Below are 115,343 nucleotides of genomic sequence, written 5' to 3'. Positions count from 1 at the left end.
ATAAAAATCTCATTATTCATATCTAACCAATTTTTATAAGCATTAAAATTTGCACCTATTCTAATATAAGATCCTGTAGCTGTAGAGGTAGTGAAATCTTCAACAGATGTTTCTTTTTCGTAACCAAGCTCGGAAGCAATATACCAGTTTTTGGCAATTCTATAATCACCAATAATTTCTAGCCCCCTATATGATTTTTCAATAAAAGAAAGAGTAGGTTTACTTAAATCTATTCCAACTCTAATTCCATATCCTGTTTTGTAGGTTATTGTATCCTTTTTAATAGTTTTACTTTTTGCTTTTTGACCAAAAGTATTTAAGCTGATTAAAAGTAAACAAATACTAATGAAATACTTGTACATGCGCTTTGTTTTGTAGGTTGACTATAGAGACTTCGTTTGTAGATAATCTATCTATCCAAGAAGGACTTGAGCTAGAGATTTTTATATCTTTAAAAATAAAGCGGTATCCACAAGACCTAGATATGTATTCTTCTTCAACAGAATAATCAATAGTTAATGTGGCTGTTTTGTTATCTACAGCTAGGTTATTTATATCATTCATTTTTAAGGTATATACCGTCTTATTAGCTAATCCATTTAAAGGAATAGCTATAGAGTCTGTATTTTGACCAGTAAATAAACTATCTGTTCCTTTACTTGCAGCTACAATTGAAAAACGTTGTACACTTTTTAATTTTGTAGCATCACTTTTATCATAGAAGCGTAATATTAAACTAGGTGTAATAGGTGTTTGCACGCAGAAATCATCTTTTTCACAAGAAGAAAGAAAGATAAAGCCAAGTGCTGAAATTATAAAGAAATATTTTTTCATTACTATTATTTTTCAAATAAAACTACAGTTTCTATGTGTGATGTATGTGGAAACTGATCTACTAAACTAATTTTTTTGATTTTATAACCAGCATTTGATAGTGTTTCAGTATCTCTAGCTTGAGTAGCAGGGTTACAAGATACATAAACCATTCTATCTGCATTTAAATTTATGATTTTTTTAAGGGTTTTTGGAGCTATACCAGCTCTAGCAGGGTCTAGAATAATAGTTCTTATTTTATTTCTGTATTGAGGATGTTCTAATAAAAATTTACCTACATCAGCAGCGTAAAATTCTACGCCTTCAATATTATTGCGTTTGGCATTTTTCTTAGCATCTTTTATAGCGGAAGAGACAATATCTACTCCTATGATTTTAGTATTATTGGCTTTCGAGGCTATTATTTGTCCAATAGTTCCTGTACCACAAAACAAATCCATTACCACTGTATTATCAATAGCTTCCTTTTTTTCAAGCGCATAATCTACCACTTTAGTGTATAATTTTTCAGCAGATTTAGGGTTGGTTTGAAAAAAGCTTTTCATACTAATTTCAAAATTTAAGTTTAAAAGCTCTTCTACAATTTTATCTTTACCATATACTAAATTAATGGAGCCTGATGTAGCAATAGTTCTATCACCAGTTTCATCATTAATTGTATGTAATAGTCCAGCGACTCTGTCACCAAATAAACTAACTAAAAAATTTGAAAACTGATTCAAATCAAATTGAGGTAAATCATAAGAAGTAGTTACTAGATTAAATAGTAACTCGTTGGTTTTGTATGATTTTCTTACGACAAAATACCTGAAAAAACCTTCTTTTTTAGGAGCGTGCCAAGGGCTTAAGTCTGTTTCTTTACAATAGTCTCTTATTTTATATAAATTGTTTTCGAACTCGGCATCAAAAAGTCCACTATCTTTATTCAAGTTTTCACCAATCCACCAAGTACCTCTTCTTTTAAAACCTAGTGTAAATTCATCTATATCTGTTTTCTTTTCATTATCGTACCCAATAGCAGAAAAACTATATTCCATTTTATTTCTATAATGAAATGAGTTTGGAGAAGAAACAAATTCATCAAAATAATCTTCAATTTGGTCTATTTTTCCAATTTTCTTAAACAAAGACATGGTACTATCATATTTATACTCATGTTGCTTTTCTATAGGAAGTTTAATATAAGGAGCTCCAGGGATTTCTTGATATGAAGAAATTATTTCATCTTTAGAAGTTTCTATAACATCTAAAAGTTTACATTCAGCATACGTTCTTTTAGATTTATCTACTCTAGCTTTTACAAGCTGTCCAGGAAGGGTGTTTGGTACAAAAACAACAAATTCACCCAGTTCTGAACGAATTCTACCAATACCTTTACCTCCAAAGGCATAATCTTCAATTAAAATTTCTAGAATCTGACCTCTTTTGACAAATTTATTGCGTTCTCTTCTTGGCATTTCTTATAAAATTTTAGGAATTGCAAAATTAGGAAAAGTCCTACTAAAAAAGCACCTCAATAGAGATGCTTTTGTAAAAGATTGTAGATTTTTTTTATTTCTTATTAAATTTATCTATAATTTTTTCCATTTGTTTACCAGCTGCTTCTTTTCCTCCTAATCCAAAAGATAAGACAATAGTTAAAGCAATAGCTCCTAAAGTAATTCCAAAAGCTAAGTTGATAATATCATCTGCAATTCCCATTTTTCGTAATCCAATAGCTAAAAATATAGCAATAATGGCTATTTTAATAACATTAGCTACAAAAGGGTTATCATCAGTTTTTGTAAAGTTAGTTGCTGCAAGATTAGCTATCCAATTTCCTATTGCAAGAATAATAAGTCCAAATAAAATATTACCGCCTAATGCTACTACTGTATGTATGATTTCTGATAGTTTATGGAATTCTAATTTATCTATAGCAGTGATAATTCCAAATAAAATAATAAAGGCATAAACAATATTAGCTATTAACTTCTCAGTATTGGTAGTACCAAATAAAGAGTTTAATCCTGCTTTTTGTAGTACTTGATTTAAATTTAAACTATCTAATAACTCTTTTAAAAGGTTGCTAAGAAATTTACCACCTACAACAAATACGATTAATATTAAAGAAGCTACTAATACTTTTGGAATGGCATTAAAAAAAGATTGAAGCATAGCAGTGGCTGGATCTGAAACTGAATGTATATTTAAAATATTTAAGGAAGAGATTAAAAGAGGAATAAATATAAAAATAAAAACTACCTTTTTTAAAATATCAACAAGGTTAATATTTTCGGGAAGATTAAGTTTTGGAGCAAACTTTTGAATTACTTCACCAGACATTCCTACTAGTTCTGAAACTATGGTTGCTAGCATATAGCCAATATATCCCACTAATCCAGCACCAATAATATTTGGTATAAAATCAGTAAAGCCATTTAGTAAGTTTTTTGCTGGTTCTAAAACGCTAGTCATTCCTAGTTTATCTAATGCAAGTGTAAATACAAATATCATTAGTAAAAAATAGACAAGTTTAGCTACTAGTTTCCCAATATCTACCTTACTATTACTAAATGTTTTATTAAGTCCACTTTTGTGAAATAAGTTAGAGATAAGTTTTTTTACTAAACCAGCTATAAACCATCCTATAATAAGAATAATTAAAGCACCAATAGGAGCTCCTAAAGTTCCTGTAACATTGTTGTAAGTTTCTAGAATTTGTTTCATTTTGATTTTTGATTTTTTAGTTATTTATTTTGACACTATAAAGTAGAAAAGTCACTGTTTATATTTTTTTATAAAAAGTGTTATAAAAAATCAAGAGGTTAGGTTTTAAAAAATAAAACTTAATAATACTAATTTATTAAAATAAAAAGAGTTGAATAATATTTGTTTGATTTTTTTTACAAAAAATATATTTTATTAAACAGCCAATATTTAGTAATTTGCACACCTCTTAAGGGATGATTTCTCTCCCACGCTGCTTTTTCGAGTTCTTCGAGAAAATAAAGGTATAGTAGGAATGGTTATTTAATAAATTTTTAAAAAATTAAAGAATGGCTGTTTTAGAAAAGTTAACTTCACAGCAAGCAATCGATTTAGAGAACAAGTATGGAGCTCATAATTATCACCCGTTACCTGTAGTATTAAGTAAAGGAGAAGGTGTTTATGTATGGGATGTAGAAGGTAAGAAGTATTATGATTTTCTTTCGGCTTACTCTGCTGTAAACCAAGGACACTGCCATCCAAAAATTGTTGGAGCAATGGTGAATCAAGCTCAAACCTTAACATTAACATCTCGTGCTTTTTATAATGACATGTTAGGTCAGTATGAAAAATACGCTACAGAATATTTTGGATTTGATAAGTTATTACCAATGAACACTGGAGCTGAAGCGGTAGAAACTGCTTTAAAGCTTTGTAGAAAATGGGCTTATGAAGTTAAAGGAATTGAAGAAAATGAAGCGCAGATAATTGTTTGTAAAAACAATTTTCATGGAAGAACAACTACAATTATATCATTTTCAAATGATCCAGTAGCACGTAAAAATTTTGGGCCGTTTACTAATGGATTTATCAAAATTGAATACGATAATTTAAAGGCTTTAGAAGAAGCATTAGAGAATAATAAAAATGTAGCTGGTTTTATGGCTGAACCTATTCAAGGTGAGGCTGGTGTATATGTACCTTCTGAGGGGTATTTAGCTGCTGCAAAAGCATTGTGTGAAAAGCATAATGTATTGTTTATTGCAGATGAAGTTCAAACAGGAATAGCACGTACTGGTAGATTATTAGCAGTAAATCATGAAGAAGTACAGCCAGATATTTTAATTTTAGGTAAAGCATTAAGTGGTGGAGCGTATCCTGTTTCTGCTGTATTAGCGAATGATGCTATTATGAATGTTATTAAGCCTGGTAATCATGGATCTACTTTTGGTGGAAATCCAGTAGCTGCTGCTGTAGCTATTGCTGCTTTAGAAGTGGTAAAAGAAGAAAAGTTAGCTGAGAATGCTGAGCGCTTAGGTAAAATTTTCCGTGAAGAATTAGGGACATTTGCCGAAGAAAATGATTTAGTGACTTTAGTTCGTGGTAAAGGGTTGTTAAATGCAGTAGTAATCAATGATACTGAAGATAGCGACACGGCTTGGAACATTTGTATGAAGCTACGAGATAATGGATTACTAGCTAAGCCTACACATGGAAATATTATTCGTTTTGCACCTCCTTTAGTAATGAATGAAGAGCAATTAAGAGATTGTATTAATATAATTAAGAAGACTATTACTGAGTATAAAAAGTAATATTCTTATTCTTTACAATATTAAAAAACGTTTGAAACTGTGGTTTCAAGCGTTTTTTTATGTGTTTTTTTTTTTTTTTAATCTATAGTTATGTTTATTGTAACTATATGTTTATACTTAACCGTAGTGTCTGTCCGTTGCATTTAATAAACTGCAGCAAAACTTTAATAGATGCCACATATATCAAACTTCTAAGCAAAAGTTACTATTAGTGCAACAAATTAATTCATCATTGTTTGAATGTTTAAATGCTTTTTAAGTAAACCTGAAGGTGTGTTTTGAGTTTCATCAAATACTCTAGTATCTCCAAACAATATAAAACTGTCTTTAGCGCGTGAAACTGCTACATTAAGCATATTTGGTTTATTGTCTCTATCAAAAAACAACGTGCCTTCATCTTGTTTACTGTATACAGAACTAAATAAAATAATATTTCGTTCGGCACCTTGTAAGGCATGAACAGTTCCTAGCTTGATGTCATTAACTTTAAAACCAGCATCAGTTAGTGCTTTTGCTAATTCAGATTTTTGACTGGCAAAAGGAGTAATAATTCCTAAGATTTCTTCTACAGAGGTTACATTATAATTTTTCTGAATAGCCTCTTTATTTTGTTGTAACCATAAAATAATGGCTTTTACTTCATTTAAATTACATCTACTATTATACTTTCGTTCACTAACTCCTTCAATATGATAAGCAAGCATTGAAGGGAATATTTGATCTTCAGAAGCTTTTCCTTTCATAGGTTTTAAAATTCCTCCGTAAGCCAGTTCATTACAAAAACCAATTATTTCATCATTACATCTACGATGTTCTAACAAAATAAGTCCACTTTCTGTAGTTTCATTTATTGTAGTTTCATATTCACAAGCATTTTGAGTCATTCGCATAATGCTTCCACTAGAAGCTAGAAAACCTAGATTACTTAAATAATCATATTCATCAGGTTCTTCAATAATATCTAACACTGTTAAGTTTCCCATATCAATTTTAGGAGGAATTGACCAAATTGGTTCAATTTGTTTTAAATCACCTACCACAAACGCTTTTTGAGCTAAAGCAAATAAAGGAATACTTACTTCAGGAGTAACCTGTCCAGCTTCATCAATAATTAATAAATCAATAAAATTATAAAGAGGTAAATATTCAAAAATAGGTTTTCCTTGTTCGCTTTCGCCCTGAAATTGGCTATATACAAAGTGAGAGGGTACCGTATAAAAAGTGCCTACAAAACATGGAGTTAACATAGCTCTTCTTTTCCATTTAGCACCAATAGGTTTTTCGCCTGTACCTTTTTCAACATCACTTTCTAAAGCATCAAACGTAGCTAAAATCCATCTAGCCTCCCAGTAGTGAATAGCTAATAAAAATGCTTCATGCCTAAGGGTAACGTCTATCTCATCAAAAAAGAAACGATGTGATTTGTCATTATTTTGCATTTTTTCATATTCATAATTCCACATTTGTTCTTCAGAAACAAAAGGATAACCTTTAATACTATTTTCTTGCTTCCAGTTTTTTAGTTTTAAATTGGCTTGCAGTAAAAGATTAATATTAGCTAATTGTTGCTTTATGAAAGAGAACAAAGTTTCTTTGTTATTAAGTATTTCAGCATCTGTTTTAAATAAATGAGCAGTGTTTTCTGATGTTGATTCAGAAGTGAAAACTTTGGCTACTTTATCAATAAAACTAGTTTCTTTATAAGCAGCTTTTAATTCGTTTAAAACTGTACGCCACTTATGTAGTTTGGTAATTTCAAACGTTGTTTTTTCTATATGATCTTCTGTGTTAACTAAAATTTTGTTTAGCGAATTTATACAAGAAATAAAATCATTTGAAAAACGAACACTATCTATTAGTTTATCTTCAATAGCAATAATTTCTTCTTGTAAGTGCATGCAAGCTTCTTCTAAAGAATGCTCATCTAAATTATAGTATTCGTTGTATTTTTCTAAGAAATAATACTCGGCATCATGTAGGTAGTTTTCATTTTCAAGTTCACATAAAGTCCCTTCATGTCCAAATAAATTACCTTTTAAATAATTAATGTTTTTTAATGATTTTTCACCTTTAGAGCTAGAGGGTAGGTAAGTGGCGTATCCATTAAAATCAGGAATCCATCGTTCAGCTAAGTCGCTTAACGTGCTAGTTGAATTAATAAAACTATCTATAATATTAGTAACAGCTTGGTTGTTATTGGAACAAGCTACAATTACAGGAGCATCTTCTCCATTAATGGCTGCTTTTACTACTTCAGTAGCTACTAAACTTTGTAGTAGTGTTGTTTTTCCTGTTCCTGGAGGGCCATTAACAGCCATAACTGGATTTTCTTCCGAAGTTAAATAAGAAAGTAAAGTTTTACGTTGACTAATAGATAAAGGGAATTGATTAGACATTTGTCCTAAATGCAAATGGTTATAAAATAAAAAACCTTCATCTGTAACGGGTGGTTTTCGGAAACGGTCTTCTGGTGTTATTAGTTTAGATAATAAAGGTAAATCTTCTGGAGTATCAAGTAAATTTTCATAGATGAATAAAATACTTTTAGCAGTAGCTATTTTTGAACTTACTGAAAAATAGGTGAGTGAGTAATTGGTTTTATACTTTTCTGTTTTGTAGTTGTATAGGTTTTTTAAGGTAATTTCATAAAATACTTCGCTTACATAATTCCAATATGCATCCCAACCAATAGTTTCATCCTCGTGTTCTACAGTGGGAACCTCAATGTCTCTAGCGGAAGTAACTGCGTCAATAGATGAGAAAATAAAATCATTTTTTACATCAGCAATAGGAGCAAGGTAATTACGAACAATAAGAGGAAATAGCTCTTTAGGAGTAGTTAATTGCCCTTCTCTATCAACTCTAGCTTTAATCCAAAAAGGATAAATACGTTTTTTATATTTAGGATTATCCGTTTGATATTCTAAATAAAATGGAGCAATGAGTATTTCAGTATCTGTAATTTCAAACCAATTTGCATTGTCTTTTTTAGTAATGCCTCTTAACCTATTAATACGTTTTTCTTCAAGATCAACTAACTCTGTAGTTTGCTTACTACTTAAATTAGGAGAACTTAAATCAGAAGAGTTTTGATAGTATATGTTTTTTATTCTTGATATGTCAATAGCTAAGTTTTCACTATCAAACAAACTATTTTTATAATAATGCAGCCAATTATTCTCGTTATTCATTCACTAGGTATCTTCAAAATTCAATTATATAAAGGGAAAAAAGGATTGCGAAAATAGGTTTTTTAAGTGTTTTCTTTAGGAGAAAAAAATGTTAATTATCAACATTACAAAAAAGAAAGATTTTCAAGCTCTTAAATTAAAAAAGGAGCATTTAGCTCCTTTTTTGTATAATTATTGTTCGTATTGCTCCATTATTTGTCTTGACTGTTCCATCAAGTTATCCCAACCAATTGTATAAATTTGATATATGGTATAAGCTAAATATAAAAGGTTTATAATAACCACAACCAAAGCAACAATTTTTCCTGTATAAATATTGTCCTGATTTGAGTAATCATCAGGGGTTTCATAATACTTTTTTAACTCTGTGTGTGCTATAAAGTAAGCTATTCCAGCTGGAATAACTCCAACACCAGCACAACAGCATAAAGGAAACCCAATAATTGCTAAAATGTATATAAGAGGTCCGTATTGAAGCTGTTTAGTTTCCATAATATAATTGTTTAAATATAAAGTTTCCAACTATTAATAATAAGTTTATTATAAGTAGAAAACGTAGTGTTTGTTGAAAATTTTTAAAAGAGAATTTTAAGTTAAGAAGGATATACATAATCAAAACTATTAAAGAATATATAGCAGGGTATACTTTAAAAGCATTTAAAAATTGACCGTGCAATAGAAAAGCAATAGATCTTTGAAAACCACAGCCCAAACAGTCTAAGCCAAATAGTGTTTTATTTAGACATGGCAACATATAATCTTCTAACTTAATAAAAAGCATAAGTTTATTTAAATAAATCCATGCCAGGAATGTTAGGCATTCCAGTTTTAGCAGCTATGGCTAACTCTTGTTCATTAATTTCTCCAGCTTTTTTTAAAGCTTTGTTAAGTGCTATAATTAAATAATCTTCTAATTCTTCTTTATCTTCAAGTAAACTTTCATCAACATTAATGGCTTTTATAGCTCTATTAGCAGTAACTGTAACTTTTATAGCTCCATTAGCAGCTGTTTCATCAATTAATACAGTATCTAAACGTTTTTTAGTTTCTTCAACTTTCTCTTGAGCTTCTTTTAATTTGCCCATCATACCTGAAATATCTCCAAACATTGATTTTTAATTTTAAGATTTATTTAAAAACAAAAGTAGTATTTTCACAAGGAATTTAAACAACCAAAGTAAAAATGAGAAAAATAATGCTACCTGCTATGGCTTTTAGTCTTATTTTTGCAGCCTGCAAAAATGAAAAAATGGTAAAAGACGTAAAAGCCCCAGTTGCTGAAAAGCAACCTACTAAACTAGAGAAACACGGAGACGTTAGAGAGGACAATTACTTTTGGATGCGTTTAACTGATGAACAGAAGAACGCTGAAGTTAAAGATGAACAGACACAAAAGGTGTATGATTATTTAAATAAAGAGAATAGTTTTTATGAAGAAATGACTTCTGAAACTAAAGAGTTTCAAGAACAGTTGTTTCAAGAAATGAAAGGAAGAATTAAAGAGGATGATGAATCTGTACCTTATAAAAAGAATGGTTATTATTACATAACTAGGTATGAAAAAGGTCAACAGTATCCAATTTATAGCCGTAAAAAGAAAAATTTAGAGGCTAAAGAAGAAGTCATGTTTAATGTAAATAATGAAGCAAAAGGACATGAATATTTTCAATTGGGTGGTTTAAATGTTTCTCCAGACAATAAATTAGTGGCGTTTGCAGTAGATACCGTAAGTAGACGTCAATACGTTATGCGTGTAAAAAATCTTGAAACAGGAGAAGTTTTAAAGGATAAAATAGATAATACTACTGGAGGGTCTGTTTGGGCTAATGATAATAAAACATTATTCTATACTAAAAAAGACCCTGTAACTTTACGTAGTTCTCAAATTTACAAGCATACTTTAGGAACTGATGCTTCTAAAGATGAATTAGTTTTTGAAGAAAAAGATGAAACGTTTGGAACTTTTGTAACAAAAACAAAATCTAAAAAATATATTGTAGTTGGTTCTTATAACACAGTGTCTACTGAATATCAAGTTTTGGAAGCTAATAATCCTAATGGAGAATTAAGAATAGTTCAACCACGTGAGCGTAATTTAGAATATGACATTGCGCACTATGGAGATCATTTCTATATTAAAACCAATAAAGATGGAGCTACTAACTTTAAGTTAATGAAAACTCCTGAAAATAAAACTACAAAAGAAAACTGGGTAGATGTAATCCCACATAGAGAAGGTACTTTATTTGAAGATTTTTCAATATTTAAAGATTATCTTGTTTTGGAGGAGAGAAGTGAAGGGTTGAACAAAATACGTATTAAACGTTGGGACGGATCAGCTGATTATTATTTACCTTTTGATGAAGAAACATATTCTGCTGGAGTGTACTCAAATCCTGAATTTGATACGGATATTATTCGTTATTCTTATAATTCAATGACAACTCCTAGTTCTGTAATTGATTTTAACATGAAAGACAAGTCTAAAGATGTTAAAAAAGAACAAGAGGTTTTAGGTGGTAAATTTGATAAAGCCAATTATATAAGTAAACGTTTATGGGTTCCTGCAAGAGATGGTAAAAAAATAGCTTTATCTATAGTTTATCATAAAGATACTGAGATAAATGAAAATACTCCAGTTTTACAATATGCATATGGTTCTTATGGGTATACAATTTCTGATGGATTTTCAACCACAAGATTAAGTTTATTAGATAGAGGATTTATTTTTGCTTTAGCGCACATTAGAGGAAGTCAATACTTAGGGCGTGAGTGGTATGAAGATGGTAAAATGTTAAATAAGAAAAATACGTTTAATGACTTTATAGATTGTTCTAAATACTTAATTGATAATAAATATACATCGGCTAAGCACTTATATGCTATGGGAGGTTCTGCAGGCGGATTATTAATGGGAGCTATAATTAATATGAATCCAGAACTGTATAATGGAATTATAGCAGCAGTACCTTTTGTAGATGTGATTTCTACTATGTTAGATGATAGTATTCCACTAACTACAGGAGAGTATGATGAATGGGGAAATCCTAATAATAAAGAATATTATGATTATATAAAATCATATTCACCATATGATCAAGTTGAAGCTAAAGCATATCCTAATATGTTAGTAACAACAGGATTACATGATAGTCAAGTTCAGTATTGGGAACCAGCAAAATGGGTAGCTAAACTAAGAGAATTAAAAACAGATAATAACTTATTATTCTTACATACAAACATGGATGCAGGTCATGGAGGTGCTTCAGGAAGGTTTGAAGCATTAAAAGAAACTGCAGAAGAATATACGTTCTTTTTAATGTTAGAAGGTAAGTTAGAAAAATAATTATATTTTTGCCCTCGAAAAGAGAATAGGGCGTTATTGTGAGAAACGTATTAAGAAATTTATTTCGCCTTATTTTTCTCACAATGACGCCTTTTATATTATAATGAGAATGAGACACACTGGTATAACCAACACTATTCTAGACTTAGTAGGAGAAACCCCATTAGTAAAACTACATGAAATAACTAAAGAATTACCAGGGAAATTTTACGCAAAAATAGAGGCTTTTAATCCAGGTCATTCGGCTAAAGATAGAATAGCTTTACATATAATTGAAACTGCAGAAAAAAAAGGAATTGTAAAAAGAGGTGATATTATTGTAGAAACTACTTCTGGTAATACAGGTTTTTCTTTAGCTATGATTAGCATTGTTAAAGGATATAGATGCATTTTGGCAGTAAGTGATAAATCATCTCAAGATAAAATAGATATGCTTAAGGCAATGGGAGCAGAAGTTCATATTTGTCCAGCAAATGTGGCTGCTGATGATCCTAGGTCTTACTATGAGGTAGCTAAACGATTGCATAAAGAAAACCCTGGTTCTATATATATCAATCAATATTTTAACGAATTGAATATTGAAGCCCATTATGAAAGTACTGGGCCAGAAATATGGAAACAGACTGAAGGAAAGGTAACGCATGTGGTAGCAGCAAGCGGCACAGGAGGAACCATTTCTGGAACTGGACAATATTTAAAAGAACAAAACCCTGACATAAAGATTTTAGGAGTAGATGCTATTGGGTCAGTGATTAAAAAATATCATGAAACTGGAGAGTTTGATTCAAAAGAAATAAGTCCATATAAAATTGAAGGTTTAGGGAAAAACTTAATTCCTACTTCCACAGATTTTGATGTTGTTGATATTTATGAAAAAGTAGCTGATAAAGAATCCGCTTTGAAAGCAAGAGAATTGGTGAAAACAGAAGGGATATTTGCTGGTTATACTTCGGGAGCTGTTTTACAGGGAGTATCTCAATATGCTGCTAAAGGTTATTTTGATGTAGATAGTGTAGTTGTAATTATATTACCAGACCATGGCTCTCGTTATATGAATAAGATATATTCTGATAATTGGATGAAATCACAAGGTTTTTTGTAAATCTTATAATGTTTTACTGATATGATTGAGGAGGTAGTAAAAGCACTAAAAAAATTAGATGTAATTCTTTATCCTACAGATACAGTTTGGGGAATTGGTTGTGATGCAACTTCAGAAGAAGCTGTAAAAAAAGTATATAAACTAAAAAAAAGAGAAGAGTCTAAAAGTTTAATAATTTTAGTAGACTCTATTGAAATGTTAAAAGAATATGTAGATGATATACCACAAAAAGCAATACATATTCTAAGAGAAAGAGAAAACCCAACAACAATTATTTATAATAAACCTAAAAAATTAGCCTCAAATACTATTGCTAAAGACAATACTATTGCGATAAGAATTGTTCAAAATGAATTTTGTCAAAACTTAATAAAGCAATTTGGAAAGCCTATTGTATCTACTTCTGCAAATATTAGTGGAGAACCAACTCCAAAAAGTTTTTTGGAAATTAGTAAAGCTATTTTAAATAATGTAGATTATGTGGTAAATTTGTATCAAAATAAGGAGTCTGTAAAATCATCAACTATATTAAAGATTGATGGAGAAGATGTAATAGTGATAAGAGAATAATTTCATGCAAGAATACTATTTTAAAGAAGCAATAACGTTAGATATTTTTAAGTACATAAACCAAGCAACTGAAGCGTTAGGCATAGATAGTTATGTAATAGGTGGTTTTGTAAGAGACTTTATATTAAAAAGAGGAAATGCTAAAGATATTGATGTAGTTGCTGTAGGAAGTGGTATTGAGCTAGCTGAAAAGGTAGCGGAGTTATTACCAAACAAACCTAAAGTTCAGATTTTTAAAACGTATGGAACTGCAATGTTACGTTATAAGGAGATTGAAGTCGAGTTTGTTGGAGCAAGAAAAGAGTCTTATACGGAAGATAGTAGAAACCCTAAAGTTTCTAATGGTACACTTGAAGATGATCAAAACAGAAGAGATTTTACGATTAATGCTTTAGCATTAAGTTTAAATACTCATAATTGGGGTAAATTATTAGATCCTTTTAATGGTTTGTTAGATTTAGATCAAAAAACGATAAAAACTCCATTAAATCCTGATATTACTTATTCAGATGACCCTTTACGAATGATGAGAGCTATTCGTTTTGCAACGCAATTAAATTTTGAGATTGAAAAATCTTCTTTAGAAGCTATCACAAGAAATGCTGCAAGAATTGATATTATAACTAGAGAAAGAATAGTTGTTGAGATTAATAAAATTTTAGCATCTCCAATACCTTCTATAGGTTTTTTTCATATGGAAAAAACGGGGTTGTTAAAACGTTTGATCCCTGAATTAACGGCTTTAAAAGGAGTAGAGGAAGTAGAAGGACAAAAACACAAAGATAATTTTTATCATACATTAGAGGTGGTAGATAATATAGCAAAAACAACAGAAGATGTATGGTTACGTTGGGCTGCTTTATTACATGATATTGGTAAAGCACCTACAAAAAAATACCATCCTAAAGTGGGGTGGACATTTCATTCGCATGAATTTGTAGGGGCAAAAATGGTGTTTAAGTTATTTAAGCGTTTAAAAATGCCTCTTAACAATAGAATGAAATTTGTTCAAAAAATGGTTTTATTAAGTTCTCGTCCTATAGTATTGGCTAGTGAAGTTACCGATTCTGCTGTACGTAGATTAATTTTTGATGCAGGTGAAGACGTTGATAGTTTAATGAATCTTTGTGAAGCAGATATTACTACTAAAAATCCTAAAAAATTTAAACGTTACCATAAAAACTTTGAACTTGTTAGACGAAAAATTAAGGAGGTAGAGGAAAGAGATAGAATACGTAATTTTCAACCTCCAATATCTGGGGAAGAAATTATGAAAACATTCAACTTAAAGCCTTGTAAGGAAATTGGTCAAATAAAAGAAGCTATAAAAGAAGCTATTCTAGATGGTGAAATACCAAATGAGTACCAAGCGTCTTTTGACTATATGCTTAAAAAAGGAAAAAAACTTGGCTTAGAAGTTGTTTCAAATTAGTTTTGACCAGTTTGTTCAAAATATTTATTTAATACTAATAGAGATAACTTTTTTTCATTTTCTTTATCCTTGAACTGTTCAACCCATTTGTTAGCATTTTCAATAATATAAAGAGCTTCTTTCTTGTTTTGTAGGTAATAATCTCTTTTTTCCATCAAATCTGAGTAATCATCTTTGATGAGTACATAGTGATGGTTAGCTATTAATAACCCTTCCATAAACCAAGTTTCAAATTTAGGTTTAGGCATAAAACATAAAGAATTAGAAGACATAATCCATTTAAGGTTGGTTGCTACATCAAGTCCTTCGATAGATAAGACAAACTTATATTCTAGTTGTTGATTAATGGTTAAAAAGTCTTTTTTCCAATGTTCAGGATACCAATTATGTTTACTTACTTGTCCAATGTTGCATAAAGGGTGATCGTGAAACTTTTCTACTAATAAACGTCTGTTTTCTTTGTGTATTTCTCCACGCCAAACAATATGATCATTTTTTTGATCAAAACTTTTTTTATCTTTAATAAAATGAAAATGTCTCAAAGCGTCAAGTTTCATTAAAACAGAATTCCCATTATGATCAATAGGTCTACTTTTAACAATTGTTGGTTCGTCAAAGTTTTCAGTTACGTCACCAAATTTGTACTTAATACTTTTGTTAGTAGGAAAATATCGAGTATATTTTACTAAGTCAAAAAAGTACATGCTTCCTTTTTTAGGACGTTTAAAATTTTTTAATATAACCCAGTTGGCTTTAGGTTTACTTATAGCCTTTGGAGATATACAGTATTGTAACCTTTGGTTAATTTGCTTTTCATTTTTTGATAACCTATTTTTTAATTGAAATCTATAAAATTTATAAGGAATTAAATTTTTTATAATATTAGTTGTATAATAATAAAATTTTTGTCTCTTAATGTTTTCAATAAAATTGCTCATTACTCAAATGATTGCATAGTTACAAGTTTAAAATACTCACCTTTTTCTTTCATTAACTCTTGGTGTTTACCTTGCTCAATAATTTTTCCTTTCTTCATAACAACAATTAAATCTGCTTTTTGAATTGTAGACAAACGATGGGCAATAATTAAAGAAGTTCTACTTTTTTCCATCATTTTTTCTAAAGCAACCTGAACTATTTGTTCAGATTCAGTATCTAAGGCAGATGTTGCTTCATCTAAAATCATAATAGGTGGGTTTTTTAATACAGCACGTGCTATGGCTATTCTTTGTTTTTGACCACCAGAAACAGAATTCCCGCCATCCCCAACGATTGTATTATACCCTTCTTCTAAATCATTAATAAATTCATAAGCATTAGCTACTTTAGCAGCTTTTTCTATTTCATTTTCTGAAGCATTACGGTTACTTAAGGAGATATTGTTAGATATTGTATCATTAAATAATGTTGAATTTTGAGAAACAATCCCCATTAAGGAACGTAAAGAAGTTTTCGAAACCTCCTTAATATTATGTCCGTCAACAAAAATAGCACCTTCATTGACATCGTAAAAACGAGTGATTAAATTAGCTAAAGTAGATTTACCACTACCAGATTGCCCGACTAAAGCAACTGTTTTTCCTTTAGGTATTGTTAAAGAAAAATCTTTTAAAACATAAGTGTTCTCATATTTAAAAGAAATATTTTTAAACTCTATTTTATCTTCAAAAGTGCTTAATTCTTTAGCTTGAGGTATGTCTTCTAAATTATTTTTGGCGTCTATAATTTCAAAGAAACGTTGTGCAGCAGCATTACCTATTTTAATAATATTATTGGCTTTAGCAATAGCTTTAGCAGGTGTAAGTATATTATAAGCAGCTGCCATAAAACCAATAAAGGTACCACCCATTAAAGTTTTGTCTATTAATACCATTTTACCACCATACCAAAGTAAACCAGCTATGGTTAATATTCCAAGAAATTCACTCATTGGGCTGGCCATAACCTCTTTTTTACTCATTTTATTAGATAGAAGCCTAATTTCTTCCACCTGATTGTTAAACTTTGATGCAAATAGACTTTCAGCATTAAATGCTTTTATAATTTTTAACCCAGAAATACTTTCTTCTAAAATACCTAAAATACTTCCTATTTTTCTAAAAATGACTCCTGATTGTTGCTTAATTTTTTTACTGATTAGAGATATGACCAGTCCAGATACAGGAATAAAGGTAAAAATAAAAATAGAGAGCTCCCAACTTGTACTTATCATAAAAAACAGTGTGAAAACAATATTTAAAGGTTCTCTAATAAACGTTATAGAAATGTTTAAATAAGATTCATTTATCACTCCAAGATCACCAGTGACTCTATTAATTATATCTCCTTTATTTTTTTCAGAATAAAATGAAAGTGGTAATGAAATTATTTTTTTATAAACAATACCTCTTAAATCTGTAATGATGTTGTTTTTCAAAAACACCATAGATAGTTGACCAAGGTAGCTAAAAATATTTTTAAGCAAAAAAACAAAAACTACCGCTATAACTACATATAAAAGTGTTTGTTCAGGACCTGAATTTTCATTAGTATAAGTTACATAGTAATTTAGAAAGTCTCCTAAATATTCTTTATTTAAAGATTCAGAAAGACTTATGAAGTTTGGTTTTTTATAAACTTTAGGAGTTTCTCCAAATAAAATACTCAGAGTAGGCATTAATATAACATAAGACAATGTTGTAAATAATGCATACAATACATTGAGTATTATAGTTAAAACACCTAATGTTTTATAGGGTTTTGCGTATTTAAAAAAACGTTTAAAATAATTCATTAATAATTCGTTGAATTTTAGCGTCTAAATCATCTTCCGTTATTTTTGCTTTTGAGATTGAATCTAATTTAGATTTGACACTAAAATAAAATTTGATTTTAGGTTCAGTACCACTTGGTCTAGCTGCTACTTTTGTTCCATCTTCTGTATGGTAAATTAATACATTGGATTTAGGGATGTCTAATGTTATTTCTTCATTAGTTAAAAGATTTTTTTGAATAGAAGATTTATAATCACAAACAAATATAACTTTAGAACCATCAATTTCAGTTAAAGGATTTTCACGTAAATCAGACATCATTTGCTTTATTTGTTCAGCTCCATCCATTCCTTTTTTAACAATAGATATAAGATGTTCTTTATAAAAGTGATGTTTAGCGTATAGGTTTAATAATTCTTTATAAAAAGAACTATTATCAGCTTTAGCGGCACTAGCAATTTCACAAGCAAGTAGGGCAGAGGTAACGGCATCTTTATCTCTAACAAAGTCACTTACCATATAACCAAAACTTTCTTCTCCGCCACCTATAAAATCTAAATGAGGGAAATCTTTAATCATCTTAGCAATCCACTTAAAACCAGTTAAACCAATTTTGGTTTCAACACCATAACTATCAGCTATTTCATTAACTAAATTAGTAGAAACAATAGTTGAACCTATAAATTGATTTCCATTTAATTTATTTTGAGTTTGCCAGTTTTTAATAAGGAAATCTGTCATAACACTCATAGTCTGATTTCCATTTAGCAACTTAACTTTACCTTCCATATCTTTAACAGCCACTCCAATTCTATCAGAATCTGGGTCGGTACCTAAAACGATATCTGCATCAATTTTTGTAGCTAAATCCATAGCCATTTTTAAAGCAGCAGGTTCTTCAGGATTAGGAGACTCAACAGTAGGAAAACTACCATTAGGTTCAGCTTGTTCTTCAACAATGTGAACTTGTGAATATCCAGCTCTTTTTAAAACTTCAGGAATTAACTTAATAGATGTTCCATGTAGAGAGGTAAATACAATCTTTAAATCTTCTCTCCCTTTTACATTGAAAGTACCATTTTCAAGAGAAGATATCCAAAAGGCTTCATCTATTTCACTTCCTATAGAATGAATTAATTCTTCTTTAGCTGAAAAATTAATGGCATCATAATTTAAAGAGTTTACTTCATTTATAATGCCAGAATCATGAGGAGGTACAATTTGACCACCATCATTCCAATAAACTTTATACCCATTATACTCAGGAGGATTATGAGAGGCAGTTAAAACAATACCTACATCACAACTAAGGTAATTAACAGCAAAAGATAGTTCTGGAGTAGGACGTAAATCTTCAAAGAGATATACATTAATGTCATTTGCAGATAAAACATCTGCAACAACTTTAGCTAACCATTTGCTGTCATGTCTACAATCATAACCAATAGCTACTTTCAATTCTTTTTTAGGAAAAGTTTTGTATAAATAATTACTTAAACCTTGAGTTGCTTTCCCTAATGTGTACTTGTTAATTCTATTAGATCCTGCACCTACAATACCCCTCATTCCACCAGTTCCAAATTCAAGATCTTTATAAAAACGATCGTTTAAATCGTCTAAATTGTTTTCATCCAACAACTGTTGAATTTCTTTATTCGTTTTAGTGTCAAATGCATTTGAAAGCCACATTTGCGCTTTTTCAATTATATTTTTCATTTATAATTTTGATATTATTTATAAAAGTACAACTTTATAAGTTTAGCTTATTTTTTATTTTGTAATGTTTTTGTTGCGGAGACATCTTTATGATTAATTCACCTAAAAAACCAGCTAAAAATAACAGTGTACCTAAAATCATAGAAGTTAATGCTATATAAAACCAAGGATTACTAGTAATAAGAATAGTTTTAATACCAAATGATAGACGGTAAATTTTCATAAAACCAATATAAAAAGCAGATAAAAAACCAAATAAAAACATTAAGGTTCCAAACAAACCAAAAAAATGCATAGGTCTTTTTCCAAATTTAGAAAGAAAAGAAATAGTTATTAAATCTAAAAAACCATTAATAAATCTATCAATACCAAATTTAGTAACACCATACTTTCTTGCTTGGTGCTGAACCACTTTTTCACCTATTTTGTTAAAACCTTCATTTTTTGCTAAAACAGGTATATACCGATGCATTTCACCGCTAACCTTTACCGTTTTAATTACTTCGTTTTTATAGGCTTTTAATCCACAATTAAAATCATGTAATGTAAGTCCAGACGTTTTTCTTGCTGCCCAGTTAAAAAGTTTTGAAGGTATGTTTTTTGTTAATACATTGTCGTATCTCTTTTTTTTCCATCCAGAAATTAAATCGAAATCTTCTTTTATTATTAAGTTGTATAATTCAGGGATTTCATCAGGGCTATCTTGTAAATCTGCATCCATAGTTATAACAACAGAACCATGAGCTATTCCAAAACCAGCGTCTAATGCTTGCGACTTTCCATAATTTCTTTGAAATTGAATTCCTTTAACAGAGCTGTTATTAGATGATAGCTTTTGAATTATTTCCCAAGATTTATCAGTACTTCCATCATCAATAAAAATTATTTCGTATAAAAACTGATTGGACTGCATAACTTTTGCAATCCAATCATGTAATTCTTGTAAAGATTCTTCCTCGTTAAGAAGTGGTATTACTACCGATATATTCATATTTTTTATTTGCAAAAATTAAAAGTTTGTAAATTTACAAACTACTAGTTAATTAATACTCATAAATAGATGTTAATTTCTCCTTTTAAGTCTTTTCAAAAAGATATTAAAAATCAGTCTCTTCTGTTTTTTTCATTATAGCACTTGATATAGCTGAAATTATAAATCCAAAAAATAGACTCATGATTACTATACTTCCAAAAAGCGATAAATTAAAATATTTACTTACCATATCTCTAGATATTTCTATCTGTTCATCGCTCATACCAGATTCAATCCATTGTTGTTCGGTTTTTTCAATGGCTAATTGTTTGAAGTTTGGTTCTATAAGATTGGTGAAAATTAACAAATAGCATAAACTTATAATCATACTTATAACTACAACACCCATACCTATTTTTAAGCCTTCTCCCCAACTTAAAAAACCATTATTATTTGACTTACACTTTTTAATAGCCAGAACAACAAGTGCAATGCTTGCTATTATTCCTATTGAGCCAGTTACCATATCTTCTTCTAAAAAATCTCCTCCTATAGCGTATTTTACTATTCCTGGAAGGATAGAGATGAAACCTAGAATTAGACCATAATTTAAAATAATACTCTTGTTGTTTGTTTGATTTTCCATTGTGTTAAATTAGTTAGTTATACAAATATATTCTTTTTTGTAGTACATAGCATGCCTAAAAAATGTTAGGCAAAAAAATGCGACAACAAGATGTTAGTATTCAAAAACTTATAAATGTTACATTAATTTTATGTAAATTTTATTATTTTTTATGAAAAAAAGGCTGTAAATTTGCCTCGGCAAGTTCTACACAACTAGCTCCCTTTGAATCCCCCAGGGCGGGAACGCAGCAAGGGTATTAGGTTGTAGCAGTGTGATGTAGGTAGCTTGCCATTTTTTGTATAATAAAGTTACCTTTTGTTTTTACTCTTAAACATCTCACTTCTTGGGTGGTAATTTAAAACAATACTTTTTAAATATTCTTTATCTACATGTACATAAATCTCAGTTGTAGTAATGCTTTCATGACCTAATAACTGTTGAATAACTCTAAGATCTGCACCATTTTGAAGTAGGTAAGTAGCAAAAGAATGACGCAAAGTATGCGGGCCAATTTTTTTAGATAAATTAATTTTAGCTGCTAAATTCTTTAAAATTATAAAAATCATTTGTCTAGTTAAACGATTTCCTCTTCTGTTTAAAAACAGAATATCTTCATCTTCTTTTTTAGGAGTAATAGAAGAACGAATTTCATTAATATAAAATTCTAGCCTTTTAATAGTAGTAGTATGAATTGGAACAAAACGATATTTATTTCCTTTTCCAAGTATTCTTATATATTCATCTTCAAAAAATAAATCAGAAAGTTTTAGGTTGATAGTTTCACTAACTCTTAATCCACAACTATATATGGTTTCAATAATAGTTTTATTTCTTTCTCCTTGAGGGTGACTTAAGTCTATAGCTGCTATTAAATTATCTACCTCTTCTTTACTTATGGTATCTGGTAGTTTTTTTCCAATGTTGGGGCTTTCAATTAAGTCCATGGGGTTATCTTTTCTGTAATCTTCAAAAATTAAAAAATCAAAAAAACCTCTTAGGCTTGAGATTAATCTAGCTTGGCTTCGAGCTGTAATTTTTTTGCTAGTATCATAAATGAATTCTTTTAATATACTAGAAGATATTATAATTGGAGTAGGGGTGTTTTCTGATGATTCAATATGTATTTGTAATTTTTTTAAATCTCTTTGATAGCTCTCAATAGAATTCTTAGCGAGGCCTCGCTCAATTTTAAGATAATAAATATAGTCTTTAATAGCTTGTTGCCAGTTCATGTTATTTTTTTTATAAAAAGTTCAAATATGAAAAAATAAAGTTACATTTGCCCCACAAATATTTAATTACAAAATTTAAAATTATGAAAAAACTTTTATTAGTTGCTATGATGGCATTTGGATTTGCTATGAATGCACAAGACGGTCAATTTAATGTTGGAGCTAACTTTGGTTTACCAATCGGAACTACTGGAGATGTTAGTTCTTTTGTTTTAGGAGCAGAAGTTAACTATTTATTTGAAGTTTCTGATGACTTTAAAGTAGGACCATCTGTATCTTACAACTATTTCTTTGGTAAAGATCTTGATACTAACGTAGGTGGAAATTTAGGAGGTTTGTTAAATGGTTTAGTAAACCAATTAACTGAATCTTTAGGAGTTAGTGGAGATTCTTCTTATATGCCTATCGCTGCTGCTGCTAGGTATAATGTTTCTGAAGCATTTGTATTAGGGGCTGATTTAGGATATGCTATAGGTATTAGTCCAAGTGCAAACAATGGTGGTTTTTATTACAGACCAATGGTAGGTTATAATGTAGCAGAAAAAATCATGATTCAAGCTACTTACTCAGGAGTTTCAACTGATGGAAGTACTGCATCAAACATTGGTTTAGGAGTTATGTTCGGATTATAATAAATAATATTACATACTTTTTAAAAGCTGTTCTTTAAATAGAGCAGCTTTTTTTTATTGCTACTTTTTTGTTTAAACTGCTAATTATAATTGAGTTAAAGAGTTTATGTTACTGGTTTTATTTAAGAAAAGGAAAGACTTTTAGCTTACAGAATGGATTTTAAATAGACTTTTTAGGTTGCTTAGAGTTAATTCTTTTGTGTTATACATGTTCAGTACTAATTGCATAAACAAATTATAAGGTTGAGTTGAGTCCTTGCTTAATAAGTGGAGTAAAAATAAAAAACTCTGAGATTATTTTCTCAGAGTTTTTATAAAGATAATAATTTCGTTATTCTTAGATACTTTCTAAAATAGTGTTTAATGTTTTACTAGGTCTCATAATAGAGTCTGCTAATTTGTCATTAGGTTCGTAATATCCACCTATTTCAGCAGGAACTCCTTGCACTTTATTTAACTCTTCAACAATATTTTTTTCACTACTAGTCATTTTTTCAGCTATAGAAGTGAATTCTGATTTAAGTTCATTGTCTTTATCCTGATTGGCTAATGCTTGCGCCCAATACATGGCTAGGTAGAAATGAGAACCTCTATTGTCTAACTCACCAGTCTTTCTTGAAGGTCCTTTTCTGTTGTCTAATAATTTGTCAGTAGCCTCGTCTAGAGCTTCTGCTAATATTAGTGCTTTTTTATTACTATTAACTTCACCTAAGTGTTCTAAAGATACAGCTAAAGCTAAAAATTCACCTAAAGAATCCCAACGTAAGTGGTTTTCTTCAGTTAATTGTTGTACATGTTTAGGAGCAGAACCACCAGCACCAGTTTCAAATAAACCACCTCCATTCATTAAAGGAACGATTGATAGCATTTTAGCAGAAGTTCCTAACTCAAGAATAGGGAATAAGTCAGTTAAGTAGTCACGTAATACATTTCCTGTAACAGAAATAGTATCCTTACCATCTTTGACTCTTTCTAAGGTATATTTAGTAGCATCAACAGGAGATAATATTTTTATTTCTAAACCAGTAGTATCGTGATTAGGTAGGTATTTTTCTACTTTTTTAATAATTTCAGCATCGTGAGCTCTATTTTTTCCTAGCCAAAAAACAGCAGGAGCTCCAGTAGCCTTAGCCCTAGTTACAGCTAATTTTACCCAATCTTGGATTGGAGCATCTTTAGTTTGACACATTCTCCATATATCACCTTCTTCAACATTATGTTCAAGTAAAATATTGTTTTCAGCGTCAATTACTTGAACTTTTCCATTGGAAGAAATTTGAAAAGTTTTGTCATGTGATCCATATTCTTCAGCTTTCTGAGCCATTAAGCCAACATTAGGTACGGTTCCCATTGTAGTAGGATCAAAAGCTCCATGTTTTTTACAGAAATCTATGGTTTCTTGGTATAGACCAGCATAAGAACTATCAGGAATTACAGCTTTAGTGTCTTGAGTATTACCTTCTTTATTCCACATTTGCCCTGAAGTACGAATCATAGCTGGCATAGAAGCGTCAATGATTACATCAGATGGAACATGTAGGTTGGTGATTCCTTTATCGGAATTAACCATTGCTAAATCTGGGTTATTAGCATATATTTCTTCAATATCTGTAAGGATCTCAGCTTTTTTGTCGTTAGAAAGTTCGTTTAAGTTGCTTAATAAATTTCCAAAACCATTATTTACATCAACACCAATTTCTTCAAAAGTTTTACCATGCTTAGTGAATAGATCTTTGAAGAATACTTTAACGGCATGTCCAAAAATAATAGGATCAGATACTTTCATCATAGTGGCTTTCATGTGTAATGAAAATAACACGTTTTTGTCTTTAGCATCTTTAACTTGCTCTTCTAAAAATGTAATTAACTTCTTTTTATTCATAACAGAAGCGTCAATTACTTCACCTTCTAATAGGGAAACTTTTTCTTTAAGTGTTGTAGTGTTTTCATTTGAATCGATATGAACAATCTTGACGTCTGTAGCATATTCAAGTGTTGTTGACTTTTCATTATGGGCAAAGTCTCCGTCATCCATTGTAGCTACATGGGTTTTAGAATCTGAATTCCATACACCCATAGAATGAGGGTTTTTCTTGGCGTAATTCTTTACGGCTTTTGGAGCACGACGATCTGAATTTCCTTCACGTAATACAGGGTTTACTGCAGACCCTTTAACTTTGTTATAGCGAGCTAAAATGGCTTTGTCTTCATCATTAATAACTTCTTCTGGATAGTCTGGTAATGCGTACCCTAAAGTTTGTAATTCTTTTATAGCAGCTTTTAATTGCGGTACTGAAGCTGAGATATTAGGTAATTTAATAATGTTAGCTTCTGGTTTCTTTGCTAATTCACCTAAAAAAGCTAGCGTGTCTTCTACGCGTTGTTCTTCTGTTAAATAATCTGAAAAGTTAGCAAGAATACGACCAGCCAAAGAAATATCTTTAGTTTCTATGGTGATATTTGAAGATTTTGTAAAAGCTTTTACAATAGGTAAAAACGAACGTGTAGCTAAAGCAGGAGCTTCATCCGTTTTTGTATACATAATTTTAGCCATCTTAGTCATAAGTATAAATTAAATTTATTATTTTGAAGTCAGGCAAATTTATGAATATCTGCTGGAATTTTTAGTAGTAAATTCTTATTAATAAGCGATTATAATTGTGATATTAATAAATAATCAAAAGATAATAGTGAAAATGTTATTAAAAGTAAAAGCCATATCAACAAATAATTTTATTAATATGGCTTCCTTGGTAGTAGTTAACTATTTTTTAGTTAAAAAACAGTAACTCTTACCGGCAAAAGTTGTAAGGCTTTTGCTTTTAAGTAAGTTGTATTCATTAATTCAATAACTATTATTTCTACTAAAACTACAATCAATGCATTAATCATAAGCTATGTTTTAACGTATTATTGTAATTTTTTCTCTAACAAAGAATTAGTATACAAAATTACTTAATAAATCTATATTTAAAAGATCTTTACACAAAGATAATGGTAATTAACGGTAAAAATAAAATAATTAAAGTGTTTGTAATCAACATGTTATCAACTAGTGTTGCTAACAATTGTTGATAACTAGTTTTAATTTTCTTGATTACTATCATGCTTTCTTAATTAATTCAGATTGATTCCTAAAAACTAATTTTTCATCAAAAGCATCTAATAAAATAATACTGTCTGTAGTTACTTTACCAGATAAAATTTCTTTGGATAAAGTATTTAATAGTTCCTTTTGAATAACACGTTTTACTGGGCGAGCACCAAATTCAGGTTGATAGCCCTTTTTAGCTAAATATAGGATAGCTTCCTCAGTAGCATCAATAGTTATATTTTGTTTTTCTATCATCTTTTTCACATTATTTAATTGTAATTGAACAATATTTTTAATATTATTTTTTGATAATGGAGTAAACATAATAATATCATCAATTCTATTTAAAAACTCGGGGCGAACACTTTGTTTTAATAAACCTAGAACTTCAGTTTTAGCTAATTCCATGGTGGTTTCAACATCATTTTTCAAGTTTTCAAACTTTTCTTGAATAATATGGCTTCCCATATTTGAAGTCATAATTATAATTGTATTTTTAAAATCGGCTATTCTACCTTTATTATCGGTTAATCTACCTTCATCTAATACCTGTAATAAAATATTAAAAGTATCAGGATGGGCTTTTTCTATTTCATCTAATAAAACTACAGAATAAGGTTTTCTTCTAACTGCCTCCGTTAATTGCCCACCTTCATCATATCCTACATACCCTGGAGGTGCACCTACTAATCTGCTAACTGAATGACGTTCTTGATATTCACTCATATCTATACGAGTCATAGCATTTTCATCGTCAAATAAATAATCGGCAAGGGCTTTGGCTAGTTCTGTTTTTCCTACTCCAGTGGTTCCTAAAAACAAAAAAGAACCAATAGGCTTGTTAGGGTTTTGTAAACCAGCTCTAGAGCGACGAACTGCATCAGAAACAGCTTCGATGGCTTCTTCTTGTCCCACAACACGTTTGTGTAGTTCATTTTCTAAATTTAATAGTTTTTCTTTCTCAGACTGTAGCATTTTTGTAACAGGGATACCTGTCCATTTAGCTACTACCTCAGCAATGTCGTCATAAGTAACTTCTTCTTTTATTAGGGAGTTTTCTTTTTGTTCTGCTAAAATAGTTTGTTGTTGATCTAATTTTTCTTGGGCTTCTTTAATTTTACCATAACGTAGTTCAGCAACTTTACCATAGTCACCATTACGCTCGGCTTTTTCAGCTTCTAGTTTAAAATGCTCTATATCTGACTTTAGTTGTTGAATACTATCAACTATATTTTTTTCAGATTGCCATTTTGCATTAATTTCATTACGTTCTTCCTTTAAATTCGCTAAATCTGCATTTAGAGCTTTTAATTTTAAACTATCATTTTCACGTTTAATGGCTTCTATTTCTATTTCCAACTGCATTATTTTACGATCTAGAACATCTAAATCTTCAGGTTTAGAATTAATCTCCATTCGTAATTTTGAAGCAGCTTCATCCATTAAATCAATAGCCTTGTCTGGTAAGAAACGATTAGTTATATAGCGTTGAGATAATTCCACGGCACCAATAATAGCTTCATCCTTTATACGAACTTTGTGGTGAGTTTCATATTTATCTTTAATTCCTCTTAGAATAGAAATAGCACTTTCTGTATCAGGTTCATCTACTATAACCTTTTGAAAACGTCGTTCTAGGGCTTTGTCTTTTTCAAAATACTTTTGATACTCATCTAAAGTAGTTGCTCCAATAGCTCTTAATTCACCACGAGCAAGTGCAGGTTTTAAAATATTAGCAGCATCCATTGCTCCTTGACCACCACCAGCACCCACAAGTGTGTGTATTTCATCAATAAATAAAACAATATCTCCTTCAGAGGTTGTAACTTCTTTTACAACAGATTTTAAGCGTTCTTCAAACTCTCCTTTGTATTTAGCTCCTGCTATAAGTGCTCCCATGTCTAAAGAAAATATTTGTTTATCTTTTAAGTTCTCAGGAACATCACCTCTTATAATTCTGTGAGCTAAACCTTCTGCAATAGCCGTTTTACCAGTTCCAGGCTCGCCAACAAGAATAGGATTATTTTTAGTTCTACGTGATAATATTTGTAGTAAACGCCTAATTTCTTCATCTCTTCCAATAACAGGGTCTAATTTTCCGTCTTGCGCTAATTGATTCAGGTTTTTAGCGTATTTATTTAATGAATTATAAGTGTCTTCCGCGCTTTGTGAAGTAACCTTGTTTCCTTTACGTAACTCTTCTATAGCAGTAGTTAAACTCTTTTCAGTAACTCCTTGATCTTTTAAAACTTGTGCTATAGAGCTTTTCGATTTAAAAATTGCTAATATTAAATGTTCAATTGAAACATATTCATCTTTCATTTTTTTAGCAATAACAGAGGCTTCTGTAAGTGATTTTGAAGCTTCTCTAGATAGCATTAATTCAGCTCCAGAAACTTTAGAAAAGCTTTCTATTTGTTTATCTAAAACTTGTTGAATTACTGTTATATTTACATTTAGTTTTTTTAAAATAAATGGTAAAACGTTTTCATCAACTAAAAGTAAAGCTTTAAATAGATGTTCGTTTTCAAGTTGATTGTGTTGTAAACTTTGTGCAAGCTGTTGAGCTTGTTGTATAGTTTCTTGTGATTTTATTGTAAAATTATTAAAATTCATAATCTAGTATTTTTTACTTGTTTTAAACAAAATCAATACCATTGAAAAATTAAAGAATAAAAACGTCAAAATGTCTTTAAAAGGTTTGTTTTTGCTGACTTTTTGGCATTGTGAAAGGTTTTAGCAAAATAATAGACTATTAAAAATATATAAAAGATAGAAATATATGGGGATTTTTAAATCACTTTTTGGAGAAGGAAAAAAAGAAGAAAATAAAAAAGAATCTTATGTAAATTGGATACAATTAAAGTCAATAGAACAATTAAAAGAAATAGATAAACTTTCCAATCATGAGCCTATTGCAATTTTTAAACATTCTACTCGTTGTGGTATTAGTAGAATGGTTATTCAACGGTTTGAAGAAGGCTTTGATGAAGCTTTAAAAGATTTTAAAGTTTATTATTTAGACCTTTTAAATTATCGAGAACTGTCTAACGAAATAGGGTACAAGTATCAAGTGTTACATCAGTCTCCACAATTATTAATCATAAAGAAAGGTGTTGCGATTGCATATGCTTCTCATTATGATATTGCTAGCATTAATCTAAAATCTTTTTAAATTTTAGCCCATTTTTGCTGCAAATTACTCAAATAGATCGTATTTTTGTATTCTTCAAAATCATACAAAATTGAGTAAAGAATCAACGACGACTAAGCAGATTGTAGGTAAAAGTTTATACAATTATCAAAAGGAAGCGTTACACAAAATTTTTAAAAGTTTTGAGAATGCTCCAGAAAATTATCACTTATTATATCAATTACCAACAGGTGGAGGTAAAACCGTAATTTTCTCAGAAATAACACGTCAATATTTAAAACACTATAAGAAAAAAGTTTTAATAATGACACACCGTATAGAGCTTTGTAAGCAAACTGCTAGAATGCTGAGTGAATTTGGTGTTGAAAATAAAATAATTGATAGTAAAGCCAGTCTAGATGATCAAAGAAGCTATGATTGTTTTGTAGCAATGGTTGAAACATTAAATAATCGTCTGAATGATGATATGCTAGATATATCAGATGTTGGATTAGTAATTATTGATGAAGCCCATTATAATTCCTTTACTAAGTTGTTTAAGTTCTTTAATAAATCGTTTGTTTTAGGAGTTACAGCAACACCGTTAAGTTCTAACATTAAACTACCAATGAAAAACAATTATGATGAATTAATTGTTGGTGAAAGTATTGGATCTTTAATAGAAAATGAATATTTGGCTAAAGCAAGTGTTTATTCTTATAATGTTGGATTAACCTCATTGGAAGTAGGTGCTAATGGTGATTATACGGTTAAATCATCAGAAGACTTATATACCAATACAGATATGCTTTCTAAGCTTTTACAAGCTTATGAAGAGAGAGCTAAAGGTACAAAGACATTAATTTTTAATAATGGTATTAATACATCATTACATGTGTTTGATACTTTTAAAAGGGCTGGGTATCCTATAGCACATTTAGATAATACGAATACAAAAAAAGAGCGTGATTTTATTTTAAAATGGTTTCATAAAACGCCAAATGCTATTATTACCTCAGTAAGTATTTTAACTACTGGGTTTGATGAACCTTCTGTGAGATCAATTATATTAAACAGAGCTACTAAATCGTTAACCTTATATTATCAGATGATTGGTAGAGGGTCTCGTATTTTACCAGGTAAATCAAATTTTAATGTTATTGATTTAGGGAATAATTTCCATCGTTTTGGGCCTTGGGGAGCAGATTTAGATTGGCAAAAAATGTTTAGAGCCCCGAATTTTTATTTAGATAATTTATTGACTGATGAAGAAATAGAGAGCGAATTTAAATATGAATTACCTGCCGATGTAAAAGCAGAGTTTTCAAAATCTGAAGACTTATATTTTGATGTTAAAAAGGTATATATAGAAACAATTCAGTCAGGACAATCTTCAAAAAAAGTTTTAGAAAAATCAATAGAACACCATGCTAAACTATGTGTAGAAAATAGTGAAGATGTTTTTGATGCGTTAATTTTAGCTAAAAAGTTAGGAGGCGATATTGATGATCGAATTTATAGATATTCGAAATGTATTTGTAAAAGCACGCATAATTTTATTGATTGGCTTCAAGATGATTATAGGAAAAAATTAAATACGTATTTGCGTACTAACTTTGATGAAGTTTATGAACAAATTCATGGACATCCACCTCCAGAAGAGGAATAAATAAAAAAATCCATTTCATTTGAAATGGATTTTTTTATAAAACTTTTTTAATTATTACTTACTCTACAGCAGGTAATATTTTTCCAGTACATTCTCCAAAACCAATACGAACTTTATCGTTTTTAGAATATCCTCTCATAATTACAGTGTCATTATCATTGATAAACTTACGTTCAGAACCATCTTTCATTTTTAAAGGATTTTGACCTCTCCATGTTAATTCAAGCATAGAACCAAAACTATCTTTAGTAGGACCAGAAATTGTTCCGCTACCCATCATGTCTCCAGCGTTAACTGGACAACCATTAACTGTATGATGTGTTAATTGTTGAATCATAGTCCAGTACATATATTTGAAATTAGAATTACAAACTACAGTTTCTTCTGAGTTTTCAGGTTTAATAGCCATTTGTAAATTGATATCATAACTATCTTTCCCCTCTTTTTTAAGGTAAGGTAAAGGTTCATGTACTTGTTTAGGGTTATCAACTCTAAAAGGTTCTAAGGCATCTAAAGTAACAATCCAAGGTGAAATTGTTGAAGCAAAGTTTTTTCCTAAAAACGGTCCTAAAGGTACATATTCCCATGCTTGGATATCACGAGCAGACCAGTCATTAAATAGGACTAATCCAAAAATATAATCTTCTGCCTCTTCAATAGGAATTCTTTCACCTAAGTCATTTGCTACAGTTGTAATAAAAGCCATTTCTAGCTCAAAATCCAATAATTTTGAAGGGCCAAAACCAGGAGTGTTAGAACCCTCAGCAGGTCGAGATTGACCAATAGGACGGCGGATAGGTGTTCCAGAAGGTACTATTGAAGAACTTCTACCATGGTAACCAATAGGAATGTGTAACCAATTAGGAAGTAATGCATTTTCAGGATCTCTAAATAATGATCCAACATTTGTAGCATGTTCTTTACTAGCGTAGAAGTCAGTATAATCACCAACACTAACTGGTAATTGCATTTCAACCTCATCCATTCTAAAGATTATTTTGTCTTTGTGATCTGCATTATCTCTTAACTTTCCATTAGTCACATCAAAAATATCAGCGATTCTATTTCTAACTAATCGCCATGTTTTACGTCCATCAGCAATAAAATCATTTAAAGTATCTTGTAAGAAAATATCATCAGTAAGTGGAATACCTTCAAAATAACCTAACTGATGTAAAGCACCTAAGTCAATAGCAAAATCACCTATTCTAGTTCCTATGGTAATAATATCGTCTTTTGTTAAAAAAACACCAAAAGGTATATTTTGAATTGGAAAGTCAGAATCTTCATGTACTGAAATCCATGATTTTCTATTAGGGTTATTAGCCGTTATCTCCATGTAATTGTATTGTTTTATTTTTTATCAAACCTACATATTTTTTTCAATTTAGACTAGTGTTAAAAATAAATTTTGTAAAAAATAATCATAGATATGATTAATATAGTATCAATAATTAACGAATCTGCATAAAAGTGTGAAATTACTTTTGTTGAATTCAGCATTTATTGATAAAATGATTACATTTGGCAGCAAAATTTAACAACACATAAGAATGCAAAAAGATCATCAAATTTTTGACCTTATAGCTGATGAAAAAAAGCGTCAGTTAAATGGTTTAGAGTTAATAGCTTCTGAAAACTTTGTAAGTGAACAAGTAATGGAAGCACAAGGATCGGTTTTAACCAATAAATATGCAGAAGGATACCCTGGTAAAAGGTATTATGGAGGATGTGAAGTAGTAGATATAGTAGAACAAATAGCTATAGATAGGGCAAAGGAACTATTTGGAGCAGAATATGTAAATGTACAGCCACATTCAGGTAGTCAAGCTAATACAGCTGTTTTTGCAGCTTGTTTAAAGCCAGGAGATACTATTTTAGGTTTTGATTTGTCTCATGGAGGGCATTTAACTCATGGGTCTCCAGTAAATTTTTCAGGAAAATTATACAATCCTGTTTTTTATGGAGTAGATAAAGAAACAGGTTATATTGATTATAATCACCTAGAGGCTCAAGCAAAAGAACATAAACCTAAATTAATTATTGCAGGAGCTTCAGCTTATTCTAGGGATATTGACTTTAAAAAGTTTAGAGAAATAGCAGATAGTGTTGGAGCAATCTTAATGGCTGATATTTCACATCCTGCAGGTTTAATTGCTAAAGGAATATTATCTGATCCATTACCACATTGTCATATTGTTACTACAACTACTCACAAGACATTACGTGGACCAAGAGGTGGATTGATCATGATGGGGAAAGATTTTGAAAACCCATTTGGATTAAAGCTTAAAAGTGGTAAGCCTAAAAAAATGTCTACCATATTAAATGGAACTGTGTTTCCAGGAAACCAAGGTGGACCATTAGAGCATGTTATTGCTGCAAAAGCTGTTGCATTTGGAGAGGCTTTAACAGATGAGTTTTTAGAATACCAAATTCAAGTACGTGAAAATGCTAAAGCTATGGCAGCGGCATTTGTTGAAAAGGGGTATGATATCATTTCTAAAGGAACAGATAATCATATGATGTTGATTGATTTACGAAATAAAGATATTACTGGAAAAGATGCAGAAATAGCTTTAGGTAAAGCAGAAATAACTGTAAATAAGAATATGGTACCTTTTGATACGCAATCACCATTTGTTACTTCTGGGATCCGTATTGGAACTGCAGCTATAACTACTCGAGGATTAGGTGAAGAGGATATGGTGGCAATAGTAGATTTAATTGATGAAGCAATTATTAATGCTGATAATGATGAAAAATTAGAAGCAGTAGGAGAGAAAGTATATGATTTGATGAGCCACCGAAGATTATTCGTGATGTAAAAATTACATACATATATAAATTTAAAAACCAGAGATTTGATTATCAGGTCTCTGGTTTTTTAGGTTAAATATATTTGAACTGTTTTTAATCATTTTCACCAGCTCTTTCTATAATTTTTTCAGGAAGTGCTTTTTTAGCTTTTGCGCCCATTTTCTTTAATTTTTCTACACTAGTAATTAAATTTCCTCTGCCTTCTACCAATTTATTCATTGCGGCACTATAATCAGATTTAGTAGCATCTATCTTTTTACCTATGTTTATTAAATCTTTCAATAAACCTTCAAACTTATCATACAAAGCACCGGCTTGCCTTGCTATCTCAATAGCATTTCGTTGTTGTTTTTCATTATTCCACATGGTATCAATAGTACGTAAAGTGGCTAATAGAGTAGTAGGAGTAACAATGACAATATTTTTTTCAAAAGCTTTATTATAAAGCGTATTATCTTCATTTAAAGCTACAGCAAAAGCAGGCTCAATAGGGACAAATAATAATACAAAGTCTGGTGATTCAATTTTATAAATATCCTCATATTTCTTTTCGGAAAGTTGTTCTACGTGACGCTTTAAAGAGTTTAAATGCTCTTTTACCCAACGTTCTTTTTCTACTTCCTCATCTGTATTCACATATTTTTCATAAGCTGTAAGAGATACTTTAGAATCAACAATCATCTTTTTGTTGTCAGGTAAATGTATTACTACATCTGGCATAATACGTTTGCCTTCTTCATTAACAAATGATTGTTGTACAAAATATTCTCGGTCTTTTTCCAATCCAGATTTTTCTAATACACGTTCTAAGACTAACTCTCCCCAATTTCCTTGTGTTTTACTATCTCCTTTTAAAGCTTTGGTTAGATTTACTGTTTCCTTACTCATCTGAGCATTTAACTCTTTCAAACCAAGTAATTGTTCTTTTAAAGCAGAATGCATAGAAATACTTTCTTTTTGTGTATCTTCTACTTTCTTTTCAAAGGTTTGTATTTTCTCTTGAAGAGGATTTAGAATATTTTTTAAGTTCTCTTTGTTTTGCTCAGTAAATTTATTAGACTTTTCGTCTAATATTTTATTTGCTAAATTTTCAAACTCTTTAGTAAACTTATCTTGAAGTTTTTCAACTTCTTCTTTATTTTCGTTTAATTTGAGTTGTAAGTTTTTTAATTCTTCATTTTTGCGCGCCAATTCAATAGCAGAGAATTCTTTTTCCCGTCTTAGCTCACTATTTTCTTTTACTTTTTCATCTAACCTAAGTTTAAAATCTTCTTTTTGTTGCTTATAAGAATGTTCTTTTTCTATTTTTTGAGTTTCTAAATTAGCAATAGTATTACTTAGTTTAGCATTGTCTTTATCTAGGCTTTCTGTAGCTTTTTTTAAAGCCAATTTACCTAATAAATTTCCAATAATAATTCCTAAAATTAACCCCGATAAAGTAGTAATAATTAGTAAAAGAGTAGTGTTCATTTAGACTGTCTAGTTATAAAGTATGCAAATATAGTAGAAGTTATGCTAAAAATATTTGTTATTTTTATTGAAAACCGTATCATTGGTGTTTATTTTATTAAGAAATGATATCTAAATTTATTTATACTAAAATTTTAGGATGGAAGTTGGTTGGTGATTTCCCTAGAGATATAAAAAAATACATTGCAATAGGTGCTCCTCACACCAGTTGGAAAGATTTTCCAATAGCTATTTTAGCAAGAAACTCTTTTGGAATTAAAATTAATTTTATAGGGAAAAAGTCATTGTTTAAACCTCCTTTTGGTTTTATTTTTAGATGGTTAGGTGGCGCTCCAGTTGATAGAACAACCAACTCAAATAAAGTACAAGCTATTATTGATGTTTTTAATAAGCATGATGAGTTTAGATTGGCTTTATCTCCTGAAGGAACTAGACAAAAAGTAGAAAAATGGAAAACAGGTTTTTATTACATTGCTAAGGGTGCAAATATTCCTATTATAATGTTTACATTAGATTTTGGTAGAAAACAAATGGCGGTATCAGAACCTTATTATCCAACAGATGATATAGAAGCTGATTTTAAAGTGTTTTATGATTTTTATAAAGATGTAAAAGGAGCAAATCCAGAGTTATTTTAATGGAGTTAAAGCAACAGTTATTATTTCTTTTTAGTGCTTTTGGAGCTTTTAATAGTTTGTTTTTAGGTCTATATTTTTTATTTTCTTCTAAAAAAAGTCAGTATTCTAATTATTTTCTATCTGCTCTTTTATTAGTAATTAGTATACGAGTCTTAAAATCGGTTTTATTTTATTTTAATCCAGATTTAACGGTAGTTTTTATTCAAATAGGCTTGTCTGCCTGTGTATTAATTGGTCCGTTTTTATTTCTTTATATAAAAACAATATTAAAAGGTAAAAAGCAATTATGGTGGTTACATGTAATTCCTGTATCTATTATAGTCATCGCTTTAGGAATATTATATCCTTATTCTGAACATAGGTTTTTATGGAAAAGGTATATTATAAATATTATAAATATTCTATGGGGAATTTATATTATTATAACAACCTTTTATATAAAAGGTATTTTAAAAAAACTATTTCTAGATACTAAGAATAGTAAACCTATTGATGTTTGGATAGTGACTGTTTTTTTAGGAGTATTAGCTATTTGGTTAGCTTATAAATTTGGAACTTATGTATCTTATATTGTAGGTGCTTCAACGTTTACGTTTGTATTTATTTTAATAGTTCTGTTTTGGATTTTTAAAAAGAAACACAACCCTATTTTTTATGAAGAACAAGTAAAGTATGCTGATAAAAGAATACAGAATGATGAAGCTGAAATATTTAATAAAAAACTAGAAAAATTAGTTTTAGAAAAAGAGCTGTACAAGAACTCAAATTTAAAATTAGCAGATGTGGCTAAAGAATTACATGTTTTACCACATTATTTATCTCAATTTTTAAATGATAATAAAGGGAAAAGTTTTTCTACATTCATTAATGAATACAGAATTGAAGCAGCTAAAAAAATGTTAAGAACTTCAACTAATTATACAACTGAGCATATTGGTTATGAATGTGGTTTTAATTCTAAATCTACTTTTTTTACTACTTTTAAAAAATTAGTAGGTAATACGCCTTCTGCCTATAAAAAACAGCATTTTAGAAGTTCTGATTTATAAAATAGTACTTCTAAATTATAATTTATAAACCTTTTTTTTAAGAATACCATTTCTTTTGTTGGAGCAAAATATAAAATGGAAATTGATGCAAAAATTGGTTTTTAAGTTAAGTATATTGATATTATTTCTTAATAGTTGTGTTACTAAAACAACTCCAGAAGAAATAAGTATCAGTAATAAAATTGATAGTTATGTTAATAAGGTAATGAAAGAATTTGAAATACCTGGAATGGCATTGGCTATTGTAAAAAATGATGAAATAATTCATAAATCATTTTATGGTATTTCAAATTTTGAATATAACGTACCAGTTTCAAAAAAAACACTTTTTAAAGTTCATTCATTAACAAAAATCATTGTTTCCACTGCTATATTTCAATTAATTCAAGAGGGCAAGATAAAACTAGAAGAACCTATAGGGAAGTATTTTAACAAATTTCCTGAGAACTGGAAAGCGATACAAGTTAAACATTTATTATCACATTCTTCTGGCTTACCAGTAATGAAAGTTCATAGAAATTTGTCGGAAAAAGAAGCTAAAGACCAACTTTTTAAAGCTCCTATTTTATTTAAAGCAGGAAATAGATATGCATATAATAGAACCAACTTTTGGATTCTACAGCAATTACTAGAAAAAATTACCAATGAACGTATTGAAGATTTCATTATTAAAAATCAATTTAAGGGTGTAAAAAAAGGAATTTCATTTTCTGGTGATATTTTAGATGTTGTACCTAACAGAGTTACGGAATATTATCCAGATGAAAAGTATGAACCTAAAATATTTGATTTTTATTTACCAGATTATTTGTTAAGTGCTGGAAGCTTAAGTATTACTCTAGATAATTTTATAAACTGGAGCACTCAATTTGATACCAATTCAATATTAAAAACTGGTTATAAAGAACAAATGCTAAATCCGTTTTTATATACTAATGGTAGCTCTTTCTTTTCATATGGTTGGATGTTGGGGGCAATTAATAAATTTAAAACAATAGGATTTACTGGTGGAGGAGTCTCTATAATAAAGAAAATACCTGTTAAAAATTTGACGATAATTCTTTTATCTAATGGTTATCGTTATGACCCATATATCGAACGGGTAGCAAATAATATGCTTAGTTTGGTTGATAATAGCTTAAAAGTAAAAGAAAGTTGGTTGAGTGAAGAATTGGAGATAGCTTTCAATAAAAGTGACAATAAAAAAATAAATACTTTAATAAATAATAATAAGGAGTTACCTATTGAGAAAATATTGAATGAAATAGGGTATAGTTTTATTCATGCAATCCATCCTAGAATAGAGAAAGCAATTGAAGTCTTTATAATGAATACAAAAATCTTCCCTAAATCTTTAAATACTTTTGATTCTTTAGCAGAAGGATATTCAATACAAGGAGATTTAGAAAAAGCTATTTATAACTATCAAAAAGCATTGGAAATAAATGAAGGTAAAGATGAGAGAGTGAAAAATAATATAGAGAAAAGAATTCAAGAGTTAAGAATAAAAACAATTAAATAATTTAGAATGAAAAAAATAGTTTTAACAAGTATTTTATTAACGTTTTATTGTGCTGTAATAGCACAAACTGAGTTAGAGAAGGTAAAGTCTACTATCAATGATTATATGGAGGGTACAGCTAATGGCATGCCTGAAATTGTAACCAACGCCTTTCATAAAGATTTAAAATTATATCATGTAAAGAATGGAGAGTTACAAGTTTGGGAAGGAAAAAATTACATTAAGAATATTAAAAAAGGAAAGAAGAGTAATAGAATTGGAAAAATAATATCAGTTGATATAGAGAATAACGCTGCTATGGCAAAATTAGAGATCAAGATGCCAGATTATAAGCGAGTGTATACGGATTATCTACTTCTATTGAAAGTTAAAAATGAATGGAAAATAATTCATAAATCATTTACCTACAGAAAACTTTAATAGAAAGTCAATACCTAAGCAATCTTTATGCTTGAAGATATTTTCAAAATAAACTCCATATATAAGTTATGGAGTTTTATTAAAGATTTTAATGGACTTTTTTAAATTGAACTTTTAAATTTTCAGGGTAAACAGTAAAGGCAAAATTTTCTTCCACTTCGTATGGGTTTACTTTAAGAAAAATATCATATTGTTTGCAAATACTAGAAATTGCGGTTGTCATTTCAATAATAGATAAATGCATTCCTGGACATAATCTAGCGCCACCGCCAAAAGCTTTAATAGCTTTAGCTTCATGATTTTTATAGGGGCATTCCGACTTTACCCATCTTTTAGGGTCAAATTTATTGGGGTTAGAAAAATTATCATCATGCATACTAGCATAACTATTTTGAGTAATAACCGCAGTATCCTTGGGGATAAATACATTATTTAACGTAATATCTTCATTAGCTTGAAAATACAACATTGGAGTTGTTGGTTTTAATCGGATTACTTCTTGAATTACTGCATTTGTATATGTAAGTTGATTTACCTGATTGTAATTTTCTGGAACTGAATTGGTTTTGTAAATTTGAATAGATTCTTCTCTTATTTTTTTTACCATTTCAGGATTTTGGGCTAAATAATATAAAGTCCAAGCTAAGGTGTTTGAAGTTGTATCTTCTCCAGCTAAAAGCATTGCGATAACATTACCGTATAGTGTTTTTTCATCAAACACGCTTCCTTCTTTTTTGCTTTCAACTAATAGTGCTTCTAAAAAATTAGAAGGTTCTTCTTGGAGTGCTGGGTTATTCTGTAAACGACCTTTAGCTTCTTTAATAAAATCATTAACAATGATCTCAATAGCATCGAGTGATTTTTTTAGTTGCTTATCCTTTTTATTTGGGAAAATTCGCCAAAATGGAATTGGAGCAGTAATTCGTTCATTAATTAATGGAAAGATGAGCTCTAAGTGATTCTGAAAGCTATTTTCTTTATTGTTAATTGTATTTAATTTATATCCAAATGCAATCTCTGTAGTTACGTCTATGGTAAAGGCAATAAAATCATTTAAAATTTCTATATTATCTTCTGTAGAAGTATAACCATCTATTTTAGTTAACAAGTTGGTCGTTTTTTCTTTGATAATAGGGTAGTAGCCTTTTACATTTTTAACGTTTAGAGCTTCAGCTACTGGTTTCCTTTGTTTCCTCCAATTATCACCTTCTGCATTAAAAACAGTATGGAACCCCATTTCAACAAAGATTTCATTAATTTTTGAAAGGCGTCTAAATTTAGTAGGTCTTTGTTTTAAAATAGCTGTGTTTACTTCGTGGTTAGCTGAAACCAATATTTTTTTAGGACCAAGCTTAATAGTAAATAATTCTCCATATTCTTTAGCCCAATCTTCCAAAATTCGATGTTTATTTTTCTTTTTAAAATCTTTTAAATTTCCTAGTAAAAACGATCCTTTAGGAGATTTTAAATCATCTAAATTAATAGTAGAAGTAGTCATTAGTTTAGTTGTTTGTTAGGAGTGTAAAGTTAACTCTAACTTTGAAAGAAAAAACAAAAACCGATTAAAAAATTAATCGGTTTTATTAAGGTTATATTTGTCCCGTCCTAAAATAGCGTTACAACTAAAAGTTATTTTATGGATTCTAGGAAATCAGATTATGTAAAGCGAACCCAAAAGGATTATAGTTTGTCCTTTAAACTACAAGTTGTTCAAGAGATTGAGCAAGGATTATTAACCAGAACTCAAGCGATTGATAAATATGGTATTCAAGCAAGATCTACGATTCGTACTTGGTTAAAAAAATATGGTAAATTTGATTACGATTTTAGTATAAATCAAACCATGTCAAAAACACCTGAACAGCGTATTTTAGAATTAGAGCAACAAGTCAAGCTTTTAGAAAAGCAAAAAGCACGTGCTGAATATTTAGCAGAGCTTGCTGATAAAAAAGTCATCATTTTTGATATGATGATTGATATTGCTGAAGAAGAATTTAATATTCCAATCAGAAAAAGCACGTACCCGAGTTATCAAAAAATATAGTCAAGAAGCCAAAGAAAGCATAACAGCTACCTGTGATTTACTCGGGGTGAATAGGCAGGTATATTATAGAGCTATTCATTCATATAAAGAGAAACAAAAGCTTAGTAAAAAGGTTATTGATTTAGTAAATACTATCCGTATATCAATGCCGAGAATAGGTACAAGGAAATTATTTTATCTTTTAAAATCTGAATTAAAAGCAATTGGTGTTGGTCGTGATAAGTTGTTTAAAATATTAAAAGCTAATAATTTATTAATTCTACCAAGAAAAAAATATCATATAACTACAAATTCTCATCATAGATTTAGAAAACATGTAAATCAACTTAAAAATATAGAATTTGTAAGACCTGAACAAGTATGGGTGAGTGATATTACTTACATTGGAAAGAGAGAAAACCCATGTTATTTAGCGCTAATTACTGATGCTTACTCTAAAAAAATAATGGGGTATGATGTCTCTAATAGTTTAAATGTAGCAGGTTCTTTAAGAGCCCTAGATATGGCAATCTCTAATAGAAATTATAATAAAGAACCTATTATTCATCATTCAGATAGAGGGTTACAATATTGCTCTAATGAATATCAAAAAATGTTAAGTATCAATAATATCAAACCTAGCATGACTGAAAAATATGATCCTTATGAAAATGCTATAGCTGAAAGAATCAATGGGATTCTTAAACAAGAATTTGCAATTGATAAATACGACGTTTCTATACAAATTAAAAAGAAGTTAATTAAAAATGCAATCAATATTTACAATCAAATAAGACCTCATTTATCAAATTCAATGTTAACTCCTAATCAAATGCACCAACAAAAAAAAGTCAAAAGAAAAAGCTACAAAAAACTAAAGGTAGCAATTTAAAAATTACTACCTTTAATATATTAATTATTGTAACGAGTATTCAGGACGTCACAATTTATGTGAAAATTAATTTCGGTTTATAACATCTCCAGATCCTACAGATTTTGTATCTATATATTTAGGATTTCCTTTGTAGTATACACTTCCAGATCCTACTACACTAGCTTTTATTTTTTTGGTAGCATAAATATGTACATCTCCAGATCCAGCAATTGAAGCTTTTAGGTTTTCAGCTCTAAGGTCATAAGCTTTTACGTTACCAGACCCAGCAATAGAAGCCTTAAAGTTGGTTGTAGTACCTTCTAATTTTATATTTCCAGAACCACCAATAGAGGCTTTTGCGTTTTCAGTAGCTACTTTAGCTCTGATATTTCCAGAACCACCAATGTTAAAATCAACATCTTCTCCTCTTATTTCACTGGTAACATTTACGTTTCCAGAGCCTCCTAAAGAAATTCCTTCTACATCCTCAAAGGCAACAGTAACTGTAAGCTTTTTAGTTGTTCTAATATTGGTATTGTCTTTAAACTTAATTTTTAATTTGTCATTTTTAACAAAAGTTTCTAGATAAGGAATAATATTTTCCTCACCTTCAATGGTTACTTTGCCTTCTTTACCTTGTACAAGAACAACATTAAAAGATCCTCCAACACTTACTCTATCAAATTTGTCAATAGTTCTTGTTTTTGTTATAACATTTCCGTTTCCTCTGACTTTTTTTGAACTCCACCAGCTTTGGGCTTGTATATTTATAGAAATACTTAGTATAAGTATTAGTAGTACATTTAATTTTTTCATTTTGGTTTTCTTTGGTTATTAATCGGTTATTTTAAGAGATACACCTCCGTATCTTGATCTTATATTTACTGTAGCGTTAGAATTTTCTGAGCCAAAAGTACCTTCGTAATACTTTTTAGATGATTTTTTGATACTCTTGAAAAATTCAACTTTATCATTAGGGTAGTTAAATCCTGCGTAACCAAGATCTACTATAAATTTAAAGCTATTATCACTTTTAGTTCCTAGTTTTACACCTGCATAATTAGCTTCAATGGCAATACTTTCAAAGCCTTTAGCTATATCATATATTTTTACACCTCCATAATCAGTATCTATTCGTAGTTTTTTATGCAAAGTTCCAACTTTTACACCTGCATAATCTGAGTTCCCTTCTATGATATCAACATTACTTACAGAAACACTACCATAATCACTATTAAAGTTTAGTGAACCTATTTTTTCAATTTTCAAAGAAGAGTAATCAGAACTACTTTTTAACTTCTCAGAGTTTTGGATTTTTAATTTAGAGTAATCTAAAGAAAGGTGACCTGATTTTATATAGTTTATATCAGATGAACCACAATAATCTAAATTTATAGAGTTATCTGCATTAGTTAGCTTGTCTATTTCAATATTTCCATAACTACAATTAATATTAGATTTACCATTTAAAACATCTATTTCAATATTTCCATATTTATTGTGTAAATCGGCATTATTGCTTGCAGGCATTTTGATAAAGTAATTAATTTTAAAATTAATATTATCATTTCCTCCCCACCAAGACCAGTTAGATTTCGTATTTTGTATTCGGGTTCTTGCTTCAACAAGTTCATTAGATGCATTAAAATCAACATTTATTGCATTTAATTTATCTTCAACTTTACTTAAGTTACTGCCTTTAACAGTTATTTTTACATCAATCTCAACTCTATTCTCATTCCAAGAAGATATATTGATATTTCCATATTTATTATTAATGTATAAGGTAGCTTTACTATTTACACTAAATTGTTTTTTGATTGTTTTTGTTTTTTCGTGTTTCTTAACTCCATTATTCGCTATTAACAGCGTAGGAGTAAAAAAAACTAGTAACAGAAGGGCTTTATATAATTTCATCATTCTTTAATTCAAATTTTGCTGGATTTTTTTGATACTCCAATTTAACAAGTAACTGCTCTAAAATATTTAGGCGCTGTTGATAATTGTTTATAAGGCTTTTAATGATAATTCTTTTGTTGTCAGAATTCTGAAGTTCTTTAGAAAAGGCTTGGAATTTTTCTTCAAGTTCTTCAATCTCGTCAAGTGCATGTTCTATTAACATTTCAGTTTCAATATTCCTATGTTTTTCAATTTCTTTTAATTCTTGTTTAATTGTAGAAATAAAGAAGGTTTCCGTTTCTGCCATGTTAGGTGAAATACCTGCTAAGCTAAATTTTTTGTTAGTAGGTTGAATAGTAGTGCCTAAATAAAAACCTACTACTAAAACTATTGAAGCAGCTATGCTCATCCATTTCCATGGATATGAACTCTTTTTCTGAGAGTTTTGCAGTTTTCTTTGAAAACGATCTAAATGTCCTGAGTGTGGTTCATGAATATCAAAATCATTATCACTAAAAAAGTTATGTAGTTTATCTGCCATAAAACTTTGTTTTAGATGTATTATTAACAAGTAATACTTGTTTTAACTTCTTTTTTGCTCTAGATACTGTAGTTCTAACATTTTCATTAGTATACTTTAGTATTTGAGCTATTTCTTCATAATCATAGCCTTCAATTAAATTTAACGTAAGTACTAAACGATAATTATCTTTTAAGCTTTGTATTGCATTTAATACTTCTTTTACATTTAGGTTTGAATAATCTATATTTTCTTCATCATCTTCTTTATTTGGAATTACATCCATTTTTACTTCGTTATAACGATTATTCTTTTTCAATTGCGTTAAACTTTTATTGATAACAATTCTTTTTAGCCATGCACCAAAAGCAACTTCTCCTTTAAAAGTATCAAGTTTGGTAAAAGCTGTTAAAAATGCTTCTTGCATTAAGTCTTCTGCTTCAAACTCATCTTTTAATATGCGATATGCCGAATTGTACATAGCTTTATAATAGCTGTTATACAATTGCATTTGTGCATTAGTGTCGTTTTTTTTGCAGCGCTCGATTAGTTGATTGATATGTAAATTCTGCGTTCTCAAAAAATATTTTCTATACTAATGACAAAACTGTTTTTTATGTGTGACACTTTTTATTAAAAAAAATTATAAATCGTCTGTGAAGTGTTTTTTAGTTTTCGTTTTAGCAAATTTTTCTGAGTTGTATTTTTTTGAAGCATTTTTAGGAATTGAAAGCGATTTCCAATCATTATTTTTAACCATTTTTCCTAAAAATACAATTTGACCAATATGATATGGATAATGGCAAATTTGACGGTTAATAGCTTCTATAACTGTATGCCCTTGGTTACGGATGTAAATTACTTTTTCTAAATCTTTATTCTCAATAGAGTTGATCGTATTTATAAAACAATCCCAACCTTTGTTCCAATAGTCGATTAATTCTTCTTTTGATTGAAAGGTATTAACAAACTCATCATCTCTATTCCTCCAAGGTTTTTCACCATCTTCAGTAAAAAAATCAGTCCATCTAGATAGCATGTTACCAGCTATATGTTTTACAATAATAGCTATAGAATTACTTTCCTCATTGTATTGCCAAAACAGTTCATCTTTAGTTAATTGATTGAATGTTTTTTCTCCGAGGGTTTTGTAATAAGCTATTTGTTTACGTACACTTTGTAAATAAGAGTTTTCCATACCTAAGATTAGTTAAAGGCTCTAATTTACAAAAAAGAGAAGTATTAATGTTTTTATGACTTTTTACGAACGAACTTTAGAGCTGCTCCATTTATGCAATGTCTTTTTCCAGTAGTTTTTACTGGACCATCATCAAAAACATGCCCTAAATGTCCGCCACATGTATTACATTTCAGTTCATTTCTAGCATAACCTATTTTATAATCAACATCTAGTTTTATGTTTCCTTTAATAGCTCTATCAAAAGAAGGCCATCCAGAACCAGAATCATATTTATGTTCTGATTTGTATAAAGGAGTATTACAACCAGCACAATGATACACACCTTTTTTATAATTTTTATTATAAGAACTAGAGAATGGACGTTCAGTACCAGCTTGTCTTAGAATATAGTACTGTTTAGAAGTAAGTATACGTTTCCATTCCTTATTAGTTTTTGAAACTTTATATTCTTTGGTAGTTTGAGCATTTATAAAATGACTTGATACTATAATTAATAGAAATGCTAAAATGTATTTTTTCATGTGTCTTTCTGGATAAATTCAATAATCTTTACAGCTACTTTCTTATCACGTAGTATTTTGGTATGTCCTAAACCATTTGTAATAAAAAGTTCACCTCTTTTTAAACTTTGACGAATGTTTATAGCTGAACTTACATCTACATCTCCATCCATACTGTCATGAATAACTAATGTAGGGATGTTAATTTTTTTAGCCATTTCACTTGAAGCATGTTCATCAACATCTTTTTCCCATTGTTTATCGTAAATTCCTTTTATTTTTTTAGCAACATTATTTTTTAACTTTAAACTTTTGGTGAAGTTTAAAATTACTTCGGAAATTTTATCACCAGCTCCAATGGTTATTAGTTTTTTCACAGATAAGTCTTCAGCTACGGCATTATACAAACACATACCACCAAAAGAGTGACCAATAGCAACTTCAAAAGGACCATACAAATTAGTAACTTCTTTTATAGTTTCTAAAAATTCAGGCATAGAAGTTCTTTTTCCTGTAGACTTTCCATGTGCAGGACCATCAAAAGCTACAAGCATATACCCTTTTTCTAATAGTTTATCGGCAGCTAAAAATAATTGGGTACTTCTGCCTGACCAGCCATGAATGAATAGTACTTTCTTTTTAGAATATCCGTAGGTAAGAACCTCAATTTCTTTATGTATTGTTTTGATAGGAATGCGTTTTTTTTGAGCACTTTCATATAGCATTTTTTCTCTTTTTGGAGTTCCAAATTTAACAGGTGTTAAAAATAATTTAGCACCTAGTTTAGCTATTAAGTTAGAGGAAATAGTTTGTATGATATTGGTTGCTATAATTAAAAACTTGGGGACAACTATACTTTTAGGGCTTTTGTTATTATTTATAAAATTCATTATGTGTAAATTTTCAAGATAAAGATAAAATTTGTAAATTTAAAAAGAGAATGTTTAAATAGGGAAGATGTGACATATTTACTTTCTTTGTGTCATATTTTATATATCATCAAAAATTATTATTAGTAATGAAAAGAGTATTAGCTTTAACTTTTGTAGCTACTATGTTGATTCAATGTAGTACGGTGCCTATTACAGGGAGAAAACGAATTAATGTTGTTAGTGATGCACAAGTATTACCTGCAAGTTTTGCACAGTATAAAGGTTTTTTAGAAAAGAATAAACTATCAACAGATGCAACTAAGTCAAATCAAATAAAAAGAGTTGGTAAAAAAATATCAGCAGCAGTTGATCGATTTATGAGAGCTAATGGTATGGTTGCTGAAGCTAATTCTTATAAATGGGAGTTTAATTTAGTTGATGATAAAACCGTAAATGCTTGGTGTTTACCAGGAGGTAAAGTAGTATTTTATACAGGAATAATGCCTATTTGTGCAAATGAAGATGGTGTAGCGGCTGTTATGGGACACGAAGTAGCACATGCGTTTGCTAAACATGGTCAAGAGCGTATGACAAGTGCTTATGGACAGCAATTAGGAGGTTTGGCTGTTGCTTTAGGTACAAGAAATAGTAAAAATTCTCAATTATGGAATATGGCTTACGGTATTGGTTCTCAAGTAGGGATGCTAGCTTTCAGTAGAACACATGAAACTGAAGCAGATAAACTAGGGCTGGTTTTTATGTTAATGGCAGGATATAGAGGTGAAGAAGCAGCAGAAGTTTGGGTAAGAATGAGTCAGAGAGCAGGTTCTAAAGCACCACCAGAGTTTTTAAGCACACATCCATCTAATCAAACTAGAATACAAACATTAAAAGCGTACTTACCAGAAGCAAAAAGATTAGCTTCTAGATATAATGTTCCTGTAAGAAAATAATAGATTTATTTATTAGTATATTGCAAACCGTTCTTGTACAAGAACGGTTTTTTTTATCTAATTAATTATGTATAAAATAGGAAATCAAAAGCTAATAAACGGTTGGGCATTTTATGATTGGGCAAACTCAGTATATTCTTTAGTTATAAGTACTGCTGTTTTTCCTCTGTACTATAGCGGGGTGACAGAAGGAAAATCAGTTCATTTTTTAGGGATGGAGTGGGAGCACCCAGATAGTTTGTATAGCTATGCACTTTCTTTTTCTTTTTTAGTAGTAGCTTTTATTTCTCCTATTTTATCAGGTATTGCTGATTATACTGGAAGTAAGAAGAAGTTTATGAAGTTTTTCTGTGCACTAGGTTCTTTTTCTGTAATGAGTTTATACTTTTTTGAGGGTGTTGATACTGTTTGGATAGGAATTTGGTTTACTATTTTAGCAAGTATTGGTTTTTGGGCTAGTTTAGTGTTTTATAACGCATATTTACCCGAAATAGCTCACCCTGAACAGCAAGATAGAGCGAGTGCAAAAGGTTTTGTATATGGTTATGTAGGATCAATTATTTTGTTACTTATTAACTTAGTAATGATTATGTTTCCTGATCTGTTAGGAATAACAAAAGGGATGGCTTCAAGGATATCTTTTGTAATGGTAGGTTTATGGTGGATTGGATTTGCTCAGATTACTTTTAAAAGACTTCCAGATGATATTTATAATAGAAAACCTGATGCTGATTATATTTGGAAAGGTTTTAAAGAGTTACAAACAGTATTAGATGAAGTAATTGCTTATCCTACCTTAAAACGTTTTTTAATAGCTTTCTTTTTATTAAGTGTTGGAGTACAAACAATTATTTTAATGGCGGCTATTTTTGGCTCTTCTGAATTAGGTTTATCATCTACAAGTTTAATAGTGACTATTTTATTAGTACAAGTAGTGGCAATTTTTGGAGCACTAATTTTCTCAAGGTTATCAGAACGAATAGGAAATATTAAAGCTTTAAAAATAACCTTAGGCATATGGACATTAGTTTGTTTCTGTGCATTTTTACTAGATAAAAACCAAGAGAATGTGGCGATTTATTTTTATGGGTTAGGAGGTTTATTAGGTTTGGTACAAGGAGCTATTCAGTCGCTTACTCGTTCAACTTACTCTAAACTTTTACCTGAAACCCAAGATCATGCTACTTATTTTAGTTTTTACGATGTTACTGAAAAAATAGCTATTGTTTTAGGAACTTTTGTTTATGGTTTATTATATGCTATTACAAATTCTATGCAATGGAGTGTTTTGTGTTTAGCTATCTTCTTTTTTGCATCTTTTATTATTTTAAGTACATTAAAGAAGACAAAATACGTAGCTTAATATTTTATACTAAAACATTATTTAAAGAACATTTCTGTTCCATTTTTGAAAATACTTGAAGATACATATTACATATTTTTTGCATTGGATAAGCTGTTGCTGCTTTATAATTTGTCTTTTCTAATGTTAATCTGTAAGTAGGATTTATCAATATATTCTTAATAGCAGTGGCTAAGCTATTAGCACAAGTAGCATTAAAAAATTCACCATCATATCCTTCATCATGAATTAATTCTTTTAAATCACCAATATTAGGTAAAACAACTGCTTTTCCATAACTCCCAGCTTGATGTAAAACACCAGAACTACCTGTAGTTGAAGTGTAAGGAAAGGCAATAATGGTACTTTCTTCAAAAATATCAGCTACTTTTTCTTCAGGAACATATCCTGTAAAAGTTAAATTAGGAACATTGTGATATTTTTCTTTTACATTTTTTAAATAATTAGGAGTATTAGGATTATCAGTTCCAGCAATTACAACTTCAATTGTTTCATTAAACTCCTTTCTTACTTTTTTAACAGCTTCTATTAAAATCTCCACTTTTTTATAAGTTCCAAATTTACCAAAGGTCATTACTTTTTTAACAGGATAACTAGGAATATGACTAGGTTTTTTGGGAAGTTCAAAAGTACCATGAGGTATAACAATTACATTATTAACATTATACTTTTGTTCTAATATTTTCTTGTATTTAGGAATAGTAACAGCAACAGTATTTGCAGACAATATAAACTGAGTTAAACAATAACCTATAAAACCATAAGCTTTTTGCAAAAGCTTGTTATTAGTGAAACCAGCGCTTTCTAAATCAACTGTTTCTAGTATATTATGAATTAATACCGTAGTAGGAATTTTCATTATTTTTAAAATAAAAGGAAGCATTAAGCCTAAAGCCGCTACTATTTTTTTATCACCAAATTTCATAAACTGTAAATTAAAAAGTACTTGATCTGGTTTGTGAAATTTTACTGCTTTAGAAACTGTGTATGCATTTTGGTAACTATTAAAATTCCAGCATTCAACTATTTTTACCTTATCAGCAAAAGGAAAGTCTAAGGTTTTATCTTCAGCTGTTTTATCACAAAATAAAATAACTTCTTCTATTTCATTTAAGCTAACAAAACCTTTTACTAAATGATATGCATATTCATTTAATGTTATTTTACTTGGAGGAAACGATGATACAATACCTAATCTCATGTGAATAAAATTTAATGTTATTGTAAAGCTACTATTGAAATGGTAGAATATATTAGTGTATTCGATTAAGGAACACTGAGTGTAGGTGAATGGTAAAAAGAAACCCATCCATTAGCTTTTAATGAACGGGTAACTTTAATAAAAAATAAACATTTAAAGTCCCCCCGACTTTAAACATTGCAAAACTGGTAAAATACTTTGAATTATGCGATAAGTAGTAACACTGAAATTAATCTAAGGGTTTTCCCTTAACGTAATACTCAATTACCCTTAAAATAATTTTATAGAAACGTCTATTTGACTTAATATTAGATGAAAATAAAGTAAGTGAGTCCAAATTATATTAAGGGAAAACACTTAGTGTATAAACTATTTTTTTTGACTTAAACAACTGAAAAGCTTATATTTATAATAAGGTTAAAACAAAGTTTTTTAATCAGGTAAAAAATAAGTTTAATTTCAATCCCCCCGAAATCATGAAAAATAATATTAGAAAAATTAAAAAAACTATTCGGAATTTAATAGTAATAAAATTCGCATAGCTTTTATAGATTAATAAACCATCTGGTTTTTTATTCGTAAAAAAAATCGCTCTATACCCACTTAAATAATTATTCAATTGTTTTGTGTTAGTACATGTTTGAATTTTAAAATTCAAAGCTAATTAAGAGTTAAATGTTTAATAACAAATGAAGTTTAAAAATTATAGTTTGATTGGACTTTTAATTAAGAAACCAACAAATTATTATCAAAGTTTTATGTTAATCTTTTTTATATCCATATCATCTAATTTATATAGTCAATCATTAGATACCCTTATTAATAGGGCGGAATTGATTTATAAAGATGTTAAACCTAATTTATGGTTGTCAAAAAATGGAGAAAACGCTTCTTTGTTATTATTTGGTAAGGATAAGGAGAACAAAACAAAAAATATCAATCAATTGTTAATTGACTTAAAAAAATTACAAGCATCACAGTTTTTGATGGATTTAGGTTTAGTTTTTAAAGCTAGTGCAAATTATAATTTTAGAAATATTTTTGAAGAAGAAACCAACTTATTTAATATAGGACGAGCAAGTATGGAAGTTGAGTGGAATATTTTAAAAAATGGATTTATTCATAATAGAACAAAAGCCAAACAACTTTTTAATGATATTAAAGGTTTAAAGCAAAAGGATTTAGAAGAATCAAAAATTCTTTGGAGAAGACAATTTAGAATAGATTACAGCTATGTTTATAATACAGAAGTGTTATTCCTATTTGAAAAGTTTTTAGAGTTTGAAAACCAGTATTTTGATTTCTTAAGTTCAATGTACACGCAAAAGTTAGTAAAAAGAGAGCCTTTAATAAAAGTAGGAAATCAAATACACATATTAGAAAATCAAATAGAAGTTATCAAAAAAGAAAATGCAATACTAAAAGATAAAATTTCTGTTAAAGCTCAAGAGTTAACTAAACTTTCTTTATTTGTTTTAAACATAGATGACTTAGAGTTAAGTAAAACAATAAAAGAAGTAAAGAAATTTGAAAAACGAAATGTATTATTAGAACATAGAGCTATTAATGATTTGTCACTTTCACTATACGCTGGTCAGAGTTATTTAATAGGTAAGGGTAAAAATATTTATTTCCCAAATGTAGGCTTACGATTTAGAGCACCTATTAGATTTAATCATCGAAAAAAAATAATTAAAACAAAGATTAAATTATTAGAATCTCAATTTTTAGATAAATCGGTAGGGCAGCAAAATAGATTAATTACGCAGGTAAATTCATACAATGAAAAATTAAAAGATTTACAAAATCAATATAAAAATAGTGAAGTAATTAGTGAAAGAATACGAATACTTAAGGTGTTAAAAGAAGAACTTGATAATCCAGAAACAGGGTTGTTAATTTTAAGTTTAATGGAAGAGAAGTTTAAAGTTTTAGAAAATATAATGCAAATTAAAAGGCAATTATATACCATTTTATCTCATGTTTTTGAGCTTCATAGCGAAAAAAATATAAATAAATTAATAGCTCCTTTTGTTTATAATTCAAAATTAAATAGTGAAACCTTAATGATAAGCTCTAACTCAAATTATAGTTTAACTTTTCAAATACAATTATTAAAAGCAAAAAGGCAAGAAGTAGTTTATGTAGTAGAGAATGATTTAAAAGCAATTAATTACTTAATAAAAAACAAAATAACTTATAAAACAGTGAAAGCTAAAAGTTATAAAACAGTAGCGAATTACATAGATAAAAAACTCAAAAACCTATTTTAAAAAATGAAGAAATTTAGCTACAAAAAGGGAAAAGCAGTTATAAGAACACTGAAAGAACCCAAAAAACAAAAGAAGAAACTAAACTTGGATAGGGTTTTATATTTTGCGTTGTTGTTGTTGTTAATTTTTTGGTTAGGGAGTTTTATTTATAAAAAAACAGTGTGGATATATGGAAATGGGCAAATGTTAATGGAAAAAGTAGATGTAAATTTTACCAATGATATACGTGTAAAAGAAATTTTTATCAACGAAGGAGATACTGTTTTTTCTAATAGTAAACTATTTAATTATTTTCAAGATGATTTTGATAGTGACGCTTCAATTGTCTTAAAAAACATAGATAAAAAAGAAAGGTATTTTACAGACTATGAAGATATTTTAAGAGAAATTAAACTGAAATATGTTAGGTTACAACACTTAAAAGAACAATTAAAACTTTTAGAATCACAAGAAAAACAAACTATTAAACTCATTTTATTAGATGTATATACAAAAGATAAAGCAGATGAGTTAAAAGTGAAAAAATTAGCTTTACAAGGCGAAATTAAATTACTTAAAAACGAAATTTATTTATTGTCTTTACAAAAAAAACATACCTCTAATAAAAAAAACAATGATGCTATAGCAAGAGGAAATCAAAATTTTACAAATACCTATAGATCTCCAATAAAAGGAGTTATTGGGCAAATATTAAAGAATAGTGAGGAAGCTTGTTACAAAGCAGAAAAAGTAATGACTATCCATGATGTAGAAAAGGTATTTATTAAAGCATATTTTAATTTAAAAGACATTGCCAAAGTAAAAAAAGGAAGCTTAGTACATGTAGAGTTTCCTGACAAAACAATATCTAAAGGAATAATAAAAAAACTATATATAGCAACTTATAAAGCACCTACTGAATTTCAAAAAAAATACGAGCCTACAGAACGTAATATTTTAGCGGAAATAATTCCTATAGATAAAGAAGAAATCCCTGCATGGGGAAAGTATTATAAATTAAATTTAAAAGTAAAAATTAACAAAATATAAAACATAAATTATGACTTAGCAACAATTGACACTCTATTAAGAAACAATAAAAAAGAACATTAACTTACTGTAAAAAAATAAACATGAACAATACTTAAAATACTTATCATTATGACATTACTACCTAGAATTCAATCCCCCCTAGAATTATTAGAAGTAAGACCACCGTTTATAACTCAACAAAATGAGATATATTCGAAATTGCTAAACAAAGAAGAATCTATTGCTGTAATAGGTTTAGGCTATGTTGGTTTACCATTGGCTTTACATATGGCAGCAAAATTTAAAGTGATAGGCTTTGATATAAATAGCCACAAAGTAAACAGTTTAAAAAACAGTGTTGATCCTTGTAAAGAATTAACATCCAAGGATTTTAAAAATAAAGACATTGAATTTTCATCTAATATCAAGGATATTAGAAATGCTAAATTTTATATTGTAGCTGTTCCAACACCTATCAACAAAAGCAAAAAACCCAACTTAACACCATTAAAATCTGCAACAAAAACGATAGCTCAATTTCTAAAAAAAGGAGATTGCGTTGTGTTTGAGTCTACCGTATTTCCGGGTTGTACAGAAGAAGTTTGTGTACCTATTTTAGAGAAGATATCCGATTTAAAATTTAATAAAGAGTTTACGGTTGGATATTCACCTGAAAGAATTAATCCGGGAGATACTAAACATACATTTACCAAAACAAAAAAAATAGTTTCAGCAAGTACGCCAGAATCTTTGGAATTAGTCTCAAGTGTTTACGAAACAGTTGTTACTGCAGGAGTTCACAAAGCACCAAGTATTAAAGTAGCAGAATCAGCAAAAGTAGTTGAGAATGTACAACGAGATGTAAATATTAGTTTAATGAATGAGCTGTCAAATATCTTTTCTCGTTTAGGAATCAATACTAAAGAAGTTTTAGAAGCAGCAGGTACAAAATGGAACTTCCATAATTATTTTCCTGGTTTAGTAGGTGGTCATTGCATAGGCGTAGATCCGTATTACTTAATAAGTAAGGCAAAAGAAAATAACTATTCACCTAAACTAATCCAACAAGCTAGAAAAGTTAATGAAGGTATGGTAACTTTTATAGCAGATAGACTTGAAGCCAGATTAAAGGATAGAAAGCTATTACAAGAAGGTGTTTCAATTTTAGTAAAAGGAATCACATTTAAAGAAAATGTGAATGATATTAGAAATTCTAAAACGGCTGAGTTATGTATAGAACTTCAAGAAAGAGGCTTTAAAGTAATTGTTCAAGATTATTTAGCTGAATCTATAGAAGTTAAAAATAGATACGGTTTAGAAATACAAAATACAACTTCTGAAAAGTTTGATGCCATTATACTAGCTGTAGATCATGAAAATTATAAGCACTTAGCCTATTATGATTACATGAAAAATGGAAATCAAGAAACTATAATTTTTGATGTAAAAGGAGACAAGAAATATAAATTTCCAGAAGAAGTTTACATGTCTCTTTAGATACTAACTAAAACAAATACTAATGATAAACCTACTTAAACATAGTAGTGATTCAAAAAAAATATCTTTTGAAGGGTTAAATCTTTTAAGGGTTATGCATGCTTATGAACTTCGAAATCAAGAATTGGAGTACATTAATGCTATTATAATTGATACAGAAGATGAACAACATGCCAAAGATATTTTATACCAAATTATTGTTGTAGAAGAAATAAAAATAGGCTTTATGCCTATTTTTATTAATAATATATATGCATTATCTAAAAATATTCTAATTCATACAGATGGATATATTGATATTAATATGCTATCATCCTATGCGCAAAGAATACGAATAATAAATAAACGTATAGATAAGTTAAGTGTTTCTAGTTTAAAATCACATAAAGAGTTAGTAACATATAAACTATTAGGTTACTGTTTTACTAGAAACAAAACAATTACTCCAATAACATCAAGAAATAATCTGATAGGCTATCTATTTCCATACATTTCATTACTGTATAAAAATTCAGAAATGATGGTTATGCTAAAGCTTTTAGACAAATTAGTATATAATAAATTGATTTCTTTTAAACTTCACGATTATGTCCATGTTTGTAAAAGTTGTAATAGCAATTATATTAATTTCAGAGAGTGCTGCCCAAAATGTGACTCTATAGATATTGAAGCACATGATATGGTTCATCATTTTGTATGTGCTCATGTAGCACCAGAAAAAGATTTTAAAACAGAAAATGGTTTAGAATGCCCTAAATGTGATAAGCAACTTAGACATATTGGTATTGACTATGATAAACCTTCAACAATTTATTCTTGTAACAATTGTACGCATGAATTCCAAAATACAGGAATGAAAGCACTGTGTATAGATTGTAATACTGAACAGCAATTAGATGAATTAATAGAAAAAAGAATAGGTAATTATAGTATTACTCAAAAAGGTGAGAACCATGTAATAGGTAACTATAAAGAGCAAGATGTAAAAAAATCAGTAGCTAGAGGCAGCATGAGCTTTCCTCTTTATAAAATATTATTAAGACAGGAAATTCAAAGAGTAAAAACAACCAAATGTAATAGTTTTTTTGTAAAAGTTTCTTTTAACAATCCACAACTAGAAATATTAAATACAGATGTTAAAAAAGAATTAATGCATGAAATAGGAGGGATTATAAAATCTTATTTGGTTGAGGCTGATATTTTATGCGCTAAAAAATTTAATTGTTATTACTTATTACTTCCTGAAACAAAAGAAGATGAGTTAGAACGCCTTGAGAATATACAATACAACTTAGCAAAACTAATCAGTGATAATTTAGAAGATACCCAACAAAACATAGAAATATCTTATAAGCAAATAATGGACAACACTTTAGTACAAAATTACTTTGAATAATATGATGATTTTAAGCATACATAACTTAATGCCCGAATATGTAAACTATTGGTTTGTAGTAGGAATCAATAAGTTTATACGGGTATTTTGGTACTTTGTATTGTTTGAGTTCACCCGCTATATTATTGTAGACTATATTATTGCGTTTATATTTTGGTTACAGCGTAAAAGTAGAAATGAAAAGTTTGAAAAAGCTAGACAAAAACTATTTACAGAAAATCCGTTAGTTTCTGTAATAATTCCAGGGAAAAACGAGGGGAAACATTTGTACAAATTAACAAAATCTTTAGCTGAACAAACGTTTAAAAACTTTGAGCTTATTATTGTAGATGATGGTTCTGATGACGATACACCTATTATAGGTAGAAACCTAGAAAAATTAGGACTTATTGATATGTTTATCAGAAATGAAATGCGTGGTGGTAAAGCTTCTGCAGCTAATTTAGCCTTGCGTTACAGTGTTGGTAAATACATTGTGCATTTAGATGCAGATTGCTCATTTGATAGTGATGCTATTGAGCAAGTACTTATTCCCTTTTTTATGGATGAAAAAATAGGAGCTGTAGGAGGGAATGTAAAAGTAAGGAACTACCGAGAAAGTTTATGTGCCAAATTACAAGCAATAGAGTATTTAAAAACCGTTTCTGTAGGTAGAATTGTAACTTCTTATTTAGGAATTTATAAAATAATATCAGGAGCTTTTGGCGCTTTTAGAAAAGATATTATAGATAGCATAGGTGGTTGGGATATAGGGCCAGGGTTAGATGGTGATATTACTGTAAAGATTAGAAAATCGGGCTATAAAATCTATTTTCAGCCTAAAGCTATTTGTTTAACCAATGCACCTTCAAAGTTTAAAGTTTTGACTAAACAACGTTTACGTTGGGATAAATCTATTATTCGTTTTAGAGTACGTAAACATAAAGATGTCTATTTTCCGCATGCAAACTTCAATTGGTCTAACTTTTTTTCATTAGCAGAAAATGTATTTTATAATGTAATATTAGATATCCTATGGTGGATTTATATCATTGATATCATTGTAAACTATACGAGTCAGTTAAAATTTGTGATACCTATGAATTTTACACTGTATTTTGTGATGTCTTATATACAAATGATCAGTATATATGTTTTCTCTGAAAGAAGAAAAGAAGAGTTGTATTTGTGGCCTTATGTATCCTTAATGACAATTTACACTGGAACTTACCTAAGAATTATTAGAACAATAGCATATTATAAAGAATTTTTCTTTAAACGATCTTTTGAAGATCCTTGGAACCCTTATAAATCCTCCTCACAAGCTAAAAGAGCCGGATTGTAACTTTAATAAAAAATAAACATTTAAAAATTAATTCAAAAATCACCCAATTAACCTAACTAAATTTATTAATTATGAGAAAAAATGTATGTAAAATAGGTTTTTTATCCCTCTTTTCATTAATACTAGGTTGTAGTTCCCCTTCTACAGACAAAATAGTAACCGACTTTAATGAAGAGGTTCCTTTTTCTGTAAATAATAACAGAGAAGAGCTTTCAAAAAGAATAACTTATATCAATAGAACTGCAACTATCACTCCTTTAGTAACAGGGGTAAATGCAAAAAATAGCGCTAATAATTTTATTAACGGTGCTAAAGAAATGAACTATTGGGAATATGTAGCTGAAGTAGCTCCTTTACAATTAAGTGGAGAAACATTAAGTGCTACACATATTACCTTGGCAAATAACAAAGCCTATGTAAGTTATCATAAGCAAGGAGATACACATCTAGGAGCCATTGAAATTATAGATTTAAATAATGCTAATTTTCCACAAATTATAACACAAGCTAACTTTCCGAATGCAGATGTAAATGCAGTAACTTCAGGAACAGTTACTAATGCATCAGATTTTAGAGTTTGGGCAGCGTTATCTCATGAAAAAAATGGGGCAGTTTTATATGAGTTTGATACAGATAACGATGTTTTTAATAACAAATACAGAAGAGTAAATTTAACAAATCAGTTAGATGCAGAGGGAGTCTCTGCTTCTGCTAATGGTATAGCTGTAACCAATGATTATCTATATGTAACCTCAGGAAAAACACATGGAGGTACCGTACAATTAAATAAAAGTACATTAGAAGCCATGAATGCAGAAAGCTATAGCAATGCTAAATATGTAGCGGTAAATGGTAGTAATACAGGAGATAAAGTAGTGAGTTTAGTAACAGGAACAGAAGCTAGATTAAGGGTTGATAATGTAGGGAAAGATTTAGCGACTACTAGTTATGATATTGGTGAAATATGGCATCAAAATGTGGTGGAGACCTATAGAGGTAAATCAACAATGGAGTTTTCATCAATAGATGATAGTAAAGTGTATGTAGCAAAAGGAAAAGACGGAATAGCTTTAGTAGATGTAGATAATGGTTCTATAACCAATGTATCTAAAGGGCTAATGCTAGTAGCAGGAAATACCAATGGAGTAAGTTCAGATACAGATTATGTATATGCAGCCAACGGTTCTGATGGTATTTCAATATCACCACACCCAACAAGCAATAGCGAAAATATCTTACCTATATTTCATTGGGATATGGCAGAAGAAGGCGCTTCTGCTAATTACATAAAAGCAAATGGAGAATGGGTATTTGTAGCCAAAGGAGGTGGCGGTTTTAAAATTTTAAGAAAACGTGTCAAAGATGAATATAAAACCATTACTACGTATAATAGAATGGGAAAACCAGACGGTTTAGAAGAAGATAAAGTTATTTGTAGTACTCTTTTAAATACAATTTATAGTACAGTGTTACCAGAAAGACAAAATGCAATGACTAATCATCCTGAGTATTTTACCAATCCAGTAAAAAACCTTGTCATTAAAGAAACAACAGATTTAACTTTAACTTTTATAGATGAAGGAGCAGGTTATAAAAATGTTCTAGGATATTATACCTATCAAGAAGGTAATAAACCAAGCAGCCCAGATTTAGTAGATAAAGTAGTTATATTTCCAAACGCTTCAGCTGAAAGATCAGGAGGAGAGTTAGTAAGAGGAAATACCATGCGTTTATTAGGAACTTTTGAGGCAGGAACTGTGGTTAATTTCTTTTTAATAGCCAATGGTTGGAGAAATGGTAAAATTACAGACGGAAGGTATACACAACATTCTGATATAGATTATAACTTAAGCGGAAGGCAACAAAGCATTATATTTCATGATAGTACCTGTAACTCTATAGTTATTGCTTTTGAAGATATATCTGTACCTAATGGAGATAACGATTTCAATGATGCTATTTTTGAAATTACGGCATCCAATCCCAATGCGTTAGAAGTAAACACCTTTAATCAAATAGGAGGAAATTAATACAAGTAACAAGATACTTAGGGTGTAATTTGAATAGATTACAAAATAAGGTTAGGTTACTTTTATAATAACCTTCAGATGGGGGCAAACCTCAATTTCTAGATAGAAATTGAGGTTTTTTGTTTCTTTTTTATGAATAATTACGTCTATCTACTGTATTCTCGTGCCTGTCTGCTGGATTGCCACGCCTGTCTGTTGGATTGTCATGCCTGTCTATTGAATTGCCATGCCTGTCTGTTGGATTGCCACATGAACATATAGCAAACAGACGAGATACATTGATAACAATTGAAAATGATTTACCAAAAGAGTCAAAAAGAAAACCACCTTGTATTAATACAAAATGGTTCTTATAAAGTTGTAATTCAAAGAATAAGTAAAATAGCTTATTCAGTTAAGAAATTGCCATAGTGGTATTTTGTTACTTTATAATTAATTATGGTAATGGCTTGGCTTTTTTAGAGTCGGAATACCTGTAAATTTGATATCCCATTAAGTTTATGTATTGTTTATTGGCAATCGCAGAGTTTAAAAAGCCTTGTTTAAAACTAATAAAAGCACTATCAAAATCATTGTTTTGTCCAGCCGTAGCAAAATAATCAAATAGACTAGGAGTGGTATCCTCTCTAGTCATAAATAAAACAATTACGTTTGTAGGCATCTTTCTTTTGGCAGCCGCATTAGCTATTGCTTCAAAAGTTTGATAATAACTAGAGGTAGAGCTTGAAGGAAAGTTTTGTGCATTAGTTCTATAATTAACCAAGGCTAATCTATTATTATCACCAGTACGTAAATAATTAACAATTTTAGTAATTACTCTTTTTTCTGAGTAACGATCTCCAGAATCTATAAAGTTTTTTACATAAATGTTTTCTTCCCAACCTTCACCCATAGCGGTATTGGTTTGTTGTAATGTTTTGGTTAGTACACGGTCAAAATACTCAAAATTGGTATCTGGATCATTGTAATTCCAAAACTCATATTCACTAAATATACCATCGGCTTTGTTTAAAGTATTTACTTGTGAGTTTTGATAGGTTACAATTTTTTCAATAACCTCTTTACTAACAGCAGCAAAAGATACATCTAAGTTATAATTAGTATGTGCTTTATTTACAAAATTGGCTAGTTGTATGGTTTCAGAAGAGTTATTCAAAATAGCACTTACTGTATACAAAGTAATTTCATTAAAATTATTTACAGCACACCAGTCTAATAAATAAGTTTCTTTAATAGAATCACCTAAAATACTATCCCTAAAGCCGTTTATATAAATCCCTCTATGTTGTATTGCAGATGAGGTATCTATTTTTATGACTTTCTTTTTAGAATAGGGGGTACTATTTGAGTTTTCTAAAGTAGAAAAAGGTTCATTTTTATTGCAGGAACTTAGTAACAATACCACAATAAAAGTTTTAATAATAATAGTTAAGTTTTTCATGATTTTTGAGGGACTTTAATGATTGTTTATTTATAACTAAAATACGTATTAACATTAAGTAAATCAAATGTTTAAGGTGTGGGTTTTGCTAATTTAGAATCAGAATAACGGTATATTTGATAACCTATTAAATTAAAATATTCCTTATTGGTTATATTAGAATTCAAAAAACCATTTTTGAAATTGGTGTAAACATTTTCAAAACTTTTGTCTGTGTTATCTTTTAAATACCTAAACAAGCTAGAGTTAGTATCTTTTCTGGTATTGTATAACATAATCACATTTATAGGTGTTTTTTTTCTTGCTGCTAAATTGGCTATACTTTGAATTCTTTTATAATAGGAAGAAGTAGTATCAGAAGGAAAATTTTGTGCATTCTTCCTGTAATTAACCAAGACTAACCTGTTATTTTGAACGTCAGATTTTAAATAGTTAACTGACTTTTTAGCTACATTTTGTGGAGAATAAACTCCTGCAGCATCTTTAAAATTATACACATAAATATTTTCTTTCCAGTTGGTACTGTTAGTAACAGGAACATCTTTTAGTGTTTGTAAAATACCTGTATTAAAATATTCAAAACTAACACTATCAGTATTAGAGTTCCAAAACTCATATTCACTAAAAATACCATCACACATACTCAAAGAGTTTTCTTGAGTATCCTGGTAAGCTACTATTTTATGAATAACTTGTGTATTGGCTACAACAAAAGATACTTTTAAATGGTAATCTTGATGAGCTTTTTTTACAAACTCTTTAAGTTTTCTAGTTTTTAAAGAATCATTTAATATAGAACTTACAGTATATAAAGTTAATTCGTTAAATTTATGGTGTTTACACCAGTTTAGTAAATAGGTTTCTTCAAAGTTTTTACCTAAAATATCCTTTTCAAAACTATTTACATAGATTCCCCTATGCACTATATCGGTATCTTTTAATAATTGTTTAGATTGTTTTTTGTGGTAATGTAAGTTAGAATTTTCTTTTGTAGCAATAGAGGAAGGGCCTTCTTCATAATAAGAGCAGGATATTAAAGTAATAAAACAAAGTAAGAAGTATATAAATAGCGAAGTTTTCATGGTTAAAAAGAGTTATAGTTTTTCTAGTATATTTTTTATGTATCGCAAACTATTTCGAGACAATCCAAAGAGGGAATTAATATGATAAAAAGTTTAATGTCTAAGCGTTTCGGAGTATTGTACCCTTAAACAGTACCTATAAATAGTTTGGCTGATAAGTATATACTACTTATCAGCCGTTTATATTTAAATATAAGTTTTTATTAACGAGTTAAAGGTTTAGCAGTTCTAGCATCAGAATACCTGTACAATTGATAACCAATTAAATTTAAATGTTTTTTATTTTTAATAGTTGAATTTTCATATTGAGTTTTATAATTTAAAAAAGCATTTTCAAAATAATTATTTTCTAAATTATCGGCAAAGTAAGGAAACATACTTGGGGTAACATCTTGCCTAACCATAAAAAGTAATATTACATTTAACACAAATTTTTTCTTTTTAGCTATAGAAGCCAAATCTTGAATTCGATTGTAATAATTAGACTTAGGATCAGCAGGAAAATTTTGAGCATTAATACGGTAATTTACCAACACAATTCTATTATTCTGTTTCTTAAACTTTAAATGCCTAGTTATTTTATTTAGAATTTTGTTATACTTGTATTTTCCACCAGCATCAACAAAGTCATAAATATATAAATTCTGTTTCCAGTTATTAGGTTTCTTTAAACGAACATTACGCAAGGTTTTTAGTATGTTTTTTTGATAATAAGCATAACTTACTCCTGCTTGATTAGGATTCCAGAACTCATATTCGGTAAATATACCATCACTTACAGAAATTAAAGGATTATTTTTCTGGTAATCAGTAATCTTTCTTATGGCTTCTTCGTTAGAAGCCGTAAAAGAAATAGTTAACTTTCGTTCGTGTGCTCTTTTTACAAAGTCAGCTAATAATTGAGTGTTTACAGAATTGTCAAGAATGGCATTAACATTATAGAGCGTAAGTTCATTAAAATGATGAAACCTAGCCCAATCAATTAAATTATTCTCTTCAAGTGTATTACCTAAAATATTATCTCTAAAGCCATCAACATAAATACCTCTGTGTTTAATTTTAACATCCAAACGTTCATTGGAAGTTCTAGCTAGTTGTTCTTTGGGTACTTCTGTTTGCAGTTCAGGTAAATTACGTTCTTCATCATACGTACTACATGACGTAATGATAAATACAAAAATAAAGTGCTTAAAAATGTTTAAAATCTTCATGGTTTTGGGGGACTTGAATTATTTTTTGTGAATTTCTTTTGAGTGTAAGGTACAAAATATCAATTATTTAATCAATGTTGTAGATGTTATTCAGTGTAAATCCCCTTTATTTTAAAGAGAAAATAAACTCAATTCTTTTTTAGAATAAATAAAAGAATCTTTTTAAAAAAACAAACACTTAACTGTAAGATAAACAATGTGTTTGCTAGTTTTTTTAACAAGATTTTAATATATTTGAGATAGAACAATATAATTTTAACCCCCCGGAATCAATGAGTTCACTTAAAAAGAGGAACAGCATAACTGCTGTTCTAAATTATCATACTTACTATAAGCGTATAAATAAGATATTCCTCCTAATAACATTCAACTTTATTACACTAGCAAGTTTCTCTCAATTAGATAGTAAGCATTACTTGCCACCTTTAAAACAAACCTCAGGAAATAATAATGGAGCTACCCATCAAAGTGTAGCAGCTATAAAAGAGCAGGCTATTTATCTTTCTACACCAGAAACAACACCTTTTACGGTAAATGTTTATAAAGGAACTGACCCTACACCTTGGAGAGTTATTACCAATTTATCAAATGGAGCGCCACATATAATTAATGCTTCAGGAGGTACCCCTAATACAACCGGAGGTTTAACCAATAGTAATAACAATATTACATTAGTTACCAATGAAAACACAGGGAAAATATTAAGTACTTCAGGACTATGTTTTGAAGCTCCAGGGGGAGAAAAGTTCTATGTAAATTATCGAGGAAGATCTAGCTCTCAAGCTGGTTCTTTAACTTGTAAAGGAACTAAAGCTTTAGGAACAAATTTTAGATGGGGAGGAATTCCAAATAGAGCTGATCATTCTAATTTAAGTACTAGTTTAGGGATTCTTGCTACAGAAGCGAATACGAATGTTACTATTTCTGGATATGATACGGACTGTGTTTTTAGAGATGGTATTGACCCTGATGGAATAACTGCTGATATTATTAATATTACATTACAAAAAGGAGAAGCTTATGTGTTAGAAGCTCTACAAAATGAAACTACGGCAAATATTGATGGTTGGTTGGGGGCAACTATTCAATCAGATAAACCTATTTCGATAGCTAATGGAGGACTAAATTTTGGTGTAGTTACAGGAAAGGGAAGTAGAGATGTAGGAATAGATCAACCGGTACCAACAAATATTTTAGGAAGAGAATACGTTTTTGTACGCGGTAATGGTATTTCTACAGGTAGTGATGCTAATAAAACGGAGTTTCCTGTAATTATTGCTACTCAAAATGGAACTCAAGTTTTTGCTAATGGAACTTTAGTAGGTACTATAAATGATGGTGAATATTTAGAAGTACCTTCTAGTTATTATTCAAGTAACACAGTAGGAGCCAACATGTATGTTACTACTTCACAAGATGTATATGCCTACCAGTGTTTATCTGGCCAAGAAGCAATAAAAACACTTGGAATGAATTTTATAGCCCCTTTAAATTGTTTACTACCAGATAATTTAAATGAAGTACCACAAATAGATAAAATAGCTGGAGCAGATTCAAATATTTCTGCAATTACTATAATAGCCTCCAATACAATTCCAGATAATGATGTCAAAATTTACCAAGATGGAGTACAAATAACTACTCCAGCTTCTATTACAGCAGGAACTAGTGCATGGAAAACTTTTTATGTATCTGGGTTAACAGGTGAAATATCTATAGAAACAGGAGGAAGCCCAGGGGAAGTTTCTGGACCAATTGCAGTAGGAACTTTTATGGCATTTGGTAAAAATGCAGGGTTAGCAGGGTATTTCTCTGGTTTTGATACAGTTCCAACTGTTTCAGTTTCAATTACAGGAGGTGGTTGTTATCCAGGAACAGGGCTAGAAGAAACTACTGGTACTTTTGGAGGATACCAGTGGTATAAGGACGGAACTATAATACCAGGAGCTACTTCTAGTACTTTTGATCCTGTAACAACAGGTATAGGTAGCTATTATGTAGAAGTAGATGATGCTGGTTGTAAATATACATCACCTGTAGTGAATATTTATAGTTGTGACCCTGATTTATACATAACTAAAGTTGATGATGCAGACCCAATAAATGCAGGTGATAATGTTATATTTACTGTAACAGCTAAAAACCTATGGGAGGATCCTCTTACCAATGTGGTATTAACAGATGTTTTACCTTCTGAATTTAGTTTTGTAAGTGCTACTCCCACAAAGGGTACAATAGCAATACCTAATTGGAACATTGGAACTATGAACCCAGGTGAAGAGTTAAGTGTAGAGATTGTTGTAACAGCTAAGGATGATGCCTCAGGATTGGTAACAAATCAAGTAACTTATAATTTTGATCAAATAGCTAGCGAAGTTAATAATTTAGCGGATGATTTAGAGGAAGAAGTTACTATAAATCCTTGTAATTTTGCTAACCCAGCTTCTTCACTTCCTGAAGTTTGTATAAATACAGTTTTACCAAATGTAACACACACTACTACAATTGCTACAGGAATAAGTAATGATGGTATTACTGGAACTAATGGACTGCCTCCAGGAGTAAGTGCCACTTGGAACAACAATACTATTACTATTTCAGGAACTCCAACAGCTAGCGGAATTTATAATTATGAAATTCCTTTAACAGGTGGTTGTAATACAGTAAGTGCAACAGGAGCTATTACGGTATTTGAATTACCAGTAGCGCAACCTATTTCAGGAGCTAATACAGTATGTATAGGAAGTACAACTACGTTAACACAAGGAACTAGTGGAACTATTAATTGGAATTCTTCTAATACCTCAGTAGCAACAATTGATATTAACGGATTGGTAACAACCTTAGCAACAGGAACTACAGATATTACATATACTGTAACGGATGTGAATGGTTGTACTTCTAATTCATCGGCAATTCATACTATTACGGTGAATCCACTACCAGAGTTCAACACTATAACAACAAACTCAGACGTTTGTGAAGGAGAGGATGCTATTTTTACAATCACAGGCTCTCCAAATGCTATTTTAACATATAATCTAGATGGTAATCCAAATCAAACAACAACATTAAATGCTTTGGGAGAAGCAACTATAACTAATACTTCTGTAAGTACTAACACAACCATAAATTTAATTTCTTTAGAATTTAATGATACAAGTTGTCTTTTAAATTTATCAAATTCAGAAACTATAACAGTTAACGCCAATCCAACGTTAACAGATTTTTCTGACTTAATAGAGTGTGCAGAAATCCCCACTCAAACATTAGATGCGAATAATGCAATAACATTTGGACCTAATATATCGGTTCAGTGGTATGATGCTGCTGTTGGAGGAAATATTGTAGCAACACCTACTCTTAACACAATAGGTTCTATTTCTTATTTTGCTGAGGTAACCAATACAAGTACTTCATGTGTAAATCCAAATAGAGTAGAAGTAGAGTTATCTTTGGTTACACCACCGTTTCCAAATTTTTCTGAAACAGTTTGTTCAAACGAAGCACTTAATATAAATGTAGGGTTATTTTCCTCAACTTATACAGTAGTCTCTTCAGATCCTACCAATGTTCCAGCAGCGGCTAATCGTACAGTTGCTACAAGTGCTAACATAACAGATACATATATTAATAAAACAAATGCACCTGTAACAATAACTTACACAATTACCGTAGATACACCTTTACCTTGTCAAGGAGAAGTATTTGATGTAATTGTAACGGTAAACCCAGAACCTTTTAATATTTCTGCACCTGCCGATACAGTTTGTAGTAATGTACCATTAAATCATGATTTAAATACTGATGTCGCACTAATAGATACCACATTTAATTGGCAGGCCACTGACAATCCTAATGTTATAGGTGAAACAATTACCCCTACAAACTTATCTAGTATAACGGACACACTTATTAATACAACAAGTTCAATACAAACAGTTACTTATACTATTACACCCACTAGTGTTAATGGATGTCAGGGTGATACTTTTGTATATACAGTATCAGTACACCCAGAAATAATATTTACAACACAAACTATCAATAATCAATCATTATGTGTTGGAGCTACTTCTAATAATTTACAAGTAGTAGTTAGTGGGGCAGTATCAGGAATATCTTATCAATGGGAATCATCTGCAACAAGTGGATCAGGTTTTATGCCAATATCAGGTGCCATAAATACATCTTATACACCGCCAACAAATACATCAGGTATAACTTATTATAGAGTTGTTGTAAGTGATGATAGTTCTATTTGTAATACTATTATATCCAATGAAGCTGAAATAACAATTAATATTGACCCAGTAATAACTGTGCAGCCACCAAGCTTACAAGAGGTATGTATAAATGCTATTCCTACAGATATATCGGTAGTTACTAATGGAGGTGCAAATGGGTTGACCTATCAATGGGAGTCATCACCAACAAGTGGATCTGGTTTTATACCAATATCAGGAGCTATAAATGCATCTTATACACCTATTACCAATATCGTAGGAACTACTTATTATAGAGTAGTAATTGATGACACAGGAGGAGGATGTGATACCGTTATATCTAATGAATCAACTTTAGTGGTTAATTCACAACCAACCATAACCAGACAGCCTGTTGATTCACAAACACTTTGTAAAGATGCAATACCTTATGATTTAGAAGTAATTGCATCTGGAGGCGCTAATGGACTTACATATCAATGGGAAGAATCCGCAACAAAGGGTACTGGCTTTACAGCTATAGTAGGTGCTACAAATGCTTCTTATACACCACAAACAGCTACAAGAGGAACTACCTATTATAGGGTAGTTATAAGTGATGCAGGTAATGGATGTCACGGCATAACTTCTGAAGAAGCTGAAGTAACTATTAATAGAGATCCAAGAATTCAAACGCAACCATTAACATCTCAATCCATATGTTTAAACAGTACACCATCTAATTTAACTGTTATAGCTAATGGAGGTGTAATAGGTTTAACGTATCAATGGGAAGAATCATCTACAAGCGGTACTGGTTTTACAGCTATAGTTGGAGCTATTAGTTCTAGTTATACTCCACCAACCAATAATGAAGGAACAATGTATTACAGAGTAGTTATTAGTGATGTAGGAGACGGTTGTGACACAAGAATATCAGACGAATCAGAAGTAATTGTAAATTCATATCCCACAGCCGAGGCAGGGGTAGCACCTGGTGTTTTAGACTGTGATACCTTAACATTAACCTTAGATGGTACAGGCTCAACGACTACCGATGTTAGTTATGTATGGACAGGAGGTGCCATAGACAGTGGCGCAACAACACTGAGCCCAGTAATAAGTGCTCCAGGTACATATACCTTAACAGTTACTAATACGATTACTGGTTGTATATCTAGTGATACGGTTGTAATCACTCAAGACCTAAGCACTCCCACAGCCGAGGCAGGGGTAGCACCTGGTGTTTTAGACTGTGATACCTTAACATTAACCTTAGATGGAACAGGTTCCACCACTACCGATGTTAATTATGTATGGACAGGCGGTACCATAGACAGCGGTGCAACAACACTGAGCCCAGTAATCAGCGCTCCAGGTACATATACCTTAACAGTTACTAATACAATTACTGGTTGTGTGTCTAGTGATACGGTTGTAATCACTCAAGACCTAAGTACACCTACAGCCGAGGCAGGGGTAGCACCTGGTGTTTTAGACTGTGATACCTTAACATTAACCTTAGATGGAACAGGTTCCACCACTACCGATGTTAATTATGTATGGACAGGAGGTACCATAGACAGTGGAGCAACAACACTGAGCCCAGTAATCAGCGCTCCAGGTACGTATACCTTAACAGTTACAAATACGATTACTGGTTGTATATCTAGTGATACGGTTGTAATCACTCAAGACCTAAGTACACCTACAGCCGAGGCAGGGGTAGCACCTGGTGTTTTAGACTGTGATACCTTAACATTAACCTTAGATGGAACAGGTTCCACCACTACCGATGTTAGTTATGTATGGACAGGCGGTGCCATAGACAGTGGCGCAACAACACTGAGCCCAGTAATAAGTGCTCCAGGTACATATACCTTAACAGTTACAAATACGATTACTGGTTGTATATCTAGTGATACGGTTGTAATCACTCAAGACCTAAGTACACCTACAGCCGAGGCAGGGGTAGCACCTGGTGTTTTAGACTGTGATACCTTAACATTAACCTTAGATGGAACAGGTTCCACCACTACCGATGTTAGTTATGTATGGACAGGCGGTACCATAGACAGTGGCGCAACAACACTGAGCCCAGTAATAAGTGCTCCAGGTACATATACCTTAACAGTTACTAATACGATTACTGGTTGTGTGTCTAGTGATACGGTTGTAATCACTCAAGACCTAAGTACACCTACAGCCGAGGCAGGGGTAGCACCTGGTGTTTTAGACTGTGATACCTTAACATTAACCTTAGATGGAACAGGTTCAACGACTACCGATGTTAGTTATGTATGGACAGGAGGTACCATAGATAGCGGCGCAACAACACTGAGCCCAGTAATAAGCGCTCCAGGTACATATACCTTAACAGTTACAAATACGATTACTGGTTGTATATCTAGTGATACGGTTGTAATCACTCAAGATCTAAGTACACCTACAGCCGAGGCAGGTGTAGCACCAGGTGTTTTAGACTGTGATACCTTAACATTAACCTTAGATGGAACAGGTTCCATCACTACCGATGTAAATTACTTATGGACAGGCGGTAGCATAGACAGCGGCGCAACAACACTGAGCCCAGTAATAAGCGCTCCAGGTATATATACCTTAACAGTTACAAATACGATTACTGGTTGTATATCTAGTGATACGGTTGTAATCACCCAAGACCTAAGTACCCCCACAGCTGAGGCAGGGGTAGCACCTGGTGTTTTAGACTGTGATACGCTTACTCTTACTTTAGATGGAACAGGTTCCACCACTACCGATGTTAGTTATGTATGGACAGGTGGTACCATAGACAGCGGCGCAACAACACTGAGCCCAGTAATAAGCGTTCCAGGTACATATACCTTAACAGTTACAAATACGATTACTGGTTGTATATCTAGTGATACGGTTGTAATCACTCAAGACCTAAGTACACCTACAGCCGAGGCAGGGGTAGCACCTGGTGTTTTAGACTGTGATACCTTAACATTAACCTTAGATGGAACAGGTTCCACCACTACCGATGTTAATTACTTATGGACAGGCGGTACCATAGACAGCGGCGCAACAACACTGAGCCCAGTAATAAGCGCTCCAGGTACATATACCTTAACAGTTACTAATACGATTACTGGTTGTGTGTCTAGTGATACGGTTGTAATCACTCAAGATCTAAGCACACCAACTGCCGAAGCAGGTGTAGCACCTGGTGTTTTAGATTGTGATACCTTAACACTTACTTTAGACGGAACAGGTTCAACGACTACTGATGTTAGTTATGTATGGACAGGAGGTACCATAGACAGCGGCGCAACAACACTGAGCCCAGTAATCAGCGCTCCAGGTACGTATACCTTAACAGCTACTAATACGATTACTGGTTGTATATCTAGTGATACGGTTGTAATCACTCAAGATCTAAGCACACCAACTGCCGAAGCAGGGTAGCACCTGGTGTTTTAGACTGTGATACCTTAACATTAACCTTAGATGGAACAGGTTCAACGACTACCGATGTTAGTTATGTATGGACAGGAGGTACCATAGACAGCGGCGCAACAACACTGAGCCCAGTAATCAGCGCTCCAGGTACATATACCTTAACAGTTACAAATACGATTACTGGTTGTATATCTAGTGATACGGTTGTAATCACTCAAGACCTAAGTACACCCACAGCCGAGGCAGGGGTAGCACCTGGTGTTTTAGACTGTGATACCTTAACATTAACCTTAAATGGAATAGGTTCCACCACTACCGATGTTAATTACTTATGGACAGGCGGTAGCATAGACAGCGGCGCAACAACACTGAGCCCAGTAATAAGCGCTCCAGGTACGTATACCTTAACAGTTACAAATACGATTACTGGTTGTATATCTAGTGATACGGTTGTAATCACTCAAGACCTAAGTACACCTACAGCCGAGGCAGGGGTAGCACCTGGTGTTTTAGACTGTGATACCTTAACATTAACCTTAGATGGAACAGGTTCCACCACTACCGATGTTAATTACTTATGGACAGGCGGTACCATAGACAGCGGCGCAACAACACTGAGCCCAGTAATCAGCGCTCCAGGTACATATACCTTAACAGTTACAAATACGATTACTGGTTGTATATCTAGTGATACAGTTGTAATCACTCAAGACCTAAGTACACCTACAGCCGAGGCAGGGGTAGCACCTGGTGTTTTAGACTGTGATACCTTAACATTAGCCTTAGATGGAACAGGTTCCACCACTACCGATGTTAATTACTTATGGACAGGCGGTGCCATAGACAGTGGCGCAACAACACTGAGCCCAGTAATAAGCGCTCCAGGTACGTATACCTTAACAGTTACTAATACGATTACTGGTTGTGTGTCTAGTGATACGGTTGTAATCACTCAAGACCTAAGCACACCCACAGCCGAGGCAGGGGTAGCACCTGGTGTTTTAGACTGTGATACCTTAACATTAACCTTAGATGGAACAGGTTCCACCACTACCGATGTTAATTACTTATGGACAGGCGGTACCATAGACAGCGGCGCAACAACACTGAGCCCAGTAATCAGCGCTCCAGGTACATATACCTTAACAGTTACAAATACGATTACTGGTTGTATATCTAGTGATACGGTTGTAATCACTCAAGACCTAAGTACACCTACAGCCGAGGCAGGGGTAGCACCTGGTGTTTTAGACTGTGATACCTTAACATTAACCTTAGATGGAACAGGTTCCACCACTACCGATGTTAGTTATGTATGGACAGGAGGTACCATAGACAGCGGCGCAACAACACTGAGCCCAGTAATCAGCGCTCCAGGTACATATACCTTAACAGTTACTAATACAATTACTGGTTGTATATCTAGTGATACGGTTGTAATCACTCAAGATCTAAGTACACCCACAGCCGAGGCAGGGGTAGCACCTGGTGTTTTAGACTGTGATACCTCAACATTAACCTTAGATGGAACAGGTTCCACCACTACCGATGTTAATTACTTATGGACAGGCGGTACCATAGACAGCGGCGCAACAACACTGAGCCCAGTAATCAGCGCTCCAGGTACATATACCTTAACAGTTACTAATACAATTACTGGTTGTATATCTAGTGATACGGTTGTAATCACTCAAGATCTAAGTACACCCACAGCCGAGGCAGGGGTAGCACCTGGTGTTTTAGACTGTGATACCTCAACATTAACCTTAGATGGAACAGGTTCCACCACTACCGATGTTAGTTATGTATGGACAGGAGGTACCATAGACAGCGGCGCAACAACACTGAGCCCAGTAATCAGCGCTCCAGGTACATATACCTTAACAGTTACTAATACGATTACTGGTTGTATATCTAGTGATACGGTTGTAATCACTCAAGACCTAAACACTCCCACAGCCGAGGCAGGGGTAGCACCTGGTGTTTTAGACTGTGATACCTCAACATTAACCTTAGATGGAACAGGTTCCACCACTACCGATGTTAGTTATGTATGGACAGGCGGTGCCATAGACAGTGGCGCAACAACACTGAGCCCAGTAATTAGCGCTCCAGGTACATATACCTTAACAGTTACAAATACGATTACTGGTTGTATATCTAGTGATACGGTTGTAATCACCCAAGACCTAAGTACCCCCACAGCCGAGGCAGGGGTAGCACCTGGTGTTTTAGACTGTGATACCTTAACATTAACCTTAAATGGAATAGGTTCCACCACTACCGATGTTAATTACTTATGGACAGGCGGTACCATAGACAGCGGCGCAACAACACTGAGCCCAGTAATAAGCGTTCCAGGTACATATACCTTAACAGTTACAAATACGATTACTGGTTGTATATCTAGTGATACGGTTGTAATCACTCAAGACCTAAGTACACCTACAGCCGAGGCAGGGGTAGCACCTGGTGTTTTAGACTGTGATACCTTAACATTAACCTTAAATGGAATAGGTTCCACCACTACCGATGTTAATTACTTATGGACAGGCGGTAGCATAGACAGCGGCGCAACAACACTGAGCCCAGTAATAAGCGCTCCAGGTACGTATACCTTAACAGTTACAAATACGATTACTGGTTGTATATCTAGTGATACGGTTGTAATCACTCAAGATCTAAGCACACCAACTGCCGAAGCAGGTGTAGCACCTGGTGTTTTAGATTGTGATACCTTAACACTTACTTTAGACGGAACAGGTTCAACGACTACTGATGTTAGTTATGTATGGACAGGTGGTACCATAGACAGCGGCGCAACAACACTGAGCCCAGTAATCAGCGCTCCAGGTACGTATACCTTAACAGTTACTAATACGATTACTGGTTGTATATCTAGTGATACGGTTGTAATCACTCAAGATCTAAGCACACCAACTGCCGAAGCAGGGGTAGCACCTGGTGTTTTAGACTGTGATACCTTAACATTAACCTTAGATGGAACAGGTTCAACGACTACCGATGTTAGTTATGTATGGACAGGAGGTACCATAGACAGCGGCGCAACAACACTGAGCCCAGTAATCAGCGCTCCAGGTACATATACCTTAACAGTTACTAATACGATTACTGGTTGTATATCTAGTGATACGGTTGTAATCACTCAAGACCTAAGTACACCTACAGCCGAGGCAGGGGTAGCACCTGGTGTTTTAGACTGTGATACCTTAACATTAACCTTAAATGGAATAGGTTCCACCACTACCGATGTTAATTACTTATGGACAGGCGGTAGCATAGACAGCGGCGCAACAACACTGAGCCCAGTAATAAGCGCTCCAGGTACGTATACCTTAACAGTTACAAATACGATTACTGGTTGTATATCTAGTGATACGGTTGTAATCACTCAAGACCTAAGTACACCTACAGCTGAAGCAGGCGTAGCACCAGGTGTTTTAGATTGTGATACCTTAACACTTACTTTAGACGGAACAGGTTCAACCACTACCGATGTTAGTTATGTATGGACAGGAGGTACCATAGACAGCGGCGCAACAACACTGAGTCCAGTAATTAGCGCTCCAGGTACGTATACTTTAACGGTAACAAATACCACTACCGGATGCATGTCAAGTGATACGGTTGTAATCACCCAAGATCTAAGCACACCAACTGCCGAAGCAGGTGTAGCACCAGGTGTTTTAGATTGTGATACCTTAACACTTACTTTAGACGGAACAGGTTCAACGACTACTGATGTTAGTTATGTATGGACAGGAGGTACCATAGACAGCGGCGCAACAACACTAAGTCCAGTAATAAGCGCTCCAGGTACGTATACTTTAACGGTAACAAATACCACTACCGGATGCATGTCAAGTGATACGGTTGTGATTACCCAAGATCTAAGAACACCAACTGCCGAAGCAGGGGTAGCACCTGGTGTTTTAGACTGTGATACCTTAACATTAATCTTAGATGGAACAGGTTCAACGACTACTGATGTTAGTTATGTATGGACAGGTGGTACCATAGACAGCGGCGCAACAACACTGAGCCCAGTAATTAGCGTTCCAGGTACGTATACTTTAACGGTAACAAATACCACTACCGGATGCATGTCAAGTGATACGGTTGTGATTACCCAAGATCTAAGCACACCAACTGCCGAAGCAGGCGTAGCACCAGGTGTTTTAGACTGTGATACCTTAACACTTACTTTAGATGGAACAGGTTCAACGACTACTGATGTTAGTTATGTATGGACAGGAGGTACCATAGACAGCGGCGCAACAACACTGAGCCCAGTAATAAGCGCTCCAGGTACGTATACCTTAACAGTTACAAATACGATTACTGGTTGTATATCTAGTGATACGGTTGTAATCACTCAAGACCTAAGTACACCTACAGCCGAGGCAGGGGTAGCACCTGGTGTTTTAGACTGTGATACCTTAACATTAACCTTAGATGGAACAGGTTCCACCACTACCGATGTTAGTTATGTATGGACAGGCGGTGCCATAGACAGTGGCGCAACAACACTGAGCCCAGTAATAAGTGCTCCAGGTACATATACCTTAACAGTTACAAATACGATTACTGGTTGTATATCTAGTGATACGGTTGTAATCACTCAAGACCTAAGTACACCTACAGCCGAGGCAGGGGTAGCACCTGGTGTTTTAGACTGTGATACCTTAACATTAACCTTAGATGGAACAGGTTCCACCACTACCGATGTTAGTTATGTATGGACAGGCGGTACCATAGACAGTGGCGCAACAACACTGAGCCCAGTAATAAGTGCTCCAGGTACATATACCTTAACAGTTACTAATACGATTACTGGTTGTGTGTCTAGTGATACGGTTGTAATCACTCAAGACCTAAGTACACCTACAGCCGAGGCAGGGGTAGCACCTGGTGTTTTAGACTGTGATACCTTAACATTAACCTTAGATGGAACAGGTTCCACCACTACCGATGTTAGTTATGTATGGACAGGAGGTACCATAGACAGCGGCGCAACAACACTGAGCCCAGTAATCAGCGCTCCAGGTACATATACCTTAACAGTTACTAATACAATTACTGGTTGTATATCTAGTGATACGGTTGTAATCACTCAAGATCTAAGTACACCCACAGCCGAGGCAGGGGTAGCACCTGGTGTTTTAGACTGTGATACCTCAACATTAACCTTAGATGGAACAGGTTCCACCACTACCGATGTTAATTACTTATGGACAGGCGGTACCATAGACAGCGGCGCAACAACACTGAGCCCAGTAATAAGCGCTCCAGGTACATATACCTTAACAGTTACTAATACAATTACTGGTTGTATATCTAGTGATACGGTTGTAATCACTCAAGATCTAAGTACACCCACAGCCGAGGCAGGGGTAGCACCAGGTGTTTTAGACTGTGATACCTCAACATTAACCTTAGATGGAACAGGTTCCACCACTACCGATGTTAGTTATGTATGGACAGGAGGTACCATAGATAGCGGCGCAACAACACTGAGCCCAGTAATAAGCGCTCCAGGTACATATACCTTAACAGTTACAAATACGATTACTGGTTGTATATCTAGTGATACGGTTGTAATCACTCAAGACCTAAGTACCCCCACAGCCGAGGCAGGGGTAGCACCAGGTGTTTTAGACTGTGATACCTTAACATTAACCTTAGATGGAACAGGTTCCACCACTACCGATGTTAGTTATGTATGGACAGGAGGTACCATAGACAGTGGCGCAACAACACTGAGCCCAGTAATAAGCGCTCCAGGTACATATACCTTAACAGTTATAAATACGATTACTGGTTGTATATCTAGTGATACGGTTGTAATCACTCAAGACCTAAGTACACCCACAGCCGAGGCAGGGGTAGCACCAGGTGTTTTAGACTGTGATACCTTAACATTAACCTTAGATGGAATAGGTTCCACCACTACCGATGTTAATTACTTATGGACAGGAGGTACCATAGACAGTGGCGCAACAACACTGAGCCCAGTAATAAGCGCTCCAGGTATATATACCTTAACAGTTACAAATACGATTATTGGTTGTATATCTAGTGATACGGTTGTAATCACTCAAGACCTAAGTACCCCCACAGCTGAGGCAGGGGTAGCACCTGGTGTTTTAGACTGTGATACCTTAACATTAACCTTAGATGGAACAGGTTCCACCACTACCGATGTTAGTTATGTATGGACAGGAGGTACCATAGACAGTGGCGCAACAACACTGAGCCCAGTAATAAGCGCTCCAGGTACATATACCTTAACAGTTACAAATACGATTACTGGTTGTATATCTAGTGATACGGTTGTAATCACTCAAGACCTAAGTACACCCACAGCTGAGGCAGGGGTAGCACCAGGTGTTTTAGACTGTGATACCTTAACATTAACCTTAGATGGAACAGGTTCCACCACTACCGATGTTAGTTATGTATGGACAGGAGGTACCATAGACAGCGGCGCAACAACACTGAGCCCAGTAATAAGCGCTCCAGGTACATATACCTTAACAGTTACTAATACAATTACTGGTTGTATATCTAGTGATACGGTTGTAATCACTCAAGATCTAAGTACCCCCACAGCTGAGGCAGGGGTAGCACCTGGTGTTTTAGACTGTGATACCTTAACATTAACTTTAGATGGAACAGGTTCCACCACTACCGATGTTAGTTATGTATGGACAGGCGGTACCATAGACAGCGGCGCAACAACACTGAGCCCAGTAATAAGTGCTCCAGGTACATATACCTTAACAATTACAAATACGATTACTGGTTGTATATCTAGTGATACGGTTGTAATCACTCAAGACCTAAGTACCCCCACAGCTGAGGCAGGGGTAGCACCTGGTGTTTTAGACTGTGATACCTTAACATTAACTTTAGATGGAACAGGTTCCACCACTACCGATGTTAATTACTTATGGACAGGTGGTACCATAGACAGTGGTGCAACAACACTGAGCCCAGTAATAAGTGCTCCAGGTACATATACCTTAACAGTTACAAATACGATTACTGGTTGTATATCTAGTGATACAGTTGTAATCACTCAAGATCTAAGTACACCCACAGCCGAGGCAGGGGTAGCACCTGGTGTTTTAGACTGTGATACCTTAACATTAACCTTAGATGGAACAGGTTCCACCACTACCAATGTTAGTTATGTATGGACAGGCGGTACCATAGACAGTGGCGCAACAACACTGAGCCCAGTAATCAGCGCTCCAGGTACATATACCTTAACAGTTACAAATACGATTACTGGTTGTATATCTAGTGATACGGTTGTAATCACTCAAGATCTAAGTACACCCACAGCCGAGGCAGGGGTAGCACCTGGTGTTTTAGACTGTGATACCTTAACATTAACCTTAGATGGAACAGGTTCCACCACTACCGATGTTAGTTATGTATGGACTGGCGGTGCCATAGACAGTGGCGCAACAACACTGAGCCCAGTAATAAGTGCTCCAGGTACATATACCTTAACAGTTACTAATACGATTACTGGTTGTATATCTAGTGATACGGTTGTAATCACTCAAGACCTAAGCACTCCCACAGCCGAGGCAGGGGTAGCACCTGGTGTTTTAGACTGTGATACCTCAACATTAACCTTAGATGGAACAGGTTCCACCACTACCGATGTTAATTACTTATGGACAGGCGGTACCATAGACAGCGGCGCAACAACACTGAGCCCAGTAATCAGCGCTCCAGGTACATATACCTTAACAGTTACTAATACAATTACTGGTTGTATATCTAGTGATACGGTTGTAATCACTCAAGATCTAAGTACACCCACAGCCGAGGCAGGGGTAGCACCTGGTGTTTTAGACTGTGATACCTCAACATTAACCTTAGATGGAACAGGTTCCACCACTACCGATGTTAATTACTTATGGACAGGCGGTACCATAGACAGCGGCGCAACAACACTGAGCCCAGTAATCAGCGCTCCAGGTACATATACCTTAACAGTTACTAATACAATTACTGGTTGTATATCTAGTGATACGGTTGTAATCACTCAAGACCTAAGTACCCCCACAGCCGAGGCAGGGGTAGCACCAGGTGTTTTAGACTGTGATACCTTAACATTAACCTTAGATGGAACAGGTTCCACCACTACCGATGTTAGTTATGTATGGACAGGAGGTACCATAGACAGTGGCGCAACAACACTGAGCCCAGTAATAAGCGCTCCAGGTACATATACCTTAACAGTTATAAATACGATTACTGGTTGTATATCTAGTGATACGGTTGTAATCACTCAAGACCTAAGTACACCCACAGCCGAGGCAGGGGTAGCACCAGGTGTTTTAGACTGTGATACCTTAACATTAACCTTAGATGGAATAGGTTCCACCACTACCGATGTTAATTACTTATGGACAGGAGGTACCATAGACAGTGGCGCAACAACACTGAGCCCAGTAATAAGCGCTCCAGGTATATATACCTTAACAGTTACAAATACGATTATTGGTTGTATATCTAGTGATACGGTTGTAATCACTCAAGACCTAAGTACCCCCACAGCTGAGGCAGGGGTAGCACCTGGTGTTTTAGACTGTGATACCTTAACATTAACCTTAGATGGAACAGGTTCCACCACTACCGATGTTAGTTATGTATGGACAGGAGGTACCATAGACAGTGGCGCAACAACACTGAGCCCAGTAATAAGCGCTCCAGGTACATATACCTTAACAGTTACAAATACGATTACTGGTTGTATATCTAGTGATACGGTTGTAATCACTCAAGACCTAAGTACACCCACAGCTGAGGCAGGGGTAGCACCAGGTGTTTTAGACTGTGATACCTTAACATTAACCTTAGATGGAACAGGTTCCACCACTACCGATGTTAGTTATGTATGGACAGGAGGTACCATAGACAGCGGCGCAACAACACTGAGCCCAGTAATAAGCGCTCCAGGTACATATACCTTAACAGTTACTAATACAATTACTGGTTGTATATCTAGTGATACGGTTGTAATCACTCAAGATCTAAGTACCCCCACAGCTGAGGCAGGGGTAGCACCTGGTGTTTTAGACTGTGATACCTTAACATTAACTTTAGATGGAACAGGTTCCACCACTACCGATGTTAGTTATGTATGGACAGGCGGTACCATAGACAGCGGCGCAACAACACTGAGCCCAGTAATAAGTGCTCCAGGTACATATACCTTAACAATTACAAATACGATTACTGGTTGTATATCTAGTGATACGGTTGTAATCACTCAAGACCTAAGTACCCCCACAGCTGAGGCAGGGGTAGCACCTGGTGTTTTAGACTGTGATACCTTAACATTAACTTTAGATGGAACAGGTTCCACCACTACCGATGTTAATTACTTATGGACAGGTGGTACCATAGACAGTGGTGCAACAACACTGAGCCCAGTAATAAGTGCTCCAGGTACATATACCTTAACAGTTACAAATACGATTACTGGTTGTATATCTAGTGATACAGTTGTAATCACTCAAGATCTAAGTACACCCACAGCCGAGGCAGGGGTAGCACCTGGTGTTTTAGACTGTGATACCTTAACATTAACCTTAGATGGAACAGGTTCCACCACTACCAATGTTAGTTATGTATGGACAGGCGGTACCATAGACAGTGGCGCAACAACACTGAGCCCAGTAATCAGCGCTCCAGGTACATATACCTTAACAGTTACAAATACGATTACTGGTTGTATATCTAGTGATACGGTTGTAATCACTCAAGATCTAAGTACACCCACAGCCGAGGCAGGGGTAGCACCTGGTGTTTTAGACTGTGATACCTTAACATTAACCTTAGATGGAACAGGTTCCACCACTACCGATGTTAGTTATGTATGGACTGGCGGTGCCATAGACAGTGGCGCAACAACACTGAGCCCAGTAATAAGTGCTCCAGGTACATATACCTTAACAGTTACTAATACGATTACTGGTTGTATATCTAGTGATACGGTTGTAATCACTCAAGACCTAAGCACTCCCACAGCCGAGGCAGGGGTAGCACCTGGTGTTTTAGACTGTGATACCTCAACATTAACCTTAGATGGAACAGGTTCCACCACTACCGATGTTAATTACTTATGGACAGGCGGTACCATAGACAGCGGCGCAACAACACTGAGCCCAGTAATCAGCGCTCCAGGTACATATACCTTAACAGTTACTAATACAATTACTGGTTGTATATCTAGTGATACGGTTGTAATCACTCAAGATCTAAGTACACCCACAGCCGAGGCAGGGGTAGCACCTGGTGTTTTAGACTGTGATACCTCAACATTAACCTTAGATGGAACAGGTTCCACCACTACCGATGTTAATTACTTATGGACAGGCGGTACCATAGACAGCGGCGCAACAACACTGAGCCCAGTAATCAGCGCTCCAGGTACATATACCTTAACAGTTACTAATACAATTACTGGTTGTATATCTAGTGATACGGTTGTAATCACTCAAGATCTAAGTACACCCACAGCCGAGGCAGGGGTAGCACCTGGTGTTTTAGACTGTGATACCTCAACATTAACCTTAGATGGAACAGGTTCCACCACTACCGATGTTAGTTATGTATGGACAGGAGGTACCATAGACAGCGGCGCAACAACACTGAGCCCAGTAATCAGCGCTCCAGGTACATATACCTTAACAGTTACTAATACGATTACTGGTTGTATATCTAGTGATACGGTTGTAATCACTCAAGACCTAAGCACTCCCACAGCCGAGGCAGGGGTAGCACCTGGTGTTTTAGACTGTGATACCTCAACATTAACCTTAGATGGAACAGGTTCCACCACTACCGATGTTAGTTATGTATGGACAGGCGGTGCCATAGACAGTGGCGCAACAACACTGAGCCCAGTAATAAGTGCTCCAGGTACATATACCTTAACAGTTACTAATACGATTACTGGTTGTATATCTAGTGATACGGTTGTAGTCACTCAAGACTTAAGTACGCCAATTCCTCCAAATGTATCTGAACAATTGTTTTGTTCAATAGAAACCCCAACAGGAAATGATTTAGTTCCAACTATTTCTAATACGGTAATTTGGTTTAAAGATTCAGCTTTGACAAAAATACTTGACACGGTAGAATTTTTAGAGGAAGGAACATATTATGTAGTATCAAAGAATATAGATACTGGTTGTTTAAGTCCAGCTATATCAGTCAAAATTACTTTAAGAGGAAGTTTAGATACTGATGGAGATGGCTTAACAGATTGTGAGGAGACAACTGGATTAGATGATCCGTTAACAATAGGTGTTCCAACAAGTATAAGTAATCCAAATAACTCATGTTCATTCACTGGAAAACCAAAGCCTGATACTCAGAATACTATATGGCAGCTTAGTGATTGTGATGGAGATAATGAAATTAATGGGGATGAGATAGTAAATGAAACTAACCCTAATGACCCGTGTTCGGTTTCTATTAAAACGGTTCCTGACATAAATAATCCAAACTATTTGATATGGGCTCAACAAGATTGTGATGGAGACGGTGTTTTAAATAGTAATGAAGTAATGGATGATACTAGTCCATTTGATCCTTGTGATTTTGTACCTAGTAGTATCTCAGAACCAATTACTTCTAACATAAAGTGTATTAGTGCTATAGAAGTAACTAAAACAGCTAGTTTAACGGATAAAGAAGTAGGCGATATAATAGAATATACTATAAAGGTGGAAAATATAGGGACATCAACTATTATGAATATATCCTTGTCTGATATTTTTACAGATATAGATGGAAACCCATTAGAGTTAACAGAAGGTGTACGTTTTGATGGAGCTGATTATGGGAGCCCTGAAGGCACTTTATTAATGGGAGAAGCAGCTATATATAAAGCTAGTTTTATCATTACAAAAGAAGTAATTAATACTGGAGGAGTAAGAAATACTGTAATTGCTGTAGGGCAAGACTCGAGTGGTGAATTAGTAGAAGATATAAGTGATGATGGTGATGATACAGATGGTAATATAAAAGACGATCCAACAGTAACGGATTTAGGTTGCTTAATTGTTTTTAATCAGTTTACTCCTAATAATGATGACCATAATGACGTTTTTATAATAAATTGTATAAAAAACTACCCTAAAAATACTTTAGAAATATTCAATAGATGGGGAAATACTGTATACAAAAAAGTAGGGTATGATAACTCATGGGATGGAATATCAACAGGAAGAGCTACTTTAGAAGAAGAGATAAAATTACCAGTAGGAACTTATTTTTATATTTTAGATTTAGGAGATGGGTCTGAAGTTAAAAAAGGATGGATTTATATAAATAGGTAGTAATAATCTAATATAAAAAAGAATCACCGTAAAAATAGTATAAAGTATAGTTAATACTTAATATATTAATAAGTAGAATGAATAGTATAACTTTGCATTTATAAAGAAACAAAATGAAAAAAGAACTTTTAAACTATACATTTATAACTATAGGTTGTATTCTTATGGCGTTTGGAGTCGTGACTTTTTTAAGTCCTAATAATATAGCCATGGGGGGAACAGGAGGTTTAGCTATTATTTTTAATAAGCTTTTTAAAATATCAATAGGTATTTTATTTGCCTCAATAAATATTCCTTTGTTGGTAATAAGTATTAAGTATTTAGGAAAGTATTTTGCAATAAAAAGTACAATTGCCATTATAGCAATTAGTTTATTTGTAGATATACTTGGAGAATTAATTCAATTAAAAGCTTTAAGTAATGAACCTCTATTAGCTACTTTATATGGAGGAGTTGCGGTTGGAGCCGGAATAGGTTTTATATTTAAAGGAGGAGGTTCTGCTGGAGGAGGAACCATAATTGCTCGTATTATAACTTCAAAAACATCGTTAAAAACAGGAACTGTAATTCTTATATTAGACTCTATGGTGATTGTTGCTACAGCAATAGTATTTAACAATATAGAATTAGCTTTATGGAGTATGATAAGTATTTTTATTACTACAAAAATGATTGATGTTGTTTTAACAGGTCGTCCAAATGGAAGAATTGTTCATATCTCTTCACCAAATAATTTAGAAGAACTCGGTTTACTGATAAATGAAAGAATTGGTGTAAATGGTACCTTAATGAAAGGAAATAATCTTAGTTTAACAACAGACAAGTATATGATTTTTGTTACAGTCCCTATGAATAGGTTAAGTACTCTGAGGCATTTAGTAAGAACAGAAGACGAGTCTGCCAAAATGATTGTTATGGAAGCTTCAGCGATGTTAGGAACTAAATTTTTAGATTAACTTATTTTAAGTTTCAAAAACTCTTATTATAAATTTAAACACTTGATATAATATGTATCAGGTGTTTTTTATTTAATGATTCACAATTTTAATAGGTGATATATTTACTATTTATATTATTTTTTAATTTGGATGCAACCTTTTTAAAAGAACTCGGTCTAATGCTTCTAGTTATTATAAAAAAAAGTGAATTCAAAAGATAAACATTTGATTGATTTAGTATTAAAAGGAAATAATAAAGCCTTTAAACAAATCATAACTAATACGCAAGGGTTAGTAATACAAATTGTTTATAAAATGATTGACAACTCGTTGGATAGAGAAGATTTAATACAAGAGATTTATTTGAAAGTATATCATAAATTGTCTCATTTTAAATATAAAAGTAAACTCTCAACTTGGATTGGCACCATTGCTTATAACACTTGCTTGAATTTTTTAGAGAAAAAAAGAATACCAACAATAAAAGTTTTTGATAAAGAGGGAAATGAGTCTTGGAGCATAATTAATATTAAAAGTAATCATAATTATAATGAAACAGATCAATATCTTTTTAAAAAAGAGCGTTTGAATATTTTACAAGAAGCTATAGATAAATTACCCCCAGCGTATAAAACTTTAATAACTCTTTTTCATAATGAAGAATTAAGTTATGAAGAGATTTCCAAAATAACAAGCTTACCAGAGGGGACTTTAAAAAGCTATTTATACAGAGCTAGGAAAAAGCTACGTAATGATTTATTAAATACCTATAAAAAAGACGACTTATGAGTACAGAACATGTGAACGAGATACAAATTCAGCAATATGTATTTGATTTGGATAATTGTGATAAAACTATAATTACACATATAAATTCCTGTGAACATTGTAAAAGTTTGGTTAATGAGTATAAGTATTTATCAAATGATTTAAAAGAATTAACTAAACCAAGCTTAGATTTTGATATTGCATCACAAATATTGGAACAACTACCAGAAAAAAAACAATCAAAACCTTTTATTTCTGTTAATAATAGTGCCTTAGTTTTATTAGCAATAGGAGTTTTAGCCATTTTAATTCATACTATAAGTAATATTAATATAATTGAAAATTATAGCAGTTACTTCATCATAAGTATTGTTTTTTTCATAACTATTTTATCAACTATAGAAATGCTACAAACCTTTAAAAGAAAGCTAACTTTTTAAGTTTTAACTGCAACATTTTATTTAACAAACGGTCTAATTAAATATCACTTAAAAATTTAAAATATGAAAACATTATTTATTACTAATAGTACTTATATAGATCCAGATGTATATAAAATCATTGTCATTATTTTTCTGATTGTTATTTTCTTGTCTTTTATCATGACTGTTTTAAAGAATATTTTAGATCATAAACTAAAAAACAAAATGTTAGACAAAGGAATTTCAGAGGAAGTAATAACTTCCATGTTACAAAATGATGCACAAAGCACTAAACATACAAGTGTTAAATGGTTTTTAGTACTTGTAGCAACTGGAGTCGGTCTGTTTATTAGTGGCTTGTTTTTACCTTTAGGTATTCATTCTATAGGAATTATGGCTATAAGTATTTCTGCTGCTTTTTTATTACACTCTCTTTATTTAAATCGCTTCAATAACTAACCTTTGAACAACTTTTAAACTGAATATAGAAAAGTTTCATTTGCATGAAACCTAGAAAAACACGTCCAAACTTTAATAACAAAACCTTAAACAATGAAAATAATTAACCACATATTAGTTTGTATTCTTTTTACAACCTTTTCAACAACATATGCACAACTTGATCAAGATGATATCGTATTAAAACAAAAAATAGATACCTATTTAACTAAAGGAGTTTCACAAGGCTTTTCAGGAGTTGTATTAGTATCTCAGAAAGAGAAAATAATACTTCATAAAGCCTATGGACTGTCTAATAAAGAAACCAATACACCTTATCAAACTACTACTGTTTCTACTATTGGTTCCGTAACCAAACAATTTACAGCCACAGCCATTTTAAAATTAGTAATGTTAAACAAGCTAAAAGTAGAAGACTCTATAAATAAATTCTTTCCAAATCTACCTAATGATAAGAAAAATATTACCATTCATCAATTACTAACACATTCTTCAGGATTCAAAAATGGAGTAGGAAAAGGTGATTTTGATTACATACCAACAGAAAAATACTTTAGCTCTTTATTTACTCAAAAACTGTTATTTACACCTGGTAGTAATTATAAATACTCCAATGCAGGTTATAGCATTTTAGCGAGAATTATTGAAATAGTTTCGGAAATGGAATATGAGAGTTTTTTAAATGAATATTTGTTTCAACCAGCAGGAATGAAGAATACAGGATATTTTATACCTGATTGGTCCAAACACACTATTGCTTCTGGATATGCCTATAATATATTTAGTTTAGGAACGTTAATAGCAAGATTTAAAAAACATCAAAAAATTTCGTGGAATTTGAAAGGAAACGGAGGAATTCACGCTACTACGGAAGATATGTATAAATGGTATAAGGCACTTAAAGCAAACAAAATTTTAACTAAAGATTTATTTCAGAAATTAACCACCCCGTATATTGCAGAAGTTAAAGACAAATCTAGTTATTATGCTTATGGTTGGGCCATAAATACATCAAAAAAAGGAACAAAAATTATAAGTCATAATGGAGGAAATCGAGTTTTTTTCCATGAATTTATATGGCTGCCAAAAGAAGATATTGTTATCATTTTATTTACTAATGCAAGTAGTAGGGAAGTCGAAGTAGCCTGGCCAATTCAAAAAATGATACTTGATAAAAAATACATTCCAAACCCAATAAAAAAGAATCTTCATTTCTTAATTCAGGATTTTATAAAAAATAACAATGTAAATAAAGTGAATACTTTAATTAGCATGATTACCAAAAACTATCGTTCTCAAATCAGAAATGCTAATAAACTAAATGATATTGGCTACTTAGTATTGAATCAGGAACTTATAAAATCAAAAGAAAGTACTAAATGGGCTATTGCTTTATTTAAATTAAACACTGTATTATTTCCTGCTAATGGAAATATTTGGGATTCTTTAGGGGAAGCATATATTAAAAATAAACAAAAAGAAAGAGCTAAAGAAAGTTATTTAAAAGCTTTGGAGTTAGCGCCTACTAAAAACTGTGATTGGTGTGAAAGTTCCTCTAATGCTTTAAAAAAATTAAAGCAAAATTAGTTAGATAATATATTGCTATAATTTCTTTTATAAATAATAAGTAATACCTTATTTTCGTAGTAATTGATTTTATTAAACATGTCAAAATTACCAAACACTACAACAAGTATTTTTTCTGTAATGTCTCAATTAGCCAATGAGCACAATGCAATTAATTTATCACAAGGATTTCCAAATTTCCCAGTAGATGGACGTTTACTAGACATATCAAAAAGGTTATTAACTACTAATATCCATCAATATCCACCAATGATTGGTGTATCTTCTTTATTAGAAAAAATAGCTTTGCTTACACAGAAATACTATCAAAGAAAATTGAATATAAATTCGGAATTATTGATAACTTCTGGAGCTACACAAGGAATATATACTGCGATAAATGCTTTAGTAGGAAATGAAGATGAAGTTATTATTTTAGATCCAAGTTATGATAGCTATGAGCCTTCAGTTTTAGTAGCAGGAGGAAAGCCTGTACGTATTTCTTTGAATGATGATTATTCTCCAAACTTTAATAGAATAGCATCAGCAATCACTACAAAAACAAAACTGATAATTATTAATAATCCCCATAACCCTACAGGGAAAATTTGGAATGAAAAAGATTTTGAAGATTTAGAAATTATATTAGATAAATATCCTCAAATTTTATTATTAAGTGATGAAGTATACGAGTATATTTCTTTTAAACATCCGCATATTTCTGTAAATACTAGACCTAAATTAGTGGATAAAACGATTATAGTATCTTCCTTTGGAAAGTCATTACATGTTACTGGTTGGAAAGTAGGCTATTTAGTAGCTCCAAAGTTTTTGATGAAAGAAATTAAAAAAGTACATCAGTTTTTAATATACAGTATAACAAGTACAGCACAGTATGTAATTTCTGAGTATTTAGATTTGGTAGACTTCAATGAAATAGCTACAATGTATGACAGTAAAAGAAGGTTGTTTCAAGATTTGTTAAGGAAAAGTCGATTTGAGGTATTACCATCAGAAGGAACCTATTTTCAAATAGTAAGTTATAAGAGTATTAGTAATAAAAATGATGTAGAATTTGCTAAAGAATTAATAACTGAACATGGTATTGCATCCATTCCTATCTCAGTATTTTACAAAGATGCTAATGATAAAAAAATGTTACGGTTTTGCTTTGCAAAAACAGATGAAACATTACTGTCTGCTGCTACTAAATTGGCTAAAATATAATTAGAAGTATTAAAATACTCTAGCATACAACTATTTTTTTAATTATGTAATTGTTTATAATTTAGATGATTGTTTCTTTGTTGGCTTCAAACTTTATATTTATGTTGAATAACAAGTTATAAAATAAATTTCTCCAATTTTAAACACTTTATATAAATTTACTTCTCGTTAACAAGTAGGTTATCGAGGCTTTTTTTATGGAACCCGGTTAATTTTTTTTGATATAAACTTTAAGAAATCTTTCAATAGTTTTTCTATATGATTTGCATTACAATGTAAAATGCTTGCTTTTGTCAAGTATTTTACGTGTATTTGTAATATGAAACACGATCTAATTTTAAAGTTTAGGGAGTTTAACCGGTATTATACTAAAGTTATAGGGTTAACAAATAATCATATTTTGGATAGTAAATATTCACTTTCAGAAGTAAGAGTAATGTATGAAATTTATCATACTCCTAATATTACAGCTAGGAAAATTAAAGAAATAATTCAGGTAGATGAAGGTTATCTAAGTCGGTTAATAAAGAAACTAGTAAATCAAAATCTAATAATAAAAACTAAGTCTAAAAAAGATAATAGAGTTTCATCACTTAAGCTTTCAGAAAATGGAGTAAAAGTTTTCTTAGAGTTAAATGATCGTTCATCAAGAGCTATGGAAAATGTGGTTAAACATTTAAATGAAAATGAACAAAATGAATTAATATTAATGTTAGAAAAAATAAAAAACTTATTAGGTAAAGATGGATTTAAATGATATTATAATTAGAACAAATATTAAACCTGGAGATTTAGGTTATGTTGTTCATAGACACGGAAAACTTTATGAGGAAGAATATGGTTATGGAGTTTCTTTTGAAACTTATGTAGGAGCTGGTTTGCATGAATTTTACTCAAATTATGATCCTGATCTAGATAGAGTTTGGATATGTGAACATGAAGGTAAAATAGTAGGATTCATTTTATTAATGCATAGAGAAAATAAAGCAGCTCAATTACGATATTTTTACCTAGAACCAGAATATAGAGGAGTAGGATTAGGTAAAAAATTAATGAAGTTGTTTATGAACTTCTTAAAAGAAAAAGAATATAAGTCTGCCTATTTATGGACTACCCATGAATTATTTACAGCTGCTTCTCTTTATACAAGAAACGGTTTTAAATTATCAGAGTCTAAAAAATCACAAGCATTTGGAAAACCTCTTAATGAACAACGATACGAAATGTTTATAAAAGATCTTAATGAAAATATTTGATTCACACTTTCATATAATTGACCCTAAATACCCACTTTTTGAAAATAATGGATTCTTACCAGAAAGTTTTACTATTCAAGATTATCAAGATAGAGTTAATAAAATAAATATTGTTGGAGGTGCAATAGTATCCGGCTCTTTTCAAAAATTTGATCAAGAATATTTAGTAAATTCACTTAAATTACTTGGTAATAATTTTTATGGTGTAGCCAATATTCCTATTGATATAAGTTCAAAAGAAATAAAAAGATTAAACAGTTCTAATATAGTCGCTGTTAGGATTAATCTTAAACGAGGTGATTCTACTAAGTTAAAAGAATTAATAAAGCTATCAAATAGTTTATTAGATAAGTATAATTGGCATACAGAATTATATGTTGATAGTAAAAACTTAAAACAGTTAAATTCAACATTAAAAAATATACATAAGTTTTCAATTGATCATTTAGGGCTTTCAAAAGAAGGACTTTCAAGTTTATATTTTTGGGTAGAAAAAGGAGTAAAAGTTAAAGCAACTGGATTTGGACGATTAAACTTTAATCCATTACCAGTTCTTAATAAAATATACAATATAAATCCTAAAGCACTAATGTTTGGAACAGATTTACCATCTACAAGAGCAAAGTACCCTTTTTCATTTAAAGATATTAAGATTATTAGAGATAACTTTACAGTAAGTGAACAAGAAAATATTTTCTATAAAAACTCCATAGAGTGGTATAATAAATAATACAATATTAATTTCCTAAAACTTAAAAAATAGTTCATTGTAGAATTATTTTTTTAATTATGTAAATGTTTGTATTTTAAATTTTTATACCTTTATAATAAATAATATGTAACGAAAATAGATTAATTTATACCTACTTTTAATACATTTTTGATTCATAAAGAAATACTAAGCCCAACCGAACAACTACTTTAATTGTGAATTTTACACTTCAAAATTTAATTAATTAAAGAGTTATCTGAACTTTCACAAAAAGCAGTAAAACACACTGTAAATAAATCATCAATAATGAAACTCTAATTAAAGATAGCGTTCATTATTTTTTAATTCATAAAAACTTCCAATAGGTGTATTTATAAAATAACATCTATAAAACCTTGGTGTATCCCGAAAAACCAATAAAAAAGAGTAGGGGAACTTTAAATAATCTAACCATGAAACAAACTTTTTTAAAACAATTACTGTATGCAGCTGTCATCGTTTTTTCTTTGACAGCATGCGAGCAAGAAACTGACCTGTTAGACCATGCTAAAAAAGCAAGTCTAGAAGATTCGCAAAAAAGATCAAAACTTAGCGAAATAGATGAAAAATTAATTCAATATATCAGAGAGTATAATGGAAAACAAGTTAAATCTAATTTTTTAGGAAGAATAATAGATGAAAATAATCAACCAATAGAAGGAGCAAAAGTTGTTATAGGTAATCAATCAAAAGAAACAGATGAAAATGGAATGGTATCTTTTACGAATGCACAAGTACAGCAATATTTTGCATATATACGCGCTTTTGCAAATGGATATATAGATGGTTCACGAGTCATAGTTCCTAATTTTGATGTTGGCAATCAAAATAACTTCACTATTAAACTATACAGGTTTAAAGAGTCAGGAAGTATACATTCAAAAAAAGGAGGAAAAGTAGGCTTTAGAACTAAAAAAGGAGAAGGCTATATACATTTTAATTCTGGATTTGTAAATGAGTCTGGTAATGTATACAATGGTGATGTTGCTGTGAGTGTTCATTATCTAGACCCCCTTAATCCAGATACAGCAAACAGCATGCCTGGAGATTTGTATGGTATTACACAAAATTTTGAACAAGTAGCTTTAGGAACTTATGGTATGGTTCAAGTAGAGTTAAGAGGAAGTGCCGGAGAAAAATTGCAGATTATGAATCCAGCAAAATTAATCATGCCTATTCATCCAGATCAAATAACTACTGCAGCCAATCAAGTACCTATGTGGTCTTTTAATGAAACCGCTGGTGTTTGGTATGAAGAAGCTATTGCAGAAAGAAATGGGAATTATTATGTAACAGAAGTGTCACATTTTTCATTCTGGAATTGTGATGCTCCTTTTCCCGTTGTTAATTTTGATGCTACCGTAATTGATGCAGCAACTACAAACCCTATAGCTGGGTTAAGAGTAGAAATTACCTATAGTGGCTTTACAAGATTTGCCAATACAAATGCAAGTGGTAGTGTAAGTGGTAAAGTACCTCAAAATCAAACAATGGAGATTAGAATATTAGATGATTGTGGAAATCTATTATATATCGACCCATCTTTCGGTCCATTTGCAACAGCAACAAGTGTAACAATCCCCGTTACCTTAAATCCACTTCAAACTTTTACATTATCAGGAACTGTGACTGATTGTTTTGGTGCTCCAGTAACCAATGGTTATGTTACTCTTTCTTCTTCTTCAGGACAATTTATAAATGGTATTATGGTTACAGCAGGAACCTATAATCATACAGGTATTGGTTGTGTTTTACCTTCTAATATTACTATTAATGGAGTTGATTTAACTACGGCACAAGGTTTAACAACAACGACAACAGTAAATGCAGGAGCAAATACTGAAAATATAGTACTTTGTGGAGGATTAGCTAGTGAGTATATAAGATACCGTATAAATACTACAACAGGCCCTTATCAATATGATTTACTACAACCTTTTGGAGCTATAAGAAATAATGGAGTAATAGTAACAGCTTCTAACGGTACGGGTAAAACGTATATATATGGAAATACCTTAACAATAGGTACAGGATATCCTTTTGGCACAGGTATTAATACTATGCATATAGAGGCATTAAGTCATGTTAATGGCATAAACCCAACAGCAACTATGACACTTGCTAACGCTATAACTTTTGATTTAGTAGCTGTAACACCAGGCCCAGGAGGAATAGGTCAGTATATATCTATAGATTTTGCAGGAGATTATGTAGACAATGGAGGAATTGTTAATACAATTGAAGGAGAGGCTCGAATTTATAGAGATTTTTAGTGTAATTATTAAGTAATTAATTTTACTTAAAAATTTAGAGGCTTAAAGATAGAATATTATAGTACATCTTTAAGCCTCTTTCTTTATACATCTTTCCATCCTTGATCTTCAGGAAGAGGTGGACTTCCGTTTATTGAAAGAATGTAAAAAGAAGTTCCATGCATATGGAAAGGATGACGTCCTGAGCTTATAACCCATTTTTCTAAGTCTCCTTTTTTTACTCTTTCGTTAATTACATTCATGTCCATTTTTACTCCATTAATTTCCATTCCTTCCAAATCAAAATGTCTAGTTTTAATCACATCATTTTCATTATGAGGATGTATTTTATTTAAGTAATGGGACAAGTTTTTATTTTTTGCCTTTTTAGATTTATCTACTTTTAAATAAAGTACTCTACTTTTTTGGTCACTAGGGCTACCATGCTTCGATTTTTTCTTTAAATAATAAGCCATAAGTTCAACGTTTCCTTTTGACATATCAACTACTATTTCATTTCGTTCTCCAGGAGCCATTGATAAACGTGTTAAAGAAACTGGTTTTTCCAAAAAACCACCCTCAGTAGCTATTTTATAAAAAGGCTTATTTCCTTTAATAAAAAATTCATATGACCTAGCATTAGATGCATTAAGGAGTCGTAATCTAACATTACCTTTAGGAACAGAAACATATGGATCTATAGTACCATTAACTACTAAAGTAGGTTCAAAAAAATCTTCCATTTGACCTTTTGGATAGGTTACCATTTGACCATTAATAAATGTCCTATCTTGAATTGCTAAAGGAATATCATCAACCCCATATTCTTTAGGAATATTTAAGGATTGAGAATTATCATCTTCTATAATATAAAACCCTGCAAGTCCAGCATGAACTTGTTCTGCAGTTTTGCCCATTAAATGAGGATGATACCAATTTGTAGAAGCTTCTTGCCTTATTGGTAAAATAACATCCCATGTACTTCCTGGGTTTATTCTTGCTTGTGGTCCACCATCTCTATCTCCAGCAACATGTAGCCCATGTCCATGAACTGTAGTTACTTCTCCAATATTATTAGTAAATAACATACGAGTATCTTGATTTCGGTACATACGAATAGTAGGACCTAGATAGTTTCCATTATAACCTTTTGTGATGCTTGGTATTCCGTCAAAAAATTCATGGTTTCCATTTTGTATAGAGATAGGAACCCCTTCTGGATGCATTTTAGAATCAATCAAAGGGGGGATGTATAATTTTTTCTTTTTATCAAACGATTCAGATATAGCCGAAATATCATCATTGACTTCACAAGAAAAAAAGGGAATGCAAATTAATAGTAAAAAAACCGTGTTTTTTATTGTCATAATTTTTATGATTTAATTTATAGAGATGTTTTTATTAAAAATAGATTATTGTTCTCTTCTTATAGGTGATTGTCTGTCATTAGGTATTTGAACTGTAAATGTTGGGTAACTTTCTTCTGTTCCTGCAGCATGGCATGCAGTACAGTTTTGTCTCATCATATTAAACTTTTCATTAAAGTTTTCTTTATTTTTAGCCTTTATCGTTTTTTTTACTTCAGGTATTACAAAATTTAAAAAATGCTGTGCTGTTTTAGCTCTATTAGGTCTACGTTGTAATCCTAATTTGAGCGCTTTTTCAATTTTTTTAAGTTGATAATTTGCAAACTCCCAGTGTTCATCTTGTCCAGCCCAATATAATTCTTGGTAACGATACCCTATCTCTACCATAGCCATATCTAAACCTCTTAATTGAGTTTCTATAATTTTCATTTGTTCTTGTTCTGTGCCTTTAATCCACTTGCCTTGTACGGGAACATATTCTGTTTTATCCTTGCAAGAAGTAAGTAATATTATAAAGGCAAGTATGAAATGAAATTGTTTCATAAGTGTGATTTAATACTTTTAAATATTATTTGTTATTCTTGGATATTTCCACCAACAGGCAATCCACTAGGAACACTTTCAGGGACAGTTTTATCAAAATTAGGATCATCCAATGTTTTAATAAAAGCAACTATGGGAGCTATTAAATCGCCATTAAAGTTTACTTGTTGTGCCTGTTCATCATTACGTTCAAATCGATTATAAAATCTAACAGCTTCTGGTAGAGTTGTAAACATTCCATTATGCATAAAAGGCCCTGTTTCGGAAAGATTACGAAGTGTTGGTGTTCTATACTTTCCGTCAACACCTGTATCTATTTCTGTAAGTTTTGGGTTGTCAGGAACCCCAATATCATGTAGTTTAAAATCAGAAAACATTGGACCACTATGACAAGCAGTACAATTAGCTTGATTAAAGGCATTGAAACCACGAATTTCTTCTTCCGTAAGTGCACTTTCATCACCACGAGCGTATTGATCAAAACGGCTATTAGGAGCTATAAGTGTACGTTCAAAAGCTGCAATAGCTTTAGCTATTTTATCACCATTAATAACAGTTCCATTACCAAAAGAAGCATTAAACATATTAACATATTCTGGAATATTGGCTAATCGTGCAGAAACTGAGTCTATAGCTAGTTCAGGCGGATAAGCATCACCTCTCATTTCCTTCATATCTTTTATTGGACCAAGGGATTGCTCTTCTAAAGAAGCAGCTCTATTGTCCCAAAACATAACTGTATTCGCAGGATCGTAATGACCGCTCTCTGTAATACCATTAAATGCTGCATTAAGAATAGTTGGTGAGTTACGTTTTATTAAAAGACCACCTTTTCGATTTTCTCCTAATCCGTTTCCTCCAATACCTAAACTTAAATCAATTCTATCTGTATACCCTTTATCAGGATGGTGACAAGTAACACAAGCCATGTCTCTTGCTCCAGAAAGAATCGGATCCCAAAACAACATTCTACCCAATTCTATTTTTTCAGGAGTACGTGGATTATCTATAGGATCAATTGCAGATGTAGGCAATGCGCCCACTTGTTTATCTATGGGAATATATTCCGGATCAGGTGAGCAAGATGTCAAAAACAAGAAAAACTGAATAACTATGCTAGCTATAATGATTCTTTTGATGGTAAATAAAGCATTATTTTGTTGTGATTTCATAAAAATATTTTTTAAAAGGAAAATAAAATACTAGTACCTAAGGAAGTTCCTTTTGTACCATACTGCATAACATTAAGTTGAAGTTGAAGTTTTTTAGTTATTGGATATGCTGTTCCAAGTTTACCAAAAAAACTAAAATTGCTGAATTGGTTTTCTATTACATTACCAATAACTTGGTTTTTAAAAATTTCATGCATGTAAAGTCCACCAGCATTTAATGAAACTGAAAAAGGTTTTTTCCACATAGAAAACAAATTGTAACTAGTACCAATTCCAGCATTGAAAGTAAATAGATTAGCACCATCTATGCCTAAATCAGCATTAAACCCAGCATTGATATAGTGGTTAAATTTAGATTTACGAGAAAAAATAAATTGTAACTCTGCACCGATGGTGGAATCATACGTCACGTTATAGTCGCCATCGAGAAAATAACTCCTACTAGAAAGTTGTTTTCATTGTTATCCTGAGAAAAACCAATTTGAGGTATAGTAAATAAAATTGTAATGATAATTAACTGAATATTAAATATTTTCATTTGTTTGATTTTGAAGCAAAAGAAAAAAAATCACACATTTAATTAAAAAAAAATCAATTGGTAGCGTTGAAGTTTCTGTGAGGTAATTAATAATTTCAGTAAATAGTTTAAATATATGTATACTGGAAAAAGAATTGTTTTTACTGAAGTTTTAACCTGATTCATTGAAAAAAATAGTTGCTAAAGAGTAAATTGGTCTATTTTTGGAATTGTTTTGAAATCTTATATTAAACATATTGCATTTTGGATAGTATATAGTCTTTTACTATTTACTATATACAAGTTTGTTGTAGGAGTAAGGTCACCTATAAAACATACTTTTATTTTTGCTTTAGCACAAGGCGTTGCTTTTTATGCTAACTTACAGTTATTACTTCCTAAATTTTTTGAAAAGAAATCCTACATAGTTTTTGGTGTTTTTAACATCACTTTGTTGGCTATAGGTGCTTTTGGTTCCAAATTTTTAGAAGATGGTTTATCACCATTAAAATCAAGTATAGGTCATGCAATTCTTGAAAGTTATTATACTGTTGAAGCACTAATGGCACATTCTGTGCCCGTCTTTGTTGGTATTTTTACAGCTTTGTTATCTTACATCAATACACAACGATTGCAACAGGAGCAAGCCGAAAAAGAACGTGTTTCTGCCGAAAAAAACTTTCTAATTCAACAAATAAATCCACATTTTTTATTCAATGCACTTAACAATATTTATTCATTATCTATAGAAAATAATCCTAAAGTATCTAATAGTATTTTACAGCTCTCAAAAATGTTAGATTATTCATTGTATGGCAATAATGAAGAATTTGTATCTTTAAAAGATGAAATTGCTTATATCGAAAATTTTATTGCTTTATTCAAGTTAAAAGATGATACTATCACTAATATTATTTTTGATTATAAAAATGCTAGTACAGAAATAAAAATAGCACCAATGCTACTATTACCTTTTTAGAAAATGCTTTTAAGCATGGAAATATAGAAGATACCTCTAATGGAAGTATTTATGTTAAATTATCTTCAAAAAATGAAGGTATTGACTTTAAGTGTTATAACTCGTTCAGTTTAAACAAAAAAACAGATAAAACAGGAGGAATCGGAATTGCTAACGTAAAAAGAAGATTAGAGTTGCTATACGCTAATAATTATACCTTAAATATTAAAAAAGAAGAACAACATTTTAATGTTCACTTAAAGATTAATTACAATGCTTAAATGTATTATTATAGATGATGAGCAACTAGCAAGACGATTACTAGAAAATTATTGTTCAAAAATAGATACTTTAGAAGTATTGGGTAGTTATAAGTCAGCTATTAAGGCACTTCCTACTTTAAATAGCCAAAATGTTGATATTTTATTTCTAGATATACAAATGCCAGATATAAATGGTATTGATTTTTTAAAATCGATAAAAACCTATACAACCAAAGTGATATTTACAACAGCGTATCGTGAATATGCTTTAGATGGTTTTGAATTAGATGCTATAGATTATTTAGTGAAGCCCATTGAGTTTCCCCGTTTTTTAAGAGCTGTAGAAAAAGTTAAAGAAGTACACCAAAAACGTCAAGAAATAGTAGTAAAAGATGTTGAAAAAATGCTAATTATTAAAGCAGACAAAAAACAGTACCGCATACCAATTTCTGAAATTATGTATGTAAAGTCAGAAAATGAATATGTGAATTATGTTACTAAAAACCACGGAAACTTATTAGTCCATGGAGCATTAAAAGATGTTGTTGCTTTACTATCAGGAAGTACTAATTTTTTCAGAATACATCGTTCACATATAGTAAATCTTTCATACATTACTTATACAGAAGGAGGTCGTGTAAAAATCCAAGATGAATTTTTACCTATTAGTGAAAGTTATAAAGTAGACTTTTTCAAAGTTTGGAAGTAAAAAGTCATGATAAAATTATACTATGATACATGGTATAAATACATAGTAAAAAAGTATTCTTTCCATAAAAACTTAATACACTAAATAAGTACTCTTATGGTTAAAAATTCAACATTTAGAACCTTTTCTCAAAAACAAAGCTAATAATTATTCATTTTTAGGAGTATAATCAATTATTCGATTAAATAACAACTAACAGTTCAAATTACATCAGTAACATATTAAAGCGTTTAATAGTTTTTGTAATAAATTACTTAACTTAAAGTGAATTATATAATAATTTTAGAATTTATACTAACCTAGCTAATATAAAATGTTGTTGTTATAAATGGTAATAATCTAAAAACGTTAACCAATGAAAAATGACACATTCACAGTAGCAGATTATTTATTAACTCGCCTACAACAACTTGATGTTACCGAAGTATTTCAAATTCCAGGTGATTATGTTAAAAACTTTACTCAAGCTCTAGAAAAGTTTAATGGCATTGAAACTATTGGAACGTCCAATGAATTAGATGCTTCTTATGCCGCGGATGCTTATGGTAGAACTAGAGGATTATCTGCCGTTTCTTTACAATATGGCGTAAGTACTTTTAGTGCCTTAAATGCTGTTGCAGGTGCCTATGTAGAATCTAGTCCAATGGTGGTGATTAGTGCTACACCTGGGTCAAATGATCGTCAAATAGGGAATATGTACAATGTTTTATACCATCATTCAACAGGAAATTTGAGTGCAGATCAGGAAATTTACAATCATGTAACCGTAGCTTCAGAAACATTAAGTACTTCTGTAGGAGCAGCAAAAAAAATAGACAAGTTAATTGTGGCAGCAATTACCCATAAAAAACCAGTTTATATCGCAGCTTATAGTGAAGTATGGGGAGAACCTTGTAAACGTCCTTCTAAAAAGAAACTAAAACCCAAAGTAAAAAAGAGTAAGCAAGACGCTTTACTAAATGCTGTAGATCAAGCTTGGATGCAAATAACAGGAGCAAAACATCCTATGATTTTTGCAGGTGTAGAAGTGTTACGACATGGATTATCAGACCTTCTTCAAAAAATTATAGATGCTAGTGGGTTTGTATACACCACTACATCATTGGGCAAAACCGTGTTAGATGAAAAAAGCGATCATTTTATAGGAACTTATTCAGACGCAGCCTCTATAGAAAATGTAGTTGATTATGTAAAAACTTCTGATTGTTTTTTAACCTTAGGAACCTTGATTACTGACGATTATCTATGGTTTGTAGAAAACAAATTCTCAGATATGGTATTGGCAACCACAACAGAAATCAGAGCAGGATATTATACTTATCAAGATGTTACTATGGAAGATTTTATGGAAGCCTTGTTAGAGCGTTTTGAAAATAGTAAAGAATATCCACTAAAAAATAAAGCACCTAAACAACCAAAGTATCCAGAACCATGGACTTCTTCTTCAGATCCAAAGTACAATGATCAACCAGAAGTAATTACCTATAATCGCTTTTTTCAACATGCGGTTAAGCATATAGAAGCTAATAATCTATGGAAAGATATTAACCTAACATTTGGAGTAAGTTCTGCAATGTATGTGGCAACCAATATTTATGGAATGAAACAAAATAGTTTTATCAGTTCAGCAGCATGGCAATGTATTGGTTACGAAACTGGTGCTGCATTAGGAGCGCAATTAGGAAGCAAAAAACAATCCTGGACAATAGCAGGTGATGGTGGATTTATGATGATTTGCCAATCACTTTCAACTTTAGCCAAATACAATGTTAATAGTGTCATTTTTGTAATGAGTAATCAAGTGTATGCTATAGAACAAGTTTTTGTAGATGTAGATGCGTTTTGTCCAAATGGAAGTTTTGACGAATTTGATTACTTACCAAAATGGGATTATATGGCGTTGGCCAAAGCTTATGGAGCCAACGGTTATCAAGCTAATACTATAAAAGAGTTAAATTCTGTATTGGAAATCATTACCAATAAAAAAACAAACAAACCTACGTTAGTGGAAATCGTTATTCCTGAAAAAGATTTAGCAGGACAAATGAAAAATCTAACCCCACAACAAATGAATTGTAACTAATCAACTAAATATATTCACAATGGAAAATAAAACCTATTCAATTTTTGGCGCAGGAGCAGCTGGTTTATACACCGCATGGAGATTACTTCAAGGAAAGCCAGCCAACGCAAAAGACACTTCTAAAAACTTACAAAAAGGCGATACACTAGAATTATACGATTGGGGGAAATATCAATTTTCAAAAGAAGAAAAAGGTACCAGAGCTGCAGGAGCTAGAGTATGCACATGGCATTATAAAGATGACCCCGATGCTTCTTATTTAGAATTAGGAGGAATGCGTTATTCTGCTTGGGATTATAAGAAGACAAAAAACAACCCTAATCCAAATGATGGAAATAATCCAGGGCACAGATTGGTTACCAAAACTATTAGCGAAATTGGTCTAGAGAAATATTCAGTGCCCTTTAATGAAGCTAGTGATCCGCTTTTATCATTAAGAGCCAAAAACATGTATACTTCGGAAATTGATTCGAATAACCCTGCACCTTATAATGTAAATAATTATGGTGCCAATTCTGGACCAGATGACGGTTTTACTAAAATTGAAAGTGTTGGAATAGATGTTTCTGACGATGCTTTACCACCAACAAGAAACGAATGGTGTAAATTTTATGAAGAAGGTAAAATAACCAAAGATTTAGGTGAAGCATCAATCTTTGAAAAAGGACAAAAAATAAAAGACATCGGGTATTGGAATTTAGCTTACGATGTTTTAGGACAAGAAGGTTTTAGTTATTTAGCAGATGGAAATGGATATTCATCAAATGTAGTGAATAGTAACTCTGCACAATCTTTTGAAGTGAATAATGAATTTACACCAGGAACACTTTATAAAACCTTAACTATTGGTTATTCGGGTATTTTTTCTACACTTTTTCAGGAAATTGTAAAACTAGCAAAAGAAAAAGGAATCAACTTTGAATATTATCCAAATACAAGGTTACGTTCTATTTTAGAGAATAAAAACATAATTCATTACACAACAGCAAGCAGGGAAGAACCTACTAAAGAATTAGATGCAAAAAAATGCGATGCTGCTTTCTTAGCTATGGGTAGATATGCTATTGATTTAGTTGCTCAAGCTACGCGTTATATGAACAAAAAAAGAGGTGATTTTGATGTTTTAAACGACAATAAAGTACAGTTGTATTTAGAATCTGTTTTAATGCAGCCCTCATATAAAATAGGAATGTTCTTTGATTCACCATGGTGGAGAGATGATATTCCATCACCACCAAAATATCCAGCTAAATTAAACAGCTACTTTTTAACGCAACAAGGCATTAAGCAATTAAAGAAGGATAAATTTCCAAATAAGTACTTAAAAGCCATTGAAAAAGCAAATTCAGAAGCTGCAAAAGCAAAACAAGAAGCAGAAAATAATAATAAAGCGTATGATAACTCGGTAACTTCTTTGATAGAAGTAAGCTATGATACAAAAGCGGCTTTTTTAGAAGCAGCGGAAACCATAGTAGAAGCAAGTTTTACCTATGAAGAAAAACAACAAATAACAACAGTTGCGCATTTAGATACTATTGGACCAAGTGCTACAGACATGCCTATTAGACAAGTGGTGTACTTTGGAGATAATGCACGAGATAAAAAAGGTAAAAAGATTTACGGAATACTAGCAAGTTATGACGATATCCGTTATACTACTTTCTGGAAAGCCTTAGAAATTGGACCAAATAGAGAACGTAAAGTTGCTGAATCTCAAGATACACAACCTTTACAAGGACCTCGTAAAGCACCAGCAATCATGGTAAAAATGTTACGTCAACAATTGGCTACCTTGCATTTTGGTTCAGAAGCTAATTTTACTGCCATTCCAGAGCCTTTAGAAACCAAGTATATGGATTGGTCTTTACCACCTTTTAACGCTGGTTATCATGCCTATTTCTCACATTATAACATTGGAGATGTTCAGCAAAAAATTCGTAAACCATCATCTTTAGTAAAAGGTAAGGACAGTAATTTATTTATTGTAGGATCTACCTATTCTAACGATCAAGCTTGGGTAGAAGGAGCTTTCTGTACTGCAGAATCTGTGTTAAATGATTTCTTTAATATAGAAAAACTCATAGATGATAAGGAATATCCTTTTATCTGTCCAGCTTAAATAATACGTTTTGCAATTAAATTTTTCGAATATAATGTCAGTTCTGTAAAGGTTAACTAATTGAGGTAACGTCATTGCGTGGTATGGAGCGATCTGTAAATCGATGATGAGATTACTTCATTTCGTTGCACTACATTCGTAATGACTCCTTTTTAAGTGTACAAGATTATATTTCGAAAATGATATAACGTATAAACAAACAATAACTAAAAACTAACTTATCATGAAAAAAACTCAAAAATCATCAGTAAGGCCTTATAAGGAATTACCCAAAGAATTACCAACTGAACCTAATAATGGAACACAACACGGAATCTTATCTAAACTCCATGGTACTTGGGTCAACTGGAAAGGAGGTCCAACAGGATTACATACCACACCAATGCCATCACCAGGAACATCTTCTGAAACCATTTTTGGTGTTTTCCATTTCAAATCACAAGTATACACAGAACAACTTAAATTTACGCAGGTAAACGCCCCAGTCCGTAATCGTGCAGGATCTAATGAGCAATTTAACGGTGCTGTTAAATATGAAACAGCGATTATAGATGATAATGACGATTTACAACACTTTGAAGACGGAATGTACTTGTGGCTAGGAGATCATGAAATGCCTTGGAAGGAAGATAGTCCATACCAACACCCACCAACTATGTACAAGCACACCTCAGATGAAGAATCGGTAAAAACAGATGGAGGAGAGCCTGTAATTGGTCCAGGGGAATTAGGTCCTCAGTTTGTACCACCTTATCAGATTTCTCGTTCAGGGGTGATTCCACATGGTACAACTATTCACTTAACAGGAAATATTACGGAATCAAAGGAAGGGGAAGCTCCACATATTGCAGACCTTTGGGAACAACAATATTTAGCAGTATCTCCAACGATGGGAATCAACCCAGAAAAAGATTTAATTGCAGGATCTCGTGAGAAACCAACATGGACAGAATTGCCTCGTGAAGATCAAGAACCAGGAGGAGTGAACAGTGGTCGTGCATATTTCGAGAAAATCTTTAATTACGATCAATTTGGAGCAAAGTTTCCATATACCGTACAACCTAATTTAAAATTATCAGATGCCAACGATGGACTTGCATTCAAGAGCTATGATATGATTGAATTAGATTCTTTGCATAACACTGGAGTTCAAGGAGGAGTTATCAATAACCCAATGATTGAGCGTTATTGTAGAGTAGTTCGTATGCGTTATCGTATGTGGATAGAGGAGGTGTATGATGAAGAATTTGGAGGATTGATAGAACAATTGCAATATGAACAAATTGTAGATTTTGAATTTCAATTTGGATCAGATGGAGGAACAACATTATGGCCACATATACAAGTAAATACTTTACGACGTGAAAAAGACATTCCGTTAGATAGACGTTTACCATCTATCAAATTACCAACAGACATTGATAGTCAGGAAGAAGTAAACAAAAAGTCAAATGAAAGTATTTGTCCGATGATGAATCATAGACGACATTAAAATCATTATAATTAATTGATAAACCAGCTCAATACTAATTTTAGATAGTGTTGGGCTTTTTCTATTCATTATTTAGTCTTCTTTGATTAAACCAAATATTTTCGTTTTATGTACTCATAATTTAAACCATACTCTTGAGAATATTTATATAAGGAGTTTCTCTTTTTACAAAAGCTCTCCTTACGAGTGAAATGAGTATGATAATCATGTCACTATGAAAAAATGTAGTGAAATGGAATTTTGTGACAGTCAGTTTTCAGGTCTGCTATGTTCTAATTATAATGACTAGTCTTAATAAGTAATTTATACAGTCTACGATGAATCATATGTCAGTAACGAAAGAGGGTACTAAGTATTCTGTATCTTAATAAACAGATCACTTTGCTGTGGTTCGTCATGACGACTTTTTAATTATAAAAAAATAAAAAAACTGCATCATTTAAAAAAAACTCCGTCTAGGAGAGTGAATATAAAATTTAAAAGAGATGCAAAATAATAATTTACCCATAGCAATAATCGGTGGCGGACCAGTAGGGTTAGCTGCTGCTGCACATTTAACCATAAAAAACATTCCTTTTATTGTATTTGAAGCAGGACAATCTGTAGGACAAAACATGTTGTCTTGGAGTCACGTTCGTGTATTTTCTCCCTGGAAGTATAATATAGATAAAGCCGCAAAGGAGCTTTTAGAACAAACTAATTGGATCGCTCCAGATGAAGAAGGTTTACCAACAGGAAAAGAATTAGTTGAGGATTATTTTAGGCCACTTGCAAATTTACCTCAAATTAAGCCAAATATACATTTAAACGCTAAAGTACTCTCTGTAGGAAGAAAAGGTTTAGATAAAGTAAAAACTTGGGGACGAGAGGATAAACCATTTTCAATAAAAGTGAAAGAAAATGAAGTTATTAATTATTATGAAGCAAAAGGAGTTATTGATGCTACTGGAACTTGGAATCAACCAAACCCTATAGGCTCAGGTGGTGTATATGCTGAAGGTGAGCAAGAATTGGCAGATCATATTTTTTACGGTATACCTAATGTAAAAGAAGATCATTTAGAACGTTACAAAAATAAAAATATAGCAGTTGTAGGTGGTGGGCATTCAGCTATTAATGCCTTATTAGATTTAGCAGAAATTCAGAAAGAATATCCTGAAACTCAATTAAACTGGATCTTAAGAAAAGATAGTATGGATAAGGTGTATGGAGGAAAGCAGGATGATGCCTTAGAAGCCAGAGGAGCTTTAGGTATTAGAATTGAACAATTGGTTAATAGTGGTAAATTAAATGTTTATACACCTTTCCATATTTTAAAATTGACAAAAGAAGAAAGAGGTATTCAGGTTATTGGTGATTTAAATGGTGAGATGAAAGCTATTAAAAATGTTGATGAAATTATAAGTAATACAGGTTCACGCCCTAATCTAGATATGATTAGAGAGGTCCGAATAGATTTAGATTCATCTTTAGAGTCAGTATTTGATTTGGCCGAACTTATAGACCCTAATATTCATAGTTGTGGAACAGTAAGACCTCACGGCGAAAAAGAATTACGTCATCCAGAAAAAGATTTTTACATCGTAGGTTCTAAAAGTTATGGTAGAGCTCCAACATTTTTAATGGCTACAGGATATGAGCAAGTACGCTCTATAGTAGCTTATTTAGCTGGTGATATTGAGGCTGCAGAGCGTGTTGAGTTAAATCTTCCTGAAACGGGAGTTTGTAGTTCAAATCTCGGAATTGGTGGAGAAACTGCTGGAGGTGGATGCTGTGGTTCAGAAGAAGAAACAGTAAACACAGAGGCCGCTTGTGGAATTCCTGAAAAAGAATCTGTTGTATCTGGATTTGAAACACCACAAATGGGAGGTGGATGTTGCGGATAACCAAAAAATAGCGCATCATTTCATAAAATGTCCGTCTTAGTTAATAGAAAATAAATAATAACCTTATAAATATTAAAGAAATGAAAACAAGAAACGTAAACACAACAACAGAAACAACAGTTAAGCAAAGTGGAGGATGTTGTGGATCAACTCCTGTAAAAGTAGAACCAGTAAAAAGTTCTTGTTGTGGTCCTGCTCCAAAAGTAAAAGAAACACCACAAACAGGAGGTGGATGCTGCTAACAAAATATATTACTTTTAAAAAACAAAGCCCCTTATTTACAGGGGCTTTACGTGCAAGTGGTGTTATGGCTTTTGCAGGCTTAGGAGATGCTCTTTTATATCCTGTTTTACCTATTTATGGAAAGGAGTTAGGCTTTTCGGCTTTTGTTGTTGGGATGTTACTTTCTATTAATCGTTTTATAAGAATTTTAGCAAACACATATGTTGCTAATCTCGTAATTCGGATAGGAATGAGAAATATGTTATTAATTACTTCGTCAATAGCTGTAATTACTACGCTTATGTATGGGGTTAAATTGGGGCTAATAGCTTTCTTAATTGCCAGAATTTTTTGGGGATTAAGCTATTCTGGTTTAAAAATAGCTACGCTTAATTATGCTGCTAAAACTAAAAACAAATCGGGTTTAGCATTTGGGTTAGCTCAAAGTATAAAATCAATAGGAGCATTATTTATATTATGGTTTGGTCCCACTGTTATTAAAGAGTTGGGTGTTGAAAATGGCTTTTTCTTAGTTGCAGGAATTAGTTTATTTGGGGTTTTATTAGCCTATTTGTTACCCAATATTACGTCTGAAAAAGTATTAGAAAAAGTAAAAAGTAGCGTAACTTTTTATCCAAATTCCATGAACCTTTTAGTACTAATTTTATCTATTGCAATTGATGGTATTTTGGTAGTTACCTTAGCTCATTTATTAAGTTCAACTAGTTTTACTTCAAGTGAATTACTAACATTGGTAGCTTTTTATTTATTATTAAAACGATTGTTTGTTATTCTGTTTTCCATTATTGGAGGAATGCTAACACTACATTATCCACCAGAAAAACTATTTACTATTGCTGTTTTAGGATGTTTAACGTCATTATTTTTAATTTCAGTAGAAGTAACTATTTTGGGTATTATACTTGCCTTTTTATGTAATACTATTGTGGTTACCTTTTCGCCATTGGTTGCTATTAAACAGCAAGAAAATACTTTACAGGCTATTTCTAGTGTTAGCACTTGGTGGGACTTAGGGGCTGCTATAGGCGCTCTTATAGGAATTTATGCTATTGAAACTTTAGGAACAAATTACTTATTTTTATCTTTATTTATCATCGCTACTATTCTATTCATCAATTATATTATACAACATGCAAAATCAAATAGTACAACTATATAACCCTTTACTAGGTTACGTTAAAAAGCGCGTACGTAATCAGGAAGATGCAGAAGATTTAACTCAAGATGTATTCTTAAAATTATCTAAATCAAATAAAAATGGTGTCGATAATCTTAAAAGTTGGATTTATACCATTGCTAAAAATACGATTACTGATTATTATAGAAAAAAACAATTAGAAACTAATTCGATTGAAGATGATACCTTCCTAAATCATGATGAGCAAGAAGATGCAAGTATAGAATTGGGTAAATGTGTAAACTCTTTTATTGATCAGTTACCTGAAGAATACCGAGAATTAATGACCTTGTCAGAACTACAAGAAGTACCTCAAAAGGAAATAGCAGAACAGCTTAACATGAACTATGTAACTGTTCGCTCTAAAATTCAACGAGGACGTAAGAAGCTGAAAGAACTATTTGAAGGTTGTTGTACTGTTTTACAAGGAGGCAAAGGAAGTATTATAGGTTTTAAATCTAAAACTGATTGCGATAGTGAGTCACCTTGTTCTTAATTAATTGCATCATTTTTAAAAGCTTTCGTCTTTAATAAAAAAATATAAAAGATGAAAGCTTCAAAATCATATAATAGTAGATACCAAAGAGATATCATACAATCCTATTTAAATAATAATGCCATTGTAATTGACGTTCGATCTCAACAAGAGTGGGATTTAGCTCATATAGATAGCTTTAAGCATATAGAGTTTCGAAATATTAAAAGTAAGCTCAACTATTTAAAAGAGTTGAATAAGCCCATAATAGCAGTTTGTATAAGTGGTATGCGAAGTGGTCAAGTAACGGATTATCTAAAAAGAGAAGGTTTAGATATTATAAATGGTGGCTCTTGGCAAAATGTAGCTGAATTGATATTTTGAATACAATATTTTTTACAGCTTTCACATCATTAATAACGAATAACATCTAAAAAACTTTTAATTATGAGTCTATTTGATACATTACACAATGATTACGAACATCAATTTGCAAAGAGTAATCCAAATTATTTAAAATCAATATTTGGTTCTACAGATGTTACGCCGTTCTGGATTGCTGATATGGATTTTAAGGTTGCAGAGCCCATTACTAAAGAATTGCAACGTTTGATAGATAGAGGTATTTATGCTTACGAATTTAATACCAATAAAGTATTTCAGGCAATTACAGATTGGAATTTAAAAAGACATCAATTAAAACTAAATAGTAAATATTTTGTTCAAGTTCCTGGTGTACTCACTGGTATAGCATTACTAATTAGAGAACTAACTAATGAAGGCGATGGAGTTATAGTACAAACGCCTGTTTACCATCAGTTTTACAAGCTTATTAAAACAGCAAATAGAAAAGCAGTACCAAACCCGTTAAAAATTGTTGACGGAAACTATAAAATGGATTTTGAAGATTTAGAACAAAAACTTCAAACAGGAAATGTGAAAATTCTACTACTTTGTAATCCACACAATCCAGTTGGTCGTGTATGGAATAAGCAAGAGTTACAAAAACTAACCGAGTTGGCAGATACTTACAATGTAACTATTGTTAGTGACGAAATACATTCCGATATTATCTATTCTAAAGCTACATTCAATAGTATTTCGTCATTTAGCAATAAACACATAGCTATTATAGGTTCACCTGCTAAAACGTTTGGAATGCAAAGTATTTCTAATGGATATCTTTATATTCCAAATGAGAATGTATTCTCAAAAGTAAAAGCAACCATAGGCTCAATGTACCTTGACCACGGTAATACATTATCAGCTTTAGCAACGATTGCTGCTTATACAAAAGGTGAAAAATGGGTAGATGAGTTGGTTTCATATTTGGAAAAAAGTGTAGATTGGATTCAAAATTTTGTACAAAAAGAATTGCCACAAATAAAAGTGTTTGTTCCTGAAGGTACGTATCAAGTATGGTTAGACTTTAGCAAGTTGAATTTGTCAAATGAAACATTAAATAATTTAGTGTTTAGCAAATCTAAATTAGCGTTAACACCAGGAACATGGTTTGATAAAGACCACGCTCAATTTATGCGTATGAATATAGCATCACCATTATCTAAAATACAAGAAGCCTTTGCTCAATTAAAAACAGCAATGCATGAAAATATATGATACGCTCGTTATTGGAGGAGGTCAAGCAGGATTATCAATAGCATATTTTTTAAGACGAAATAAGCTAGATTATCTTGTTTTAGATGACCAAGAAAAAGCGGGTGGTTCTTGGTTGCAAACTTGGGAAAGTTTAAAACTATTTTCACCAATAACATATAGCTCGCTTTCAGGTTGGGGAATGCCAAAAAGAGAAGACGAATACCCAACTAAAGATGAATTTATTTCATATTTAGAGAAATATGAAGCAAGATATAATTTTCCTATTCAAAGAAACTCTAAAGTTATTGCCGTTCGTAAGGAAAATAATTTATTTAAAGTTGAAACCAAACAAAATATATTCTATAGTAAAACTTTGGTAAGTGCTACAGGGACGGCTCAACAACCTTTTATTCCAGTATATTCAGGTCAAGAGATGTTTTTAGGAGAACAACTACATTCTTCAGGTTATAGAAATACATCGAATCTTAAAGGTAAAAAAGTACTTATTATTGGTGGTGGAAATTCTGGAGCACAAATTTTAGCTGAAGTATCTAAAGTTGCGCAAACACAATGGGTTACTTTACATGAACCTTACTTTTTACCAGATGATATTGATGGAAGGTACTTATTCAATGCTGCCACTCAAAAGTTTTTGAGTAAGACGACAAATACAACTTCAGGAATCAAAGCTTCATTAAGTAATATTGTAATGGTTGAAAGTGTAAAAGAAGCACGTAATAGAAACGTGTTAAATACTAAACGTCCATTTGTATCTTTTTATAAACATGGTGTTATATGGAAGGATGGTACAAAAGAAGAATTTGATATTGTAATTTGGTGTACAGGGTTTAAAGCAAATATGATTCACTTGAAACCTTTAAATATTATTGAAAATAATCGTGTTAAAACGGAATATACACGTTCTATAAAAGAACAGAATCTTTGGTTAGTAGGCTATGGTAGTTGGACAGGTTTTGCCTCAGCAACTATATATGGTGTTGGAAAAACAGCAAGACACACAGTTAAAGAAATTACTGAACTTTTAAATAAAAAATAATTAAAATTTTATGCATCATTTTTTTTAAGTCTTCGTCTTCTGAATTAGAAGTAAATGTTTAATTCATAAATCCTAATAAAATGAAACTTAAATTAAAAACATTAGCAGTAACAGTAGTAACGGCTATCATTATGTTATTTAGTAAAAATATTAATGCGCAATCATCATGTTGTAGTGGAGAAAAGAATAATAAAATAGCTTGTGCTACAAAGAATAAAAATGGAGAAAAAACATCTTCTTGTAATACTTCAGCTAAAGCTATTGAATCTACTTCTGGTTGTTCACCATCTAGTTGTCGTGGAGCAAAAACTAAATTTGGAGAAGCTAAAGTCATTTCTAATTTGAGAACTAATCTCATTGCTCTTAAAGCAAAAATGGAAAAATCTAAAACTACAAAATTTAATGCTCGTTCTTATGATATTCATGGTATAGTGGGAGAAACAGATGATCAAAGCTTACAAATAATTGTAAAAGAAATCAAATTAATGGAAAAGGAATTCTCTAACAAAACAAAATTTAAACCTTTAGCTTTTACAATGCCCAAAAATAAAGCAAAGCAGATTACCTATTTACAAAGTAGAATAGATAGACTAAAAAAAATCTTATAATAATTCCCTTATGTTTAAACGTAGTTAGAGTTGACTTTTAAAGCTTTAGCTGCGTTTGTTTTTTCAAGTACCACTAACTTATTATTTCTATATGACTTTCAGAAAAATAATTAGCCTATCAATAGGTATTAGTTTTATTGTTTTATTAATAACAGGAGTTTTATCATATTTTTTAGAATATTCAAGAGCTACAGCTACCATACATACTGTATTCGGAATTTTATTTTCATTAGGAGTATTATTTCATTTAAAAAATAATTTCAGATCGTTAAAGGTATATGTAAAAGGAAAATTAGTAACGATTATAGTGTTTATTGGTATATTATTTTTTTTAGGAGCTTTTTTTCAAACAACACCTTTTTCAACTTTAATGGATTTTGGTGCTAAACAAAAAGCAGCTATTGAAAAGGATTTAAATCTAACTACTTATGAAGTTGTTCAAATGAATACATCTAATGATATTCAATTAACAATTGATGTATTACGTTCAGAACATTATTGGCATCCTCAAATGGCTATTTGGGTAGAAGATGAGCAAGGTAATTATGTGGAAACACTTTTTGTATCTAAAGCCACAGCAAGAGGTTTATTTTTTGGAGGAAGAAGTAAAGATAATTATAAGTCGTTTGATGAAAATAAAAATGCTTCAGGAGATTATAGACGTGTAAACGCTTTACCCGTTTGGTCTCACAAAAGAAATATAGAATATGCTGATGGGCTTTACGTTCCGCCAAGTAATAACCCATTACCAGATGCAATAACAGGAGCTACAATTGTAGATAATTTTCAATTATTATCTTCTATTAGTAAAATATCAAAATTTAAATTAAAGATTGAAGTTAACGTTGCTTTTGATGATAATGAATATTATTCGGAATATGATTTTCCAAATGATGAAACCTTTCATAATGGTACAGGGCAATTAGGGCAACCTTCTATAATTTTTAATACATTAATTGACTTAAATGATGAAAAAAACTACTACTTAATGGAGCTTATTGGCCATGGACATCATTCGGGACAAAATGGAGCTATTAACCCAGATTTATCTACTTTAACCACTGCTAAACAGATTATTGAAAGGATTGTTGTTGGGGTTAAAACAACCCTGTAAGATTTAAAAAAACTAATAGGAGAGAAATCGTATTATTCCTTCATAAACTAGTAAAACTAGTCTAATACTACTTACCTTTGCAAAAAATACTTTCATGTCAAAAAGTTTTTCCGATTTAGGAATTAATACTGAACTTCAACAAAGTTTAACCCATTTACAAATTTCTGTACCCACAGATATTCAAGAAAAAACAATTCCCATTATCCTAACTCAAAATCAAGATGTAGTAGCTTTAGCTAAAACAGGTACGGGTAAAACTGCAGCTTTTGGATTGCCTTTATTACAGTTAATAGATACAAGTAACCCAAATATTCAGGCTGTTATTTTAGCACCAACAAGAGAATTAGGGCAGCAAATTAGTGTAAACTTAACATCTTTTGCTACGCATATACCTTCAATATCTATAGCATCCGTTTGTGGAGGAATATCTATAAAACCGCAAATTGAACGTTTAAAAAATGAAACTCATATTGTGGTTGCAACTCCAGGGCGTTTGGCAGACTTAGTAAAGCGTGAAGCTATTAATATTAAAAACATATCATATTTTATCTTAGATGAAGCAGATGAAATGGTAAGTGCTTTAAAAGAAGGACTCGATAGTATTATTAAAGAAATTCCTAAGAAAAGAAGAACGTTATTATTTACCGCTACTTTGTCTGGTGCTATAAGGCAATTGGTAAATAATTATATGGCTAAAGAGGTTGTTCAAATTGAAGCCGATATGAAAACGGTTGGACATCAAGGAATAAAACATCAATATGTAGTTGTAGAACCCATAGAAAAGTTAGAAGTACTCTTACATTTTTTAGCATCAAGAGAAAGAGAAAGAGGTATTATTTTTTGTAAAACCAAAGCAGCAGTTAACAAACTAGCTAAGAATTTAGCCATTAATAAATTTTCTTCAGGAGCCATTCATGGTAGCTTAACACAAGGAATTCGTGATCGAATAATGGAACAGTTCAGAGCCGGACATATTGATATTTTAGTAGCTACTGATTTGGCAGCTCGTGGTATTGATGTAAAAGAAGTGGCTTATGTTGTAAACTATCATTTACCTGATACTTATGACGCCTATGCGCATAGAAGTGGAAGAACAGCTAGGGCAGGAGCTAAAGGGCTTTCTTTAAGTATTATTCAGCAAGAAGAAGTAGAGGATATTCCTGATTTAGAAGAAGTGTTAGGTATTACTTTCCGTCAGTTTAAGAAAGCAGATGCAAAAAGTATAGAAGAAAATAATACATTATTATGGGCAAAAAAAATATTTAAAACCAAACCTAATAGAACGGTTTCAGAAGAATTTAAATATAAAATAAAAACGGTATTTCATCATTTAACAAAAGAGGAATTAATTGAGAAAGTTTTAGCACATCACTTAGCACAACAGGGAACGAATGATAAACTTAAAAAAGGTGCTCAAAAAAACAAGAAATAATCATGGCAAATAGTATTAAAGATCAACAAGAGATTTTAACAAAACTGAATATCCATGAGTTAAATTCAATGCAAAAAGAAGCCGTAGCTGTTATTGAAAAAACAACCAATGTTATTTTACTTTCTCCAACAGGAACAGGAAAAACATTGGCATTTTTACTGCCGCTAATCAAAAAATTAGATCCGAATTGTTCAGAAGTACAAGCTTTAATTTTAGTCCCTTCTCGTGAATTAGCCATCCAAATAGAACAAGTGGTTAGAAATATGGGATCTGGGTTTAAAGTAAATGCGGTTTACGGAGGTAGGGCAATGGCTAAAGATAAAATTGAGTTAAAACATCCGCCTGCTATTTTAATAGGAACACCTGGAAGAATTTCAGATCACTTTAATAATGATCGTTTTTCTAAAAATTATATAAAAACTATTGTTTTAGATGAATTTGACAAGTCTTTAGAAGTTGGGTTTGAGTACGAAATGAGAGGAATTATAAATCAAATCCCTAGTATAAATAAACGTATTTTGACTTCTGCTACTCAAGGAGTTGAAGTTCCTGATTTTGTGCGTTTAGATAACCCTACCATCATTAATTATTTAAAGAATAAAACTGCTTCAAAACTAGAAATAAAGACGGTAATTTCATCTTCAAAAAATAAAATAAAAACTTTAGTTGATTTGCTATTGCATATTGGAAATCAACCTGGTATTGTTTTTTGTAATGTAAAAGATAGTATTACAGAAGTTAGTAACGCTTTGAAAAAAAATAAAATTAGTCATACTTGTTTTTCTGGCGGTATGGAGCAAAGAGATCGTGAGCGTTCTTTAATTAAATTTAGAAACGGAACCTCTCAATTATTAATTGCTACAGATTTGGCAGCAAGAGGAATTGACATTCCTGAAATGAAATTTATTATTCATTATGAGCTTCCAAGAGCAATAGAAGAGTTTACGCATAGAAATGGACGTACCGCAAGGGTGAATGCTAAAGGAGCTGCTTATGTATTAAAATGGGAAAAGGAATTGTTACCGGAATTTATAAAGAAAACAAAAGCAATAGATATTACTAAAAAAGCGGTATGGAAACCTCAATTTTGGACTACTTTATTCATTTCTGGAGGAAGAAAAGATAAAATATCAAAAGGAGATATTGCTGGACTTTTTTTTAAAGAAGGAAACCTAACTAAAGATCAATTAGGAGTTATAGAATTAAAACAAGATTGTGCATTTGTATCTGTTCCATTAAGTATTGCAGATGAATTAGCAAAAAAATTAAACAATTCTCGACTAAAAAAGAAAAAAGTAAGAGTTTCAGTTATTTAATCGTTAGATTGATAGCGAAGGGGTTAATTCTCCAATAACTTTCATCGAGGTAGTTCGTTTTCCAGCTCCCTTGTGTATATAAAAACCAATACTCTCAAAGCTAAAGAGGGTATTGGTTTTTAAATTTATAACTTTACTCCTTGAATTGAATCTAATTTAGTTTTAGCAACTTGATACGTTTTCTTTAAGCTTGCACTATTCTTAAAATACTTACCAAAAGTATATGCTTTTTTAATAGATTTCATTGTTTTTTCATAGAGCCCATTTTTGTAATAAACAATATGCTCGTACTCTGCAAAATAGATATCGTTTTGGGTTTTAGCGCCGTGTTTTTTGGCTAATTCTAAGTATT

Annotated in this window: 86 protein-coding genes and 1 other RNA gene (2 of these 87 cut by a window edge); 52 read left to right on the top strand and 35 right to left on the bottom strand. The window is 31.7% G+C overall.

Going from position 1 to position 115,343, the window contains the following annotated elements:
- The 4 genes from ABNT65_RS05175 to ABNT65_RS05160 all read right to left on the bottom strand — a co-directional run.
- Positions 1-362: the 5' portion of a DUF6048 family protein gene (locus ABNT65_RS05175; RefSeq protein ID WP_348739164.1), read on the bottom strand. It extends 355 nt beyond the left edge of the window; only the first 362 of its 717 coding nucleotides appear in the window; its start codon is at positions 360-362; the stop codon falls past the left edge of the window.
- Positions 343-834 carry a DUF6452 family protein gene (locus ABNT65_RS05170; protein ID WP_348706382.1) on the bottom strand — a complete coding sequence of 164 codons (492 nt, stop codon included), beginning with the start codon at positions 832-834 and terminating at the stop codon, positions 343-345. The genes ABNT65_RS05175 and ABNT65_RS05170 overlap by 20 nt, the downstream gene beginning before the upstream one ends.
- Before the next feature lie 5 nt (positions 835-839).
- Entirely contained in the window at positions 840-2,291 is a 1,452-nt protein-coding gene (rlmD, locus tag ABNT65_RS05165; RefSeq protein ID WP_348706384.1) for a 23S rRNA (uracil(1939)-C(5))-methyltransferase RlmD, read from the bottom strand.
- A gap of 94 nt (positions 2,292-2,385) precedes the next feature.
- Positions 2,386-3,543, bottom strand: a complete 1,158-nt coding sequence (locus tag ABNT65_RS05160) for a mechanosensitive ion channel (protein WP_348747355.1) — start codon at positions 3,541-3,543, stop codon at positions 2,386-2,388.
- A gap of 329 nt (positions 3,544-3,872) precedes the next feature.
- Between ABNT65_RS05160 and rocD the strand changes: the two genes are divergently transcribed.
- Positions 3,873-5,117 carry an ornithine--oxo-acid transaminase gene (rocD, locus tag ABNT65_RS05155; protein WP_348739157.1) on the top strand — a complete coding sequence of 415 codons (1,245 nt, stop codon included), beginning with the start codon at positions 3,873-3,875 and terminating at the stop codon, positions 5,115-5,117.
- Between the two features lie 221 nt (positions 5,118-5,338).
- On the opposite strand, the gene ABNT65_RS05150 is transcribed toward rocD, so the two are convergent.
- From ABNT65_RS05150 to ABNT65_RS05135, 4 genes are all read right to left on the bottom strand, one after another.
- On the bottom strand, positions 5,339-8,308 hold the full coding sequence (locus ABNT65_RS05150; RefSeq protein ID WP_348747354.1) for a DEAD/DEAH box helicase: 2,970 nt from the start codon (positions 8,306-8,308) through the stop codon (positions 5,339-5,341).
- Positions 8,309-8,479: 171 nt separating this feature from the next.
- Positions 8,480-8,800 (bottom strand): CCC motif membrane protein, encoded by a 321-nt coding sequence (locus ABNT65_RS05145; protein WP_348706393.1) that lies wholly within the window; start codon positions 8,798-8,800, stop codon positions 8,480-8,482.
- Complete coding sequence (locus ABNT65_RS05140; RefSeq protein WP_348747821.1) at positions 8,790-9,062, bottom strand: DUF2752 domain-containing protein; 273 nt, start codon at positions 9,060-9,062, stop codon at positions 8,790-8,792. Before ABNT65_RS05140 ends, ABNT65_RS05145 begins: the two co-directional genes overlap by 11 nt.
- A 31-nt stretch (positions 9,063-9,093) precedes the next feature.
- Positions 9,094-9,417: a YbaB/EbfC family nucleoid-associated protein gene (locus ABNT65_RS05135; protein WP_348739153.1), complete on the bottom strand. Its 324-nt coding sequence runs from the start codon at positions 9,415-9,417 to the stop codon at positions 9,094-9,096.
- Positions 9,418-9,491: 74 nt separating this feature from the next.
- Between ABNT65_RS05135 and ABNT65_RS05130 the strand changes: the two genes are divergently transcribed.
- The 4 genes from ABNT65_RS05130 to ABNT65_RS05115 all read left to right on the top strand — a co-directional run bounded on the left by ABNT65_RS05130 (position 9,492) and on the right by ABNT65_RS05115 (position 14,758).
- Positions 9,492-11,654: a S9 family peptidase gene (locus tag ABNT65_RS05130; RefSeq protein WP_412766837.1), complete on the top strand. Its 2,163-nt coding sequence runs from the start codon at positions 9,492-9,494 to the stop codon at positions 11,652-11,654.
- Positions 11,655-11,763: 109 nt separating this feature from the next.
- The gene (locus ABNT65_RS05125; RefSeq protein WP_348706400.1) at positions 11,764-12,756 is read left to right on the top strand and encodes a cysteine synthase family protein; all 993 of its coding nucleotides are present in this window, start codon (positions 11,764-11,766) and stop codon (positions 12,754-12,756) included.
- Positions 12,757-12,777: 21 nt separating this feature from the next.
- Positions 12,778-13,326 carry an L-threonylcarbamoyladenylate synthase gene (locus ABNT65_RS05120; RefSeq protein WP_348739150.1) on the top strand — a complete coding sequence of 183 codons (549 nt, stop codon included), beginning with the start codon at positions 12,778-12,780 and terminating at the stop codon, positions 13,324-13,326.
- Positions 13,327-13,330: 4 nt separating this feature from the next.
- Entirely contained in the window at positions 13,331-14,758 is a 1,428-nt protein-coding gene (locus tag ABNT65_RS05115; protein ID WP_348747353.1) for a CCA tRNA nucleotidyltransferase, read from the top strand.
- On the opposite strand, the gene ABNT65_RS05110 is transcribed toward ABNT65_RS05115, so the two are convergent.
- The 5 genes from ABNT65_RS05110 to ABNT65_RS05090 form a co-directional block, all read right to left on the bottom strand.
- The gene (locus ABNT65_RS05110; protein ID WP_348739147.1) at positions 14,755-15,696 is read right to left on the bottom strand and encodes a glycosyl transferase family 90; all 942 of its coding nucleotides are present in this window, start codon (positions 15,694-15,696) and stop codon (positions 14,755-14,757) included. The genes ABNT65_RS05115 and ABNT65_RS05110 overlap by 4 nt on opposite strands.
- On the bottom strand, positions 15,696-17,531 hold the full coding sequence (locus ABNT65_RS05105) for an ABC transporter ATP-binding protein (RefSeq protein WP_348739145.1): 1,836 nt from the start codon (positions 17,529-17,531) through the stop codon (positions 15,696-15,698). The genes ABNT65_RS05110 and ABNT65_RS05105 overlap by 1 nt, the downstream gene beginning before the upstream one ends.
- Positions 17,518-19,227 (bottom strand): phospho-sugar mutase, encoded by a 1,710-nt coding sequence (locus ABNT65_RS05100; RefSeq protein WP_348706410.1) that lies wholly within the window; start codon positions 19,225-19,227, stop codon positions 17,518-17,520. Before ABNT65_RS05100 ends, ABNT65_RS05105 begins: the two co-directional genes overlap by 14 nt.
- A gap of 34 nt (positions 19,228-19,261) precedes the next feature.
- On the bottom strand, positions 19,262-20,218 hold the full coding sequence (locus ABNT65_RS05095; protein ID WP_348706413.1) for a glycosyltransferase family 2 protein: 957 nt from the start codon (positions 20,216-20,218) through the stop codon (positions 19,262-19,264).
- Positions 20,219-20,324: 106 nt separating this feature from the next.
- Complete coding sequence (locus ABNT65_RS05090; protein ID WP_348706416.1) at positions 20,325-20,846, bottom strand: DUF4199 domain-containing protein; 522 nt, start codon at positions 20,844-20,846, stop codon at positions 20,325-20,327.
- 177 nt (positions 20,847-21,023) lie between these two features.
- Here ABNT65_RS05090 and ffs point away from each other — a divergent pair.
- Positions 21,024-21,122: signal recognition particle sRNA small type (gene ffs / locus ABNT65_RS05085), an RNA gene on the top strand.
- A 14-nt stretch (positions 21,123-21,136) separates the two neighbouring features.
- Here the strand turns inward: ffs and ABNT65_RS05080 are convergent.
- On the bottom strand, positions 21,137-22,060 hold the full coding sequence (locus tag ABNT65_RS05080; RefSeq protein WP_348739140.1) for a site-specific tyrosine recombinase: 924 nt from the start codon (positions 22,058-22,060) through the stop codon (positions 21,137-21,139).
- 83 nt (positions 22,061-22,143) lie between these two features.
- On the opposite strand from ABNT65_RS05080, the gene ABNT65_RS05075 reads away from it, so the two are divergent.
- Positions 22,144-22,692 carry an outer membrane beta-barrel protein gene (locus ABNT65_RS05075; RefSeq protein WP_348747352.1) on the top strand — a complete coding sequence of 183 codons (549 nt, stop codon included), beginning with the start codon at positions 22,144-22,146 and terminating at the stop codon, positions 22,690-22,692.
- Between the two features lie 337 nt (positions 22,693-23,029).
- On the opposite strand, the gene ABNT65_RS05070 is transcribed toward ABNT65_RS05075, so the two are convergent.
- Both ABNT65_RS05070 and clpB read right to left on the bottom strand, forming a co-directional pair.
- A complete protein-coding gene (locus ABNT65_RS05070) occupies positions 23,030-25,255 on the bottom strand; it encodes an NADP-dependent isocitrate dehydrogenase (protein WP_348706424.1) in 2,226 nt (741 codons plus the stop codon).
- A 540-nt stretch (positions 25,256-25,795) separates the two neighbouring features.
- Entirely contained in the window at positions 25,796-28,402 is a 2,607-nt protein-coding gene (gene clpB, locus ABNT65_RS05065; RefSeq protein WP_348706427.1) for an ATP-dependent chaperone ClpB, read from the bottom strand.
- Between the two features lie 166 nt (positions 28,403-28,568).
- Here clpB and ytxJ point away from each other — a divergent pair, with 166 nt between their 5' ends.
- Positions 28,569-28,961, top strand: a complete 393-nt coding sequence (gene ytxJ / locus ABNT65_RS05060; RefSeq protein WP_348706430.1) for a bacillithiol system redox-active protein YtxJ — start codon at positions 28,569-28,571, stop codon at positions 28,959-28,961.
- Between the two features lie 70 nt (positions 28,962-29,031).
- Positions 29,032-30,588, top strand: a complete 1,557-nt coding sequence (locus ABNT65_RS05055) for a DEAD/DEAH box helicase (protein WP_348747351.1) — start codon at positions 29,032-29,034, stop codon at positions 30,586-30,588.
- A 58-nt stretch (positions 30,589-30,646) separates the two neighbouring features.
- Here the strand turns inward: ABNT65_RS05055 and fahA are convergent, their stop codons facing one another.
- Positions 30,647-31,927 (bottom strand): fumarylacetoacetase, encoded by a 1,281-nt coding sequence (gene fahA, locus ABNT65_RS05050; protein ID WP_348706436.1) that lies wholly within the window; start codon positions 31,925-31,927, stop codon positions 30,647-30,649.
- Between the two features lie 214 nt (positions 31,928-32,141).
- Between fahA and glyA the strand changes: the two genes are divergently transcribed.
- Positions 32,142-33,416 carry a serine hydroxymethyltransferase gene (glyA, locus tag ABNT65_RS05045; protein WP_348706439.1) on the top strand — a complete coding sequence of 425 codons (1,275 nt, stop codon included), beginning with the start codon at positions 32,142-32,144 and terminating at the stop codon, positions 33,414-33,416.
- An 85-nt stretch (positions 33,417-33,501) separates the two neighbouring features.
- Here the strand turns inward: glyA and rmuC are convergent, their stop codons facing one another.
- On the bottom strand, positions 33,502-34,878 hold the full coding sequence (rmuC, locus tag ABNT65_RS05040; protein WP_348706441.1) for a DNA recombination protein RmuC: 1,377 nt from the start codon (positions 34,876-34,878) through the stop codon (positions 33,502-33,504).
- Between the two features lie 104 nt (positions 34,879-34,982).
- Between rmuC and ABNT65_RS05035 the strand changes: the two genes are divergently transcribed.
- The 4 genes from ABNT65_RS05035 to ABNT65_RS05020 all read left to right on the top strand — a co-directional run bounded on the left by ABNT65_RS05035 (position 34,983) and on the right by ABNT65_RS05020 (position 38,507).
- Complete coding sequence (locus ABNT65_RS05035; RefSeq protein WP_348706444.1) at positions 34,983-35,516, top strand: 1-acyl-sn-glycerol-3-phosphate acyltransferase; 534 nt, start codon at positions 34,983-34,985, stop codon at positions 35,514-35,516.
- Positions 35,516-36,565 (top strand): helix-turn-helix transcriptional regulator, encoded by a 1,050-nt coding sequence (locus ABNT65_RS05030; RefSeq protein WP_348747350.1) that lies wholly within the window; start codon positions 35,516-35,518, stop codon positions 36,563-36,565. Before ABNT65_RS05035 ends, ABNT65_RS05030 begins: the two co-directional genes overlap by 1 nt.
- Before the next feature lie 85 nt (positions 36,566-36,650).
- Positions 36,651-38,087: a serine hydrolase gene (locus ABNT65_RS05025; RefSeq protein WP_348747349.1), complete on the top strand. Its 1,437-nt coding sequence runs from the start codon at positions 36,651-36,653 to the stop codon at positions 38,085-38,087.
- Between the two features lie 6 nt (positions 38,088-38,093).
- On the top strand, positions 38,094-38,507 hold the full coding sequence (locus ABNT65_RS05020; protein ID WP_348747348.1) for a nuclear transport factor 2 family protein: 414 nt from the start codon (positions 38,094-38,096) through the stop codon (positions 38,505-38,507).
- 88 nt (positions 38,508-38,595) lie between these two features.
- Here the strand turns inward: ABNT65_RS05020 and ABNT65_RS05015 are convergent, their stop codons facing one another.
- Positions 38,596-40,005 (bottom strand): cytochrome P450, encoded by a 1,410-nt coding sequence (locus ABNT65_RS05015; protein ID WP_348706451.1) that lies wholly within the window; start codon positions 40,003-40,005, stop codon positions 38,596-38,598.
- Between the two features lie 138 nt (positions 40,006-40,143).
- On the opposite strand from ABNT65_RS05015, the gene ABNT65_RS05010 reads away from it, so the two are divergent.
- The gene (locus ABNT65_RS05010; RefSeq protein WP_348745824.1) at positions 40,144-40,551 is read left to right on the top strand and encodes a helix-turn-helix domain-containing protein; all 408 of its coding nucleotides are present in this window, start codon (positions 40,144-40,146) and stop codon (positions 40,549-40,551) included.
- Positions 40,487-41,422 (top strand): IS3 family transposase, encoded by a 936-nt coding sequence (locus tag ABNT65_RS05005; protein ID WP_348746520.1) that lies wholly within the window; start codon positions 40,487-40,489, stop codon positions 41,420-41,422. Before ABNT65_RS05010 ends, ABNT65_RS05005 begins: the two co-directional genes overlap by 65 nt.
- 66 nt (positions 41,423-41,488) lie before the next feature.
- Here the strand turns inward: ABNT65_RS05005 and ABNT65_RS05000 are convergent, their stop codons facing one another.
- From ABNT65_RS05000 to ABNT65_RS04970, 7 genes are all read right to left on the bottom strand, one after another.
- Positions 41,489-42,220: a head GIN domain-containing protein gene (locus ABNT65_RS05000; protein ID WP_348706453.1), complete on the bottom strand. Its 732-nt coding sequence runs from the start codon at positions 42,218-42,220 to the stop codon at positions 41,489-41,491.
- Positions 42,221-42,238: 18 nt separating this feature from the next.
- The gene (locus ABNT65_RS04995; RefSeq protein ID WP_348747347.1) at positions 42,239-43,324 is read right to left on the bottom strand and encodes a hypothetical protein; all 1,086 of its coding nucleotides are present in this window, start codon (positions 43,322-43,324) and stop codon (positions 42,239-42,241) included.
- Entirely contained in the window at positions 43,308-43,844 is a 537-nt protein-coding gene (locus tag ABNT65_RS04990) for a hypothetical protein (protein WP_348706457.1), read from the bottom strand. Before ABNT65_RS04990 ends, ABNT65_RS04995 begins: the two co-directional genes overlap by 17 nt.
- Positions 43,834-44,403 (bottom strand): RNA polymerase sigma factor, encoded by a 570-nt coding sequence (locus ABNT65_RS04985; protein WP_348739121.1) that lies wholly within the window; start codon positions 44,401-44,403, stop codon positions 43,834-43,836. Before ABNT65_RS04985 ends, ABNT65_RS04990 begins: the two co-directional genes overlap by 11 nt.
- Positions 44,404-44,466: 63 nt before the next feature.
- Positions 44,467-45,021: a DUF1572 domain-containing protein gene (locus ABNT65_RS04980; RefSeq protein WP_348706462.1), complete on the bottom strand. Its 555-nt coding sequence runs from the start codon at positions 45,019-45,021 to the stop codon at positions 44,467-44,469.
- Positions 45,022-45,074: 53 nt separating this feature from the next.
- Complete coding sequence (gene msrB, locus ABNT65_RS04975; RefSeq protein ID WP_348747346.1) at positions 45,075-45,545, bottom strand: peptide-methionine (R)-S-oxide reductase MsrB; 471 nt, start codon at positions 45,543-45,545, stop codon at positions 45,075-45,077.
- Positions 45,542-46,414 carry an alpha/beta hydrolase gene (locus ABNT65_RS04970; protein WP_348747345.1) on the bottom strand — a complete coding sequence of 291 codons (873 nt, stop codon included), beginning with the start codon at positions 46,412-46,414 and terminating at the stop codon, positions 45,542-45,544. Before ABNT65_RS04970 ends, msrB begins: the two co-directional genes overlap by 4 nt.
- Before the next feature lie 128 nt (positions 46,415-46,542).
- Between ABNT65_RS04970 and ABNT65_RS04965 the strand changes: the two genes are divergently transcribed.
- Together ABNT65_RS04965 and ABNT65_RS04960 are read left to right on the top strand one after the other, a co-directional pair.
- Positions 46,543-47,349: a M48 family metallopeptidase gene (locus tag ABNT65_RS04965; protein ID WP_348706468.1), complete on the top strand. Its 807-nt coding sequence runs from the start codon at positions 46,543-46,545 to the stop codon at positions 47,347-47,349.
- A 67-nt stretch (positions 47,350-47,416) separates the two neighbouring features.
- The gene (locus tag ABNT65_RS04960; protein ID WP_348747344.1) at positions 47,417-48,712 is read left to right on the top strand and encodes an MFS transporter; all 1,296 of its coding nucleotides are present in this window, start codon (positions 47,417-47,419) and stop codon (positions 48,710-48,712) included.
- A gap of 4 nt (positions 48,713-48,716) precedes the next feature.
- On the opposite strand, the gene ABNT65_RS04955 is transcribed toward ABNT65_RS04960, so the two are convergent.
- Entirely contained in the window at positions 48,717-49,913 is a 1,197-nt protein-coding gene (locus tag ABNT65_RS04955) for a glycosyltransferase (protein WP_348747343.1), read from the bottom strand.
- Between the two features lie 689 nt (positions 49,914-50,602).
- Between ABNT65_RS04955 and ABNT65_RS04950 the strand changes: the two genes are divergently transcribed.
- The 6 genes from ABNT65_RS04950 to ABNT65_RS04925 all read left to right on the top strand — a co-directional run bounded on the left by ABNT65_RS04950 (position 50,603) and on the right by ABNT65_RS04925 (position 59,444).
- A complete protein-coding gene (locus ABNT65_RS04950) occupies positions 50,603-52,186 on the top strand; it encodes a hypothetical protein (RefSeq protein WP_348747342.1) in 1,584 nt (527 codons plus the stop codon).
- A gap of 3 nt (positions 52,187-52,189) precedes the next feature.
- Entirely contained in the window at positions 52,190-53,215 is a 1,026-nt protein-coding gene (locus ABNT65_RS04945; protein WP_348706479.1) for an HlyD family efflux transporter periplasmic adaptor subunit, read from the top strand.
- 111 nt (positions 53,216-53,326) lie between these two features.
- Complete coding sequence (locus ABNT65_RS04940) at positions 53,327-54,694, top strand: nucleotide sugar dehydrogenase (protein ID WP_348739107.1); 1,368 nt, start codon at positions 53,327-53,329, stop codon at positions 54,692-54,694.
- 22 nt (positions 54,695-54,716) lie between these two features.
- Complete coding sequence (locus ABNT65_RS04935) at positions 54,717-56,090, top strand: hypothetical protein (RefSeq protein WP_348747341.1); 1,374 nt, start codon at positions 54,717-54,719, stop codon at positions 56,088-56,090.
- Between the two features lies 1 nt (position 56,091).
- Complete coding sequence (locus ABNT65_RS04930; protein WP_348739103.1) at positions 56,092-57,414, top strand: glycosyltransferase; 1,323 nt, start codon at positions 56,092-56,094, stop codon at positions 57,412-57,414.
- 71 nt (positions 57,415-57,485) lie between these two features.
- Positions 57,486-59,444, top strand: a complete 1,959-nt coding sequence (locus tag ABNT65_RS04925) for a DUF4114 domain-containing protein (RefSeq protein WP_348747340.1) — start codon at positions 57,486-57,488, stop codon at positions 59,442-59,444.
- Positions 59,445-59,880: 436 nt separating this feature from the next.
- Here the strand turns inward: ABNT65_RS04925 and ABNT65_RS04920 are convergent, their stop codons facing one another.
- The 3 genes from ABNT65_RS04920 to ABNT65_RS04910 form a co-directional block, all read right to left on the bottom strand.
- The gene (locus tag ABNT65_RS04920; RefSeq protein ID WP_348747339.1) at positions 59,881-60,885 is read right to left on the bottom strand and encodes a hypothetical protein; all 1,005 of its coding nucleotides are present in this window, start codon (positions 60,883-60,885) and stop codon (positions 59,881-59,883) included.
- A gap of 71 nt (positions 60,886-60,956) precedes the next feature.
- Positions 60,957-61,967: a hypothetical protein gene (locus tag ABNT65_RS04915; protein WP_348747338.1), complete on the bottom strand. Its 1,011-nt coding sequence runs from the start codon at positions 61,965-61,967 to the stop codon at positions 60,957-60,959.
- Positions 61,968-62,170: 203 nt separating this feature from the next.
- On the bottom strand, positions 62,171-63,178 hold the full coding sequence (locus tag ABNT65_RS04910) for a hypothetical protein (protein WP_348747337.1): 1,008 nt from the start codon (positions 63,176-63,178) through the stop codon (positions 62,171-62,173).
- A gap of 272 nt (positions 63,179-63,450) precedes the next feature.
- Between ABNT65_RS04910 and ABNT65_RS04905 the strand changes: the two genes are divergently transcribed.
- The 12 genes from ABNT65_RS04905 (at position 63,451) to ABNT65_RS04850 (ending at position 92,882) form a co-directional block, all read left to right on the top strand.
- The gene (locus tag ABNT65_RS04905) at positions 63,451-70,833 is read left to right on the top strand and encodes a PKD-like domain-containing protein (protein WP_348747336.1); all 7,383 of its coding nucleotides are present in this window, start codon (positions 63,451-63,453) and stop codon (positions 70,831-70,833) included.
- Between the two features lie 920 nt (positions 70,834-71,753).
- Positions 71,754-83,222 carry a gliding motility-associated C-terminal domain-containing protein gene (locus ABNT65_RS04900; RefSeq protein ID WP_348747335.1) on the top strand — a complete coding sequence of 3,823 codons (11,469 nt, stop codon included), beginning with the start codon at positions 71,754-71,756 and terminating at the stop codon, positions 83,220-83,222.
- 113 nt (positions 83,223-83,335) lie between these two features.
- Entirely contained in the window at positions 83,336-84,178 is an 843-nt protein-coding gene (locus ABNT65_RS04895) for a YitT family protein (RefSeq protein ID WP_348747334.1), read from the top strand.
- 186 nt (positions 84,179-84,364) lie between these two features.
- Entirely contained in the window at positions 84,365-84,949 is a 585-nt protein-coding gene (locus tag ABNT65_RS04890; protein ID WP_348740024.1) for an RNA polymerase sigma factor, read from the top strand.
- Complete coding sequence (locus ABNT65_RS04885) at positions 84,946-85,368, top strand: hypothetical protein (protein ID WP_348706525.1); 423 nt, start codon at positions 84,946-84,948, stop codon at positions 85,366-85,368. Before ABNT65_RS04890 ends, ABNT65_RS04885 begins: the two co-directional genes overlap by 4 nt.
- A 63-nt stretch (positions 85,369-85,431) precedes the next feature.
- Positions 85,432-85,809, top strand: a complete 378-nt coding sequence (locus ABNT65_RS04880) for a DUF6249 domain-containing protein (RefSeq protein WP_348706526.1) — start codon at positions 85,432-85,434, stop codon at positions 85,807-85,809.
- Positions 85,810-85,902: 93 nt separating this feature from the next.
- On the top strand, positions 85,903-87,396 hold the full coding sequence (locus ABNT65_RS04875) for a serine hydrolase (protein ID WP_348747333.1): 1,494 nt from the start codon (positions 85,903-85,905) through the stop codon (positions 87,394-87,396).
- A gap of 78 nt (positions 87,397-87,474) precedes the next feature.
- Positions 87,475-88,602, top strand: coding sequence for a methionine aminotransferase (locus tag ABNT65_RS04870; protein ID WP_348747332.1), 1,128 nt, complete (start codon positions 87,475-87,477; stop codon positions 88,600-88,602).
- 319 nt (positions 88,603-88,921) lie between these two features.
- Positions 88,922-89,359, top strand: coding sequence for a MarR family winged helix-turn-helix transcriptional regulator (locus ABNT65_RS04865; RefSeq protein ID WP_348706533.1), 438 nt, complete (start codon positions 88,922-88,924; stop codon positions 89,357-89,359).
- Complete coding sequence (locus tag ABNT65_RS04860) at positions 89,346-89,858, top strand: GNAT family N-acetyltransferase (RefSeq protein ID WP_348747331.1); 513 nt, start codon at positions 89,346-89,348, stop codon at positions 89,856-89,858. The genes ABNT65_RS04865 and ABNT65_RS04860 overlap by 14 nt, the downstream gene beginning before the upstream one ends.
- Positions 89,845-90,588, top strand: a complete 744-nt coding sequence (locus ABNT65_RS04855) for an amidohydrolase family protein (protein WP_348747330.1) — start codon at positions 89,845-89,847, stop codon at positions 90,586-90,588. Before ABNT65_RS04860 ends, ABNT65_RS04855 begins: the two co-directional genes overlap by 14 nt.
- A gap of 434 nt (positions 90,589-91,022) precedes the next feature.
- The gene (locus ABNT65_RS04850; RefSeq protein WP_348747329.1) at positions 91,023-92,882 is read left to right on the top strand and encodes a carboxypeptidase-like regulatory domain-containing protein; all 1,860 of its coding nucleotides are present in this window, start codon (positions 91,023-91,025) and stop codon (positions 92,880-92,882) included.
- Positions 92,883-92,965: 83 nt separating this feature from the next.
- Here ABNT65_RS04850 and ABNT65_RS04845 read toward each other — a convergent pair whose 3' ends face one another.
- Genes ABNT65_RS04845 through ABNT65_RS04830 form a run of 4 tightly spaced genes read right to left on the bottom strand, consistent with a single transcriptional unit; the run spans position 92,966 to position 96,353 of the window.
- Positions 92,966-94,228, bottom strand: a complete 1,263-nt coding sequence (locus ABNT65_RS04845; RefSeq protein WP_348747328.1) for a multicopper oxidase family protein — start codon at positions 94,226-94,228, stop codon at positions 92,966-92,968.
- Between the two features lie 45 nt (positions 94,229-94,273).
- On the bottom strand, positions 94,274-94,771 hold the full coding sequence (locus ABNT65_RS04840) for a hypothetical protein (RefSeq protein WP_348747327.1): 498 nt from the start codon (positions 94,769-94,771) through the stop codon (positions 94,274-94,276).
- 32 nt (positions 94,772-94,803) lie between these two features.
- Entirely contained in the window at positions 94,804-95,943 is a 1,140-nt protein-coding gene (locus ABNT65_RS04835; protein WP_348747326.1) for a cytochrome-c peroxidase, read from the bottom strand.
- 11 nt (positions 95,944-95,954) lie between these two features.
- Positions 95,955-96,353: a hypothetical protein gene (locus ABNT65_RS04830; protein WP_348747325.1), complete on the bottom strand. Its 399-nt coding sequence runs from the start codon at positions 96,351-96,353 to the stop codon at positions 95,955-95,957.
- A gap of 342 nt (positions 96,354-96,695) precedes the next feature.
- Here ABNT65_RS04830 and ABNT65_RS04825 point away from each other — a divergent pair, with 342 nt between their 5' ends.
- The 16 genes from ABNT65_RS04825 to ABNT65_RS04750 all read left to right on the top strand — a co-directional run bounded on the left by ABNT65_RS04825 (position 96,696) and on the right by ABNT65_RS04750 (position 114,991).
- The gene (locus tag ABNT65_RS04825; protein WP_348747324.1) at positions 96,696-97,439 is read left to right on the top strand and encodes a histidine kinase; all 744 of its coding nucleotides are present in this window, start codon (positions 96,696-96,698) and stop codon (positions 97,437-97,439) included.
- Positions 97,440-97,691: 252 nt separating this feature from the next.
- A complete protein-coding gene (locus ABNT65_RS04820) occupies positions 97,692-98,390 on the top strand; it encodes a LytTR family DNA-binding domain-containing protein (RefSeq protein ID WP_348706543.1) in 699 nt (232 codons plus the stop codon).
- 355 nt (positions 98,391-98,745) lie between these two features.
- Positions 98,746-100,473 carry an alpha-keto acid decarboxylase family protein gene (locus tag ABNT65_RS04815; RefSeq protein WP_348706545.1) on the top strand — a complete coding sequence of 576 codons (1,728 nt, stop codon included), beginning with the start codon at positions 98,746-98,748 and terminating at the stop codon, positions 100,471-100,473.
- 19 nt (positions 100,474-100,492) lie between these two features.
- Complete coding sequence (locus ABNT65_RS04810) at positions 100,493-102,592, top strand: hypothetical protein (protein ID WP_348706548.1); 2,100 nt, start codon at positions 100,493-100,495, stop codon at positions 102,590-102,592.
- A 223-nt stretch (positions 102,593-102,815) separates the two neighbouring features.
- A complete protein-coding gene (locus ABNT65_RS04805) occupies positions 102,816-104,084 on the top strand; it encodes a peroxidase, FMP-type (protein ID WP_348706551.1) in 1,269 nt (422 codons plus the stop codon).
- 485 nt (positions 104,085-104,569) lie between these two features.
- Complete coding sequence (locus ABNT65_RS04800; protein ID WP_348747323.1) at positions 104,570-105,970, top strand: NAD(P)-binding domain-containing protein; 1,401 nt, start codon at positions 104,570-104,572, stop codon at positions 105,968-105,970.
- Between the two features lie 80 nt (positions 105,971-106,050).
- On the top strand, positions 106,051-106,212 hold the full coding sequence (locus tag ABNT65_RS04795) for a hypothetical protein (RefSeq protein WP_348706555.1): 162 nt from the start codon (positions 106,051-106,053) through the stop codon (positions 106,210-106,212).
- Entirely contained in the window at positions 106,203-107,372 is a 1,170-nt protein-coding gene (locus tag ABNT65_RS04790; protein ID WP_348706558.1) for an MFS transporter, read from the top strand. Before ABNT65_RS04795 ends, ABNT65_RS04790 begins: the two co-directional genes overlap by 10 nt.
- Positions 107,344-107,886, top strand: a complete 543-nt coding sequence (locus ABNT65_RS04785; protein WP_348706559.1) for a sigma-70 family RNA polymerase sigma factor — start codon at positions 107,344-107,346, stop codon at positions 107,884-107,886. The genes ABNT65_RS04790 and ABNT65_RS04785 overlap by 29 nt, the downstream gene beginning before the upstream one ends.
- 51 nt (positions 107,887-107,937) lie before the next feature.
- Positions 107,938-108,249 carry a rhodanese-like domain-containing protein gene (locus ABNT65_RS04780; RefSeq protein WP_348706562.1) on the top strand — a complete coding sequence of 104 codons (312 nt, stop codon included), beginning with the start codon at positions 107,938-107,940 and terminating at the stop codon, positions 108,247-108,249.
- A 63-nt stretch (positions 108,250-108,312) separates the two neighbouring features.
- The gene (locus ABNT65_RS04775) at positions 108,313-109,485 is read left to right on the top strand and encodes a PatB family C-S lyase (RefSeq protein ID WP_348747322.1); all 1,173 of its coding nucleotides are present in this window, start codon (positions 108,313-108,315) and stop codon (positions 109,483-109,485) included.
- Positions 109,472-110,521, top strand: a complete 1,050-nt coding sequence (locus ABNT65_RS04770; RefSeq protein ID WP_348747321.1) for an ArsO family NAD(P)H-dependent flavin-containing monooxygenase — start codon at positions 109,472-109,474, stop codon at positions 110,519-110,521. Before ABNT65_RS04775 ends, ABNT65_RS04770 begins: the two co-directional genes overlap by 14 nt.
- Before the next feature lie 80 nt (positions 110,522-110,601).
- Entirely contained in the window at positions 110,602-111,129 is a 528-nt protein-coding gene (locus ABNT65_RS04765) for a hypothetical protein (protein WP_348706567.1), read from the top strand.
- Between the two features lie 91 nt (positions 111,130-111,220).
- Positions 111,221-112,243, top strand: a complete 1,023-nt coding sequence (locus ABNT65_RS04760; RefSeq protein ID WP_348706570.1) for a hypothetical protein — start codon at positions 111,221-111,223, stop codon at positions 112,241-112,243.
- Positions 112,244-112,337: 94 nt separating this feature from the next.
- Positions 112,338-113,675 (top strand): DEAD/DEAH box helicase, encoded by a 1,338-nt coding sequence (locus ABNT65_RS04755; RefSeq protein WP_348747320.1) that lies wholly within the window; start codon positions 112,338-112,340, stop codon positions 113,673-113,675.
- A 2-nt stretch (positions 113,676-113,677) separates the two neighbouring features.
- Positions 113,678-114,991 (top strand): DEAD/DEAH box helicase, encoded by a 1,314-nt coding sequence (locus tag ABNT65_RS04750; protein ID WP_348747319.1) that lies wholly within the window; start codon positions 113,678-113,680, stop codon positions 114,989-114,991.
- A 125-nt stretch (positions 114,992-115,116) separates the two neighbouring features.
- On the opposite strand, the gene ABNT65_RS04745 is transcribed toward ABNT65_RS04750, so the two are convergent.
- Positions 115,117-115,343, bottom strand: partial view of a tetratricopeptide repeat protein gene (locus ABNT65_RS04745; protein ID WP_348747318.1) — the final stretch only. Its footprint extends 649 nt past the window's final position; the window shows 227 of its 876 coding nt (coding positions 650-876); its start codon lies off the right edge, out of view — the gene reads right to left on this strand; the stop codon is at positions 115,117-115,119.

The organism is Tenacibaculum sp. 190524A02b (assembly GCF_964036645.1).
Classification (GTDB): Bacteria; Bacteroidota; Bacteroidia; order Flavobacteriales; family Flavobacteriaceae; genus Polaribacter; species Polaribacter vairaonense.
This window is presented reverse-complemented; position numbering and strand designations above follow the sequence as displayed.

Excerpts from the sequence above, each read along its gene's own strand:
- ABNT65_RS05170 (WP_348706382.1), bottom strand. The coding sequence starts at position 834 with ATGAAAAAATATTTCTTTATAATTTCAGCACTTGGCTTTATCTTTCTT.
- rlmD (WP_348706384.1), bottom strand. The coding sequence starts at position 2,291 with ATGCCAAGAAGAGAACGCAATAAATTTGTCAAAAGAGGTCAGATTCTA.
- ABNT65_RS05160 (WP_348747355.1), bottom strand. The coding sequence starts at position 3,543 with ATGAAACAAATTCTAGAAACTTACAACAATGTTACAGGAACTTTAGGA.
- rocD (WP_348739157.1), top strand. The coding sequence starts at position 3,873 with ATGGCTGTTTTAGAAAAGTTAACTTCACAGCAAGCAATCGATTTAGAG.
- ABNT65_RS05150 (WP_348747354.1), bottom strand. The coding sequence starts at position 8,308 with ATGAATAACGAGAATAATTGGCTGCATTATTATAAAAATAGTTTGTTT.
- ABNT65_RS05145 (WP_348706393.1), bottom strand. The coding sequence starts at position 8,800 with ATGGAAACTAAACAGCTTCAATACGGACCTCTTATATACATTTTAGCA.
- ABNT65_RS05140 (WP_348747821.1), bottom strand. The coding sequence starts at position 9,062 with ATGTTGCCATGTCTAAATAAAACACTATTTGGCTTAGACTGTTTGGGC.
- ABNT65_RS05135 (WP_348739153.1), bottom strand. The coding sequence starts at position 9,417 with ATGTTTGGAGATATTTCAGGTATGATGGGCAAATTAAAAGAAGCTCAA.
- ABNT65_RS05130 (WP_412766837.1), top strand. The coding sequence starts at position 9,492 with ATGAGAAAAATAATGCTACCTGCTATGGCTTTTAGTCTTATTTTTGCA.
- ABNT65_RS05125 (WP_348706400.1), top strand. The coding sequence starts at position 11,764 with ATGAGACACACTGGTATAACCAACACTATTCTAGACTTAGTAGGAGAA.
- ABNT65_RS05120 (WP_348739150.1), top strand. The coding sequence starts at position 12,778 with ATGATTGAGGAGGTAGTAAAAGCACTAAAAAAATTAGATGTAATTCTT.
- ABNT65_RS05115 (WP_348747353.1), top strand. The coding sequence starts at position 13,331 with ATGCAAGAATACTATTTTAAAGAAGCAATAACGTTAGATATTTTTAAG.
- ABNT65_RS05110 (WP_348739147.1), bottom strand. The coding sequence starts at position 15,696 with ATGAGCAATTTTATTGAAAACATTAAGAGACAAAAATTTTATTATTAT.
- ABNT65_RS05105 (WP_348739145.1), bottom strand. The coding sequence starts at position 17,531 with ATGAATTATTTTAAACGTTTTTTTAAATACGCAAAACCCTATAAAACA.
- ABNT65_RS05100 (WP_348706410.1), bottom strand. The coding sequence starts at position 19,227 with ATGAAAAATATAATTGAAAAAGCGCAAATGTGGCTTTCAAATGCATTT.
- ABNT65_RS05095 (WP_348706413.1), bottom strand. The coding sequence starts at position 20,218 with ATGAATATATCGGTAGTAATACCACTTCTTAACGAGGAAGAATCTTTA.
- ABNT65_RS05090 (WP_348706416.1), bottom strand. The coding sequence starts at position 20,846 with ATGGAAAATCAAACAAACAACAAGAGTATTATTTTAAATTATGGTCTA.
- ABNT65_RS05080 (WP_348739140.1), bottom strand. The coding sequence starts at position 22,060 with ATGAACTGGCAACAAGCTATTAAAGACTATATTTATTATCTTAAAATT.
- ABNT65_RS05075 (WP_348747352.1), top strand. The coding sequence starts at position 22,144 with ATGAAAAAACTTTTATTAGTTGCTATGATGGCATTTGGATTTGCTATG.
- ABNT65_RS05070 (WP_348706424.1), bottom strand. The coding sequence starts at position 25,255 with ATGACTAAGATGGCTAAAATTATGTATACAAAAACGGATGAAGCTCCT.
- clpB (WP_348706427.1), bottom strand. The coding sequence starts at position 28,402 with ATGAATTTTAATAATTTTACAATAAAATCACAAGAAACTATACAACAA.
- ytxJ (WP_348706430.1), top strand. The coding sequence starts at position 28,569 with ATGGGGATTTTTAAATCACTTTTTGGAGAAGGAAAAAAAGAAGAAAAT.
- fahA (WP_348706436.1), bottom strand. The coding sequence starts at position 31,927 with ATGGAGATAACGGCTAATAACCCTAATAGAAAATCATGGATTTCAGTA.
- glyA (WP_348706439.1), top strand. The coding sequence starts at position 32,142 with ATGCAAAAAGATCATCAAATTTTTGACCTTATAGCTGATGAAAAAAAG.
- rmuC (WP_348706441.1), bottom strand. The coding sequence starts at position 34,878 with ATGAACACTACTCTTTTACTAATTATTACTACTTTATCGGGGTTAATT.
- ABNT65_RS05035 (WP_348706444.1), top strand. The coding sequence starts at position 34,983 with ATGATATCTAAATTTATTTATACTAAAATTTTAGGATGGAAGTTGGTT.
- ABNT65_RS05030 (WP_348747350.1), top strand. The coding sequence starts at position 35,516 with ATGGAGTTAAAGCAACAGTTATTATTTCTTTTTAGTGCTTTTGGAGCT.
- ABNT65_RS05025 (WP_348747349.1), top strand. The coding sequence starts at position 36,651 with ATGCAAAAATTGGTTTTTAAGTTAAGTATATTGATATTATTTCTTAAT.
- ABNT65_RS05020 (WP_348747348.1), top strand. The coding sequence starts at position 38,094 with ATGAAAAAAATAGTTTTAACAAGTATTTTATTAACGTTTTATTGTGCT.
- ABNT65_RS05015 (WP_348706451.1), bottom strand. The coding sequence starts at position 40,005 with ATGACTACTTCTACTATTAATTTAGATGATTTAAAATCTCCTAAAGGA.
- ABNT65_RS05010 (WP_348745824.1), top strand. The coding sequence starts at position 40,144 with ATGGATTCTAGGAAATCAGATTATGTAAAGCGAACCCAAAAGGATTAT.
- ABNT65_RS05000 (WP_348706453.1), bottom strand. The coding sequence starts at position 42,220 with ATGAAAAAATTAAATGTACTACTAATACTTATACTAAGTATTTCTATA.
- ABNT65_RS04995 (WP_348747347.1), bottom strand. The coding sequence starts at position 43,324 with ATGATGAAATTATATAAAGCCCTTCTGTTACTAGTTTTTTTTACTCCT.
- ABNT65_RS04990 (WP_348706457.1), bottom strand. The coding sequence starts at position 43,844 with ATGGCAGATAAACTACATAACTTTTTTAGTGATAATGATTTTGATATT.
- ABNT65_RS04980 (WP_348706462.1), bottom strand. The coding sequence starts at position 45,021 with ATGGAAAACTCTTATTTACAAAGTGTACGTAAACAAATAGCTTATTAC.
- msrB (WP_348747346.1), bottom strand. The coding sequence starts at position 45,545 with ATGAAAAAATACATTTTAGCATTTCTATTAATTATAGTATCAAGTCAT.
- ABNT65_RS04970 (WP_348747345.1), bottom strand. The coding sequence starts at position 46,414 with ATGAATTTTATAAATAATAACAAAAGCCCTAAAAGTATAGTTGTCCCC.
- ABNT65_RS04965 (WP_348706468.1), top strand. The coding sequence starts at position 46,543 with ATGAAAAGAGTATTAGCTTTAACTTTTGTAGCTACTATGTTGATTCAA.
- ABNT65_RS04960 (WP_348747344.1), top strand. The coding sequence starts at position 47,417 with ATGTATAAAATAGGAAATCAAAAGCTAATAAACGGTTGGGCATTTTAT.
- ABNT65_RS04955 (WP_348747343.1), bottom strand. The coding sequence starts at position 49,913 with ATGAGATTAGGTATTGTATCATCGTTTCCTCCAAGTAAAATAACATTA.
- ABNT65_RS04950 (WP_348747342.1), top strand. The coding sequence starts at position 50,603 with ATGAAGTTTAAAAATTATAGTTTGATTGGACTTTTAATTAAGAAACCA.
- ABNT65_RS04945 (WP_348706479.1), top strand. The coding sequence starts at position 52,190 with ATGAAGAAATTTAGCTACAAAAAGGGAAAAGCAGTTATAAGAACACTG.
- ABNT65_RS04940 (WP_348739107.1), top strand. The coding sequence starts at position 53,327 with ATGACATTACTACCTAGAATTCAATCCCCCCTAGAATTATTAGAAGTA.
- ABNT65_RS04935 (WP_348747341.1), top strand. The coding sequence starts at position 54,717 with ATGATAAACCTACTTAAACATAGTAGTGATTCAAAAAAAATATCTTTT.
- ABNT65_RS04930 (WP_348739103.1), top strand. The coding sequence starts at position 56,092 with ATGATGATTTTAAGCATACATAACTTAATGCCCGAATATGTAAACTAT.
- ABNT65_RS04925 (WP_348747340.1), top strand. The coding sequence starts at position 57,486 with ATGAGAAAAAATGTATGTAAAATAGGTTTTTTATCCCTCTTTTCATTA.
- ABNT65_RS04920 (WP_348747339.1), bottom strand. The coding sequence starts at position 60,885 with ATGAAAAACTTAACTATTATTATTAAAACTTTTATTGTGGTATTGTTA.
- ABNT65_RS04915 (WP_348747338.1), bottom strand. The coding sequence starts at position 61,967 with ATGAAAACTTCGCTATTTATATACTTCTTACTTTGTTTTATTACTTTA.
- ABNT65_RS04910 (WP_348747337.1), bottom strand. The coding sequence starts at position 63,178 with ATGAAGATTTTAAACATTTTTAAGCACTTTATTTTTGTATTTATCATT.
- ABNT65_RS04905 (WP_348747336.1), top strand. The coding sequence starts at position 63,451 with ATGAGTTCACTTAAAAAGAGGAACAGCATAACTGCTGTTCTAAATTAT.
- ABNT65_RS04895 (WP_348747334.1), top strand. The coding sequence starts at position 83,336 with ATGAAAAAAGAACTTTTAAACTATACATTTATAACTATAGGTTGTATT.
- ABNT65_RS04885 (WP_348706525.1), top strand. The coding sequence starts at position 84,946 with ATGAGTACAGAACATGTGAACGAGATACAAATTCAGCAATATGTATTT.
- ABNT65_RS04880 (WP_348706526.1), top strand. The coding sequence starts at position 85,432 with ATGAAAACATTATTTATTACTAATAGTACTTATATAGATCCAGATGTA.
- ABNT65_RS04875 (WP_348747333.1), top strand. The coding sequence starts at position 85,903 with ATGAAAATAATTAACCACATATTAGTTTGTATTCTTTTTACAACCTTT.
- ABNT65_RS04870 (WP_348747332.1), top strand. The coding sequence starts at position 87,475 with ATGTCAAAATTACCAAACACTACAACAAGTATTTTTTCTGTAATGTCT.
- ABNT65_RS04865 (WP_348706533.1), top strand. The coding sequence starts at position 88,922 with ATGAAACACGATCTAATTTTAAAGTTTAGGGAGTTTAACCGGTATTAT.
- ABNT65_RS04860 (WP_348747331.1), top strand. The coding sequence starts at position 89,346 with ATGGATTTAAATGATATTATAATTAGAACAAATATTAAACCTGGAGAT.
- ABNT65_RS04855 (WP_348747330.1), top strand. The coding sequence starts at position 89,845 with ATGAAAATATTTGATTCACACTTTCATATAATTGACCCTAAATACCCA.
- ABNT65_RS04850 (WP_348747329.1), top strand. The coding sequence starts at position 91,023 with ATGAAACAAACTTTTTTAAAACAATTACTGTATGCAGCTGTCATCGTT.
- ABNT65_RS04845 (WP_348747328.1), bottom strand. The coding sequence starts at position 94,228 with ATGACAATAAAAAACACGGTTTTTTTACTATTAATTTGCATTCCCTTT.
- ABNT65_RS04840 (WP_348747327.1), bottom strand. The coding sequence starts at position 94,771 with ATGAAACAATTTCATTTCATACTTGCCTTTATAATATTACTTACTTCT.
- ABNT65_RS04835 (WP_348747326.1), bottom strand. The coding sequence starts at position 95,943 with ATGAAATCACAACAAAATAATGCTTTATTTACCATCAAAAGAATCATT.
- ABNT65_RS04820 (WP_348706543.1), top strand. The coding sequence starts at position 97,692 with ATGCTTAAATGTATTATTATAGATGATGAGCAACTAGCAAGACGATTA.
- ABNT65_RS04815 (WP_348706545.1), top strand. The coding sequence starts at position 98,746 with ATGAAAAATGACACATTCACAGTAGCAGATTATTTATTAACTCGCCTA.
- ABNT65_RS04810 (WP_348706548.1), top strand. The coding sequence starts at position 100,493 with ATGGAAAATAAAACCTATTCAATTTTTGGCGCAGGAGCAGCTGGTTTA.
- ABNT65_RS04805 (WP_348706551.1), top strand. The coding sequence starts at position 102,816 with ATGAAAAAAACTCAAAAATCATCAGTAAGGCCTTATAAGGAATTACCC.
- ABNT65_RS04800 (WP_348747323.1), top strand. The coding sequence starts at position 104,570 with ATGCAAAATAATAATTTACCCATAGCAATAATCGGTGGCGGACCAGTA.
- ABNT65_RS04795 (WP_348706555.1), top strand. The coding sequence starts at position 106,051 with ATGAAAACAAGAAACGTAAACACAACAACAGAAACAACAGTTAAGCAA.
- ABNT65_RS04790 (WP_348706558.1), top strand. The coding sequence starts at position 106,203 with ATGCTGCTAACAAAATATATTACTTTTAAAAAACAAAGCCCCTTATTT.
- ABNT65_RS04785 (WP_348706559.1), top strand. The coding sequence starts at position 107,344 with ATGCAAAATCAAATAGTACAACTATATAACCCTTTACTAGGTTACGTT.
- ABNT65_RS04780 (WP_348706562.1), top strand. The coding sequence starts at position 107,938 with ATGAAAGCTTCAAAATCATATAATAGTAGATACCAAAGAGATATCATA.
- ABNT65_RS04775 (WP_348747322.1), top strand. The coding sequence starts at position 108,313 with ATGAGTCTATTTGATACATTACACAATGATTACGAACATCAATTTGCA.
- ABNT65_RS04770 (WP_348747321.1), top strand. The coding sequence starts at position 109,472 with ATGAAAATATATGATACGCTCGTTATTGGAGGAGGTCAAGCAGGATTA.
- ABNT65_RS04765 (WP_348706567.1), top strand. The coding sequence starts at position 110,602 with ATGAAACTTAAATTAAAAACATTAGCAGTAACAGTAGTAACGGCTATC.
- ABNT65_RS04760 (WP_348706570.1), top strand. The coding sequence starts at position 111,221 with ATGACTTTCAGAAAAATAATTAGCCTATCAATAGGTATTAGTTTTATT.
- ABNT65_RS04755 (WP_348747320.1), top strand. The coding sequence starts at position 112,338 with ATGTCAAAAAGTTTTTCCGATTTAGGAATTAATACTGAACTTCAACAA.
- ABNT65_RS04750 (WP_348747319.1), top strand. The coding sequence starts at position 113,678 with ATGGCAAATAGTATTAAAGATCAACAAGAGATTTTAACAAAACTGAAT.